The sequence below is a fragment of the Streptomyces yongxingensis genome (genome assembly GCF_055597465.1).
The window spans coordinates 11126826-11241655 of sequence record NZ_CM145717.1 but is presented as its reverse complement, the minus strand read 5'-3'; the positions used below and the strand labels follow the sequence as shown (position 1 = coordinate 11241655).

The 114830-nt window shown below is 69.7% G+C and carries 87 protein-coding genes and 17 pseudogenes (1 of these 104 only partly in view); 46 read left to right on the top strand and 58 right to left on the bottom strand.

The window, feature by feature from the left end:
* Positions 1-100 precede the first annotated feature (100 nt).
* The 3 genes from ACZ6TD_RS47805 to ACZ6TD_RS47795 are packed head-to-tail and all read right to left on the bottom strand — an operon-like array spanning position 101 to position 3090.
* Positions 101-913, bottom strand: coding sequence for an HpcH/HpaI aldolase/citrate lyase family protein (locus ACZ6TD_RS47805; RefSeq protein ID WP_471348502.1), 813 nt, complete (start codon positions 911-913; stop codon positions 101-103).
* Positions 910-1779: an HTD2 family dehydratase gene (locus tag ACZ6TD_RS47800; RefSeq protein ID WP_471348501.1), complete on the bottom strand. Its 870-nt coding sequence runs from the start codon at positions 1777-1779 to the stop codon at positions 910-912. Before ACZ6TD_RS47800 ends, ACZ6TD_RS47805 begins: the two co-directional genes overlap by 4 nt.
* A 48-nt stretch (positions 1780-1827) precedes the next feature.
* On the bottom strand, positions 1828-3090 hold the full coding sequence (locus tag ACZ6TD_RS47795) for an IS110 family RNA-guided transposase (protein WP_471348498.1): 1263 nt from the start codon (positions 3088-3090) through the stop codon (positions 1828-1830).
* A 470-nt stretch (positions 3091-3560) separates the two neighbouring features.
* Here ACZ6TD_RS47795 and ACZ6TD_RS47790 point away from each other — a divergent pair.
* Positions 3561-4700 (top strand): annotated as a pseudogene (locus ACZ6TD_RS47790) (IS110 family RNA-guided transposase).
* 275 nt (positions 4701-4975) lie between these two features.
* Here the strand turns inward: ACZ6TD_RS47790 and ACZ6TD_RS47785 are convergent.
* Positions 4976-5926 (bottom strand): LysR family transcriptional regulator, encoded by a 951-nt coding sequence (locus tag ACZ6TD_RS47785; RefSeq protein ID WP_471348496.1) that lies wholly within the window; start codon positions 5924-5926, stop codon positions 4976-4978.
* A gap of 255 nt (positions 5927-6181) precedes the next feature.
* Between ACZ6TD_RS47785 and ACZ6TD_RS47780 the strand changes: the two genes are divergently transcribed.
* From ACZ6TD_RS47780 to ACZ6TD_RS47760, 5 genes and pseudogenes are all read left to right on the top strand, one after another.
* Entirely contained in the window at positions 6182-7366 is a 1185-nt protein-coding gene (locus ACZ6TD_RS47780; RefSeq protein WP_471348494.1) for a CaiB/BaiF CoA transferase family protein, read from the top strand.
* Between the two features lie 36 nt (positions 7367-7402).
* The gene (locus ACZ6TD_RS47775; RefSeq protein ID WP_471348493.1) at positions 7403-8569 is read left to right on the top strand and encodes an acyl-CoA dehydrogenase family protein; all 1167 of its coding nucleotides are present in this window, start codon (positions 7403-7405) and stop codon (positions 8567-8569) included.
* Positions 8570-8657: 88 nt separating this feature from the next.
* A pseudogene (locus ACZ6TD_RS47770) lies at positions 8658-8987 on the top strand (electron transfer flavoprotein subunit beta/FixA family protein); the annotation flags it as partial.
* A gap of 11 nt (positions 8988-8998) precedes the next feature.
* A pseudogene (locus ACZ6TD_RS47765) lies at positions 8999-9715 on the top strand (electron transfer flavoprotein subunit alpha/FixB family protein); the annotation flags it as partial.
* 57 nt (positions 9716-9772) lie between these two features.
* A pseudogene (locus ACZ6TD_RS47760) lies at positions 9773-10062 on the top strand (Fe-S oxidoreductase); the annotation flags it as partial.
* 2 nt (positions 10063-10064) lie between these two features.
* On the opposite strand, the gene ACZ6TD_RS47755 reads toward ACZ6TD_RS47760, so the two are convergent.
* The gene (locus tag ACZ6TD_RS47755; RefSeq protein ID WP_471358702.1) at positions 10065-10745 is read right to left on the bottom strand and encodes a TetR/AcrR family transcriptional regulator; all 681 of its coding nucleotides are present in this window, start codon (positions 10743-10745) and stop codon (positions 10065-10067) included.
* A 73-nt stretch (positions 10746-10818) separates the two neighbouring features.
* Here ACZ6TD_RS47755 and ACZ6TD_RS47750 point away from each other — a divergent pair.
* The 5 genes and pseudogenes from ACZ6TD_RS47750 to ACZ6TD_RS47730 form a co-directional block, all read left to right on the top strand.
* A pseudogene (locus ACZ6TD_RS47750) lies at positions 10819-11673 on the top strand (methylmalonyl-CoA mutase family protein); the annotation flags it as partial.
* The gene (locus ACZ6TD_RS47745; RefSeq protein WP_471358699.1) at positions 11665-11823 is read left to right on the top strand and encodes a methylmalonyl-CoA mutase family protein; all 159 of its coding nucleotides are present in this window, start codon (positions 11665-11667) and stop codon (positions 11821-11823) included. The pseudogene ACZ6TD_RS47750 and the gene ACZ6TD_RS47745, both read left to right, overlap by 9 nt.
* A 284-nt stretch (positions 11824-12107) precedes the next feature.
* Positions 12108-13744: pseudogene (locus ACZ6TD_RS47740) on the top strand (acyl-CoA carboxylase subunit beta).
* A 20-nt stretch (positions 13745-13764) separates the two neighbouring features.
* On the top strand, positions 13765-13965 hold the full coding sequence (locus ACZ6TD_RS47735; protein ID WP_471358696.1) for an acyl-CoA carboxylase subunit epsilon: 201 nt from the start codon (positions 13765-13767) through the stop codon (positions 13963-13965).
* A 33-nt stretch (positions 13966-13998) separates the two neighbouring features.
* Positions 13999-14730: pseudogene (locus ACZ6TD_RS47730) on the top strand (biotin/lipoyl-containing protein); the annotation flags it as partial.
* A gap of 417 nt (positions 14731-15147) precedes the next feature.
* On the opposite strand, the gene ACZ6TD_RS47725 reads toward ACZ6TD_RS47730, so the two are convergent.
* The 5 genes and pseudogenes from ACZ6TD_RS47725 to ACZ6TD_RS47705 form a co-directional block, all read right to left on the bottom strand.
* Positions 15148-15408, bottom strand: coding sequence for a hypothetical protein (locus tag ACZ6TD_RS47725; protein WP_471348491.1), 261 nt, complete (start codon positions 15406-15408; stop codon positions 15148-15150).
* Between the two features lie 99 nt (positions 15409-15507).
* Entirely contained in the window at positions 15508-16938 is a 1431-nt protein-coding gene (locus ACZ6TD_RS47720; RefSeq protein ID WP_471348489.1) for an amidase, read from the bottom strand.
* Between the two features lie 924 nt (positions 16939-17862).
* Positions 17863-18042: pseudogene (locus ACZ6TD_RS47715) on the bottom strand (IS5/IS1182 family transposase); the annotation flags it as partial.
* A gap of 289 nt (positions 18043-18331) precedes the next feature.
* Entirely contained in the window at positions 18332-19078 is a 747-nt protein-coding gene (locus ACZ6TD_RS47710; RefSeq protein ID WP_471358694.1) for an IclR family transcriptional regulator, read from the bottom strand.
* 433 nt (positions 19079-19511) lie between these two features.
* A complete protein-coding gene (locus ACZ6TD_RS47705; RefSeq protein WP_471348488.1) occupies positions 19512-20030 on the bottom strand; it encodes an Lrp/AsnC family transcriptional regulator in 519 nt (172 codons plus the stop codon).
* A gap of 207 nt (positions 20031-20237) precedes the next feature.
* On the opposite strand from ACZ6TD_RS47705, the gene ACZ6TD_RS47700 reads away from it, so the two are divergent.
* A complete protein-coding gene (locus tag ACZ6TD_RS47700; protein WP_471348486.1) occupies positions 20238-22520 on the top strand; it encodes a transketolase-like TK C-terminal-containing protein in 2283 nt (760 codons plus the stop codon).
* 16 nt (positions 22521-22536) lie between these two features.
* A complete protein-coding gene (locus ACZ6TD_RS47695) occupies positions 22537-22785 on the top strand; it encodes a hypothetical protein (protein ID WP_471348484.1) in 249 nt (82 codons plus the stop codon).
* Positions 22786-22958: 173 nt separating this feature from the next.
* On the opposite strand, the pseudogene ACZ6TD_RS47690 reads toward ACZ6TD_RS47695, so the two are convergent.
* A pseudogene (locus ACZ6TD_RS47690) lies at positions 22959-23550 on the bottom strand (IS5 family transposase); the annotation flags it as partial.
* Between the two features lie 217 nt (positions 23551-23767).
* Here ACZ6TD_RS47690 and ACZ6TD_RS47685 point away from each other — a divergent pair.
* A complete protein-coding gene (locus ACZ6TD_RS47685; protein ID WP_471348482.1) occupies positions 23768-24514 on the top strand; it encodes an IclR family transcriptional regulator in 747 nt (248 codons plus the stop codon).
* A gap of 710 nt (positions 24515-25224) precedes the next feature.
* Here ACZ6TD_RS47685 and ACZ6TD_RS47680 read toward each other — a convergent pair.
* Positions 25225-26295, bottom strand: coding sequence for an oxidoreductase (locus ACZ6TD_RS47680; protein ID WP_471348479.1), 1071 nt, complete (start codon positions 26293-26295; stop codon positions 25225-25227).
* Between the two features lie 1124 nt (positions 26296-27419).
* Here ACZ6TD_RS47680 and ACZ6TD_RS47675 point away from each other — a divergent pair.
* From ACZ6TD_RS47675 to ACZ6TD_RS47665, 3 genes are all read left to right on the top strand, one after another.
* A complete protein-coding gene (locus ACZ6TD_RS47675) occupies positions 27420-28616 on the top strand; it encodes a dipeptidase (RefSeq protein ID WP_471348477.1) in 1197 nt (398 codons plus the stop codon).
* A 72-nt stretch (positions 28617-28688) separates the two neighbouring features.
* Positions 28689-29993, top strand: a complete 1305-nt coding sequence (locus tag ACZ6TD_RS47670; protein WP_471348475.1) for an MFS transporter — start codon at positions 28689-28691, stop codon at positions 29991-29993.
* A gap of 191 nt (positions 29994-30184) precedes the next feature.
* Positions 30185-30367: a hypothetical protein gene (locus ACZ6TD_RS47665; protein ID WP_471348474.1), complete on the top strand. Its 183-nt coding sequence runs from the start codon at positions 30185-30187 to the stop codon at positions 30365-30367.
* A gap of 195 nt (positions 30368-30562) precedes the next feature.
* Here ACZ6TD_RS47665 and ACZ6TD_RS47660 read toward each other — a convergent pair whose 3' ends face one another.
* The 4 genes from ACZ6TD_RS47660 to ACZ6TD_RS47645 form a co-directional block, all read right to left on the bottom strand.
* Entirely contained in the window at positions 30563-31723 is a 1161-nt protein-coding gene (locus ACZ6TD_RS47660; protein WP_471348472.1) for an NAD(P)/FAD-dependent oxidoreductase, read from the bottom strand.
* A gap of 99 nt (positions 31724-31822) precedes the next feature.
* Positions 31823-32587 carry an amino acid ABC transporter ATP-binding protein gene (locus ACZ6TD_RS47655; RefSeq protein WP_471348470.1) on the bottom strand — a complete coding sequence of 255 codons (765 nt, stop codon included), beginning with the start codon at positions 32585-32587 and terminating at the stop codon, positions 31823-31825.
* The gene (locus ACZ6TD_RS47650; RefSeq protein WP_471348469.1) at positions 32584-33519 is read right to left on the bottom strand and encodes an amino acid ABC transporter permease; all 936 of its coding nucleotides are present in this window, start codon (positions 33517-33519) and stop codon (positions 32584-32586) included. Before ACZ6TD_RS47650 ends, ACZ6TD_RS47655 begins: the two co-directional genes overlap by 4 nt.
* Positions 33516-34427, bottom strand: a complete 912-nt coding sequence (locus ACZ6TD_RS47645; protein ID WP_471348468.1) for an ABC transporter substrate-binding protein — start codon at positions 34425-34427, stop codon at positions 33516-33518. The genes ACZ6TD_RS47650 and ACZ6TD_RS47645 overlap by 4 nt, the downstream gene beginning before the upstream one ends.
* A 131-nt stretch (positions 34428-34558) precedes the next feature.
* Here ACZ6TD_RS47645 and ACZ6TD_RS47640 point away from each other — a divergent pair, with 131 nt between their 5' ends.
* Complete coding sequence (locus ACZ6TD_RS47640; RefSeq protein ID WP_471348466.1) at positions 34559-35512, top strand: LysR family transcriptional regulator; 954 nt, start codon at positions 34559-34561, stop codon at positions 35510-35512.
* A 405-nt stretch (positions 35513-35917) separates the two neighbouring features.
* Here the strand turns inward: ACZ6TD_RS47640 and ACZ6TD_RS47635 are convergent, their stop codons facing one another.
* Genes ACZ6TD_RS47635 through ACZ6TD_RS47625 form a run of 3 tightly spaced genes read right to left on the bottom strand, consistent with a single transcriptional unit; the run spans position 35918 to position 41024 of the window.
* A complete protein-coding gene (locus tag ACZ6TD_RS47635; protein WP_471348464.1) occupies positions 35918-37300 on the bottom strand; it encodes an MFS transporter in 1383 nt (460 codons plus the stop codon).
* Positions 37300-38964 (bottom strand): hydantoinase B/oxoprolinase family protein, encoded by a 1665-nt coding sequence (locus ACZ6TD_RS47630; protein ID WP_471348461.1) that lies wholly within the window; start codon positions 38962-38964, stop codon positions 37300-37302. The genes ACZ6TD_RS47635 and ACZ6TD_RS47630 overlap by 1 nt, the downstream gene beginning before the upstream one ends.
* Before the next feature lie 2 nt (positions 38965-38966).
* Entirely contained in the window at positions 38967-41024 is a 2058-nt protein-coding gene (locus tag ACZ6TD_RS47625; RefSeq protein ID WP_471348460.1) for a hydantoinase/oxoprolinase family protein, read from the bottom strand.
* Positions 41025-41307: 283 nt separating this feature from the next.
* Here ACZ6TD_RS47625 and ACZ6TD_RS47620 point away from each other — a divergent pair, with 283 nt between their 5' ends.
* The 3 genes from ACZ6TD_RS47620 (at position 41308) to ACZ6TD_RS47610 (ending at position 44510) form a co-directional block, all read left to right on the top strand.
* On the top strand, positions 41308-42468 hold the full coding sequence (locus ACZ6TD_RS47620) for an NAD(P)/FAD-dependent oxidoreductase (protein WP_471348458.1): 1161 nt from the start codon (positions 41308-41310) through the stop codon (positions 42466-42468).
* 58 nt (positions 42469-42526) lie between these two features.
* Positions 42527-43615, top strand: coding sequence for a LacI family DNA-binding transcriptional regulator (locus ACZ6TD_RS47615; protein ID WP_471348456.1), 1089 nt, complete (start codon positions 42527-42529; stop codon positions 43613-43615).
* A gap of 568 nt (positions 43616-44183) precedes the next feature.
* On the top strand, positions 44184-44510 hold the full coding sequence (locus ACZ6TD_RS47610) for a hypothetical protein (RefSeq protein WP_471348454.1): 327 nt from the start codon (positions 44184-44186) through the stop codon (positions 44508-44510).
* A 61-nt stretch (positions 44511-44571) separates the two neighbouring features.
* Here the strand turns inward: ACZ6TD_RS47610 and ACZ6TD_RS47605 are convergent, their stop codons facing one another.
* The 3 genes and pseudogenes from ACZ6TD_RS47605 to ACZ6TD_RS47595 form a co-directional block, all read right to left on the bottom strand.
* Positions 44572-44763: a hypothetical protein gene (locus tag ACZ6TD_RS47605; protein WP_471358880.1), complete on the bottom strand. Its 192-nt coding sequence runs from the start codon at positions 44761-44763 to the stop codon at positions 44572-44574.
* A complete protein-coding gene (locus ACZ6TD_RS47600; protein WP_471358690.1) occupies positions 44760-44867 on the bottom strand; it encodes a hypothetical protein in 108 nt (35 codons plus the stop codon). Before ACZ6TD_RS47600 ends, ACZ6TD_RS47605 begins: the two co-directional genes overlap by 4 nt.
* Positions 44868-45265: 398 nt before the next feature.
* A pseudogene (locus tag ACZ6TD_RS47595) lies at positions 45266-46185 on the bottom strand (FAD-dependent monooxygenase); the annotation flags it as partial.
* Positions 46186-46348: 163 nt separating this feature from the next.
* On the opposite strand from ACZ6TD_RS47595, the gene ACZ6TD_RS47590 reads away from it, so the two are divergent.
* Complete coding sequence (locus ACZ6TD_RS47590) at positions 46349-47005, top strand: TetR/AcrR family transcriptional regulator C-terminal domain-containing protein (protein ID WP_471348452.1); 657 nt, start codon at positions 46349-46351, stop codon at positions 47003-47005.
* On the opposite strand, the gene ACZ6TD_RS47585 is transcribed toward ACZ6TD_RS47590, so the two are convergent.
* The 3 genes and pseudogenes from ACZ6TD_RS47585 to ACZ6TD_RS47575 form a co-directional block, all read right to left on the bottom strand.
* Positions 46965-47966, bottom strand: a complete 1002-nt coding sequence (locus ACZ6TD_RS47585) for a cupin domain-containing protein (RefSeq protein ID WP_471348450.1) — start codon at positions 47964-47966, stop codon at positions 46965-46967. The two genes, ACZ6TD_RS47590 and ACZ6TD_RS47585, sit on opposite strands and share 41 nt — an antisense overlap.
* A gap of 605 nt (positions 47967-48571) precedes the next feature.
* Positions 48572-49026 (bottom strand): annotated as a pseudogene (locus ACZ6TD_RS47580) (aldehyde dehydrogenase family protein); the annotation flags it as partial.
* 91 nt (positions 49027-49117) lie between these two features.
* Positions 49118-49684 (bottom strand): TetR/AcrR family transcriptional regulator, encoded by a 567-nt coding sequence (locus tag ACZ6TD_RS47575; RefSeq protein ID WP_471348448.1) that lies wholly within the window; start codon positions 49682-49684, stop codon positions 49118-49120.
* Positions 49685-49814: 130 nt separating this feature from the next.
* Between ACZ6TD_RS47575 and ACZ6TD_RS47570 the strand changes: the two genes are divergently transcribed.
* Together ACZ6TD_RS47570 and ACZ6TD_RS47565 are read left to right on the top strand one after the other, a co-directional pair.
* Positions 49815-50777, top strand: coding sequence for a TIGR03564 family F420-dependent LLM class oxidoreductase (locus ACZ6TD_RS47570; RefSeq protein WP_471348446.1), 963 nt, complete (start codon positions 49815-49817; stop codon positions 50775-50777).
* Positions 50778-50889: 112 nt separating this feature from the next.
* Complete coding sequence (locus ACZ6TD_RS47565; protein ID WP_471348444.1) at positions 50890-51282, top strand: VOC family protein; 393 nt, start codon at positions 50890-50892, stop codon at positions 51280-51282.
* Between the two features lie 327 nt (positions 51283-51609).
* Here the strand turns inward: ACZ6TD_RS47565 and ACZ6TD_RS47560 are convergent.
* A pseudogene (locus ACZ6TD_RS47560) lies at positions 51610-52127 on the bottom strand (MmyB family transcriptional regulator); the annotation flags it as partial.
* 672 nt (positions 52128-52799) lie between these two features.
* On the opposite strand from ACZ6TD_RS47560, the gene ACZ6TD_RS47555 reads away from it, so the two are divergent.
* The 3 genes from ACZ6TD_RS47555 to ACZ6TD_RS47545 all read left to right on the top strand — a co-directional run bounded on the left by ACZ6TD_RS47555 (position 52800) and on the right by ACZ6TD_RS47545 (position 55189).
* A complete protein-coding gene (locus tag ACZ6TD_RS47555) occupies positions 52800-53687 on the top strand; it encodes a tyrosine-type recombinase/integrase (RefSeq protein ID WP_471358686.1) in 888 nt (295 codons plus the stop codon).
* 235 nt (positions 53688-53922) lie between these two features.
* Entirely contained in the window at positions 53923-54381 is a 459-nt protein-coding gene (locus ACZ6TD_RS47550) for a hypothetical protein (protein WP_471348442.1), read from the top strand.
* A gap of 265 nt (positions 54382-54646) precedes the next feature.
* Positions 54647-55189, top strand: a complete 543-nt coding sequence (locus ACZ6TD_RS47545) for a hypothetical protein (RefSeq protein ID WP_471358684.1) — start codon at positions 54647-54649, stop codon at positions 55187-55189.
* A gap of 557 nt (positions 55190-55746) precedes the next feature.
* Here the strand turns inward: ACZ6TD_RS47545 and ACZ6TD_RS47540 are convergent.
* A complete protein-coding gene (locus ACZ6TD_RS47540; protein WP_471348439.1) occupies positions 55747-56187 on the bottom strand; it encodes a MarR family winged helix-turn-helix transcriptional regulator in 441 nt (146 codons plus the stop codon).
* Positions 56188-56294: 107 nt separating this feature from the next.
* Here ACZ6TD_RS47540 and ACZ6TD_RS47535 point away from each other — a divergent pair, with 107 nt between their 5' ends.
* The 3 genes from ACZ6TD_RS47535 (at position 56295) to ACZ6TD_RS47525 (ending at position 59352) form a co-directional block, all read left to right on the top strand.
* Positions 56295-57581: a multidrug effflux MFS transporter gene (locus ACZ6TD_RS47535; protein ID WP_471348437.1), complete on the top strand. Its 1287-nt coding sequence runs from the start codon at positions 56295-56297 to the stop codon at positions 57579-57581.
* Between the two features lie 2 nt (positions 57582-57583).
* Positions 57584-58567 carry an amidohydrolase family protein gene (locus ACZ6TD_RS47530; protein ID WP_471348435.1) on the top strand — a complete coding sequence of 328 codons (984 nt, stop codon included), beginning with the start codon at positions 57584-57586 and terminating at the stop codon, positions 58565-58567.
* 77 nt (positions 58568-58644) lie between these two features.
* On the top strand, positions 58645-59352 hold the full coding sequence (locus tag ACZ6TD_RS47525; RefSeq protein WP_471348434.1) for an SDR family NAD(P)-dependent oxidoreductase: 708 nt from the start codon (positions 58645-58647) through the stop codon (positions 59350-59352).
* 392 nt (positions 59353-59744) lie between these two features.
* Here ACZ6TD_RS47525 and tpg (ACZ6TD_RS47520) read toward each other — a convergent pair.
* Positions 59745-60121, bottom strand: a pseudogene (gene tpg, locus ACZ6TD_RS47520) (telomere-protecting terminal protein Tpg); the annotation flags it as partial.
* A gap of 277 nt (positions 60122-60398) precedes the next feature.
* Positions 60399-61817 carry an arylsulfotransferase family protein gene (locus ACZ6TD_RS47515; RefSeq protein ID WP_471348431.1) on the bottom strand — a complete coding sequence of 473 codons (1419 nt, stop codon included), beginning with the start codon at positions 61815-61817 and terminating at the stop codon, positions 60399-60401.
* A gap of 385 nt (positions 61818-62202) precedes the next feature.
* On the opposite strand from ACZ6TD_RS47515, the gene ACZ6TD_RS47510 reads away from it, so the two are divergent.
* A complete protein-coding gene (locus tag ACZ6TD_RS47510) occupies positions 62203-62460 on the top strand; it encodes a hypothetical protein (RefSeq protein ID WP_471348429.1) in 258 nt (85 codons plus the stop codon).
* Positions 62461-62735: 275 nt separating this feature from the next.
* On the opposite strand, the gene ACZ6TD_RS47505 is transcribed toward ACZ6TD_RS47510, so the two are convergent.
* From ACZ6TD_RS47505 to ACZ6TD_RS47485, 5 genes are all read right to left on the bottom strand, one after another.
* Positions 62736-64181: an NF041680 family putative transposase gene (locus ACZ6TD_RS47505; protein WP_471348419.1), complete on the bottom strand. Its 1446-nt coding sequence runs from the start codon at positions 64179-64181 to the stop codon at positions 62736-62738.
* Positions 64182-64306: 125 nt separating this feature from the next.
* A complete protein-coding gene (locus ACZ6TD_RS47500) occupies positions 64307-64648 on the bottom strand; it encodes a putative quinol monooxygenase (protein WP_191066230.1) in 342 nt (113 codons plus the stop codon).
* Positions 64649-64696: 48 nt separating this feature from the next.
* Entirely contained in the window at positions 64697-66445 is a 1749-nt protein-coding gene (locus tag ACZ6TD_RS47495) for a CocE/NonD family hydrolase (protein WP_471348426.1), read from the bottom strand.
* 59 nt (positions 66446-66504) lie between these two features.
* Positions 66505-68130: a long-chain fatty acid--CoA ligase gene (locus ACZ6TD_RS47490; RefSeq protein WP_471348424.1), complete on the bottom strand. Its 1626-nt coding sequence runs from the start codon at positions 68128-68130 to the stop codon at positions 66505-66507.
* An 83-nt stretch (positions 68131-68213) separates the two neighbouring features.
* Complete coding sequence (locus tag ACZ6TD_RS47485; RefSeq protein WP_471348422.1) at positions 68214-69122, bottom strand: NADP-dependent oxidoreductase; 909 nt, start codon at positions 69120-69122, stop codon at positions 68214-68216.
* A 70-nt stretch (positions 69123-69192) separates the two neighbouring features.
* Between ACZ6TD_RS47485 and ACZ6TD_RS47480 the strand changes: the two genes are divergently transcribed.
* From ACZ6TD_RS47480 to ACZ6TD_RS47470, 3 genes are all read left to right on the top strand, one after another.
* Positions 69193-69825: a TetR/AcrR family transcriptional regulator gene (locus ACZ6TD_RS47480; RefSeq protein ID WP_471348420.1), complete on the top strand. Its 633-nt coding sequence runs from the start codon at positions 69193-69195 to the stop codon at positions 69823-69825.
* A gap of 165 nt (positions 69826-69990) precedes the next feature.
* Positions 69991-71436 carry an NF041680 family putative transposase gene (locus ACZ6TD_RS47475; RefSeq protein ID WP_471348419.1) on the top strand — a complete coding sequence of 482 codons (1446 nt, stop codon included), beginning with the start codon at positions 69991-69993 and terminating at the stop codon, positions 71434-71436.
* 272 nt (positions 71437-71708) lie between these two features.
* Positions 71709-72359, top strand: coding sequence for a DUF7691 family protein (locus ACZ6TD_RS47470; RefSeq protein WP_471348418.1), 651 nt, complete (start codon positions 71709-71711; stop codon positions 72357-72359).
* A 378-nt stretch (positions 72360-72737) separates the two neighbouring features.
* Here the strand turns inward: ACZ6TD_RS47470 and ACZ6TD_RS47465 are convergent, their stop codons facing one another.
* From ACZ6TD_RS47465 to tap, 4 genes are all read right to left on the bottom strand, one after another.
* Complete coding sequence (locus ACZ6TD_RS47465; protein ID WP_471348416.1) at positions 72738-73097, bottom strand: hypothetical protein; 360 nt, start codon at positions 73095-73097, stop codon at positions 72738-72740.
* Between the two features lie 82 nt (positions 73098-73179).
* Positions 73180-73332 (bottom strand): hypothetical protein, encoded by a 153-nt coding sequence (locus ACZ6TD_RS47460; protein WP_471348414.1) that lies wholly within the window; start codon positions 73330-73332, stop codon positions 73180-73182.
* 494 nt (positions 73333-73826) lie between these two features.
* Complete coding sequence (tpg, locus tag ACZ6TD_RS47455; protein WP_471348413.1) at positions 73827-74384, bottom strand: telomere-protecting terminal protein Tpg; 558 nt, start codon at positions 74382-74384, stop codon at positions 73827-73829.
* A gap of 9 nt (positions 74385-74393) precedes the next feature.
* Positions 74394-76595 carry a telomere-associated protein Tap gene (gene tap / locus ACZ6TD_RS47450; RefSeq protein ID WP_471348411.1) on the bottom strand — a complete coding sequence of 734 codons (2202 nt, stop codon included), beginning with the start codon at positions 76593-76595 and terminating at the stop codon, positions 74394-74396.
* Between the two features lie 252 nt (positions 76596-76847).
* Here tap and ACZ6TD_RS47445 point away from each other — a divergent pair, with 252 nt between their 5' ends.
* From ACZ6TD_RS47445 to ACZ6TD_RS47430, 4 genes are all read left to right on the top strand, one after another.
* Positions 76848-77336 carry a hypothetical protein gene (locus ACZ6TD_RS47445; protein WP_471348409.1) on the top strand — a complete coding sequence of 163 codons (489 nt, stop codon included), beginning with the start codon at positions 76848-76850 and terminating at the stop codon, positions 77334-77336.
* Between the two features lie 220 nt (positions 77337-77556).
* Positions 77557-78348 carry a tyrosine-type recombinase/integrase gene (locus ACZ6TD_RS47440; protein ID WP_471348407.1) on the top strand — a complete coding sequence of 264 codons (792 nt, stop codon included), beginning with the start codon at positions 77557-77559 and terminating at the stop codon, positions 78346-78348.
* A 363-nt stretch (positions 78349-78711) separates the two neighbouring features.
* On the top strand, positions 78712-79566 hold the full coding sequence (locus ACZ6TD_RS47435; protein WP_471348405.1) for a hypothetical protein: 855 nt from the start codon (positions 78712-78714) through the stop codon (positions 79564-79566).
* Positions 79490-80128, top strand: a complete 639-nt coding sequence (locus tag ACZ6TD_RS47430) for a hypothetical protein (RefSeq protein WP_471348403.1) — start codon at positions 79490-79492, stop codon at positions 80126-80128. Before ACZ6TD_RS47435 ends, ACZ6TD_RS47430 begins: the two co-directional genes overlap by 77 nt.
* Before the next feature lie 58 nt (positions 80129-80186).
* Here ACZ6TD_RS47430 and ACZ6TD_RS47425 read toward each other — a convergent pair whose 3' ends face one another.
* Positions 80187-80687, bottom strand: a complete 501-nt coding sequence (locus tag ACZ6TD_RS47425; RefSeq protein WP_471348401.1) for a hypothetical protein — start codon at positions 80685-80687, stop codon at positions 80187-80189.
* Between the two features lie 532 nt (positions 80688-81219).
* Between ACZ6TD_RS47425 and ACZ6TD_RS47420 the strand changes: the two genes are divergently transcribed.
* Positions 81220-81492 (top strand): hypothetical protein, encoded by a 273-nt coding sequence (locus ACZ6TD_RS47420; protein WP_471348399.1) that lies wholly within the window; start codon positions 81220-81222, stop codon positions 81490-81492.
* Between the two features lie 228 nt (positions 81493-81720).
* Here the strand turns inward: ACZ6TD_RS47420 and ACZ6TD_RS47415 are convergent, their stop codons facing one another.
* Positions 81721-81999 carry a helix-turn-helix domain-containing protein gene (locus ACZ6TD_RS47415; protein WP_471348397.1) on the bottom strand — a complete coding sequence of 93 codons (279 nt, stop codon included), beginning with the start codon at positions 81997-81999 and terminating at the stop codon, positions 81721-81723.
* On the bottom strand, positions 81981-82514 hold the full coding sequence (locus tag ACZ6TD_RS47410) for a cupin domain-containing protein (RefSeq protein ID WP_471348395.1): 534 nt from the start codon (positions 82512-82514) through the stop codon (positions 81981-81983). Before ACZ6TD_RS47410 ends, ACZ6TD_RS47415 begins: the two co-directional genes overlap by 19 nt.
* 125 nt (positions 82515-82639) lie before the next feature.
* On the opposite strand from ACZ6TD_RS47410, the gene ACZ6TD_RS47405 reads away from it, so the two are divergent.
* On the top strand, positions 82640-83605 hold the full coding sequence (locus ACZ6TD_RS47405) for an FAD-dependent monooxygenase (RefSeq protein WP_471348393.1): 966 nt from the start codon (positions 82640-82642) through the stop codon (positions 83603-83605).
* A gap of 35 nt (positions 83606-83640) precedes the next feature.
* On the opposite strand, the gene vph is transcribed toward ACZ6TD_RS47405, so the two are convergent.
* The gene (gene vph, locus ACZ6TD_RS47400) at positions 83641-84504 is read right to left on the bottom strand and encodes a viomycin phosphotransferase (RefSeq protein ID WP_471348392.1); all 864 of its coding nucleotides are present in this window, start codon (positions 84502-84504) and stop codon (positions 83641-83643) included.
* Positions 84505-84554: 50 nt separating this feature from the next.
* On the opposite strand from vph, the pseudogene ACZ6TD_RS47395 reads away from it, so the two are divergent.
* The 3 genes and pseudogenes from ACZ6TD_RS47395 to ACZ6TD_RS47385 form a co-directional block, all read left to right on the top strand.
* Positions 84555-84707 (top strand): annotated as a pseudogene (locus ACZ6TD_RS47395) (hypothetical protein); the annotation flags it as partial.
* A 76-nt stretch (positions 84708-84783) separates the two neighbouring features.
* Positions 84784-85170, top strand: a complete 387-nt coding sequence (locus tag ACZ6TD_RS47390) for a Rieske 2Fe-2S domain-containing protein (RefSeq protein ID WP_471348391.1) — start codon at positions 84784-84786, stop codon at positions 85168-85170.
* 24 nt (positions 85171-85194) lie between these two features.
* A complete protein-coding gene (locus tag ACZ6TD_RS47385; RefSeq protein ID WP_471348389.1) occupies positions 85195-85587 on the top strand; it encodes a hypothetical protein in 393 nt (130 codons plus the stop codon).
* A gap of 38 nt (positions 85588-85625) precedes the next feature.
* On the opposite strand, the gene ACZ6TD_RS47380 is transcribed toward ACZ6TD_RS47385, so the two are convergent.
* Positions 85626-86360, bottom strand: coding sequence for a LuxR C-terminal-related transcriptional regulator (locus tag ACZ6TD_RS47380; RefSeq protein ID WP_471348387.1), 735 nt, complete (start codon positions 86358-86360; stop codon positions 85626-85628).
* Positions 86361-86749: 389 nt separating this feature from the next.
* Here ACZ6TD_RS47380 and ACZ6TD_RS47375 point away from each other — a divergent pair.
* A pseudogene (locus ACZ6TD_RS47375) lies at positions 86750-87496 on the top strand (helix-turn-helix domain-containing protein); the annotation flags it as partial.
* A 346-nt stretch (positions 87497-87842) separates the two neighbouring features.
* Here the strand turns inward: ACZ6TD_RS47375 and ACZ6TD_RS47370 are convergent.
* Together ACZ6TD_RS47370 and ACZ6TD_RS47365 are read right to left on the bottom strand one after the other, a co-directional pair.
* A pseudogene (locus tag ACZ6TD_RS47370) lies at positions 87843-88245 on the bottom strand (IS5 family transposase); the annotation flags it as partial.
* Positions 88246-88254: 9 nt separating this feature from the next.
* Positions 88255-89259, bottom strand: a complete 1005-nt coding sequence (locus tag ACZ6TD_RS47365; RefSeq protein WP_471348385.1) for a Rieske 2Fe-2S domain-containing protein — start codon at positions 89257-89259, stop codon at positions 88255-88257.
* Positions 89260-89348: 89 nt separating this feature from the next.
* Between ACZ6TD_RS47365 and ACZ6TD_RS47360 the strand changes: the two are divergent.
* Positions 89349-89544 (top strand): annotated as a pseudogene (locus ACZ6TD_RS47360) (viomycin phosphotransferase); the annotation flags it as partial.
* 155 nt (positions 89545-89699) lie between these two features.
* Here ACZ6TD_RS47360 and ACZ6TD_RS47355 read toward each other — a convergent pair.
* The 13 genes from ACZ6TD_RS47355 to ACZ6TD_RS47295 form a co-directional block, all read right to left on the bottom strand.
* Positions 89700-89891, bottom strand: coding sequence for an MbtH family protein (locus ACZ6TD_RS47355; protein WP_471348383.1), 192 nt, complete (start codon positions 89889-89891; stop codon positions 89700-89702).
* A 746-nt stretch (positions 89892-90637) separates the two neighbouring features.
* Entirely contained in the window at positions 90638-91570 is a 933-nt protein-coding gene (locus ACZ6TD_RS47350; protein WP_471348381.1) for an ornithine carbamoyltransferase, read from the bottom strand.
* Positions 91567-92649: a hypothetical protein gene (locus ACZ6TD_RS47345; RefSeq protein ID WP_471348379.1), complete on the bottom strand. Its 1083-nt coding sequence runs from the start codon at positions 92647-92649 to the stop codon at positions 91567-91569. The genes ACZ6TD_RS47350 and ACZ6TD_RS47345 overlap by 4 nt, the downstream gene beginning before the upstream one ends.
* Positions 92650-92717: 68 nt before the next feature.
* Complete coding sequence (locus tag ACZ6TD_RS47340; RefSeq protein ID WP_471348377.1) at positions 92718-93890, bottom strand: acyl-CoA dehydrogenase family protein; 1173 nt, start codon at positions 93888-93890, stop codon at positions 92718-92720.
* The gene (locus ACZ6TD_RS47335; protein ID WP_471348375.1) at positions 93887-95545 is read right to left on the bottom strand and encodes a condensation domain-containing protein; all 1659 of its coding nucleotides are present in this window, start codon (positions 95543-95545) and stop codon (positions 93887-93889) included. Before ACZ6TD_RS47335 ends, ACZ6TD_RS47340 begins: the two co-directional genes overlap by 4 nt.
* Positions 95542-96330 carry a thioesterase II family protein gene (locus tag ACZ6TD_RS47330; RefSeq protein WP_471348373.1) on the bottom strand — a complete coding sequence of 263 codons (789 nt, stop codon included), beginning with the start codon at positions 96328-96330 and terminating at the stop codon, positions 95542-95544. The genes ACZ6TD_RS47335 and ACZ6TD_RS47330 overlap by 4 nt, the downstream gene beginning before the upstream one ends.
* Entirely contained in the window at positions 96327-99596 is a 3270-nt protein-coding gene (locus tag ACZ6TD_RS47325; protein ID WP_471348371.1) for an amino acid adenylation domain-containing protein, read from the bottom strand. Before ACZ6TD_RS47325 ends, ACZ6TD_RS47330 begins: the two co-directional genes overlap by 4 nt.
* 88 nt (positions 99597-99684) lie before the next feature.
* Positions 99685-102906: an amino acid adenylation domain-containing protein gene (locus ACZ6TD_RS47320; protein ID WP_471348368.1), complete on the bottom strand. Its 3222-nt coding sequence runs from the start codon at positions 102904-102906 to the stop codon at positions 99685-99687.
* Complete coding sequence (locus tag ACZ6TD_RS47315; protein ID WP_471348366.1) at positions 102903-104126, bottom strand: MFS transporter; 1224 nt, start codon at positions 104124-104126, stop codon at positions 102903-102905. Before ACZ6TD_RS47315 ends, ACZ6TD_RS47320 begins: the two co-directional genes overlap by 4 nt.
* 182 nt (positions 104127-104308) lie before the next feature.
* The gene (vioD, locus tag ACZ6TD_RS47310) at positions 104309-105481 is read right to left on the bottom strand and encodes a capreomycidine synthase (RefSeq protein ID WP_471348364.1); all 1173 of its coding nucleotides are present in this window, start codon (positions 105479-105481) and stop codon (positions 104309-104311) included.
* Positions 105478-106557: an arginine beta-hydroxylase, Fe(II)/alpha-ketoglutarate-dependent gene (vioC, locus tag ACZ6TD_RS47305; protein WP_471348362.1), complete on the bottom strand. Its 1080-nt coding sequence runs from the start codon at positions 106555-106557 to the stop codon at positions 105478-105480. Before vioC ends, vioD begins: the two co-directional genes overlap by 4 nt.
* Entirely contained in the window at positions 106554-107699 is a 1146-nt protein-coding gene (locus tag ACZ6TD_RS47300; RefSeq protein ID WP_471348360.1) for a cysteine synthase family protein, read from the bottom strand. Before ACZ6TD_RS47300 ends, vioC begins: the two co-directional genes overlap by 4 nt.
* An 89-nt stretch (positions 107700-107788) precedes the next feature.
* Positions 107789-114070, bottom strand: a complete 6282-nt coding sequence (locus ACZ6TD_RS47295; RefSeq protein WP_471348358.1) for an amino acid adenylation domain-containing protein — start codon at positions 114068-114070, stop codon at positions 107789-107791.
* Between the two features lie 540 nt (positions 114071-114610).
* Between ACZ6TD_RS47295 and ACZ6TD_RS47290 the strand changes: the two genes are divergently transcribed.
* Positions 114611-114830, top strand: the 5' portion of a protein-coding gene (locus ACZ6TD_RS47290) for a hypothetical protein (RefSeq protein ID WP_471348356.1). 68 nt of this gene lie beyond the right edge of the window; only the first 220 of its 288 coding nucleotides appear in the window; the start codon lies at positions 114611-114613; the stop codon falls past the right edge of the window.

Here is a 114830-nt window from a genome sequence, read left to right as displayed (position 1 = left end):
CTGGACGTCGGCAAGCCCGAGGTCGGTCAGCCCCCTTCCGGCGGGGGCGGCTCTTCGTGAGGCATGGTCTTTCTGCCGACCTGAGGGGCGCGGCCAGGTGTCAGCGAGAGGCGGCAGCGAGGATCCGACGAGCGCGTTCCAGCACGGGCCTGTCCACCATCTGCCCGTCGACCACGCCGACCGAGTCACCGGCGGTCACCACGGCGCGTGCCCACTTCTGTTCGCTCTCGGAGGGGGCGAACCCGGCTGAGACGATCGGGACCTGGGCGGGGTGTATGCACAACTTCCCGGTGAAACCGAGGCGCCGTGCGTGTGAGATGTCGTCGGTAAGGACATCGGCGTCCCTCACACTGGTGGTGACGCCGTCGACCGGAGGGCACAGGCCCGCGGCTGCCGCCGCCGACACCAGCCGGGAGCGGGCGTAGGTGAGCGCCATGTGGTCATCGTGAGCCACGCCGAGCTGGCTGGCCAGGTCGGCGTTGCCGAAGGCCACACGTACGACTCCGGGGGTGGCGCATACCTCGTTGGCCCGCTCGACGCCGACGGCCGTCTCGATGAGGGGAATCAGGACGCACCGCCCGGCCGTGTGGCGGGCGAGTTCCGACAGTACCCCGTGGTCCTCGGCCTTGGGGACCATGACGGGAGCCCCGTAGCGGGACACCGCCTCCAGGTCGGCGTCGCACCACGGTGTGCCGGGAGGGTTGATCCGGATCACAGCGTTGTTGCCTTCGGCCAGCCACCGGGCGACGTTGTCGCGTGCGCGGTCCTTGTCCTGCGCGGCGGTGGCGTCCTCGAGATCGATGATGACCAGGCCGGCGCCGGTGGCGGCGGCCTTGGCGAACCGGTCGGGCCGATAGCCAGGCACGAACAGCAGGCTGCGGGCCCTTTCGATGCGGTCACGGTAGGGGGTCATGCGTAGGTCACCTCTGCTGTGGCGTGGCACGGCTCCCGGTGCGTGGTGATGTGCAGGGCGGCGTTCCTGCCGGCCGGTGTGCCGCAAGCGATCAGGTGCTCGCCTGCGAAGACAGGGCGGCGTAGCCGGTAGGACAAGGAACGCACGGGGCGGGAGGGGGCGTTGAGGCGTACCAGTTCAAGCATCGCCAGCACCAGGAGCGGGCCGTGGACGACGAGACCGGGGTATCCCTCCTCTCCCTGGGCGTACGGTGCGTCGTAGTGGATGCGGTGCGCGTTCGCGGTGAGGGCACTGAACCGGAACAGCGTGGTGGGGTCTGGCTGCAGGGGGAGACGCCAGGGCTCATCGGAGTGCGGCGTGGCGGACGTGTCGAGTTCCGATGGGTGCGGTCCGCCGCTGCGCCCCGAGCGGTAGACGATGTCCTGCTCCTCGACCAGGCAGGCTCGCCCGTGCTGGCTGTATTCGTTGCGCACGGTGACGAAGAGGAGCTCGCCCGTCGTGCCGTGCTTGGTCGCCACTGTGTTCAGGATGCTGATGCGTTGGGCCGGCTCCCCCACGCGCAGCGGTTCGATGATCTCGCAACGGCCTCCGGCGAACATGCGCTGTCTGTTGGGGATGGGCGGCAGGAAGTGACCGTGGGCTGGGTGTCCGTCCTCGCCGAGGTCCCGCTGGTTCGGCCACTGCAGGAAGTACAGCCAGTGCCACAGGGGTGGCAGGGGATCGCCGGCCATCGCGACCGGTTCCGGCTGGTCCAGGACGGCCGACAGCGCGGCGACCGGCTCGGGCAGAAGGTCGTCCGTGTCGGTGACCGCCTGGGGACTCCACGACTCCACGTACGAGCCGAGCCCGCTCTGGACGTTGTCCATGGGTGCTCCGTAAGTTGTTGGGTGGCCCGGAGCTCACGTGCCTTGGAGTCAAGCCGCGAGGGCTTGTGCAGGCTGTGAGAAGGCCCGGGATTCGTTGTAGGTCTGGCGGGTTTGCAGGCAGTGGTAGAGCTGGCCCAGAAGCTTGTTGAACAGGTTGCGCTGGGCTGAGCTGTGGCGGTCTCCGACTTCTCGTCGGTGCTTGTAGTGCGTGCGGGCTCCGGGCGACGCGCGCAGGGCGGTGAGGGTCCACACGTAGCCGCAGGACGCGAGTCGGCGGTTCTTGACGACTCGGTGTGTGACGATGCGGACCTTGCCGCTGGCGCGGGTGACCGGCGCTGACCCCGCGTACGCCTTCAGTGCCCGTGCGCTGGTGAAGTAGCTCCGGTCGTCGCCGATCTCGGCGAGCACCCGGGCACCGGCCAAGTCACTCAGGCCGGGGAAGCTGGTCACGATGTGTGCGTCCGGATGCTCGCGGAACCTGGCTTGAAGGGACTCGGCGAGTTCATCGGCGGCCTTGCAGGCCGCGTCGAGCTGCCGCAGCACAGCGAGCATCTGGAGTCCCATGGCCTCTTCGACCATCGGGGTGTGCCGGAGGTACTCGGCGCGGAAGACAGCCTGGATGCGCTCGGCGTCGGCGTCGATTCCGCGTTGCCGGCCGCCGCGCTTCAACGCGGCACGCAGCTGGCTGCGGCTGAGCCGGGCCGCCTTGCCCGGTGTTGACGCGAGCTCCAGCACGGCTCGGGCATCACGCCTGATCAGGCCGCCTTGCAGGTGCTGGAAGGCGGTCAGGGCCGCGGGGAAGTACTCGCGCAGGAGCGATCGGAGCTGGTTGGAGAGCTGCTGGTAGTTCCATACGGCGTCCTGCTGAGCGCGGGCCAGTACGGTTATGGCCCGCGACAGTTCCGAATGCTCGGGCAGGGGCCGGTGACTGGCCATGTCGGTGCGCAAAATGTTGGCCAGGACGACAGCGTCGCCGTGGTCGGACTTCTTGCGGGAGACCGCATGCCGGTCACGGTAGCGGGAGGCTGCCATGGGGTTGATCGCGTAGATCGGGCGCCCAGCCGAGCGCAGTGCAGCGACCAGCAGGCCGTGGCTGGTCTCGATTGCCACGGGCACGAGGGCCTCTCTGCTGTCGTACTCGGCCAGGACCTCGAGCAGGAGGCGATACCCCTCGGCGTCGTCGCTGATCCGGCGCTTGGCCAGCAGCTTTCCCTCGTCGTCGACGACCGCGACGTCATGGTGGTCTTCGGCCCAGTCGATCCCGCAGAACACCCTCACGAAGTGCTTCCTCCTTGTCTTGTCCGTGTCCATCTGGAGCCTGTGCGGGCCACGCGGCGCCCTAATTCCAGGACTCGATCGGTCCGACATCTCACTGGCCGTTCGTGGCACCAGCGCCCCGCAGGGGCTCCGGTCTGCGAAAGAGCTCACGGCTCGCGGCACAGTAAGGAGGTCGTCCTGCGGAAGGCTCGTCCCACGATGATCAGCCTCCCGTTCGTCCAACCCGCGGCCGGCCGGTCGGAGACAGAGGACAGTGCCGGTCTCCCGAGGGGCCTCGAGGGCCAGGGCCGGATCGGGCATCTGTTCCTCCCAACAACGAATTAGGGCCGGATGTGGCTAACGGGTTCTTGCTTCAGTGGCTTCGAGGGAGTGGCCGTCCGGCTCTCCGGGGCGCCCTGGCTGCTGATTGAGATGTGCGCGCTGTGCGCGGTTGCTGATTTACGGAGATGACAGCGGGGTGTTCCTCGGGCCGACGGCATGCTGTGCGGATCGAGGAGGGGCGAGTGAGGGAGCGACAGGCGCAGGGCTGGGCCGGCGTCGACGCGGGGAAGCCACCACTGGGCGGCGGTGGTCGACGAGACCGGTGCGACCCTGCGGTCCAAGAAGATCTACAACGACGAGTCGGCGATCCTGGCCGCCATGGGCGAGATCCTGGACCTGGCGGACGAGGTCCACTGGGCGGTGGACATCTCCGGCACGTCCTCCGCGCTGCTGTCGGCGCTGCTCGCGACCCATGGCCAGCGGGCTGTCTACGTGCCCGGCCGCACCGTCAACCGCATGTCCGGCGCCTACCGGGGCGAGGCGAAGACCGACGCTCGTGACGCCTACTCATCGCCGAAACCGCCCGCCACCGCAACGACTTCGCCGCGATCGACCTGCCCGCCCAGCTCGCCGCCGACCTCGCGCTGCTGACCGCCCACCGGGCGGACTTGGTGGCCGACCGGGTGAGGATGATCAACCGGCCGCGTGACGTACTGACCGGCGTCTTTCCCACGCTGGAACGGGCCTTCGACTACAGCTCCCAGAAAGGCGCGCTGGTCCTGCTGACCGGCTACCAGACCCCGGCCGCGATCCGACGCCGCGGCCGGGCGAGGTTGACGGCCTGGCTCGCCAACCGCAGCGTCCAGGGTGCCGACGCCGTCGCGGCCACCGCTCTGGAGGCCGCCCAGGCCCAGCAGACCACACTGCCCGGAGAAGATGTCGCCGCCCAGATCGTCGCCAACCTCGCTGCCCAGATCCTGGCCCTGGACGACCGGCTCAAGCGCATCGACCAACAGATCCGCGAGACGTTCCACGGCCACCCGCAGGCTGAGATTATCGAGTCCCTGCCCGGCATGGGCCCGATACTCGGAGCCGAGTTCGTTGTTGCCGCAGGCGACCTCACGGCCTACGCCGATGCCGGCCAACTGGCCTCGGCGGCCGGGCTCGTGCCCGTCCCGCGTGACTCCGGCCGCCGCACCGGCAACCTCCACCGGCTCACGCGCTACAGCCGACGCCTGCGGCGGGTCTTCTCCATGTCCGCGCAGACCAGCATCATCCGCGAAGGACCCAACCGGGACTTCTACTTCAAGAAGCGGGGCGAGGGCAGCAAACACGTCCAAGCCGTCATCACCCTGGCCCGCCGACGGGCGAGCGTGCGATAGGCACTGCTGCGCGACAACCGCGTCTTCACCTCCGCCCCGCCGGTCACGCAAGCGGCTTGACTTCGTCATTGCGACTCCTGTGATGAGGTGGCTGGGGGCGGCCTCATGTGGGCGCGTGTCACCCCGGGGTCTCACTCGTTTTCATCATCTCTGCTGATGGAGCCCTACGAATAATAGAAAGATCTGATGCCCGCATGCCTCCACGGCATGGGAAAACCCCCGGTGGACGTGCGCACGAACGGACCGAGCCCCGGCGTTGCCGCTCAGCAGGGCCGTCATGCCTCCTTGCCCGGCGCGCTGTCGTACAGCTGCGCAGAGGGCCACTGCCGTTCGCGTACGGCCAAGCGGACCTGGCGGGCCAGCTCCTGGGCCACGACCTCGGCCGCCACCGGTACACGGCCCGTCCTGGCGGTGCAGAGCACGATGGAGCGCCACACCTCCGGGTCGCACAACGGAGCCGCGCTCAGGGAGCCGACCGCGACGTCCTCGGCGATGCCGACGCCGGGCAGGATCGTCCAGCCGTGGCCGGCCTGCACGAGCCGCTTCTGCACGTGCATGGAATTGGTCTGGACGACCACGTTCATTTTGACTTCGGCTCGCGCGGCGGCTGAATCGATCAAAGTGCGCAGCCCGTGACCGGGGGCGGGGAGGATCAGGGGGTGCGACGCCGCCTGCTCGAAGGAAATGGGCTGTTCGGGACCAAGTCCTACGGTCGGCGGTGCGACCACCCACAGCTTCTCCTGCGCCAGCGGTTTGGCGTTCAGTGACGGGATGGCTGCCAGGTTGTACAGCAGGGTCAGGTCGAGGTCCCCGTCGTCCAGCCACTGCTGAAGGTAGCCGGAGTACGCGGTGAGCAGACGCAACTCGATGCCGGGACGTTCCCGGGTGATGGCCGAGACGAGCCGTTCCGCCAGCAGGTCGCTCGCGCTGTCGAGCAGCCCGACGGTCACGATCCCGGTGACCTCGCCAGGCATCGGCTGGATCTCCGCGCGGGCGCGGTCGAGCTCGTTCAGGGCGCGCCGGGCGCGAGCGACCATGGTCGTGCCGGCGGCCGTGGGCTGCATCCCCTGCCGGGTCCGCTTGAAAAGGGCAACGCCCAGTTCCTGCTCCAGCGTGCGGATCTGCCGGGTGACGGCCGGCTGGACCAGGTGCAGCAGTTCTGCCGCCCGGGTGACACCGCCCACCTCGGCGACCGTGACGAGTGCTTTCAGCTGCTTGAGGTCCATCGGTTTCCGCTCCCATCTGCACCACGCATGGTTCCATCACGAAACACTATTTTACTTAGGTTTCCATGAGCACTGATGATGTGCGCAGGAACGAGGGTGGTTCCCCCACGCATCCCGTGAGGGAGCGACCGCAGGACGTATCGCACACGGCTCGATACCGGCGGCTCTGCCGTTTGGAAGTCCCCCTGCAGGAAGTCCGTCGACGACCGCCCCGTCGCACAGTCGCTTCCCGGCCATATCTCCGGAGGTCACGCCATGACCGCACTCCCGCTATCCGGCGTCACCGTCGTAAGCGTCGAGCAGGCGGTGGCGGCACCGTTCGCCACCCGCCAGCTCGCGGATCTCGGTGCTCGGGTCATCAAGGTGGAGCGACCCGGAGGAGGGGACTTCGCCCGCCGGTACGACACCTCGGTACACGGCCACTCCAGCTACTTCGTCTGGCTCAACCGCTCCAAGGAGTCGGTGACGCTGGACCTGAAGAACCCGCGCGGCCGAGAGCTGCTGGAGGATCTGCTGGCCGGGGCGGACGTGTTCGTGCAGAACCTCGCCCCCGGCGCAGCGGCCCGGCTGGGGCTGGACAACGCGTCCCTCACGAAGCGCCACACGTCACTGATCCCGTGCACCGTCTCCGGTTACGGCACCAGCGGCCCCTGGGCGGACCGCAAGGCCTACGACCTGCTGGTGCAGTGCCAGACCGGTCTGGTCTCACTGACGGGAACACCGGAGGAGACGGCCCGGGTCGGAGTGTCGATCGCGGACATCTCCGCCGGCATGTACGCCTACTCCGGCATCCTCGCCGCCCTTTACACCCGGGCGATGACGGGGGTGGCACGTGCCGTGGAGGTCTCGCTCTTCGAGGCACTCGCGGAGTGGATGAGCCAGCCTGCCTACTACACCCGGTACGGCGGCGCCCCGCCGGCACGTGTGGGCACCCAGCACGCCACCATCGCCCCCTACGGCGCCTACACCGCAGCCGACGACAAGCAGGTGCTCTTCTCCATTCAGAACGAGCGCGAATGGGCTGCCCTGTGCGAGCAGTTCCTTGAGCGGCCGGAGCTGACGGAGGACCCGCGGTTCAGCACCGGGTCGGCACGTGCGGCCCACCGCGAGGAACTCAATGAGATCGTCATCGAGCGGTTCCGCAGGTCCGACAGCGGTGCGGTGATGAAGCTGCTGGACGGTGCGGGCATCGCCAACGCGGGGGTCAACGACGTGCGGGAATTCGTCGACCACCCGGTGCTCGCAGAGCGGGGCCGCTGGCACGAGGTGGGCGTTCCGGGCGCCGTGGTGCAGGCCCTACAGCCGCCGGCCGACCTGGCCGGAGTGAGCCCGCGCATGGCCCCCGTGCCCGCTGCCGGGGAGCACACCGAGCGGATCCTGACCGAACTTGGACTCACCGCGGCCCAGATCGAGGGCCTGCACGCCGATGGCGCCATCTGACGGCCTACCGCGACATCGAACGAGGAGGAGCACATCGTGAGCACCCTGGACGTCCTCTCCGACGACGAGCAGTTCGTCGTGCGGACCGTGCACGACTTCGTCAACAAGGAGGTGAAGCCCGTCGTCCAGGAGCTGGAACACTCCAACACCTATCCCGAGGCCCTGATCGAGCAGATGAAGCAGCTCGGCATCTACGGGCTCGCCATCCCGGAGGAGTACGACGGCAATGCCGTCTCCACGCCCTGTTACGTGATGGTCACCGAGGAACTGGCGCGCGGCTGGATGAGCCTGGCCGGGGCGATGGGCGGCCACACCGTGGTCGCCAAGCTGCTGCTGCACTTCGGCACCGAGGAGCAGAAGCGGCGCTACCTGCCGAAGATGGCCACGGGCGACATCCGGGCGACCATGGCGCTCACCGAACCCGGCGGCGGCTCGGACCTGCAGGCGATGCGCACCACCGCCCGCAAGGACGATGAGGGGTATCTGGTCAACGGATCCAAGACCTGGATCACCAACTCCCGCCGCTCCCAGTTGATCGCGCTGCTGTGCAAGACCGACCCGGAGGCCACCCCCGCCCACCGGGGCATCTCCATCCTCCTGGTAGAGCACGGGCCGGGCCTGACCGTCTCCCGGGACCTGCCCAAGCTCGGCTACAAGGGCGTGGAGAGCTGCGAGCTGTCCTTCGACGGCTATCGTGCCGCGTCCGACGCCGTGCTCGGCGGTACCGAGGGCAAGGGCTTCGCACAGATGATGAAGGGCCTGGAGACCGGTCGGCTCCAGGTCGCCTCCCGCGCCCTCGGTGTCGGCCGCGCAGCCCTGGAGGACTCGCTCGCCTACGCCCAGGAACGCGAGTCCTTCGGCAAGCCGATCTGGCAGCACCAGGCCATTGGCCACTACCTCGCCGACATGGCGACCTCGCTGGCCGCCGCCCGCCAGCTCACCCTCCACGCGGCACGAGAGGCCGATGCCGGGCGGCGCGTCGACATGGAGGCGGGCATGGCGAAGCTGTTCGCCTCCGAGACGGCGATGGAGATCGCCCTCAACGCCGTCCGTATTCACGGCGGATATGGCTACTCGACGGAGTTCGACGTCGAGCGCTACTTCCGCGACGCCCCGTTGATGATCGTCGGCGAGGGCACCAACGAAATCCAGCGGAACGTGATCGCGGCCCAGCTCGTCAAGCGCGGCGGGCTCGACGGGTGACAACTGCGCCCGTCCGGCATGCAGCGGGGCCCTTCAGACAAGGGAACGCCCCGGACGAAGGCTGTCGTAAGGAACAGAAGACGCCCTCATGAAAATCGTTGTCTGTGTGAAGTACGTGCCGGATGCTGCTGGTGACCGGCAGTTCGCCGAGGACTTGACGACCGACCGTGAGTCGGTGGACGGTCTGCTCTCGGAGCTGGATGAGTACGCCGTCGAGCAGGCGCTGCAGATCGGTGAGAACGCCGACGACGCGGAGGTCACTGTGCTGACCGTCGGCCCCGAGGACGCCAAGGACGCGGTGCGCAAGGCCCTGTCGATGGGCGCCGACAGGGGTGTCCACGTGGAGGATGAGGATCTCCACGGCACCGATGCCCTGGGTACCTCGGCGCTGCTGGCGAAGGCGATCGAGAAGACCGGCTCTATGCCACCGTCTCGCCGGCCGCGGTACTGGTGCCCTCCTCGGCGGAGGGCAAGGAGATCGCCGCTCGCCTGGCGGTGCGTGTCAGGTCGGGTCTGATCACCGACGCCGTCGACCTGGAGGCCGGCGAGGCGGGCCCGGTGGCCACCCAGTCGGTCCTCGCCGCCGCCTACACCACCAAGTCCCGCATCACCAAGGGCACTCCAGTCATCACCGTCAAGCCCAACTCCGCCGCTCCCGAGCCCGCTTCCGCGGCGGGCACCGTGGAGGAGCTGTCCGTCTCCTTCAGCGAGGCAGCGACCGGCACCAAGGTCATCTCCCGCACTCCTCGTGAGTCGTCGGGGCGTCCGGAGCTGACCGAGGCCGCGATCGTGGTCTCCGGCGGCCGCGGCCTGGGCGGCGCGGAGAACTTCCCCCTCATCGAGGCCCTCGCCGACTCCCTCGGCGCGGCGGTCGGCGCCTCCCGCGCCGCGGTGGACGCCGGCTGGTACCCGCACACCCACCAGGTCGGCCAGACCGGCAAGACCGTCTCTCCCCAGCTGTATGTGGCGGCCGCCATCTCGGGTGCGATCCAGCACCGCGCCGGCATGCAGACCTCGAATACCATCGTCGCGATCAACAAGGACGCCGAAGCCCCGGTCTTCGACCTCGTCGACTACGGAGTCATCGGCGACCTCTTCCAGGTCCTCCCCCAGCTCACGGAAGAGGTCATCGCCCGCAAGGGCTGACCGCGCGATATTTGCTCGTGGCGGCCTTCCAGGGGCTCAGCCTGACGGCGCTGGTGAACGAACATCGGTGTGGCCTGGCACCGTTTCCCGGCCTTCCCGAACATCTGGTTCAGGCGAACGCCGACAGTGCCACGGCCCCGGGCGGGCTGAAGCCTATGACGAGCGGCGGCCAGGAGATCGACTTCGAGGCCGCGCTGGACGAGGACAGCGCCGAAGAGGTGCGCTCCGGCGTCTCGCAGGTCGAGGGCTTCTCCTGGAAGGGCGTCCTCGACTTCTCTACCTGCACCGAGTGCGGCCGCTGCCAGCCTCAGTGGCCGGCCTGGAACACCGGCAAGCCCTTCTCCCCCCTTCACTGCTCTCCACTGCTGTCGATGAGGCGTCGCAGCGAGGGGAGCAGGGCGTCGAGGTCCTGGCCGGTTCGGAAGGCGACGACGGTGGTGCCGCCAGTCTCCGGGCGGGAACCGGGTGCCGGGAAGAGGGCCAGCACCTCGCGCATGGCCTCGTCCACTTCTGCGACGGGGTCGGCGGTCTCGCCCCGGAGCCATCGGCGCAGTACGTGGTTGTGGCCGGCTACCACCGCTGCGGCCATGAGCTCGGCTCTCAGCGACGCCGACGTTGTCGGGTCGCCCATCCAGTCCGAGATGAACTCCCGGAACAGTCGCTGGTAGCGGGCGACGCTGGCGATCCCCCGGTCGCGGAGGGCGGCCACCTTGCTGGTGAGCGCGTACCGCCGCCTGGCGAGGTCGCCTTCGTCGACGTAGTGCAGCAGCACCAGGCGGACCGCGTCGGACACCGCGACCAGGGCGGTGCTGTGGCTGGAGGTCGCCAGCCGGTCCCTGATCAGCGTGAGCAGCTGGTCATGGTCGGGGAAGATGACCTCTTCTTTCGATCGGTAGTGCCGGAAGAAGGTGGTGCGTCCCACTCCGGCCCGTTCGGCGATGTCTTCGACGGCGGTCTGCTCGTATCCGCGCTCGTCGAAAAGCGCGAAGGCGGCGTCCGCGAGTCGGGGCCGCGCAGGTGGCTTGCTCAGACCGCTCGTCTTTCCCCGTATCCGTACCCGGTGACCACTTGCCGTCGACGTTACTAAGTACCGCCAAAAAGACATGAGTACCGAGAGGAGGTCCGGCGTGGATCCCGTGGCACACAGCGAATCCGACCTGCCCATCCAGCCGGTTTACGACAGCTGGGCGCTGACGGATTTCGACGCGGACGCCAAGCTGGGCGCCCCAGGGCGGTTCCCGTTCACACGCGGCGTGTACCCGACGATGTACACCGGCCGACCGTGGACGATGCGGCAGTACGCCGGCTTCGGCACGGCGAAGGAGTCGAATGAGCGCTACCACGAACTGGTGAACGCCAGCACGGGCGGCCTGAGTGTGGCGTTCGACCTGCCGACGCAGATGGGCTACGACTCCGACGAGCCGGTCGCACAGGGCGAGGTCGGCAAGGTCGGCGTGGCGATCGACTCGATCGAGGACATGCGCACGCTGTTCCAGGGCCTGCCTCTGGACAAGGTGTCGACGTCGATGACGATCAACGCCCCCGCGTCGGTGCTGCTCCTGCTGTACCAGCTGGTCGCGGCCGAGCGAGGCATCCGCGGCGGCCAGTTGACCGGCACGGTCCAAAACGACGTGCTCAAGGAGTACATCGCCCGCGGTACCTATGTCTTTCCGCCGAAGCAGTCTCTGCGCTTGATCAGCAACATCTTCGCCTACTGCCACAAGGAACTGCCGCGCTGGAACACGATCTCCATCTCCGGCTACCACATGGCCGAGGCCGGGGCGAGCCCCGTACAAGAGATCGCCTTCACCCTGGCCAATGCCAAGGAGTACGTGCGCACCGCGATCACCGCGGGCCTGGATGTCGACGACTTCGCGCCGCGCCTGTCGTTCTTCTTCGTCGCCCGTACCACGCTGCTGGAGGAGATCGCGAAGTTCCGTAATGACGCCGTGCGGCGAGCCCTCGATGCCCTGCGAGCTGCCGCCCAGGGCACCGGCAACGTGCTGCCCGCGATGCGCGAGGCCCTGCGCGTTCGCGCCACGGTCGGGGAGGTCTCACACGCGCTGCGGGACGTGTGGGGCGTGCACGTCCCGCACGACACCTTCTGACCCACTTGAGCCGGCCTCCCTCTGGGAGGCCATCGCACATGTCCCTGGAGCCTTCCCATGACCCCTGCCTAGCATCTGTCACGCCGTCCGCCGTCGCCGACCGGTTCGTTCCTGCCGAAGACACTGACACACAACGAGGTGATGGTCCGCCCAGGCTTCGGTCCGACGTCCCCGGATGACCAGCCGACCGCCCTCGTTCCCCGTTCGCCGGTGCCGGCCGCCGACCCGTTGCCGCTCCGGAACTCCTCCGCAGCCGTACCCGCGGCCGGGCTCTTGCCCGCCTCGTGGCACGTCACCGGCCGCAACACCCGGAAGGGAGCCGAACAGTGAGCACCGAACCCGCACAGCCGGCCGGCATCGACGTCCGCAAATCCGCAGGCAGGCTCGCGGATCTGCAGCGCCGCGTCCAGGAGGCGACGCACGCCGGCTCGGAGCGCGCGGTGGCGAAGCAGCATGCCAAGGGCAAGCTGACAGCTCGCGAGCGCATCGAACTGCTGTTGGACGAGGGGTCGTTCGTGGAGCTGGACGAGTTCGCCCGGCACCGGTCGGCCCACTTCGGGCTCGAGAAGACCCGGCCGTACGGGGACGGCGTCGTGACCGGGTACGGCACCGTGGACGGGCGGCCCGTGGCCGTGTTCTCCCAGGACTTCACCGTCTTCGGCGGTGCGCTGGGCGAGGTCTACGGCCAGAAGATCGTCAAGGTGATGGACTTCGCCCTGAAGACCGATGTCCCGTCATCGGGATCAACGACTCCGGGGGCGCCCGCATCCAGGAGGGTGTCGCCTCGCTGGACGCATACGGGGAGATCTTCCGGCGCAACACCCACGCCTCCGGTGTGATCCCGCAGATCAGCCTCGTCGTCGGGCCGTGCGCCGGTGGTGCGGTCTACTCCCCCGCCCTCACCGACTTCACGATCATGGCCGATCAGACGTCGCACATGTTCATCACCGGTCCGGACGTCATCAGGACGGTCACCGGTGAGGACGTCGGCTCCGAGGAGCTGGGCGGCGCCCCCACCCACAACACCGCCTCCGGCGTGGCACACCACATGGCCGGGGACGAGAAGGACGCCATCGAGTACGTCAAGCAACTGCTGTCGTACCTGCCGTCGAACAACCTCAGCGAACCCCCGGTCTTCCTGGAGGAGGCGGACCTGTCCGTCGCCGAGGAGGACCGCGAGCTGGACATGATCGTGCCGGCCAGCGCCAACCAGCCGTACGATATGCACACGGTCATCGAGCACGTCCTGGACGACAGCGAGTTCTTCGAGACGCAGGCGCTGTTCGCGCCGAACATCCTCACGGGTTTCGGCCGGGTGGAGGGCCGCCCGCTGGGCATCGTCGTCAACCAGCCGATGCGGTCCGCCGGCTGCCTCGACATCGACGCCAGCGAGAAGGCCGGCCGCTTCGTGCGGACGTGCGACGCCTTCCACATCCCCGTCGTCACCTTCGTCGACGTGCCCGGCTTCCTCCCGGGCGTCGACCAAGAGCACACCGGCATCATCCGGCGCGGCGCCAAGCTGATCTACGCGTACGCCGAGGCGACCGTCCCGCTGATCACGGTGATCACGCGGAAGGCATTCGGAGGGGCCTACGACGTCATGGGCTCCAAGCACCTGGGTGCGGACCTCAACCTCGCCTCGCCGACCGCCCAGATCGCCGTCATGGGCGCCCAGGGCGCGGTCAACATCCTGCACCGCCGCACGATCGGCGAGGCCGACGCACCGGAGGCGACCCGGGCCCGGCTGATCCAGGAATACGAGGACGCCCTCCTCACCCCCTACATCGCGGCCGAGCGCGGCTACATCGACGCCGTCATCATGCCGTCCGACACCCGCCGCCAGATCGTCCGGGGCTCGCGTCATCTGCGGACCAAGCGCGCGGCGCTGCCGCCGAAGAAGCACGGCACCATCCCCCTGTGACGGAAGGGAGCCGTTCGCTGATCGTCACGGTCGTCCGAGGCAACCCCACACCCGAGGAACTGGCCCCCGCACTGGCGGTGATCCAGGCCCGGGCCGGCCGCCTTCGCCCCTCGGCCCCGCAGGAGCTGAACGCGTGGGCGGGCACGGCGCGCCCCATCCCGCGCCGTGCCCTGCCGCAGCCGGGGCCGGCGGCGTGGCGCAGCACGTACTGGCCCCGCTGAACCGCACGGTGTGTCCCAGACTGCCGCTCCTGCGCCCCCGGCTCGGTGACGAGGTTCGCGCCGCCGTCGGGCCCGGGTGTGCGCCTGGACGCGGGCGTGGAATCCGGCAGCGTCATCGGCCCAGCGTGGGACTCGCTGCTGGCCAAGCTGATCATCACCGGCGCCACCCGCAAGGAGGCTTTGGAACGGGCCGCCCGGGCACTGGAGGAGTTCCGCATCGACGGCATGGCCACCGCGGTCCCCTTCCACCGCAAGGTGGTCGGCGACCTGGCATTCGCGCCGGAGGTGCACGGGCAGGACGGCCCGTTCGCGGTGCACACGCGGTGGATCGAGACGGAGTTCGTCAACGACATCAAGCCGTTCACGGCACCCGCCGATGTGGAGGCCGAGGGAGAGCCGGGCCGTGAGACGGTCGTGGTCGAGGTCGGCGGCAAGCGCCTGGAGGTCTCCCTCCCGGCTTCCCTGGGCGTGTCCCCGGCCCGCACCGGCCTCACAGCGGGCACCAGGCCGAAGCGGCGCACGGCCGGCAAGTCCGGCCTCGCCGCCTCGGGTGACACCCTCGCCTCCCCGATGCAGGGCACCATCGTGAAGGTCGCCGTCGCCGAGGGCCAGGAGGTCAAGGAGGGCGACCTGTGCGTCGTCCTGGAGGCCATGAAGATGGAACAGCCCCTGAACGCCCACAAGTCCGGGATCATCAAGAGCCTGTCCGCCGACGTCGGCGCTTCACTCACCTCCGGCGCCGCCATCTGCGAGATCAAGGGCTGACGGCGATCCAGCCGCACAATGCGGCAGCGACATCCGCCGCGGGCGGCGCCGGGGACCTCGGGGTTGCGGCGCGGCCGCCCCTCGAAGCGGTAGGGCTGTGGGGGCGCGTGCGGCCGACGCCGACCGGACCGCGCCAGGGACACTCGGTCCACCAGCGGACCGCGCCGGCCTCGGTCCAGCAGCCGTGGAAGCCATGTAGCACCGCGTCGCTGTGCCCAATCGTCCCCGGCTTGCAGCGTCGTCCAAGGGCGTCTTCCTCGTGAGCGGGTTCGTGGTGCCTGCGATCCCGCACGGTATGTACGCGGGAGCGCCCACACCCTGCTGGTGGCCCCGAGTCACAGGACGACGTCCCGGGCCGTTGCCGACCTTCCTCTCACAAACGCCCCCGTTTATGAGAGGAAGGGTGTGGCGTCGGTATCAGCAGAGGGCGGGCATGCCGCCCATGGCGCTGAGGGTGGTGCCGTTGACGTGGTCGGCGGCCTGGGAGGCGAGGAAGGCGACAGCTCCGGCGATTCCTCGGCGCCCGCGAGGCGTTGGAGTGCGACGGCCGCGACCGCGCCGCTTCGGAGCACCGGGGATGTTGACGGAGCCGATGCGGTCGCCGTCAGGCGCCGGTTCGCGGCCGTGCGGACGGCCGCCGGCGCGGGCGGAGAGCCGTCCAGCCGGCAAGTCGATCACCGGCAGTCTGGCGGCGCGACGAGCGACCGCTACGTCGACGACGCGCATCAGCGTGACACGGCGGGCCCTCCACGTTCCGGGACTGCGGGTTTGCCCGCGTCAGGCCATGACCGGCGCAATGGCCTCACCCAACCAGCGTGCGATAGCGACCATGCGGGCATCAGTGCCCGGCTGCCCCATCACCTGAAAGCCGAAGGGCAGCCCGCCGACCGCCATGAACGGAATGTTCACGGCCGGGGTGCCCAAGAGTGAGCTCGGGGTATTGAACACCGGGTCTCCCGTCGGCCACCGCGCTGGCGGCTCTCCGGCGACATCGCCAAGCCATTTCGGCGCCGAGCCGGTGGATGTCGGCGCGACGACGGCGTCCACGACGCTGCCCAGCCGCGCAAAAGCCGCCTGCACGACTTCGCGGTCCTGCAATGCCCGCTCGTAGCCCACCGCCCCCAGCCGCTCCGCGGCTTCGATGAAGAAGCGCTTGCTCCGCACGCTGATGCGGTCCGGGTACGCCTCCACCAGGTCGCGGAAGACCCACAGATGCTCGCGTGCGAGGATCAGACTGGTCAACTCGGTGGCACCGACCAGTGCCCGCTCGAATCGCTCGATCAGTGGTTCGTCGCCTCGCCGCAGCACCGTCACGCCGCAGGCCTCGATCTGTCGGATCACCCGGTCAAACGCTTCGCGGCTCCGCTCGTCCAGACGGTCCCAGCCCTCGGTCTCCATGACGGCGAGGGTGAGGGGCTTTCGGGCCGGTGGCGGTGTGGAGGGCCCGCGCAACGCCGGCCAACCCGGGTCGCCGCCCGCGCGACGGGCGATCTCAATGGCCACCTGCCACATGTCCTCAGGACACGCCGCCACCACGCCGTGGGCCGTCGTGCTCGCGGTCTGCCGTTCACCACGATTGATGGCCCCGCGTGACGGCTTCAGACCCCAGTTTCCGCAAAAGCTCGCAGGCCGCATGAGCGACCCGCCGGACTGTGTGGAGATCGCCGCGGGCACCATTGACGCCCCGACAGCCGCTGACGATCCGGACGACGACCCACCCGGCGTGTGTTCCGGGTTGAACGGGTTCGTCGTCGGGCCGGGTTCCGGGCCCGCCAGTTCCGTGGTGACGGTTTTCCCGACCAGGACGGCGCCCGCCTGCCGCAGCGCCCACACCGCGGCGTTGTCCCGCTTCGGGAAGTTACCCGCGTACGCGGCGCAGCCGTACTCGGTGGGCATGTCCTTCGTTTCGAGCACGTCCTTGATACCGATGGGCATACCGTCGATGGGCGAGAGCGGCTCCCCCCGACGGTAGCGACGAGTGCTGGCGTCAGCCTGCTCTCGCGCACCCGACGCCTCGAGCACGACCCAGGCTCGCACGGTCGGCTCGAGTTCAGCGATCCTCGAAAGGCAACGCTCCAGGTAATCGCGCGGCGTGTCAGCGCCGCTGCGGAACTGCTCCACTGCCGTGTGGAACCGCAGTCCGCCGAACGCGACCGGGTCGTACGTGCCGACGGTCGCGCCAGCTGAAGAAGTCACGAACACCCCCATCGTCGCCGTTCCGGAAGGCGAGGCTTTCACCCTCTGGGCAGCGTTCCAGAATGCGGTACATCGTACCATGACACGGCACAAACTAGAGACGGGCTCATCGGCATGTCAAGAGTCGTCTCGCCGGTCCGCATCCGGGAGGTCGAGCCACGGAACCGCATCGTCATCCCGCCCATGCGGCAGCACAGGCCGCCGGGGTTCTGTCCCGGCCGGCACCCGGTCATCTCGACCGCTCGGCCGACGGCGACACCGGACCGGCCCGCCCGGAAGGTATGACCGCCGGGCCGCACGGACTCTTCCCTGCGCCCGCGTCGCGTCCGGCGCGGCGCATCGTCGCGGACGATCGCGGCGAGTCCGGTCAACAGGCGACGCAGGGACCGGACGTAGCTCTCGATGCGGTCGATCACGACACGGCCTGGCGGTATGCGGTGCTCGATCGACGGATCTGCGAGAGCAGCATGCCGCTTTGGATGGCGGCCAGCAGGGCGGTAGCCAGTGCGGGCGACGTCGGCGCTCTCGCTCAGCTCGCCACGTGCCTGCATACGGGCCAGTCCCGACCTGATGGGCGCCTCCCACCGGTCGAAGGAAGCGGCCAGGTCGGCCGCAGCGTCTCAATGCCGTCCAGGGTGTCCAGCAGGGGCGCTGCCAGCCGAGTTCGGTGTCGGTCTGGTAGTGGCCGAAATCCCTTCCGGCGTCGTGGTCACCGCCGAACTCGACCCGCTACAAGGGCGCCCCACGCGCCGCTCTCGTTCACCGGGTCGGTGCAGCTCGCCCGCGATGTCCTCCGCCAGCTCGTGAGGTGCCGTGGCCACGGCGCCTCCGCACCAGGACCGTCTCCCGTGGTGGGTTTGAGAAGCCGCGTGCGGCAGCAGATGGCTATGGCGAGGCCGAGAAAGGCCACGTAGTTGCGGGGATCGCGTTCGCACCGGGCAGCCGGCGGTAGCCGGCCAGCCAGGAGATGGTGCGCTCGATCACCCAGCGGCGGCGGCCCAGCCGTTCGCTGGACTCGATGCCCTTGCGGGCGATACGGACGCCGACGCATGCGCCACGCAACCACTTCCGCGGCTCGGGGACGTCATAGGCCATGTCGGCGTCCAGCCGCCCGGGCGTGAAGTGCCGGCCGCGGTGGGTTCGTGTCGTCCACGGACAGGGGTGCCACCGCAAGGACTGCGACGCCCTTACGGGCTTCCTGCTCCATGGGGGGGGCGGTGGTCGTCGACGTCGGGCGGCTGCCACCGGAGCCCGTTACGCGCATCGTTGCCTTCGACGGTCCGCCTCGACCTCGTGCCCGTCGGCCTGGGCACCCACCACTCCCCCGCGAAGTCGTCCGAGGCCACGGCCAAGCCCATCGTCGACGTCGTGGGCACGCAGGGGACGAGTACGGCCGACGTGCCGGTCAGGCCGACGAGACCAACTTGCTGATCTCGTCCGCAGCCGCGACGACCATTCGCGCGAACGTCTTCTCCTGCGAGCGGACATAACGCATCTGCGGAATCGCCAGCGTGACCGCCGCGATGGGCCTTCCAGCCGCGTTCGTGACTGCCGCTCCGACGGAGGAGACGTGTGGGCGGTACCACGAGGATACGTCCAACGCATATCCCCGCTTGACCGTCCGGGCGATCTCCTTGCGGAGTTCCTCGGAAGTCAATACCGGCGAGTCTGCGAACTCCTCCAGCCCGGGCTTCAAGAGTTCGTCCACCTCGCTCGGTTCCATACGCGCCATGATCGCGCAACCGGCCGAGCTGGCGCGAAGCGGCACACGCGTACCGACCTCCAGGAACACGCGGACGAGTTGTGTGCTGTCCTCCCGTGCGATGAGGAGATACTCATCGCCGTCGCGCAGGCCGAGGAAGACGGTCTCGCCGGTCTCGGCGGCAAGGCGCTTGATGACCGGCCCCGCCAGTTCCCGTAGATCACGCTCACCGGCGCTGCGCAACCCGAGCACGAGGGCCTTCGTGGTCACCCCCCACCGCACGCGCTCCGGATCGACGATCCTCAACCAGCCGGCCTGCTGAAGCGTCACCAGGCATCGCTGGGCAGAACTCTTCGGGATGCGCATCGCCCGCGACAGTTCCGACACGCCGATCGGCTGGCGCACGGCAACTTCTTCAAAGACGCGAAGGGTGCTCAGCACACTATTCATCGAAGAGCGGGGACTGCTGTTGGTGTTTCCCCGGGCGGCCGGGCCGTCGGCGGAGTGATCTATGCGCATGGCACTGCCAGGTTAACACCCCCAGGGGGTGATCGGACGTCGTTTCGGGGTGTGGTTGTGGGCGGGGACATTGCTGATGCCAGATCGTGGGCGGGTGAGCTGGACGCTCTGCATGAGCGGTTCGTGCGCCGGTTCAACCGGGAGGAGCCGCACCAACCGGCGCCGGCTCACCTCCGCGGTGGTGCTGTCCGCGACGGGGCCGGGGCGGTGTGGCCCCCGGCCATCACACGGCGTGCGCTGGCCTCCTCGCTGATCCAGGAGGTGGCCTGGCCGCCGGGGAGGAGGCACCCGACGCCCCGCACCTGCTCAGGCGGCGGGCTTCCCGCGGTGGAGTGCCACCCGCACCGACCGGCTGACCCGCCTGTCAGGGCGTTTCATCCTCCTGTTGCCGGCTGCCGTCCATGGCAGCACGGCGCAGCAGTGGGGTGAGGCGGTGGGGCACCAGTTCGCGCATGGCCAGGGCCGTGGTGGTGCGTTCGACGTCGGGGATGGCGAGGATCTGTCCCGCGATCCGGTACAGGTCCTCGGCGTCGGCTGCGACGACCCGCACGAGCAGGTCGGTCTCGCCGCTGAGACCGAAGACCTCCACAACCTCGGCGATGCCTGTCAGCGCCTGGGAGACCTCTGCCAGCCGGTGTTGGTTGACCCGTGCGGTGACGAATGCGGTGAGTGGGTAGCCGAGCGCATCCGGGGTGATGCGGCGTTCGAAGGAACCGAGCGCGCCGCTGCGCTCCATCCTGGCCAGCCGTGCCTGAACGGTGTTGCGGGACAGCCCCAGACGCTCGGCCAGGGCGACGACGGTGGCGCGTGGCTCGGTTACCAAGGCGAGCAGGATCCGGGCGTCGGTGGCATCCAGGGCCCGCTTGCTGTTCACGGTGTTCAATCGGCGTCCTCTCGTTCTCCTTGAAATTGAGCAGAATGCTTAATCATAGAGGAGTGTCTTGTGCAGTCAGGGACTTATCTGTCTACTTGCGGATCATAAAATCACGGCAAGGACGCTTGGTCCGGGATGCGGAGGTGGTCTGTAGTGGTTCCGAAGGTGGCATCCGTTGACGCTCAGGACAGGGGGGCTGTCCAGCAGGAACAACCCGTGACGCTGGAGGCGGTCGAGCGGCGGGTGCTGTGGCTCTCCACGGCGATCATCGACCATGCCAACCGGGTGCGGCCGAACCCCTCGGGGCTGAAGGTCGGCGGTCACCAGGCGTCCAGCGCCTCGATGTCCTCGATCATGACGGCGCTGTGGTTCCACGCCCTGACCTCCGAGGACCGGGTGTCGGTCAAGCCCCACGCCTCGCCCGTGCTGCACGCCATCAACTACCTGCTGGGCGAGCTGGACGAGTCCTACCTGACCACCCTGCGCGCCTTCGGCGGCCTGCAGAGCTACCCCAGCCGATCCAAGGACCCCGACCCGGTCGACTACTCCACCGGTTCGGTCGGCATCGGCGCCACCGCACCCCTGTGGGGCGCCCTCGCACGGCGCTACGTGGAGGGCCACTTCGGCGGCGCCGGCACCGGGCGGCAGTATTCTCTGCTCGGTGACGCGGAGCTGGACGAGGGCGCGATCTGGGAGGCGGTCCAGGACCCGGCGGTGCCGGATCTGGGCGAGGTGGTGTGGGTCGTCGATCTGAATCGGCAGTCACTGGACCGGGTCGTGCCCGGAATCGCCGCGGAAAGGCTGCAGGCCACGTTTGCCGCGGCCGGCTGGCAGGTCATCACCCTCAAGTACGGGCACCTGCTGCGGGAGTTGTTCACCCGTCCCGGCGGGGAGGCCTTGCGCGCCCGTATCGACGCCATGGGCAACCCCGAGTACCAACGGTTGCTGCGCTGCTCCGCCGATCAGCTGCGCGAACGTCTGCCCGGCACCGGCTCCACCGCCGCCCCCATCGCCGGGCTCATCGCGGAACTGGACGATGCCACGCTGCTGGCGGCACTGCGCAACCTGGGCGGCCATGACCTCGGCACGCTGTGTGAGGCGTACGACGCCGTCGACGACACCCGCCCGACCGTCATTTTCGCGTACACGGTCAAAGGCCACAGGCTGCCCACAGAGGGCCACCCGCAGAACCACTCCTCGCTGCTGACCGGCGATCAGATGCGGGCACTGGCCGACCGCCTCGGGACGGACCTGGACCGCCCATGGACACCTTTCACCGAGGGCTCGGCGGAAGCGGACCTGTGCGCGGCCGCCGCCCGGCGACTGCGCCGTCCCCTGCGGGAGCCGCAGGCGCCGCCCACGGTCCCGCCCGACCTTGGCCGCCCGGCACCCAGCGGCACCGGCACCACGCAGCAGGCCCTGGGGCGGGTGCTGCTGGACCTCACCCGTCAGGCACCGCAAGCGGCGGGCCGGATCGTCACCGTCAGCCCGGACGTCAGCTCCACCACCAACCTGGGCGGCTGGCTCAACAAGGTGGGCGTGTGGTCGCCCGCTGAACGCACCAACTGGTTCGCCGACGACGCGGAGACGATCCTGCACTGGCGGGAGAAGCCGACCGGCCAGCACATGGAATTGGGTATTGCCGAGACGAACCTGGTCGGCCTGCTCGGCGAGCTGGGTGCCACCTGGAGCCGCTGGGGCCAGCCGCTGCTGCCGATCGGCGTGGTCTACGACCCCTTCGTCAACCGGGCCCTGGAGCCGTGGTCCTTCGGTATCTACGCCGGCGGCCAGTCGATCCTGGTCGGCACGCCAGCCGGCGTCACTCTCGCTCCGGAGGGCGGCGCACACCAGTCGATCACCACGCCCTCTCTCGGCGTCGAACAGCCGGGGTGTGTGTCGTACGAGCCCGCGTTCGCGATCGATACCGAGTGGTGCCTGCTGGCCGCGCTCGGCAACCTCGGCCGGCCGGAGGGGAGCTCGGCGTACCTGCGGCTGTCCACCCGTCCCGTCGACCAGTCCCTGGCGGCGGTGCCGAGCGACCCTGCCGCCCGCGAGCGCCGCCGCCGGCAGGTGACCGCAGGTGGCTACCGGCTGCGGCAGCACGATCAGCCGGCGGTGACACTGGCCGCGATGGGCGCCATGGTTCCCCAGGCCCTGGCCGCCGCCGACCGGCTGGCCGCACTCGGGTACGGGGCCGACGTCGTGTGCGTGACCAGCCCGGACCTGCTCTTCCGCGCACTGCAGGCCCGCCGTGGGCTGGCGGATGCCCCGGACTGGATCCTGGACCAGATCTTCCCGGCCGAGCGGGCCACTCCCCTGCTCACCGTGCTCGACGGCCACCCGCACACGCTGGCCTTCCTCGCCACGGTCAACAACGTGCCCGTCGCCACGCTCGGCGTGAGTGGCTTCGGTCAGTCCGGCGACCTCCAGGACGCCTACCGCTACCACGGCATCGATACCGACAGCATCGTCGCCGCCGGGCTGGACCTCATCGGCTGAAAGGAGAGCTCCCGCGATGAACGAAGGTGACCCCACGGCGAGCGGCGGCGAAAGTCCTGGCCGCCCGGTCCCGGCCCTGCCCCGCAACCTGACTGCCGGGGGCCGCATCGGCACCCGTCCTCCGCGCACGACCATTCACCGCCGTGCCGCGCGGGGCAGCGCCGGGCGTGGGGCCGTGTCCTCGCGCCAAGGCGGGCACAGCCAGTACGCCCCGCTCGTGATCCTTCTGATCGACAAAGCCGACCACGGAGAGTTCTTCGTGTAACCCCGAACGACCGCCGGCCGGCAGGGCCCTGTCCGCCGCCTCCGGCCGGCGGTCCCTCATCGGCGCGCGATGGAAAGTGAAGACCGGGGCGGCTCCGTGGGCCGCCTGCCCGCGGAAAGCGCAGTGAGCCCATGCCGGAGGGCAGCCCGTGCCACGCCGTCGAACCGGGCATATCAGGCGTCGTTTCCTTTGGTGGGTCGGCGGTGGGTGATGCGAGCGGCGGCTATGCCGGCGCATGCGAGGAAGTGCTCGGGCTTGCGTTCGTAGCGGCGATGCAGGCGTCGGCAGCCGGCCAGCCAGGAAACCGTTCGCTCCACGACCCAGCGGTGGCGTCCGCGTCGTTGCGAGGACTCCACGCCTTTACGGGCGATCCGGTGGGTGATGCCACGGCTTGGAAGCCATCGCCGCAGGTGGTCGTAGCCGAGCCCTAGTCCGCGGGCAACCTTCCGGGCCGCCGACGCGGTCCGCGGCGTGAGCGGATCGACGGGATACCGGCGGCCAGGGGCGTCAGGGCCTGACTGTCGTGCAGGTCGGCGGCCGGGATACCGAGGCGGAGCGGCAGTGCGTTCCGGATCGGTGACCAGGTGGATTATCGATCCGTTCTTACCGCGGTCGGTCGGATCCGGCCCCGTCAGTGCCCCCCTTTTTTGCCGCTCGGACGCTGACCGCGTCCATGGCGCATCGGGGCCCGTCCAGCCCGCCGCAGGCTCCCGGCCCATCGAGGATGACGCGGTGGAGCCGGGCCCAGGCTCGCACCCGGCTCCACCGGGCGCGTAGTCGGCGCGGTAGGCGGCGAGCCGGAGCGCGCGTTCCTCACGGTCCGGCCGCCGGGCGTCAGCCGACCACAGTGACCCGGAAGCGCCTCAAACAGCCGTACCGTGATGCGAAACGGTGTTGCGTAAACTGGTACGCTCCCGTCTGATTGGCAGACAAGGGGGATGATGTGACCGCACCGGACAGGACGACCAGCAGAGTGCGATCAATGAACAGCGTCCTGAGCACCCTCCGTATCTTCGAGGAGGTTGCCGCACGGCAACCGATTGGCGTGTCGGAGCTCTCGCGAGCCACCCGGATTCCGAAGAGCTCGGTTCAGCGGTGCCTGGTCACTCTCCAGCAGGCCGGCTGGCTGAGGATCGTTGACTCTGGCCGCGGCGCGCGGTGGGGCGTGACGATGAAGGCTCTGTCCGTCGGGCTGCGCGGGGCCGGCGAGCAGGATCTGCGTGATCTTGCGGGACCAGTGATCAAGCGCCTCGCGGCCGAGACCGATGAGACGGTTCACTTCGCGCTTCGCGACGGGGACGACGTCATCATCATCACGAGAGAAGACAGCACACATGCCGTCCGCGTGTTCGTCGAGACCGGCACGCGTCTGCCCCTTCGAGCCACCTCGTCGGGAGTCGCGATCCTGGCACGCCTGGAGCCGGCGGAGACCGAGGAAATACTGAAACACGACGTCAATGAGTTCACCGAGCCCCTATGGAGTTCCGAAGAGCTCCGAGAGGAGATCGTCCGGACTGCCGAGCGGGGTTACGCGGTCAACATTTCCACGTGGTTTCGTCCGAACGTGGCTTCCATCGGCGCGGCTGTCACCGGCTTTGCGGGACGGCCCATTGCCGCCCTCGTGCTCTCCATGCCGGAGATGCGCTACGAACCCTCGCAGGAAAAGGCATTGGCACAGCTGACCACCGCGGCCGCCGATGAGATCAGCCGGCTGGTCTCCGCCATCTGACCGCGTCATCCTCACCGCCCCCGGTCAGCCGCGTTCTGTGGTGGACAGGCGAGGGCCGCGCCCCCGACCAGAGGCTGCGGCCCTCGCGTCCTGTGCCAGACCACCGGCAGGTCCGGGTCCGAGGCCATGTTCCCGGCGGCTCCCCCTCTCCCGGCACGTCAGCACGAGCCGAGGCCGGTGCGGGGGCAGACCCACGCGACGGCGGTATGGACTGGGACGGCGCAGGCACCGGGGCCACCGAGCGCTCCGGAGGCGAACCGCTCCGAAAACCAGCGAACGACGCGGACACCCCCATCCCGAGGGACACCGGCTACGACGTCACCCGCCTCGCCTGCGTCCTGGCCGATCCGCCCGTCGAACCCGGTGGGCCGGCATCCCGGGGCATGACCCGGGATGAACTCGACCTGGCTGACGACCGCCGCTCACCCCCGCCGGACCCCGGCCCCCAAACCCTCCCGGCCCGGGCCCGAACACCCACTCGGCCCGGAAAACCGTCGGCCAGCCCCACGACACGAACCCAGGAAGACCGTGAAACGAACCGAAGCCCTCACCGAACACGCCCGCCTGGAACAGCGGCGAGATCGCACATCAAGCTCAGATCTCCTGGGTGAGGGCTAATCGGCCCACCTCGCCCAGCGGCAACTGTCCGCCGCTTCCGGGTCTTCGCATCCTGGGGGATACGACGGCGGCCTGCGGGCGATGCGCGTACCTCAGAACGCGCGATGGTATTGCTTCGGCCACGACGCGCGCGGCTCCGCGTCAAGGGCGCGCAGCGCCCAATAGGGGTCGCGCAGCATCGCCCGGCCGACCAGCACCGCATCCACCAGCTCCGGGATCGCCTGATCGAGGTGGGGCGCCTGCGAAATCATGCCGGACGCCGCCATGAGGACCCCTGCCGCACGAAATTGCGGACCGTACTGGGCGTTGTGCAAGGGCTCGGCAACCCGGAGGGCCTCCGGGACGAGCGCGCCGGTCACGAGGTCAATCATGTCAACGCCCGCCTCGCCCATGCGGGTCGCGACCAGGACCATATCGTCCGTGGTGAGACCGCCCTCCAGCAGATCCGCGGCGGGCAGACGGACGAGGACCGGCTTGTCCTCCGGCCAGCCCGCGCGAAGGGCCTTCACCATCTCCAGCGGGAACCGCATCCGCCGCTCCGGGTCGCCTCCCCACTCGTCGGTACGGTGATTGGCCAGCGGCGAGAGGAACTCGTGGAGCAGATATCCGTTCGCCCCATGCAGTTCGATGGCCCCGTACCCCGCTCGATGGGCGTTGCGGGCGGCCCGCTCGATGTCCTCCAGCACCCGCGTTCCGTCCTTCGTGGTCATCTCGGTCGGAACCGCCAGGCCGGCGAACGCGACCGAGGAAGGCGCAAGCGGCTGCCACCCGCCGTCCTCCGGTGGTATCGCGTTCCGGGTCCCGTCGTTCGCCCACGGCACGCCGTGCGAGCTCTTGCGACCCGCGACCCCCAGCTGGACCGCCGCCACCGACCCGATCGAGGTGATGGCGTCCGCCAATCGCCGGTGGCCGATCACCTGCTCCTCGGTGTACAGCCCGAGATCCTGTGCCGTGGTGCGCATGTCGGGGGCGACGGCGGTGCATTCGACCATGACCATGCCCACACCCCCTGCCGCCCGGGCCCCGTAGTGGGCAATGTGCCAGTCGGCCGGGGCGCCGGACCTGTCCGCGGAGTACTGGCACATCGGTGAGAGCCACACCCGGTTGGGCACCGACAGCTCCCTGAGGCGAATCGGGGTCCAGGCCATGGATGCCGTCGTCATCGGCTATACCTCTCTGCTGCTTCCTACATGACCGCCGCAACAAGCCCGGCGGCGACTTTGGGCTCTTCCACCACGACGACGCAGCCCCCTACCCCGACTCGCCGCGTAGTTCCTGACATGGGCATGCGGCTCCCATCGGACCGCTATGTTGAACAGCGTGCCGGAGTACGGAACAATAGGGGCGGTGCCGCTCGATCGTCAACCGCCGGTCGCCGGCCCCGGTGAGCAGGAAAAGGGGCCCGGGCCGCTCCTCCACGAGCGCGCCGTCCAGCGCGAGGCCCCGATCGATCCGGACGGGGCGACACCCGGCCTGGACGAGGTGGCCCTGACGCCAGGCGGAAGGACGGGGGCAGAAACCGAGTACGGCCGGCCGACACCCAGCCACCTCCGGCATGACGGATACCGACGCCACCGAGGACACCCACCGCACGGAGCGGCCCCCGGCACCGGCACGGGCGGCGCGGCGACGCCGACACCGGGACGGCACAGCCGCCGCACGGCTCCGGCGGCAGCCGGACCGCCATGCCTCCCCCGGCCGGACGGCCGGTGCCGACCAGCAGGACCTCGGGGTACACGGCCGGGGCCTTGAGACTCGCGCCCGCGAGATGCCCGCCTTCAGCAACGGGCCGAACCGCAACCGGCCGACACCCGCGAGCGAGGACGGCACCACCCACGACACCGATCTTCACCACCTCCCCTCCGACCACCTCCGGCCGAAGGAGAGTCCCGCGCAGTGGTTGACAGAACCGCCGCGCTCCGTACAGATTCGTTCCGTAATGCAGCACGGATGTTCCGTAGTCCTGAACAACAGGATTTACGCCATGAGCGCTGCCTGGACGACGAGGCCCCCTGAGCGACACATCGCATACGCAGAACCTGTCCCGGCGCCGCCGAATCCAGCCGCGCCTCGTGGCATTGCGGGCATCGCCCGGCGGGTCACCGTCACCGCCGCCACGGTCGCGACAAGGCCGAGTCGCGTCGCTCCGGGGCTTTGGTGCCGCACGGCTTGGGCACTCCACATGCCTCGCTGCCCTCCCTTCTCCACGGGACCCTCACACGCGTCCCACCAGCAGCACGCTGTTCCGCAAGCAGAACGCCCACACTCGTATGGAGGCGAAGTCGCCATGGCAACCAAGCGCTATACCGGTTACCAGTCCTTCTCGTACCTGGAAGCCGGAAAGGACTACACCGAGTTCACGCCCTCGGCCGATGTGGACCGGCTGCCGGAGCACCACCTCGGACTGACCGCCGATGAGCAGGAACGGGCCGAGCGCCTCCTGACCGAAAACATCGCGGTATCGCTCCACGACCACCCGGTACGCCTCCCTCAGAAGGCCAAGACGGAACTGCTCCAGTGGAACCGCGAGGCCCGCCTCGCCTACGGCTACGAAGGACTGAGCCGGTCCGGACTGGACGCCGTGTTCGACAACCTCGGCTGGGGCGCCTGCGAGTCCCGGAACGGGTGGAAGTGGGACGACGTCATCACCGACCTTGGAATGCGCTTTTGCGACTTCGCCCACCAGGACTACGTCATCCGCGCCGAGTCGGTCGCCGACATCCGGCGCGCGCACGCCGAAGGCCAACTCGCCGTGGTCGCCGGCCTCGAGGGAGCGGCGCTGATCGAGAACGAGATCGACCGGCTCGACGTGCTCCACGGACTGGGCGTCCGGCAGATCGGCATCGCCTACAGCGACGCGAACTCCCTCGGCAGTGGTCTGCGAGAGAAGACAGACGGGGGCCTGACCTCGCTCGGACGGCGCGCGGTCCGCCGGATGAACCAGCTCGGCATCGCCATCGACCTCTCACACGCCGGGGACCGGACCGCGCTCGAGGTGATCGAGGCCAGCGACAAACCCGTACTGATCACGCACGCCGGGGCACGGGGAGTGTGGAACACCGCGCGGATGAAACCCGACGAGGTCATCCGCGCCTGCGCCGAAAAAGGCGGCATGATCGGCATCGAAGCGGCCCCCTACACCACCGTCAGCCCGCAGCACCGCCGCCACACCATCGAGTCCGTGATGGACCACTTCCGCTACTGCGTCAACCTGGTCGGCATCGAGCACGTCGGATTCGGCCCGGACACCTTCTTCGGGGACCATCTGGACCTGCACCACGTGATGAGTCACAAATGGGGAGTCACCGACACCATCCGATCGGGCCCCGAATTCGAGGCCATCGAATCCGTAGCCGGGCTGGAAAACCCCGGCGAATGCTTCCGCAACATCACCCGCTGGCTCGTGAAGCACGGATACTCGGACAAGGACATCTCAGCAGTCATCGGCGGCAACGCACTGCGGGTGCTCGAGAAAATCTGGTGAACCGCTGACAAACGCAGCAGCGCACGCCAGGAGCATCCTCACAACTTCCAATCCTTCTCTCACGGAGCAGTGGTGCAAAAGAAAATTCTCAGCGCCGCTATGATCGGCCACGCCGTCGAATCCTACGACTTCGTCATCTATGGCTCCTCAGCGACAATCATCGCCGAACACTTCTTCCCCGAAGACAATCCGACCCTGGCGATCCTGTCGACCCTAGCCGTCTACGGCATCGCCTTCGTGGTCCGCCCTGTCGGCGCCGCCGTCTTCGGCAGCATCGGCGACCGTCTTGGCCGGCGCACCGCGCTGTCCACCGTGGTACTGATCATGGCGATCTCGACCGCCGCGATCGCGCTGCTGCCCGGTTACAGCACAGCCGGGATCGCCGCCCCGCTGCTGCTGCTGTGCTGCCGGCTCGCCCAAGGGATATCAATGGGAGCCGAATACACCAGCGCAGCGTCCTACGTCATGGAACAAGCCCCTGCGAACAGGCGCGGACTGTGGATCAGCGCCGTAGGCAGCGCCTCCTTCATCGGCTCCGCATTCGCCGCCTTCGCGCTCCTCGCCCTCCACTCGGCATCACCACACGCCTACACGGAATGGACCTGGCGGATCGCCTTCCTCTTCGGAGGCCTCATGGCCCTGGTCGGCCTCTACATGCGCCTCAGCCTCGAGGAGACCAGCACCTTCCGGAACCTGGAAGCCCGCGGCGGAACCTCGGCCAGCCCCGTCAGGGAGTCATTCCGCAACTGGCGCCTCTTCCTCGTCCTGTTCACCATCTTCGCCCTCCTCGCCGTGGTCGTCCACAACCTCCTGGGCTACCTGCCCACCTACCTCATCACCACCGGCGGCCTCCCCGAGGTCACCGTACTCGTCGCAGGCGGCACCGCCCTCCTCCTGTGTACAGGCTTGTGCATCCTCACCGGCGCCCTCACCGACCGCATCGGACGCAAACCACTACTGATCACCGGAGTGGTTATCGCAGTCACGGGCTCCGTACCCGCCTACATCCTCGCCAGCTACGGAACACTCCTCACCACACTGGCCGCAGAAACCCTGCTCATCATCCCCGCCGCCCTCATCGGCATGCCAGCCACCGTCATGGCCATAGAACTCGTCCCACCCCACATCCGCACCACCAGCACAGCACTCGCCTACAACACCGCCTACGCCGTATTCGGCGGCACTGCCCCACTCCTCGGAGCGCTCCTCACCCAACACTTCGGGCAACTGGCACCCGGCACCTACATCGCAGCCCTCGCAGCCGCCGCACTCATCATCATCACCACCGCACTACCCGAAACTCGCAACCACACGACAACCACACCCCAGCCACACAAACACGACCGCGAATCTTCCAGCCTACGACCCACCCCCTAAGTAGGGTCGGGGACTGGCGCGGTGGCTTCCGCTCCGTTTCCAGTCCCCGCCGCTTCAAACCATGCGTGCGGTTCTCCCGCACACGGCTTTCCAACATCGTTCATCGGCTGGCATGCACCGTCGCCCCGTGCACGTTTGCGGTAAGGCGGTAGACCCCGAGCCGGGTGATCCATCCGTAGGTGGGAGCCTCCGTGGACGCGGCCCTGGAACTGATGGTCGACACCGATGTGGCCGCCGCCGTGTTGTCCATCTCCTCGCCCGGAGTGCATTTCGGTGACGACAGCCTCGGCAGGAACAAGCGGCCGCGGCCTGGCGCTCGCGCTATCGCCAGGCGCGAGCCTCCGCAGCGGCGGCGCAGCGACCCCTGGCAGTGAGGCCCCATCGGATAGGGCCCCTGCCGCGGCTCCGGCCAGAGTGACTATCAGCGGATGGGTGAGCACCGGACGCGGCCAGCATCGGCCGGTCGGTTGTCCAGGAGGTGGTCCTTGTCGTGAGTGTCCCGCGTGTCCATGGCCTGGCCCGATCATCGCGCCTGGGCCAGGGCACTCCGTGTCATCAGACGTGAGAACTCAACCGGCTTCGGCGCGGTGCCCGCTCATCACTGCCAGGCTTTCGTCCCGGATGGGGTGTGAGGTGTCACGGTCAGGGCGGTAAGGAGCCAGGGTGGGTTCGGGCAGGGATGTGGTGAGTTCAGCGGCGGCGAGGGCGGCGAGGAGCGGGGCGAGGGTGACGCCGCTGTGGGTGGTGATGGTGTAGAGGCCGGGAGCCTGGGGATGCGGGCCGACCAGGGGAAGGCCGTCTTCGGGAACGGGGCGGACACCGATCCGGGTACCCCCCAGGGAGCGGAAGGCGGGCAGGATCGCGGCGCACCGGCTGAGGAGGTCCGCTTCGGGCGGCACATCAGTTGACGCGGTCGGGGCGAGGAGGGCGTCGACCGGCCAGGAGATGGCGCAGACCCGGTTGCCCGGGGCGGGGCGCAGATCGACGCCGGGGGTCGCGACAATGGCGCGCAGCGGCTCGGCGAGCGGGACGGACTCGCCCACCAGACCGGGGATCTGGCGCAACGGTAGCCGTACCCCGGCGAGTTCGGCGATGCGCCCGGCGTCGGGGCCCGCACAGTTGACGATGTGGTCGGCCTCGAAGCGCCGGCCCCGTGCCTCGGCGCCGCGTACCCGCTCACCGTCCAGCAGCAAGGCGGTGACGGGACTGTCGTAGCGGATGTCGGCGCCCAGGGCCGCGGCCCGGTCGAGGAGGGTGCGCGCGAGGAGGGGGGCGTCGTACCAGGCGGCGTCGTCGTGCACGACGAGTTCGGTGGCGCGGCAGGAGGCAGGGTCAACGGCAGGTGCGAGAGTGCGCAGCTCGCCGGGGTCGGCGGTGCGGCAGGGGTGCCCCCAGCCCGCGAGGCGCTCGGCACGCGCGCGGAGGACGCGCTGTTCCTCCTCGGTGTGGCCCCACTGGACGAGCGGCGCGGGATGGCGCCAGCCGACGGCTCCTGTGCCCCCGTGGATCTCGTGTTCCAGCTCCCGGTGGAGCGCGGCGCTGCGCCGGTTGAGCAGGAAGTAGGAGTGGGGGGTCTTCAGATGGGTGACGTCGATGGAGAAGGTGGCGCTGGAGGTGCCCGGCGTGCGACCGCCGGCGTCGAGCACGGTGACGCGGACACCTGCCTCGGCCAGGCGGTGGGCGGTGGCGGCGCCTATCACTCCGGCGCCGATGACGAGGGCACGGGTCATGGAGACTCCTTCGGTGGCGGTCAGGTGTGGGCGGTCGGAGAGCGCGCCCGGCGGTCGGGAAACCCTGCCGGGGAGGGACGGAGAATCCCGGCGAGGTGGTCAGAAAACCTTGCTGAGGAAGGCGCGGGTGCGTTCGTGGCGCGGGTCGCTCAGCACGTCCGCCGGCGGGCCGGTCTCGACGACGGCTCCGTCGTCCATGAACACCAGCGAGTCGCCGACCTCGCGGGCGAAGCCCATCTCATGGGTGACGACGACCATGGTCATGCCATCGTCGGCGAGCGCTCGCATCACCTCCAGCACCTCTCCGACGAGTTCGGGGTCGAGCGCGGAGGTGGGCTCGTCGAAGAGCATCAGTTCGGGCTTCATCGCCAGCGCGCGGGCGATGGCCACCCGCTGCTGCTGGCCGCCGGAGAGCTGGGCGGGGTAGCTGCCCGCCTTGTCGGCGAGGCCGACGCGGTCGAGCAGTTCCGCGCCGCGTTCGCGTGCCTGTTTCTTCGGCACCTTCCTGACCTGGACGGGGGCCTCGATGACGTTTTCCAGCGCGGTCATGTGCGGAAAGAGGTTGAAGCGCTGGAAGACCATGCCGATGCCCTGGCGGCGTCGTGCGACGGCCTTCTCTCTCAGCTCGTGGAGCTTGCCGTCCCGCTCTTCGTAGCCGACGAGCTCGTCACGGACGTACAGGCGTCCCCGGTCGATGGTCTCCAGATGGTTGACGCAGCGCAGGAAGGTGGACTTGCCGGACCCGGAGGGGCCCACCAGACACATCACCTCCCCGGGGGCGACGGTCAGGTCGATGCCCTTGAGCACTTCGGTGCGGCCGAAGCTCTTGTGCACGCGCTCGGCTCTGATCACGGCTGGTGTCAACGTGCGCTCTCCTTACGGTGGTTCCGGGCCGCGGCGCGCAACCGCTGGAGCGGGGTGGGCGGCAGGTCGCGGTGAGCGCCGCGGCCGAAGCGCCGTTCCAGGTAGTACTGGCCGACGCCCAGCACGGAGGTCGCCACGAGGTACCAGAAGCAGGCGACGACCAGCAGCGGAACCTGCTGGAAATTGCGTGAGTAGATGCCCTGGATCGAGGTCAGCAGTTCGGGCACGGCGATCGCGAAGACCAGCGAGGTGGTCTTCAGCATGGAGATCACCTGATTGCCGGTGGGCGGGATGATGATGCGCAGTGCCTGCGGTAGCACGATGCGGCGCAGGGTCTGTCCGCGGGACATGCCCAGCGCCTGGGCGGCCTCGTTCTGGCCGTCGTCGACGGAGGTGATGCCCGCGCGGACGATCTCGGCCATGTACGCCGCCTCGTGCAGCCCGAGGCCGAGGACGGCGGCGGTGAGCTGGGTGATGAGGTCGTTCGTGTCGGCCCGCACGAATGTCGGCCCCCAGGGGATGCCGAGGCCGATGGTGGGGACGACCGCGGAGAGGAAATACCAGAAGAGGAGCTGGACCAGCAGCGGGGTGCCGCGGAAGAGCCAGATGTAGCACCAGCTGAGCTGGGAGAGTATCGGGTTGGCGGACATCCGCAGGATGGCGAGGACGACGCCGCCGAGGATGCCGACTGCCATGGCGAGGCACGTCAGCAGCAGCGTGGTCCGCAGCCCCTCCATAATCACTGGCGAGAAGAGGAACTCACCGACGGTCCCCCACTGCATACGGGGATTGGTGATCCAGCCCTCCAGGAGGAAGACCAGCAGGAAGGCCACGACGACCGCGGCGACGCGCTGCCCCGGACGGCGCGGCGGGACGGGGCGCAGGGACTCGGCGGCGTCGCCGGAGTCCGCCCGGATGAGGGTCTCGGTCATGCCGCACCCCCGTTCACCGTGGCGCTCTTCAGGGCTCCGGAGCTGATGTTCCACTGCTTGAGGATCTTCGCGTAGGTGCCGTTGTCGATGAGTTTCTGCAGGGCACCGCGGATAGCCCGTACCAAGGCCGGCTCCTCCTTGTTGATCAGGATTCCGTAGGGCAGGAAGCGGTACGGCTCACCGGCCGTACGGAACCTTCCGTGCGACATCTCCGCCTGGTAGACGACGGTGGGGGTGCCGCCGACGAACGCGTCGGCGCGGCCCGTGGACAGCGCCTGGAAGCAGCCGACGGAGTCGGGGAAGACCAGTTTCTCCAGCCCCGGCTTGCCGTTTGCCGCACACTTCTCGGCCTGCGCCGCCACATCGTCCACCTGCGAGGTGCCCTGCTCGACGGCCACCTGGCTGCCGCACAGGCTGGTGAGTGAGCGGATGTTCCCGGCGGCCTTCCTGGAGGCGAGGATCGAGCTGCTGGTCTTCATGTAATCGACGAACGTGACCTGCGACTGGCGCTCCTTCTTGTCGAGCATGGCCTGGATCGCCACGTCGTAGCGTCGGGACCGGACACCGCCGATGATGCTGTCGAAGTTCGCCTGCACCAGGTGCACGCGGACGCCGAGGATTTGGCCGACCGCGTGAATGAGGTCGGGTTCGGCGCCGATGACGGTCTTGTTGTCGATGTCCAGGAGGGACAGCGGTGGGTAGTCGTTGCCGACAGCCGAAGTGATCGACCCTCTGTCGCGAATGTCCCGGGGCAGCAGGGCACGGAGTGCGGGGTCGACACGCTGCTCGGGCACCTTGGACTGGTTGACGGTCGCGGTGCCGCCACAGGCCGTCAGGGTCAACGTGAGCAGCGTCGCGAGCGCGAGGGGAAGTGCGGTGGCGCGGGCTCGCGCATGCCTTCCGGGCACGGTACCTCCCTTCTGGTCCGCTGGTCAGAAGACCGGAGCGGGGCTGGTGAACGCCCAATCTGCGGGATGGCGGCGACCTGGGCAAGAACAGGGAGAATGAACGTTTCCACGCGGAGTGTTAAGTTCGTTTGATGCTGACTCCGCCGCAGCTTCAGGCGATATGCGAGGTGGTCGCCGCAGGCTCGTTCCGTACGGCCGCCCAGCGCCTCGGCTACACCCCCTCCGCCGTCTCCCAGCAGATCTCCGCGGTCGAGCGCGCCCTGGGCGTCTCGCTCTTCGAGCGCTCACCGCGCAGCGTGCGCCCCACCGCGGCCGGGCTCCAGCTCGCCCTGCGCGCGGGACAGCTGCTGGCCGACCTGTCGGCGACGGAGAACGAGATGCGCGCCTACGCCGCGGCCGAGCGAGGGCGGCTGCGGCTGGGGAGCTTCTGGTCCGCGGGGTTCCGGCTGATGCCGACGGTGCTGACGGGGTTCCTCCGCGACCGGCCCGAGGTCGACGTCCGCTACGAGGAAGGCGACCCGCAGGTCACCGTGCCCGCGGTGCTGGAGGGGCGACTGGATCTCGCGGTGGTCTTCGAGTACGGCGTGGTACCGCACAGCTGGCCCGAGGGCCTGGAACACACGCTGGTACGGGAAGAGCCGCTCTACCTCCTCCTCCCCGCGGAACATCCCCTCGCCGGACGGCCGCACATCCGCCTCGCCGACCTGCGGGACGAGCGCTGGATCAGCTACCACGAGGACACCGACGCCGCTCACTGCCTGCGCCACATCTGCGCGGCCGGCGGCTTCCTGCCCGAGGTGCTCTTCCGTACGAACGACTACAACCTGCCCTACGAACTGGTCCGGCAGGGCCTGGGGGTGGCGATAGCACCGGAACTCGCCGTCGTGGGCACCTCCACCTCACCCGACGGATCCGGCACCCGCCTCGTCCGGCTCACCGACTCCGCCCACACCCGTCGGGTCTATGCCACCCGGCGTACCACCGACCCCAACCCCTTCCTCCCTCAGGCCATCGCCCTCCTGCACACCGCCGCGGCCGCCCTGCCCGCGCGGGGCGAAGGCGAGGGCCCCGTGGTCACCGGCTGAACAGCGGTGCGTCGGCAGCGATACGTGCCGCGGTAGCCGGACTCCGCGTCGGCGCGCCGGGCGACATCGCCCGGCACCGGGGTGGCCCGCCGTGGGCCAGACCTTGGACGACAGGTCATCGACCGCCCACGGCGGGCGTGTCCCCGGCGCGGCGTCGGTGGCCGATGCCCTCGTCCGGGATGTCCCCGCTGACCGTGGTCATTTCTCGGTGCCCTACCTCGCCCGCGGGCTGCGCGGTCTGTGTACGGGGGTTCCGCTCCGGCTCCGAGAACCGCGCGCCCTTCCGGCACCGGCAGCGCCCCATCAGGTCGCCGGGCAGCGTCGGGTCCGCCCGATGGGCGACGACGCAGTCGGCCTCCGGGGCCGGTCAGGCGCCGTTTCAGCGAACCCCAGCGGCGGAGCGGATCAGTGTGCCGGCCGGCCGTGCTCGTTCTCGCCGACAACCGCGGTACCGATGGTCCCCGAGGCCCAGTCGGGCTCCCGGTAGTCGACGGCCGCCGGCAGGGCGAAGACGGCCACCAGGGCGGAGACGGCGCACGCGGCCGTCATGTACCAGCCGAAGCTCACATCGCTGCCCGTCAAGTCGTGCAGCCAGACGGCGACCAGACCGGCCGTCGAGCCGATCAGCGAGGTGCCGACGTTGAAGTTGAGCGCGGCCGCGCTGGACCGCACCTCCGGTGGGAAGCTGAGCACGCAGGCGACGTTCAGCGGTGCCGCCACCAGGTTGTTGAGCACCGTGAACACCACGACCGCGAGAGTGGCCAGGACGATGGACCTGCTGCCGATGGCCATGAAGGTGGGCACGGTCAGTACCACGAACAGGCCATAGCCCACCAGCAGCGGCAGCCGGGCGCCGTACCGGTCCGCCAGCACCCCGCCCCAGACGCTGGGCAGCGGTCCCACGGCGTAGGTGAGCATGGAGGCCAGCAGCGCCAGCGAGGTGGGGAATCCCGCGCTGATCAGGGCAGTCACCAGGTACGCCTGGATGGTGTACGAGCCGATGCGCTGTCCGGCCCCCAGCCCGATGGCCTTGAGCATGTCGCGCCAGTACAGGCGCACCGCGTCCCGCAGCGGTGTCTGCTTCGCCTCGACGGCGTCGACCTGCCGCTTCATCTGCTCGAACTCGGGGGTCTCGTCGAGCCGGTTGCGGATGTAGAAGCCGATGAACGCCATAGGGATGGCCAGCAGGAAGGGGATCCGCCATCCCCAGCTCTCGAAGGTCGGCGCCGGCATGACGACGGTGAGCACGAAGGCGACGCCGGAGCCGAGCAGCGAGCCCACCGAACAGGTCGCGTTCATCAGCCCGGCCAGGTAGTTGCGGCGCCGGCTGCCGGGTTCGTGCTCGAGCAGGAACTGGGCGGCGGTGGTGTACTCCACACTGGCGCCCAGCCCTTGGAGTACCCGGGAGAACAGCAGCAGGACGGGCGCGGCCGCCCCGATCGCCGCGTAGGTGGGCAGCAGACCGATCCCGGCGGTGCCGACGCTCATCAGGGAGAGGGTGAGGATCAGTACCCCGCGGCGGCCCCTGCGGTCGGCGAGCGGCCCGAGGAGCACCGCTCCGAGCGGGCGGATGAAGTAGGACAGCGACACCCCGACGTAGGTGGAGAACAGCGCCACCATCCCGTCGCCGGACGGGAAGAACAGCTTGGCCAGCACCGCCGCCAGCGTTCCGTACAGGGTGAAGTCGTAGTACTCGACGACGTTGCCGATCATGGTGGACCCGTACACCCGGCGCCGGGTGCTCCTGGCGGGAACGGCAGCGCGGGGGGAGGCGTCGGCGGTGTTCATCAGCGCTCCCCCGGACAGCCGAGGTGGCCTGGGTAGTGACATTCCGCCGCACGGCGGGAGATCTTGCCTTCGGCGAGGTCACGGGCGACGGCCTCGGGGGCGCGGTCCCGCGGACGGCCGTAGCCGCCCGCCCCCGCCGTCTCGATGGTCACACTCTCGCCCGGCCGCAGCACGGTGTACCCGTGGTCGACGGGCCGGGCGCCCTCGCTGAGCACGACCTTCGCCGTGGCGCCCTCGGTGCCCCCGCGCAGCCCCCAGGGGTGGGAGGTCTGACGGCTGGTATCCACCCAGAAGTGCACCTCGTCGCTCTCCACCCGCACCGTCCGCCGGATGCCGAGGCCGCCGCGGAACTCCCCCGCGCCGCCGGAGTCGTCGATCAGCTCGTACGCCTCAATGACCAGCGGGTACTCGGTCTCCAGGCTCTCCACCGGCAGGTTGGAGGTGTTCGTCATGTGGACCTGCACCCCGTCCAGTCCGTCCTTGGTGGCCCGGGCGCCGGAGCCGCCGCCGATGGTCTCCAGATAGACGAACTCCTTGCCGGTGAGCGGGTTGAGTCCGGAGAAGTGCACCCCGGTGTTGGCGCCGTTGCTCGCCGCGGTGACCCGGTCCGGTACGGCGGGGGCCAGTGCGCCGTGGATCAGGTCGACGATGCGCTGGCAGGTCTCGCTGCGCCCGTTGACCGCCGCCGGATAGCGGCAGTTGACGATCGAGCCGGTGGGCGCGTCGATGTGGATGGCGCGGTACATCCCGGCGTTGGGCACGATGTCGGCGTCGATGAGGCTCTTGACCGAGTAGTAGACGGTGGCGTACAGCGCGGTCCACACCACATTGACGCTGGCCCGCACCTGCGGTGGGTTGCCGGCGAAGTCGAAGAACATCTCCTCCCCGGCGACGCGCACGGCCACCCGCAGTTCGCGCTCCACGTCCAGCTCCGGGCAGTCGAACAGGTCGGTGAAGTGGTAGGAGCCGTCGGGGATGGCGCCGATCGCGGCCCGGGTGCGCCGCTCGGTGTAGTCGAGCAGTGCGTCCCCGGACCGCACCACGACGTCCCGGCCGTAGCGCTCGCACAGCTCCCGGTAGCGCAGCACCGCGAGCCGGTTCGCGGACTCCTGGGCCCGCAGGTCGGCCCGGCGCTCGTCCGGCACCTGGCAGTTGAGCAGGATCAGCGAGAGCAGTTCCTCCTGCTGCACCCCGGCCCGCACCAGCCGCACCGGTGGGATGCGCAGCCCCTCCTGGAAGATATGGGCGTGGCCGCGGTCGCCGAAGTCGGCGTGATGGGCCAGGGTGGCCGCCCAGGCAGTCAGCTCTCCGGCCACGAAGACCGGGGTGGCCAGCACGATGTCCGGCAGGTGCGAGCCGCCGCCGTTGTACGGGTCGTTGCCGATGAAGACATCGCCGTCCCTGATCTCCTCGACCGGGAACCGTTCCAGGATGGAGCCGACGATCCCCATCAGCGAGCCCAGGTGCAGGGGTGAACCGCCCTCGTCCTGGGCGATGCCGTTGCCCGCGGTGTCGAACAACCCGGCGGTGCAGTCCCGGCGTTCCTTGATGTTGGTGGAGAACGCGGCCCGCACCAGGGTGCCGCTCATCTCCTCCACGATGGTGGCGAGTGCCGAGCCGATCACCTCGACCAGGACACCGTCGAGTTCCCGTTGTGCCGCCACGGTCAGCTCCCTTGCGTTCGAATGATCAGGTTGCGCAGGTCGTCCACCTCGCAGGTGTCGCCGGGCAGCAGCAGGGTGGTGCTGTCCATCTGCTCGATGACTGCCGGCCCGGTGATCCGGTGTCCCACCTCGAGCCGTCCCCGGTCGTACACGGGGCAGTCCACCGGGGCGCCGGTCTCCTTCAGATACACCTGGCGGCGGGCCGTCACCGCCTCGGCGGGAGTGCCGCCGCGGGGCGCGGACCGCACGATCCCGGCGCGGGAGACCGCGCCCACCGCCTGCGCCCGGAAGGTCACCGCCTCGATGGACTCGTCGGCCAGCCGGTAGCCGTACATGCGGTCGTGGGCGTCCTGGAAGTCCGCCCGCAGCCGGCGGACGGTGTCCTCGGTGACCGGGCCGTCCGGAAGGGGCACGCCGAGTTCGTAGTTCTGGCCCCGGTAGCGCATGTCCACGCCTCGGGTGATGCTCCGGCGGGCCGGGTCGATGTCCTCGCTGTCGAACCAGGCGGTCGCGCTCGCGGTCAGTTCGTCGAGTACCTCGGACAGCTGGTCGACGGTGTCCTCGTGCACCGCCACCCGCCGGGTGCGCATGAAGTCGCTGCGCACATCGGTCATCAGCAGCCCCAGCGCCGACTGCGCGCCCGGGGTCTCCGGGACCACGACGGTGGTGCAGCCCAGTTCGGCGGCGAGCCGGGCCGCGTGCAGCGGACCGGCGCCGCCGAAGGGCACGAGCGCATAGTCGCGCGGGTCGTAGCCGCGGTGCACCGAGATGACCCGGATGGCCCGCGCCATGTTGGCGGTGACGACGTCGATGATGCCCTGCGCGGTGTCCGGCACGGAGAGGCCGAGCCGCTCCGCCAGACGCGCCACCGCGCGGTGGGAGGCGGCATGGTCGATCTTCAGCTGGCCGTTGAGCAGGTATTCGGGGTTGAGCACCCGCAGGACCACGTTGGCGTCGGTGACGGTTGCCTCGTCGCCGTGGCCGTAACAGGCCGGACCGGGGAACGCGCCGGCGCTGGTCGGTCCCACCCGTAGGTGTCCGCCGCTGTCGATCCAGGCGACGGATCCGCCGCCCGCGCCCACGGTGTGGATGTCCAGCATGGGCGAGCGCACCGGACGCCCGTCGATCTCCAGGCTTGCGGTGACCTTGGGCTCGCCGTGCTGCACCAGCGAGACGTCGGAGGAGGTCCCGCCCATGTCGAAGGTGATGATGTCGCCGAACCCGGCGGCCGAGCAGATCGCCGCGGCGCCCACCACCCCGGTGCTCGGACCGGACAGCACCAGTCGCACCGGCAGCCGTTCGGCGGTGACGAACGGGATGACGCCACCGTTGGACTGGGTCACATGCGGGTCGCAGCGGAGCCCGGACGCGGCCAGCGTGGAGCGCAGCCGGGCCAGGTAGTCGGCGACCACGGGCCCGATGTAGGCGTTGGTGACCACGGTGGACAGCCGCTCGAACTCACGGAACTCCGGCAGCACCTCGCTGGACAGCGAGACGTGGGCCTCGGGCATCTCATCGCGGATGATCTCGCCGATCGCCCGTTCGTGGTCCGGGCGGACGTAGGCGTACAGCAGACAGACCGCGACGGAGGCCACCCCCTGGGTCTTCAGGGCGCGCACTGCCTCCCGTACCTCGTCCGGGTCCAGTGGGATCTCCACCCGGCCGTCGTGCCGGACCCGCTCGGTCACCTCCATCCGCAGGTCGCGGGGGACGAACGGGGCGGGCTTGTCCGCCTGGGCGTCGTACATGTCCGGGCGGCGGCCGCGGCCGAGTTCGAGCAGGTCCCGGAAGCCCCGGGTGGTGATCAGGCCGGTGCGCACACCGCGCCCGGTGAGCAGTGCGTTGGTGCCGACCGTGGTGCCGTGGGCGAAGTAGCCGACCTCGGCCGTCTCTCGGCCGCCGATCTGGTCGAGGAGTTCGCCGAGTCCGCGCACGATGGCCCGGCCGGGGTCGTCCGGCGTGGAAGAGACCTTGCGTACGTGGATCCGGCCGGTCGCCTCGTCGTACGCGCACACGTCCGTGAAGGTGCCACCGGTGTCCACACCGATTCTCAGGCTCATGGATGCCTTCTCATGGGTATCGACTTCCCGTTCCGGGAACGTTCCCGGAAAGTGGGCGTCACTCTAGGCAGCCACATCAGGGTGGTCAAGGCTCTGGACGAGCTTGTTCGCCGCAGCAACACGCGGCTGACACGGTGCACACCGCGCGGACGATTGACCGCCTTCGACGGCGGCGCGTATGGTCGGCGCCAGAAACTCCGGGAACGTTCCCGGAGCCAACGCGGACTTCGACCACCCCGGAACGACACACTCCGGCGGTTCGGTTCCGGACAAGGGAAGAGGCATGACTTCAGGAGCACAGCGGATTCGCGTGGTCGTCCTCGGCGGCGGCGTTATGGGCGTCTCCACGGCACATCAGCTGACCCGGCGCGGCGCGGCCGTCACACTGGTGTCGGACACCGCCCTGGCCGGTGGCGCGTCCGGGCGCTCGCTCGCCTGGCTGAACTCCGCCGCCGTCCGCTCCCCCGAGTACCACCGGCTGCGGATGCTGGGCATGGACCGCTATCGCACCCTGGCCGCCCGCACACCCGGCCTGGGCTGGCTGCGCTTCGACGGAGGACTGGCCTGGGGGACGGCCGGGCAGGAAGCGGAGTTCCGCGCGCGGTTCGCCCACCAGCAAGCCATCGGTTACCAGACGGAGTGGCTCTCCCCGGCCGAGATCGCGGCCGTGACGCCCGGTGTCGACGCGGCCGCCGTGCCGGAGTGCGGAGCGATCTTCAACCCGGGTGAGGGCTGGGTGGACCTGCCGTCCCTGATCGGGCTGCTGGCCGAGGAGTTCACCGGGCTGGGCGGCGAGCTGGTGACCGACGCGGGCCCCGCCTCCGTGCACACCGCGGGGGACCGGGTGACCGGTGTGCGCACCGCGTCCGGGCGGAGCTTCGACTGCGACGCGGTGGTCCTGGCCACCGGAGCGGACACACCCGCCGTGCTGCGCACGCTCGGGGTGTCCCTCGCGGACCGCACCCCCATCTCGCTGCTGGTGCGCACCCGGCGGGTCGGCGTTCCGCTGCGCGCCGTGCTGAACACTCCACGGGTGTCGATCCGGCCGACCCCGGACGGTGCGCTGGTGTTGGACTCGGGCTGGTCCGAGGAGGAGGTGGTGTGCCATGAGGACGGCACGTTCGACATCCGCCGGTCCACCGTGGACGGGCTACTGGCGGAGGCGTCGGCGGTGTTGGCCGGCACGCCCCGGCTTCCGCTGGAGTCGTACGCGGCCGGGCCCAAGCCGATCCCCGCGGACGGTGAACCCGTACTGGGGCCGCTGGAGGAGATCGCCGGCTGCCACGTGGCGTTCACCCACAGCGGTGCCACCCTCGGCCTGATCGCCGGTGAGCTGCTGGCCGACGAGGTCCTGACCGGCCGCTCCCATCCGCTGCTCACCGCCTTCCGCCCGGGGCGGTTCCACCCGCGGGAGGACCGGACGCCCGGCACCGACGGTGGTTGAATGTGGCGTTGAGGCGAGCCAACGGCGTGCCGTGACACAGAGAGGGGTACGTGCTGTCGTGACGCGACCCGCGCACCAGTCCGTGACCATCGTCGATGTGGCGAAGGCCGCCGGGGTGTCGAAGTCCACGGCCGGACGCGCGCTCGCCGGGGCCCCCGAGGTCAGCGCGCGGACGCGGGACAACGTCGTCCGGGTGGCGGCGGAACTGGGCTACCGGCCCAACCAGGTGGCCCGCAGCATGATCACCGGCACTACCGAGACGGTCGGTGTGGTGATCCCGGAGATGAGCAACCGCTTCTTCTCCGCCGCGCTGCAGAGCATCGCCCGCACCATCCGGAAGCACGGCTACGAGCTGCTGGTCAGCAGCACCGAGGGCGAACCGGCACTGGAGCGCCGGTCGGTGGAGGTGCTGTCCACCAAGCGGGTGGACGGCCTGATCGTGGCGCCCGTCGGCGGAGCCGACGCCGATCACCTCCGGCGCCTCACCGAGGACGGCACCGCGCTGGTCCTGCTGGACCGCCCGGCCCCCAAGGCCACCAGCGCGAGCTTCGTGTCGGTCAACAACATCGAGGCGTCTCGGCTCGCGGTGGACCATCTGATCGGTCTGGGGCACCGTCACATCGGGATCATCAGCGAGGCGCGCCCGGACAGCGCGCTGGCCGGGGCCACGGAGCTCGAGCCCACCGCCCACTGGCCCAGCACCCTGCGACTGGCCGGGTATCTGCGGGCGATGACCGACGCGGGCCTGACGGTGCGCCCCGGACACATCGCGCACAGCGCGTATTCCAGCGCCGCCTCCTATGCCGCGGCCACCAGGCTGCTGCGGGCCACTCCCCCGGTCACCGCGATCTACTGCACCGACAACGTGCTGTCGGCCGGCGCGTTCGCGGCGCTCCAGGACAGCGGACGGGACTGCCCCGGCGAGGTGTCGCTGATCGGCTTCGACGACCACGAGTGGGCCCCCCTGGTCCGGCCCCGGCTGACGGTGGTGGCCCAACCCACCGAGGTCATCGGGATCACGGCGGCCGAGGACCTGCTGGCCGCCATCGCCGACCCCACGCGCGAACCGGCCACCCATCTGTTGCCCGCTCGCCTCATCACACGGGACTCCACGGCGCCCCCGAGCCCCGCCGCGATCGGCGGCTGACCGTCAGGGACGGAGCACGGCGCTCACCGCAGCCGGCGGGTGGCCCGTGAAGACCATGTCCGTCGGACGAAGGCGAACACGCCGCCCCCGGCCTCCGGGATCGACACTTGTCCTGTCGAAGCACATCTGTCAGATAGCGAGCCGTTGACGTGCTGTGATGCCAGGTCGTTTGAGAAGGCGGAGGCCCGGGGTTCCGCTGGGAGGGCTGCTGCAGGACGCCGGGCCCGCCCTGCCCGCATCACCCGCGCACGCCACCCGCACCGGGCCGGTAGAGATCACGCCGTACGCCTCCACGGCGGTCGACCCGCACCAGACAAGCCGACCCCGGCCGCAACGATCTCAACTGGTCGTGCCGCCAGGGCGGTTGCCGGTCGAGGAGGGGCTGATCGGCTCTCTGTCGTGCGCGCTGCCTGCGGACCTACGTTGACCGTGGGCGATTGAGCTGGACGTCTGTCGCTGCTGGAGCACGGCCGGGCCGGCCGGTTCGCCTTCCCGCCGCCGATCGGGTCGCTGCTGGACGTGGACCTCGAGAACGGCACCGCCTTGCGTGTCCATATGGACGGCTCGGTTGGCCCGGGCATGGCTGGCCGACCACGACGCCTACCAGCAGCGCGTCTTCGCCGACCTCGCCCAAGCAGTCACTGAGAAGCGAGCCTTCGACGTCCGTTCCCAGCTGCGGACGGCCACGACACTCACCCGGGGCGGCGCCAGCGCTTCCGAACAGCGCATCCTGACCATGGCCCGCACCTTCCTCCGCCCGCAGGATCATCTCCCCGGCCCCGGGCGGGCCCGGACCGTGCTCACTCCATCTCCCACGCCGACGCGCACCACGCGCAAGCGGGCCAAGCCGCAAGAAGGCAACAGGTCGCAGAAGGCGCCCAGGAAGAAGAATTGAGAAGTCCGGTGGGCTTCCCACCACCGGCAAGACCCGTGTGGTCACCTTCCGCCTTGCCACATCAATGGCCGTAGTCGGTCAGCGATCGTTTGACGGACTGGCCGGTGTGGTCGTTGTGCCAGATCACGGCGGTCAGCGCGGGGGGACGAGAAACCCGGTCACCCGGGCCGGGCCGCACCGAGAAGGACAGGCCGGTGGCCGTGGGCACTCGGACGTAGTGCTTGGTCATGCCGGTGACCTCGATGCCCCTCACCGCCCGGCCACCACGGCGAAGTCCTGGAGGTAGCGCAGCACCGGTGCCACGGCGCCGTCACGGGAGACCAGGCCGAGGTAGCCGTCGGGGCGAACGACGAACACCGCGGCACCATTGACGCCGTAGGTGGCGTGTGCCTGCCACGCCTCGTCGACGCGTGCACCCGGATCCGGTCACAGTCCAGCGATGGCAGTGGCACGCCGAACGACAGAACAGTCCAGTGTGGACCGCGGAACAGGTCGAACAGTCGCTGCCCGGAGTCACGGTGGATCGCGTCAGGAGCCCGGTCGTCGGCACACGGCCCGTCGCCGGTGCCGGGTGTGTCGACGGCCAAGGGGCTGCCCCGGTAGGAGATGGTGAGTCCGGAGGTGTCCACGTCGGCGGCCAGGCCGCGCAGTCCCTCGACACCTTCGGCCGCGGCGCGGCGCCGCCGCCGTTCGGAGTCGTCGAGGACCTTCCGGGCGACGGGCAACCGTTCCTGCTCATAGGTGTCCAGTATGGACTCGTCCGCGCCGCGCAGGACCTGGGCGAGTTTCCAGCCCAGGTTGTTGGCGTCCTGGATACCGGTTTCATGCCCTGGCCACCCGCCGGTGAGTGGCAGTGCGCGGCGTCGCCGGCGACCAGGCCACGCCCGATCCGGTACCGGTTCACCATCCGCACGTTCACCCGCCTCGATGACACCCACGGCACGCGGTGGATGCGTAACCCCGCCATCCCGGTCACCTCCTGGGCGATGCGCCGGAAGGTCGCCGGCGACGGTTCGGGAACCGGGTCCCACGGAACCGATGCCTGCAGTTGGAACAGGTCCGTGCTGGGCAGCGGGGTGAGCCCGAGGAAGCCCCGCTCGGGGTCGGCCCAGAGGTGGCTGTGGTCCCGGTCGAGACCGTCGAGCGCGACATCACCGACGAGTCCGTGGTCCTCCTCGAAGGTCTCACCGAGGAACGAGAGCCCGAGCAGCCGACGCACCGCGCTGTGCCCGCCGTCGCAGCCCACCACGTAGTCCGCCCGCACCGACGAGGACTGTCCTTCCCGGACCACAGTCGCGGTCACACCACCGATGTCCTGCGCCAGGTCCACCACCTCGCACCCGAGCCGCACAGCACGACCCGACGCGGCGAGCAGATCGCGCAGCACCTGCTCGATCCGCCACTGCGGCACCCACAGCAGGTCGGGGTAGGGGGTCGCCCGCGACGGTTCCCAACCCGACGTGGTGTCAAGCTGGGTGACCACCTGGTCCCGCCGGTACACCAGCGTCGGCATCGAGGTCCAGCCGAACGACAACACCTCCGCCGCCACCCCCAACTGATCCAGGACCTCCAAGCCGCGCGGCTGCAGACCCTTCGCCCGTGACCCGTGTGCGACTACCGGTTCCTTGTCCACGATCAGGCACTCCACACCACGTCTGACCAGCTCACACGCCAACGTCAGACCCGTTGGCCCGGCCCCGACGACCAGTACCTCGGTGCGTTCCGCCCTTCGCCCCCGCCCGGTTTCATGTGTGAGCTTCGCTGGCAGCTTACATCTGTAAGCCGGAGTGTTCCGGTGGCCCGGAGACGCGACGTAGAGTGACGCCGAGGAGGTGGACGTGGAACAGGTCGTCCGTCAGCCGCTGTCACGCGAACGGATCCTCGACGCCGCCCTGAGGCTGGGCGACCGCCACGGCCTCGACGGCCTGTCGATGCGCCGGGTCGCCCGCGAACTCGGCGTCGAAGCCATGTCGCTCTACAAGCACGTCCCCAACAAGGCCGCGATCGTCAGCGGCATCCTCGAGCGCGTCTTCTCCGGCATCGCCATCCCCGACCGCGACCAGTCCTGGACCGAACGCCTCCGCGCCATCGGGCACCGAATCCACCACGCGCTCAGCGCACACCCGATCGTCGTCACCCTCATCACGACCGGCAGCACCAGCCCACGCACCACCGAAGCCCTGCGCCCGGTCGAGGAACTACTCGCCGCACTCCACGACGCCGGCTTCGACGACCACGACGCGCTACGCGCCGCCAACGCGCTCACCGCCCTCGTCTTCGGCACCATCCAGCTGCAACCAGTACGAGAAGACACATTCGAGGACAACCAGCACGATCAACAGTGGTTCCAGCACACCATTCCGGCTGACGCCCTCCCACGCCTCCACCGAGCCATCCAGACCCTCCACCCAGCCGCCGCGGAAACGGACTTCCACTACCAACTGGACCTGCTGATCACCGGACTCGAACACACCGCCAACCGCCAACACTCCTGAACTCGAACGGCTGGTACGGGCTCGATCTTCGGCATAGGCAACAGCGGGGGTGTCCCTCTCTGACTAGACGGCGACGGGGCAGGAGTCCGTAAAGGAGCCAGCGGGTGGTGCGATGCCGTCGGCCGCCTCCGACGAGCAGCTCGTGGCGGTGGTGGTTGACTGGGCCCGGAGGCGCTGGCACCTGACGCATGGCCAGTGCCGCAGCCTCGTGCGCCGTGGCGAACCGGCCGAGTTCCCCGCTCATGTGATGGTATGCGGCGATGTCCGCCGCTCCCAGATCCGGGTCACCGACGTTGTGGTCGATGAAGGCGTTGACGCGGGCCAGCATGGCCTGCTGGCGGGTCTCGGGCGGAAGGTCGTCGTAGGCTCCGAGGTGTTGGGCCAGGCAGGCGCCCGCCAAGTCGAGCGCCATCGCCCCTAATCGGCTCAGGTCACGCGGGTCGCAGTCGGGGCCGTAGACCTCCAGCGTGGTCATGAACCGGGCGATAATCGCTCCCACGCCGGTGCGGGTCGACATGGGCTGAGCGAGCAGCCGGTAGACCTTGTCCGGTGGCAGCGGCAGCTCCTCGCACGGCAGCTGCATGATGACCACTTGGGTGTGGCGGCCCCTGTCGGGCACTGCGCCTTCGAAGGGGTGCGATACGTCGAAGAGCACCATGTCGCCGAGCACGAGCCCGGAGTCCTGGCGCCGCTGGCTGATCCACAAGGGGGTGCCGGAGACGAAGGTCAGCTGGTACGTGCCCGGGTCGGCCCGCCGGATGTCCGCCCGGGTGCGTCTCAGGTACGCGGGCGGGCTGCTGTACGCGGCCACCCGTACGGAATCGAGGTCCAGCACCGAGGCCCAAGCAGGGAAGCCCGCTGCGCCCTTCCCGCTGCTGAGGGTGAGCGGTGCCAGCTCACGGGAGACCAACTCGCTACAGAACGGCGACTGCTCATTCGCGGGCAGTCCCTCGTTCGACACCTTCTGCCACATTCCGCCCCCTCGGAATCGCCGCTCCGACGACCCTGCCGTGGCCCGGGGCCCATGCGACCCGGACCTCCTGCGCTGTGCCCCGCCCTGTTCAGCTATTTCCCCCGAGGCCGGATACGAGACTGCAAGCAGGCACTCAGGCACAGGTGTTCGAGCATGCCAGTCAGCGCGGCATGTTCTTCCTCGTCCGTGGTGAGGGCGTAGGCGTGCTTGACCGAGATCCACGCACGGGCGTACGTGCAGCGGTAGCTGGCCAGGTCCGGCTGCCAATCGAACGGCCCTTGTCGCTCTTTGCCCGGTTGGAGCGGGCCGAGACGGCGATGAGCTGGGAATGGGCGAGATCGTTGGCGAAGGCCCGGCGGTCCGCGGCCGTCGACTGCGAGGCGCCCGACCGCCATGCGACGCAGTACTCGGGGTGCTCGGTACAGCCCAGCTCGAGGGAGCGGAGCCCACGAGGCCGGCGGTTGCCAGCGTGGCGGCCGCCGCAGCGGCCCAGCGACGAATCACCATGACGGTCACCGTGGCCTGCCCTGTGGGGTCGGCGACGTATCACACCCACCATGATCCATCACGAAGTGATCTTTGAAGACGGACCCTAGTAGCCGCGAGGGGGCGGTGCACATCTCGCCCTGGTTGAAGAAGATGCCCCAGGCGGCCGTCGCTGCGGCGCTTTCGAGGTCGAGGGCATCGGGCAGGACGATGTTGGGTGACCTACCGCTCAGCTCCAGCCAGACGCGCTTGAGGTTGGACTCGGCGAAGTAGTGCAGGAAGTGGCGCCCCACGGCGGTGGAGCCGGTGAAGGCCACGACGTCGACGTGCGGGTGCAGGCCGAGGGCACGGCCGGCCATCGGGCCGTTGCCGTTGACGACATTGAGTACCCCCGGGGCATGCCTGCCTCCAGGGCGATACGGGCGAGCAGCAGTGCCGACAAAGGCGAGTTCTCCGAGGGTTTGAGGACGACCGTGCAGCCGGCGGCCAGGGCCGGGGCGATCTTCCAGCCGGCGAGCGTGAGGGGGAAGTTCCAGGGCACGACCGCACCGACGACGCCAGCCGATGATCATCGATCAACGCCGAGTCTCCAACCACAATCCCCACCAGTCCCCTGCGATGCCCTGACGGCCACAGCCGGTATCGGTGGAGCGCTACCAGGTGCGTGCGGTGCGGTGCAGATCGTCGAAGCTTGCGTGCAGGTGGTGTCCGAGGGTGGCGTGCTGCGGGTCGGCCAGCCACCGGGCTGAGGCGAGCCGGTACGCGGCGACGGAGACGGTGGCGGTCAGCGTGGCCGCCGGGTCGTGGATGCCCCGGGTGCGCAGTGCGCCGGCGATCGCCTCACCGAGGGCTGCCGTCTTCGCCCGTTCGCGTTCCTGTAGATCGGTATGTGCGTCAAGGATGTGCCTGCGGCGCTGTGACGCGTCCCGGCGCTGGTCGAACCAGTCACTGGTGGCCGTGAATGCCGCGAGGACCGCGTCGAGCGGGGACTGCTCCGCGGGTGCCGCGCCCACCGCTTCGCGGACCTCGGCGACGAACCGGCCCTGATCAGGGAAAAGCACCTCACGCTTGTCGGCGAAGTGGTTATAGAAGGTGCGCTCGGTCAGGCCGGCTCGCTTCGCGATCTCGGCGACTGTCGTCCGTTCGTAGCCGCGCTCGGTGAACAACTCGATCGCGGCTTCCTGCAGCCGTTCCTGCGCGCCGGCCGGCCATCGTCCCATGGCACACAGAGTAATGACTGCAGAGACTGCAATCAAGGTGTACGGTGATTTCAGAACCTGTAATCACCGTGGTGCTGCGGGACAGCGGCTGCGGTGATGAAGGCGACGTGAGCCGTATGGGCCGGATCAGATGAAGGAGCTGGTGATGGAGGCTGCCGGAACGCGGGTCGGTGTATTCCTGGGCGGCACGTTCGCGCAGGAACCCGGCATGACCAACCTTGTGGACCGGGCGGTGGAGTTCGCGCGCGAGGTGGCCGACGCCGGTGTGCGCACCGTGTGGTTCGGGCAGGCGGCGGATTACGACGCGCCCCAGCTCGCGGCGCTGGCGAGCCGGGCGGAGCCCCGGGTCTACGTAGGCACCGCGGTCGTGCCGATATATCCCCGCCATCCTCTGCTGCTCGCGGCGGCGGCGAAGACGGCGCAGGCAGCTGCCGCAGGGCGGTTCCGGCTCGGTGTCGGGCTCGGCGCACGCACTGTGCTCCAGCCGCAGTTCGGCCTGCCGTATCCGCCGCAGATCCAGCACCTGCGCGAGTACCTCACCGCGCTGCGCCCGCTGCTGGACGGCGACGACACCGCCTTCGAAGGGGAGACGCTGGCGTCGCGCCCGGTCGGCTCGACGGCCGTGGCCGGGGCTTCCCCGGCGGTCCCGGTTCTGGTGGCCGCGATGGGGCCGCGGGCCCTCGCGGCTGCGGGCGAGTTGGCCGAGGGAACGATTCCGTTCCTCGCCGGGCCCCACACGCTCGCCGAACAGATCGTGCCGACCATCACCGAAGCCGCCGCCGCGGCCGGGCGGCCGGCCCCGCAAATCGTGGCCGGGGTACCCGCGGTGGTCACCGACGATGCCGCAGCCGCCCGCGACCGCGCATCGGCCGCCCTCGGCTTCTACGACAGCATCCCGTCCTACCAGAAGGTCATCGCGACCGAGGGACTGTCGAACGCGGCGGACCTACTGATCGCCGGCGACGAGGACACCGTCGCCGCCGGCCTGCGCCGCTATCTCGACGCCGGGGCCACCGAGGTCATGATCACCCACACCGACCTCTTCGATACCGAAGACCGCACGCGGACCTGGGCCATCGCCCAGCGTCTGTGAACCGGGACCGAACCGGCTACACCGCCCCGACTCCTTCTGCCGTGATCGCGGTGTGCGCGCACCAGGAAGCCCAGCCAGGACGCTGGGCCTCTCACCTTCACCAGGAGACGCGATGCCCAACGAGCTGAACCACATCATCGTCCACTGCCGTGACCGGCGTGAGTCCGCCGCGTTCCTGGCCGAGCTGATGGACGCCCCGGCCCCGTGCGACTGGGGCCTGTTCACCCAGGTGGACACATCGAACAACGTCGGCATCGACTTCGCCGACGCCCTGGTGCCGCCGGACCGCATCAACGAAAGCCACCTCGCCTTTCTCGTGACCGACGACGAGTTCGACTCGATCCTGGAGCGCCTGAAGGAGAAGTCGATCAGGTTCTGGGCGGACCCGCACAAGTCCAAGGAGGGCCAGATCAACCATCTGTTCGGCGGTCGCGGGGTCTACGCGCTCGACCCCGGCGGCACGGTTCTGACCGAGTTCATCACCGCCCCCTACCCGTACTGCTGAGAACCGCCCCAGTGTCGCCCGCACAGGTCACGGCAGGGGCAGGCCGTGTCCGATCCAGTCGGTGAGTCCTGGTCAGGCAGACGCGGAACGCATCGAGGCCGTCCCGCCCGGCCCCTGCCGCGGACGTCGGCCGCCTGCTCGATGGCCGGACCTGGGGTGAGTATCCCGACACCTGCGTCAAAGAGCCCCTGGGGTGAGACCCCGGCCGGGGAGACGTCGGCGGAGTCCGGCGCCCCCCCGGTAGCGGTGTCGGATGAGGAGACCACGGCCGGCCGGGTCAGCAAGTCGCCCTGTCGGCGATGGCGCTCACGGGGACTGGCTGTGGCGTTACGGCAGGTAGTGACTGGCCTGTGCTCCCAAAACGTTCAGCAGGGCCAGGGCCTCGGCGCCGGGGGATCCCGGCGGCCGGTGAAGAGCACCAGGTACTGGTCATGGTCCGTGAGGGTGAGGGTGTCGCAGTCGACGGTGACGTCGCCGACGGTCGGGTGGCGGAAGGTCTTGGTGAGCATCGGCGCGGCCTGTACGTCGTGCCGTTCCCAGAGTTGGGCGAAGTCGGGCCTGGCATCGCGGAGTTCGTCAACGAGGCCGGTCACCGCGGGATCGGCGGGGTAGCGGGCGAGGGCGGCGTGGAGTTGCATCACGATGCTCAGCCGGAAGTCGGCGGCGTCTGAGATTCCGTGCAGCGTCGTATCGGCGGGCCGTGGTCCGGGGAAGGCCCGGCGGGCGAGGTTGCGGTCCTTGGGGGGCAAGCGGGGGAAGTCCTCCGTGAGCGCGGCCGCGAGGTCGTTCCAGGCGAGGACCTCGCATGCGGCGGACATCACGAAGCCGGCGGTCTGCGGCAGCCGTTACTGCGCCCGGCCGGAGGGCGGGTTCGTGCGAGCCAGCCATGTCTCCAATGCACGCCGCCGCATGCCCATGGACCAGCTCACCGAGATCTACCAGAAGGCGTGTCTGACCAGGCTGCACGGCGTCCATGTGCTGCTGTTCAACATCGGACAGGCCCCCGAGCCGCCGTTCCACGGTCTGAAGACCGCCGAACTGTGGGCGGACGGAACTCCCCCCTCCCGAGACGCCGCCGGCGCTCGCCGCCCCGGTGACGCGCTGGCTTGCGGGACGGTTGCAGACCAGCGACCGCGCGGAGTCCGTCCGCCACTCACGCGACGCCTTCCGCTACTTCCCGCGCTGGCTCGCCCGGGTCCACTCCGAAGTCGATGCGATGACCCAGCTGGAGCGGCGGCACGTCGAGGGCTTCATGGCCCACCGCCACGAACACATCAATGCCAGTACCGGGCGTCCTCTGAACGGCACGGTCCCGCTACACCTGCCTCAGCCCACTGCTTCAGTTCTTCCGCGAGACCAGCCAGTGGGACTGGAGCGATGTCCCGGGCAGACCACTCCTCGGCCGCTCGGACATGCCCAAACTCCCCTCCGTACTGCCGCGGTTCATCCCCAGGACCGAGCTGGACCGCCTCACGGACTCGGTCGGAGAACTCGAAGACCGGCACTAACGCGCCGCTCTGCTTCTGCTGCGCTGGAGCGGTGCCCGGCGCGGTGAGATCGCACGGCTGACCCTGGACTGCCTGGACGCCTACCCCGACGGCTATCCACGTCTGCGGATCCTGGTCGGCAGGACCTACGCCGAGCGCATGGTCCCCCTGCATCCCCAGGCCGCCGACGCCCTGCGCGAGCTGATCGACGCGGCCAAGGCCGCGAACGCCGCGGCCCGCCATGATGCATGGGCCGGGCGGCCGGTCCGCTACGTGTTCATGCGACGGGACAAGCCCATGGGCCGGCACTTCCTCTTCGAAGACGCCCTGGAGATCGCCTGCCGCAAGGCCGGACTCGTCGACGGCGACGGCAACCCCACCGTGACCGCCCACCGGTTTCGCCACACGGTCGGCACCCAGCTCGCCGAAGGCGGCGCCCAGATCCAGACCATCATGGCGGTCCTCGGGCACCGCAACGCGCAGATGTCGGCCACGTACTCCCACATCAGCGACCCCGTCCTGAAAGAGCAGTACGAGAAAGTCATCGCCGCCGGCGGACGGATCGCGGGACCGGCCGCCGAGGAACCCCTGAGCAGAAGAATCGGCGAAGACACCCTGAACTGGCTCAAGACCAACTTGTTCAAGACCGAACTCGAACTCGGCCACTGCCTGCGGACACCCGCCGAAGGGCCCTGCGAGTGCGATCTCTACCTCCGTTGCTCGAAGTTCCTCACGACCAGTGAGTACGCCCCGCGCCAGCGGTCCCGGCTCGCCCGCGAGCACCAACTCGCCCAGGACGCCGTCGAGCGCGGCTGGCCCCGCGAGGTCGAACGGCACAACGCCATCACCGGTCGGATCCGCAGCCTCCTCGCCGACCTCGGAGAGAGTGCCGAACTCGGCCCTGACGATCACTGCTGAGCGGATGATTTCGGCAGCCTGAACGAGAGCCCCGACGGATAATTGCCGGATGGATGGATCAACGGCTTCTTGGGTCAACACCACGCATGACTGGCACGGCACCGTGGACGCGGACCATCTCCGCCAGATCCGCCAGAGGCCCGCAGAGTTCGCTCCGGGTGGGCCAGGACACCTTGTTCTTGAGATCGTTGCTTACGCCGCTGACGAGGCAGCGAGCCGGGGCGGCGGACGATGCGTGGTCACGCTGCATACCGACCGCTCCGTGTCGGTGAAGGATGACGGACGAGGCACCGACACCCGGGCCGACGAGCATGGCCGAGTGGTGAAGAAGCCTGTCATGGCCACGAAAGACCTGCGGTTCTTCGACCTCCCGGAGACAGAACGGCTGCCAGACGGACATCCGCGCCGCGGCATGTCCGTCGTCGCAGCGCTCAGCGAATGGCTGATCCATACCAACCGCCGCATCAACGGATCCTGGAGCCAGCGCTATGAGCACGGCTTCCCGGTGACCGATCTGGAGCCCGTCGAAGCCGACGGGACCACCGGGACCTGCGTCCGATTCCTGCCGGGCCGAGCCCTGCGCTCGCGATGGTCTTTGACCGCGGACGATCTGGCGCGGTGGTCCGAGCACTGGCCCGACCTGACTGTCCGCCTCAAGGATCAGCGCGACTTCGTGGACCGGGCAGGCCCGTGACTGCGGGGCGTCACGACGAAATTCGTCCAGATAAATGTTGATGTGCTGCCGCACGAACGGGAGAGGCGGGATCCGCCGCGGCCGAGCGGTGATCCGCTGCTGGGTTTGCCGACCTTGTTCCCCTGATCTGGACCTGGCCGACCGCTGTCGAACGTGGTCTGGTCCGATGCGCTCGTCGGCTCGCGTGCACAGGAGCGGTGGAAAAGCGGTGGACAAAGGTCGCGCGGGTGGCAGACTGACCCGTGTGAAACGGCCGCTGGTGGATGTGGAGAGCGTCACTACGCGGTTGGTACGTCGATTCGGTCCCCAGGTTGCCGCATGGTGCGCTGACACGCCGGATCTCGTCGCGCGGCTCACGTCCCAGTGGGGACTTTCGCTCGGTGCGCCCCTCCCGGACGGTGCTTCGTCGGTCGCGTTGCGGTGCCGCTGGCCCGACGGCACGCCTGCGGTGCTGAAAATCAGTCCGGAGCGGTCCCTTCTGGCCGAGCAGGCCGGAATGCTGGGGTGGTTCGCTGCCTCGGGCCGGGTGCCCAACGTGCTCGACGGCGGCGCGGAACGCGGCCTGATGGCCATTGATCCGAAAGCCTGTGTCGGTGATCCGTGCTTCGACGCTGTGGACTACGTCGTAGCCGGCGCCGGGCTGGAGGGCGTCGAGACCCGCTGCGCGCGCGTGGCGGCGGCGTGCGGGCTCGATGGCGACCGGCTCCACGCCTGGAGCCAGGTGATCGCCCCGTTCGCGGCCATCGCCCACCTCGGTGACGGTGGTGAGAACCCGGTGATCGATGAACTGCTCGCACTGACCCGGTGAGCACACCCGGTATTCCCGATCGCCTCGTGCCCCGCGCTCCGCTGGGGACGGAACACCCTTCGCTCACCCTTCCCCAATGTTCTTCACGGGAGAGTGCCAGCCCTTCGTATGGTTCGCCCGCCCAGGGGCGTCGGGTGCGGCTTTCAACCTTCTGCCAACCGTGGCTAGCATCGATACGGCCGCCCGGCGGCCCCACGACGACTCGGCCGCCAATGAGGAACTGCGAATGATCGCTCCGTAGGGAATCGACAGCGAGGTCGTCCGGCGCGATACCGCCTCGTCGATCGCGGGGGCAGTCGGCGAGCAGGACGCGGAGGTTGTCGAAGATCTGCCTCGCCTGCTCGCGGACACCCGGACAGACGGAGTACGTCCCGAACCAGTCGGCCACGCCCGGTGAGCGTGCTACACGGGCCTGCTCTCCCGCCTCCGCCTCCCAGTCGTCGTACGAGGAGCGGGGGCACGGGCCCGGGAGCGGCCCTCCGACGCGCCACCGCACGTGCCGGGCGCCCGTGCGGCGCCACATCAGCTGGTGCCTGCCGCGCCCCGCTGTCACCTGTTCAGCTTCGGCTCGTGCGAGTCAGTAGCCGCGACTCGATGTGTCGAAGTGTGCTGATGACCGCCTCCGCCTCGGCGGCATCGGGCACGGCCTCGTCCAGGAGGCGACTCCAGGCATCCTCAAGGTGGCGCAGGTTTTCGCCTGCCCTCTGCGTTGGATACAGGCGTACGCGCCGGGCATCATCGGGATCGGCCTCACGGCGCACCATGCCCTTCTGCTCCAGCTTGCGCAGCGCCCGGCTGAAGTTGCTGGAGATCAGCCGAGTCGCCTCGGCCGCCTGGGTCGCCGTGGTGCCCGGCTGGTGATCGATGTAGCGCATGACGGCTGCCTCGAGTGGCGTCCACGACTCCGCTGTGTCTGCCTTGGCGGCGTGAAGGTGCCGACTGATCGCCAGGATCAGGTCGGCGAGTTCGAACAGCCTGGCCTTCTGCTTCTCGTCCACACCCACAGTGTAATTTACCTGTCAGGCGATTACTATCTTTTGACAAGTAACTCATCTGCGCCTACCTTTGCCCTCAATCGCATGAAATATCCGATCGGAGGATCGCTGTGTCCGTACCTTCGCAGGAGTCTTCCGGCAGCAAGATCACACCCGCGTTGCTCACGATGCTCGCGGTACTGGCCAGCGTCGCCCCGTTCGGGATCGACATGTACCTCTCGGCGTTTCCACGCATGGCAGTGGACCTGCACACGAGTGCCACGACCATCGAACTGACCTTGACCACATTCCTGCTGGGGCTGGCCGCCGGGCAGCTGGTTCTCGGGCCCCTGTCCGACCGCTACGGCCGACGCGGACCGCTGCTGGCCGGTTCGGCCGTGTTCGTCACCGCGAGTATCCTGGCAGCCCTCGCCCCGACGATTACCGTCCTCGTGACAGCGCGCCTGCTGCAAGGGGCGAGCGCCTCGGCCGGGATGGTCATCGGCCGCGCGGTCATCGCGGACCTGGAGACCGGGCGTTCCGCGGCGCGTGCTTTCAGCCTGATGATGACCGTGAGCGGGGTGGCGCCGGTCGTGGCACCGCTGCTGGGCAGCGTGCTGGCCGGTGCCATCGGCTGGCGCGGTGTGCTCCTGGTGCTGGCCGCACTGGCTGTTGCCATGCTCGCCGGTTCCGCGGTGATCGTGCGCGAGAGCCTGCCGCCCGAGAGGCGAGGCACCGCCCAGCGGGGCGGGTTCCGGCTGCTGGGGCGCCGTGCCTACGGGTCCGCGACCGGGACGCTGGTGTTCTCCTTCGCGGTCCTGATGGCCTACATCTCGGCCTCCCCGTTCCTGTACCAGACGGTCATCGGCGTCGGCGCCGTTCCATACGGCCTGCTGTTCGCGCTCAACGCGCTCGGCCTCGTCGCCAGCAGCGCCCTGTCATCCCGGCTGCTGCACCGCGTCGAGCCGCGCCGCATCGTGACCATCGGCGTCACCTGGCTCCTCATTGCCTCGCTCGCGTTGCTCGCCCTGGCACTCACGCCCCTCGGCCCGGTCTGGCTGACGGTGCCCCTGTTCTTCGCGGTCGCCTCGCTGGGTTTCATACTCGGCCCGGCCATGGCTCTCGCCCTCGACGCCGTGCCCGACGCGGCCGGGACCGGATCGGCCGTGGTCGGCGCAGCCCAGTTCGGCCTGGCCGCCCTCATCACCCCGGTCATCAGCATCGCAGGCCCCCACACGGCCGTCCCCATGGCGATCGCGATCGGCGCGCTCGCCGTCCTCGCCGCCGCCTCCTACGCGCTCTTCCCCCCGAGCGCACCCGCCGTGCAGGACTTCCCGACAGCGGGTGAGACCCCACACTCCCGCACCCCCTCCACCGGCGCGCCAGAGTGCACGCTCACGGCACCGAAGGAACACTGACCATGAGCCTCATCGGCATCGAAGAACACTGGATGCTGCCGGAGCTGACCTCCGCCCTCAAGGCCGCCTCCCACCCGGACGAGAGCCTCTTGTTCAACGAGCGTGGGGATGTCGGCGAGCGCCTCGAAGACCTCGGCGCCGGCCGGATCGCCACCATGGACGCCCAGGGCATCGACCTGGCCGTCCTCGCCCTCACCCCGCCGGGAACCCAGGCCCTGCCCGCGCAGGAGGCCGTCGTGCTCAGCCGTCTGGCGAACGACACCGCCACCGAAGCGGTCCGCGCCCACCCCACGCGGTTCCGGTCGCTGTCGACCCTGCCGCTCTCGTCCCCGCAGCACGTCGCCGCCGAACTCGAACGCGCCGCAGCCCAGGGCCACGTGGGAACCATGGTCTACGGCCGGTCCGGCGACCGGTTCCTCGACGATCCCGCCTACGACGACTTCTTCGCCACCGCCGCCGGCCTCGGCCAGCCGGTCTTCATCCACCCGCAGATCCCCTCTGACGCGCTGCGTGACGCCACCTACCGGGGTTTTGACCCCATGACCGACCTGGGTCTGGCCACTTTCGGCTGGGGATGGCACCTGGAAGCGGCGACCGCGGCACTGCGGCTCATCCTGCGCGGTACCTTCGACCGGCACCCCGACCTGCAGATCGTGCTGGGCCACTGGGGCGAGTTGCTTCCCTTCTGGCTCGACCGGGCCGACAGCCTCGCCCGCATCGCCGGACTCAAGCGGTCGATCTCGGACTACGTCCGCACCAACGTCTTCCTCACGACGTCGGGAATGTTCAACCCCGCCCTGTTGCAACACGCTCTGACGGTGACGACCACTGACCGGCTGATCTTCTCCACCGACTACCCCTTCCAGCAGCCCACCCGAGATGAGATCGACACCTTCTTCGGCCACCTCGCCACCGACACCGACCGCCACAAGGTCAGCTCGGCCAACGCCGCCGCCCTCTTCGGCCTCACCCCTGCCACGTCCTGACCGACAGCCCGGACGGGGCCACTCCCGCAACCACGACCACACAGAAACCCGTACCAGCAACAAGGAGAGGATGCGCCATGTCGCAGCCCACCACTGACACCCGAACCGCCTTGATCATCGGAGCGTCCCGAGGACTCGGATGCGCCATGGCGGCGGAACTCGCCGACCGAGGATGGTCGGTCATCGGCACCGTCCGGGGCAGCGCCCGCACCCCGCTACACGACCTCGCCGACCGCCACGGCGAACGCATACGCATCGAACACCTCGACATCACCCAGCCCGAAGAACTCGCGCCCCTGCACGAACGACTGGCCGGACAGCAACTCGACATCCTGTTCGTCAACGCAGGCACCACCAACAACGAGCAGACCCCCATCGGAGCCGTCCCCACGCAGGACTTCGTCGATGTCATGGTGACCAACGCGCTCAGCCCCCTGCGCGTCATCGAAGCGCTCGATGACCTGGTCACCGCCACCGGCCTGATCGGCGTCATGTCCTCCGGACAAGGCAGCATCACCAACAACACCAACGGACTGCGCGAGGTCTACCGCGGCAGCAAAGCTGCCTTGAACATGTTCATGCGCAGCTACGCCACCCGCCAGACCGACACCGACCGCTCCCTGCTGCTCATGGCCCCCGGCTGGATCCGCACCGCCCTCGGCGGCGACGACGCCCCGTACACGGTGGAAGAGAGCACCCCGCTCCTCGTCGACGTCCTGCTCTCCCACCTTGGCAGCAAAGGTCTGGCATTCCTGGACCGCAATGGTCAGCCCGTCCCCTGGTAAGGGAAAATCGGCCACGTCTCGGCTGGCCGAACCCAGGTGCGCAACTGCCCACTCGACGGCTTGACACCCCCACCGGTGCCGGTGCCGGTCGGCCGTCGCCGGGAGCGTCCTGCGCAGTCCTCCGACCTCCACTCGGCGCTCCACTCCCCCTCCATCGCCTGCCGGGTCGGGCAGTTCACGAGACTCGCCGACCTGTACCAGTCCCCACTGGACTGGGATCACCCGGCAGGACCCTCGCCTTGGCCCCGTGAGCAGCAGGAATCGTTCCGACGTGAGGCCGACGCAACACTGGGGGCGTATTGCGTCGCGAGCTGGGCGACGGCTGGACGGTTGAGGACCGCCGGAGCTAAGTCACGCCCGTGGCCGACAAGTGTGCTCATCTGGCTGCGGCGCAGGGCGACGGTCAGGTGCCGGAGGCGGTCCTGGCCCGTCGTTCCGATCGGCGCAACGTAGCCGAGCCGGGCACGGGTGTCGATGACGAGGCCGTCGGTCGTCGCCGCCTCCTGCGGGGCCTGGCCCGGATCTGCGGCTGCCACCGCTTCTTCACCTCCCGCTCCAGGCTCGGGGCGAGCTCTTTGCGGGGGTTCTTGGCCTGGTCGGCCACGTACCGCTCCACCTGGCGCTGGGACATCCCGAGCAGGTCGGCGACCGCCCTGGTGCCCTTGAGCTGCTTGACCAGGTAGCGCATCTGCGCGGGCGCGCTCTTGGGTGCCGGGCGGGTGAACGCCTTCTGCACCGCGGCGTCCAGGCCGTCCCCGAACAGGCTCATCGTCGCCCTCCCCTACTCTCCGCTGTCGACGTCGGTGACGGTGCCGTCCTTGATGTACCGGGCGAGGTTGAACTCCGGGGCCTCGAACTGCTCGCGGATGGGGAACCGGCCAGGTTCGGCCCGAAAAAGCCGGTCGACGATGAAGTCAGGTGGCCTGGTCGAAGCCGGGTCAGGGCCCGATGGGCCGGGGCAGTCGCAAGAGGCAGGAGGGCATCTTCCAGCACGCCCGCCCTGCCGCCCCAGGCGACTGTTCTTGAGTGAGTCGCCCGACTGGCCGTCAGCCGGGCCGTTTCACGACCTTGGATGCCTTGAGGACTCTTCCCCATGAGTCCAGCGCCCTGACCTGGAAGTACGGTCCAGGGCTGTTCGTGGTGATGACGGTCTCGAATCCGGACCGTGGGGCGCGTCTGACGACGACTGACAGGGAGTCGGGATCGGGTCCGGCGAGTACCTGCCACGCTCTGGTCTGCGTCGAACCGTTCCAGGAGGCGTAGACGACGCTGCCTGCCCCGTTGGCCCGTGCCGCCGCGCCCGGTGGGTAGTACGGCGTGCCGATCCATTCGTACCGGAACGCTCGGTACGAGATGTTGGAGCCCGGCAGCTTCGCGTCGTAGAGCAGGCTCTGCAAGCCGTTGCCTTGGGTGTTCCCCGCGCCCCCGTACTCCGAATAGTACGGACTCTGACCCCACCCGATGAATTCGTTGCCGTTGGAAAGGGCCTGGGTGTTGCCTTGGGTCGGCGAATACAACGGCGGCTCGTGGTAGTAGGTCTTGTCCACGGTCGCCCTGCGGTTGCGGAAGTCAAGGTTGAGGATCAGACCGTGTGACTGCTGTTCAGGTGCGCCGTCGGGCAGGTCGCAGCAGCCGTCGTCGAACATGCTGATCCGGCTCCCCGGCCGGAATCGGGCATCGTTCTGCCAGAAGAAGTCCGCGTTCGGGCCGAAAGTGAAGTCGCTCTTCTTCCCGCCGAGTTGCCAGCGGATCCTGCCGGATCCCTTGGAGACATGGCAAATCGCCCACATGTTCCGGGCCGAAATCAGCAGCTGGTCATCGGGTCCCTCGTCGATGGAGTTGAGGTGGAAGGCGTCCCACACCCCATCGGATGACGACGCGCTGGAGACCGGCTCCTCGGAGTCGGCCGGGTCCAGGTGGTCCAGCGCGTTCCACGAGTAAATGAGTCTGCCCGTGGCGAGGTCGACCTCCTGGACTTCGCTGTTCAGGATGGCTCCGTTCTTCGGACCTCCGTAGGGCGCGAGATCCATGGGCACCAGCTTGGAGGCGAGGAAGAGCGCGGTGCCCTTGCGGGTCAGTGTGAATTCATGCTCGTCCGGGTAATAGCCGTGATGCGCGAAGACCGTCCCGAGCAGGCGATAGTGGGTGTCGTAGATGTAGTAGCACCCGCCTGGTTCCGGTGTCCCGGCCGGCAGGTTCGTGTACCACGGCGGAAGGGCGAGGGACCCCTGCCACCAGGTCAGCACCGGCTGTCCCCTGTCCTCGCGGGACTCGTAATACGTCTGGACCTTGAAGTCGGCGTTCTGGAGGTTGGAGCAGGGCAGCGGGCGGAACCAGACTGGATCGCCGGAGTTGTCGTTGATCAACGCTCCGGTCTGGCCGACCATCTGGTCCGCGCTGAACGGGCCGACGAAGATGTCTCCGCGGGCTGTCCCCGGTTTTTTCTCCGTCACGCTCACCCGCATGGGGTGAAGGTCCGGCTCCGAGACGAAACTCCATACGTCGCTGCCCGACAGGATGGGGGGCGGAGTACTTTCCGATGGAGGAAAGGGCTCCGTCGCGCACCGGCGGGCGTGCCTATGCGGGCTTACCGCGGCCGAGGGCACGCAGTTATCAACGGCGTCTCCGAGGACGTGCTCGCCGCGGTCTCCCAGGCCCTGGAGCTGGACGACGACGAACGCACCTACCTGTTCGACCTGGCCCGCGCGGCCCGGCCCGCCCGCCGCACGCCGTCACGCCGTCACGCCGTCACGCCGTCACGCCGTCACGCCGTCACGCCGTCACGCCGTCACGCCGTCACGCCGCAAGGATGTCGAGGTCCCGCCCCGCGTCCAGTGGCTGCTCGACTCCATGACGATGTCCTCCGCATTCGTACGCAACGGCCGCCAGGACGTCGTCGCCAGCAACTCGCTGGCCCGGGCCATGCACGACCTGACCCTCTACACCGCCGAACCCGGCAGCACCTTCGAAGACCGACTCAAGCTCCTGGCCAGCCTTGCAGCAACACAGCCCCACGTAACAGAGCAGGCTGACCAACCGCACCAAGCCACGCGGCCAACGCTCACACCCCGCTCCGGCACCAGCGAAAACCGCCCACCCACATCCTGAAGCCCCGTCTGGCACACCTGGCGGCTGCAACGCATCACGAAAGACCACCGCCCTCTTACAGAGGGAAACCCGACGTTGACCAGAGCCGACACGGCAGGCCGCGACATCAACAGGGCCTCCTGCTGCTCAAGGACTTCAACATCCCCGAGCTGTTCAGGAGGCCCTGTCTTCACCCGCCAACGGCTACAAGATCACCTGAACGAGAAGCGGACCTGAACCCCAGTACGATCTCCAACCTCCAAGAACGGAAAGACAACAGCCTCTCAGCTTGGCGTTTAACGTGGGCGGGCTTGGTGTTCCTTGATCGACTCGGCGCGTTTGACTGTCTTGCCGACGTCGTGGTGCCTGGCCCGCTGTTTGTTCTTCGAGCCTGCAGGCCGCCCGGGACCTGGCCGGGACGGTTTCGGTGCGGTCGCTGGACGGGCCGTGGTCGCGCGGACGTTGCGAAACCCCCGCCGCACCCGGGCGGGGGTGAGTCGACCGGGCTCGGCCGGTCGTTCCCAGGGGCGGCGGAGGTCCTCGGCGAGGGGCCGGGCGAGGCGGAGCTGGGTGTGGGCGGCGATGATGAGCCAGGTCCACACGTCGGCGGTCTCCGCGTGGCGGACCTTCGGGGCGGTCCAGCCGAGGGTCTGTTTCATGAGCCGGAAGGTGTGCTCGAGGTCGAATCCGCGCAGGAAGGACTGCCACCAGTGCTCCACGTCCGCCGGTGCGGCGGCGGTGGCCGAGCACCACAGCCAAACCGGTTTCGGGTCACGGTCGCCCGGCAGGCGCTCGACCTTCAGGCGGATCAACGTGCCGTGCAGGATGGGCAGTTCCTCTTTCGTGTGGTTCAGCCAGGGGCCGCGGTGGGTGAGCCGCGGGTGCATCCGGTCCCAGGCCATCGCCTCGGCCTTGCCGTAGCGGGTGGTGTCCGTGACCGTGGTGACCTCGGGTTCCTGCCAGCTGTCGGGCTTGGCGAAGGTCAGGACACCGCCGTGCCGACGCGGCCGTCCGCCCTTCGGCCCGGAGCGGGCGGGGCCGGGGTCACGGAGCATGACGCGGTCCGAGCGCAGGCGTCCGACCAGGACGACGGGCAGGTCCGCCAGGGTATGGGAGAGGTAGGCGACGGCGTAGCCGGAGTCCATGACGATCCAGATCTCCGGATCACCCGCCTGCCACTGCTGGGCCTGGACCAACCTCCCGATGACATCGCGTAGCTGGCTGGCGGTGACGATGGTCGCGTCATTGGCCGGCCCGAGGCGCACGGCGTCCAGCAACGCGACCCAGGAGGTCCGGCCGGTCTCCAGAGCGGCGACGAAGGAGTACGGCCAGCCCGGCACGAACTGGTCCTTGCTGCGGGCACCGCGTCCGTAGACGTGGCAGAACAGCCGGTCCTCACTGGTCGGGGCGTCCGGGCGGAGCCAGTTACTCACGTCCACAGCCAGCACGATCCGCCCGTCGGCCGCCCTCGGCAGCGGCAGGCCCGCCAGCACACGCCGCAACCGCGCCGGCTCCAGCCAGCCCCGGTCCAACGCCGCGTACATCGCCCCGTGTCCGCGCCGGTGCTCGACCGCCAGCGACAGTTCGACCAGCGTCTTCACCGGCCCGTCCGCACACAGCACCGCGTCCGTGAGCTCGAAGAGCGCATCCGCGCGGGTGTACAGGCACTCGTAGGACTCGACCCGAAAGCGGGACAAGACGTCGAACGCCTCGCCCGCGGGCGCGTGGACCGGGAGACTCATAACAGCGGCCGTTCTCTCGTGCTTCGTGACTCGACATCTCGAAGCGTGGAGAACGGCCGCCTCCGCTGTCCCGGGAAGGACCGCAGATCAGCAGGTCGGGTGACCTGCGAGGTTAAACGCCAAGCTCAGATGCTCAGCCGGGCAGCGTCGGCTTCGCCGACGGAGATGGCGAGATCGGCTGGAGACAGCTCGACAGTGTCCGGGGGTCCGTCGAGCAGGTCCAGCAGCAGCGGCAGGTACTCGGCAAGTGCGCCGGCGTTGTGTGCCTCGGCCGCGGCGCGTGACGCGTACTTCTCGACCACCGTGACCCTCAGTGGATCACGGTCCGGCTCGACGTAGAACGCGTAGCGCAGCACCTCGGGTTCCTCACGCAGAACTCGTGGGACCAGCTCGGAGAACAACGAAAGCAGGTCGGCGCCACGGCCGGGCTTGGCCTGAAGATGGCCGACGACAACGATCTCAGACAACGGGACGCTCCTCACGGTGGCAGCAGTCATGGTGGCGTTGGCTGGTGGTCATATCGCGAGGGTCGGCAGGCGCAGGGTGGACGGAGTCGGTCCGTCGTGATGAACGGTGTGCCGTGCGGTGACCGCCTCGTCGAGGATGCCGAGCTCGGGCACGGTGCGAGTGTGCAGGTTGCGGCTGTAACGCGGGAAGCTGAACCCGGCGATCTGGACCCGGATGCGGTGACCGCGGCGGAACCGGTGGGCGACGTCGTTCAGGGCGACGGTCACTCGGCTCGGTTCATCGGGGCTGAGCCAGTCGCTGTCGCCACCGTCGCGGTAGCGGGCTCGCTGAGCTCCTTCGGCGATGTTGAGGGCAAAACCGTCGGGCTCGACGTCGACGAGGGTGACGCACAGGTCTGCGTCCGGCGCAGTGCTGGTGATGAATGCGACCAGCTCGGGCTGGCCGGCGATGGTCACGTCCTCGGTCAGGGGCGCGCTCGTGTAGACGAGCAGGTCGCTGCGCCCGTCTACCACGCGCTGATCCTGAATGCCTCCCGGCACGGCCGCCGCATCGCCTTCGACTACGATCGCCCCGCCGTGCGTGGGGAACGGGTCGTGGGGGTCAGCGACGAACGTGTCTGCGGCGGCTCCGGCGTAGCCTGCACGGGTGAGCAGGCCGTCTCCCCCGGCGGTGCGCGCGTCGCCGGCAGAGGCGAGTGCCCATTCCTCGACCGTGCCTGCAGGCGGCCACGTCGGCGCATGCGCCCAGGTGTTCGCCCCGCCGACGAAGTAGGTGACTCGTTCGGGTCCGGAAATGTACCGTGCGGCCGAGGGGTAGTCCGCGGCGTCACCGCCGCGCAGGTGGCGGTCGAAGAACGCAGCGAGCACGGGGTTCCATGTGGGCACACCGCCGTTGGCGTTGGGCAGCACCCGCGCACCGGACTGGCCGGACGCGCCGTAGGTGCCGAAGTGGGTCCACGGGCCGGCGATGAACCTGGCCTGCTCGTTGTCGGCCAGCCGAGCGGCCAGCCGGAACTGGGTGGGGCTGGTGAAGTCCTGGTATCCGCTGATCTGCAGGAAGGGGATGGTGACGCGGTCCGGCTCGGTCAGCAGGTTCGGCCGGTCCCAAAACGGGTCGTGGGGTGAACGCAGCCAGTCGGCCCAGAACGGGGCGAGGCGGCTGTCGTTGAGCGGGGCGATATCGGTCAGCGGAAGTTGACTGACAACCGCGCGCCAGTCATCGGCCGCCTCGGCCAACAGCTTGCGCGCGTGCTCCTGTTCGGCTGCACTCAGCGAGGAGTGATCAAGACCCTCCCGGCACATGACCAAGGCATAGGTGGTCAGGAAGCCCAGCTCGAACAGACCGCCGGGCCGGGCGGTGTGGCCCATGTCGACGGTGGCGACCATCGCGACCGCAGCCTTGAGGTTCGGGTTACGGGCGGCAACGGCTTGCAGCACGGTCATGCCGAGGTAGGAGGAGCCGTAGATGCCGACGTTGCCGTCGCTCCACGGCTGCGCTGCGGCCCAGTCGATCACGTCGTAGGAGTCGTTGTATTCCTGGGTGATGAAGTCCAGTTCCCCGCCGGATTCGGCGCGGCCGCGGGTGTCCTGTACGAAGACTGCGAAGCCCTGTCGGGCCAGCCAGAGCGGATCGGCGACGATGGCCGAGACCCGGAACGAGTCCCTGCGGTCATAGGGAGTGCGATGCAGCAGCACAGGCCAGCGGCCCTCGTCGGCGGGTCGGTACAAGTCGCCGGTCAGCGTGACGCCGTCGCGGGTCGTCATCTTGATCCCGGCGTCGATGCGGGGCAAGTACATGGATGGCTCCTCGAAGGCCCAACGTTGGCTGGACGGGTCAGGCAGGCGGTCATTGACGCTCAGGGCTGGTCCTTGATCGCAGGGTCGAGTCGCGCACGCAGGATGCGCTTGGCGAACTTGCCAGTGCCGGTCTTGGGAAGCGAGTCGACAAAGTGCACCTCGTCGGGCAGCCACCACTTCGGCACCAGCGGCCGCAGGTGCGCCAGGACATCCTCTGCGGTGAGCTGGGCGCCGTCGCGGGTCACGACGAAGGTGACGGGCCGCTCGGACCAGCGCGGGTCGGATTTTGCCACGACGGCCGCCTCGGCGACGTCGGGGTGGGCCATGATGTGGTTCTCCAGGGCGACCGAGGAGATCCACTCGCCGCCGGACTTCACGAGGTCCTTTTTGCGATCGATGAGGTGCAGGTAACCGCTGGGGTCGACGCTGGCGACGTCACCGGTTCGCAACCACCCGTCCGCGGTGAACCCCTCGTCGCCGGTGCGGTTGACATAGCCGGCAGCGATCCAGGGGCCGGCCGCCTGCAGCTCGCCAACGGCGACGCCGTCCCATGGCTGTTCCGCGCCGGTATCAGGGGCGATGAGACGCAGGTCGAACAACGGGAGGGGCCGTCCCTGGCTCGCGCGTACCCGCGCTCGCTGCTGTTCGTTCAGCTCGTCGTGTTCGCGGCGCAGCGTGGCCACGGTGCAGATGGGGCTGGTCTCGGTCATGCCCCACGCCTGGGTGATCGGCACCCCGACCGCTGCCCGCCAGTCCTCGGACAGGCTCGGCGGCACGGCGGCGCCACCGCACAGCACCATCCGCAGGCTGCTTAGATCGTGATCGTGCAGGAGGGGCAGCGCGCCCATCCAGATCGTCGGGACTCCGGCGGTGAAGGTCACCTGGTAACGCTCGATCTGCGCGAGCAGCGCCGCGGGAGACGTCTGGGTGCCGGGCAATACGAGGTCCGCTCCGGCCAAAACCGCGGTGTACGGCAGTCCCCAGGCGTTGACGTGGAACATCGGTACCACCGGCTGGACGCGGTCGCGTTCGCCGATGGCCAGCGCGTCGGCGCCGAGGCTGGCCAGTGAGTGGAGCACCGTCGAGCGGTGGGAGTAGAGCACGCCTTTCGGGTCGCCGGTGGTCCCTGACGTGTGGCACAGCGCGGCGGCGGAGTTCTCGTCCTCGATGAGGAAACTGCCCGGGTAGGGCGGCTCCGAGGCGAGCAGCGTCTCGTAGTCCACGACGCGCGGGTCGGGCGGCACCGGCTCGGTCGAGCCGTCCTCGACCACCACGATGTAGCGCACCGACGGGATGCGGTCGGCCACCTGCTGCAGCGTGGGCAACGACGAGCGGTCGACGAACAACACGTCATCGTGCGCGTCGGCGATGACGAACGCGAGCTGGTCCGGGAACAGCCGGATGTTGATGGTGTGCAGCACGCGTCCCGAACAGGGCACGGCGAAGTACAGCTCGAGATGGGCCTGCGTGTTCCAGCACAGCGTCCCCACCCGAGCGTCAGCAGGGACACCCAAGCGATCAAGGACAGTGGCAAGCCGCCGAACCCGCTCAAAGCACTCGGCGTAGGTCGAGGACCGCTCACCCGCGGCCGTCGCGGTCACGATCGTCTTGTGGGCAAACAACGCCTCGGCCCGATGAAAAACGTGGGGAAGACCGATCGCACGATCCTGCATCAACCCGAGCATGTGACGTCTCCTTCGCGGATGTCTCGCCTGCGATGGTCGAACGCAGCGTGCGTGCGAGGTCGCACGCTGCGCCGTCAAGGAGCTCAGACGACGATCACTCGGCGTCCGCGGGAGTGTCCGGCTTGGCTGTCGGCGTGGGCTGCCGCGGCCTCGTTGAGCGAATAGGCCTTTTCGACCGGGGTGCGAAGCTTGCCCCGCGCAATCAGGTCGGCGGCCTCGGCCAGAGCTTCGGGCATGGGGCCGCCGACGCCGGAGAACCGGACGCCGTACTTCGGCGCGTCGAGGTCGGCGATGGTGATCACCTTGTGTGGGTCGCCGGTCAACTCGACCAATTCGGGGATGACACCGGAGCCGGCCAGATCGAGAGCGGCGTCGACAGTGCCGAGTTCGCGCACCCGCTGGACCCAGCCCTCGTCGTAGGTGGTGGCGAGGGCGCCCAGGCTTTGCAGGTAGTCCTGGTTGGCGCTGCCAGCCGTGCCGATCACGGTAATGCCGCGGTCGCGCGCGATCTGCAACACGGCCGAGCCCACTCCGCCGGACGCGCCGCTGACCAGCAGTGTCTGCCCGGGCTGCACTCCCACCTCGCGCACAATGCGCAGCGCGGTCTCCACCACCGACGGGTATCCGGCGGCCTCCTCGAACGTCAGGCCCTCGGGTATGCGGGCCCAGGCGAACAGCACGGCGTGTTCGGCGTAGGTGCTCCAGCCGCGGCCGAACACGCCGTCGCCGACCCCAACATCGTCGACGCCCTCGCCGACCTCGTCCACAATTCCGGCCGCGTCCTGGCCGACTCCGGCGGGCAAGTCGATCGCCCCGTGCGACGCCGTAGCAGTCCTCTGGAACTGGCCTTCACGGATACGCCAGTCCACGGCGTTGACCCCCGCCGCCCGGACGGCGATGCGTATCTGACCGGGGCCGGCGTGCGGCTCCTCGACATCGACGACCTGCAGCACATCGGGACCGCCGAACTCGGCAAAGCTAACCCTCTTCATGCCTTCGACCGTAACCCTAACGACTAGCGTTTCACAACCGTTGCGATATCGGACGTGTTAGTATCAGGTCATGACCGCGCCGACCAGCCGCCGCGAACGTAAAAAAGCCGCGACCCGCCGGGCCATCGCCGACACCGCCCGGCGACTGTTCCTCGAACGCGGGTACGACGCGGTCGGCATCCGCGACATCGCCGCCGAAGCCGACGTCGCCGTCACCACGCTGTTCGCCCATTTCCCCTGCAAGGAAGCGCTGGTGTTCGCGCAGGACGAGGACTTCGAACAGCAACTCACCCGGACCGTCACCGACCGCGCACCGCACGAGCCGCTCATCCCGGCCCTGCGCCGCCAGATCGAGCTCCTCGTACGGCACTGCGCAGCCGCTCCCGTCTGGCAGATGATCGGTGAGACGCCAGCCCTGCGCGACTACGAAGCATCCGTCAGGCTGCGCCACGCCGAGTCCCTGGCCGCAGCCATGGCCGCCGACCCTGATCTCGAACGAAGCGCCACGGCCTGCCGCGCGACCGCGCGGTTCGTGATCGACGCCTACTCACTGGCCCGCGAGGCAGCCGACCCGCAGGCCACCCTCGACGAGATCTTCCACATGATCGAGGCCGCCTGGGCCGTCACCGGCCCGGCCCGAGAGCCACAAGCCACTGCAACGTCAGGCACGGCACAGAACAGTCGCGCCGCCACAACTCGCTGAGCGCCGGCCCGCCTGCGCCACGGAATCCGCAAGACACTGAGCTTGGCGTTTAACCTCGCAGGTCACCCGACCTGCTGATCTGCGGTCCTTCCCGGGACAGCGGAGGCGGCCGTTCTCCACGCTTCGAGATGTCGAGTCACGAAGCACGAGAGAACGGCCGCTGTTATGAGTCTCCCGGTCCACGCGCCCGCGGGCGAGGCGTTCGACGTCTTGTCCCGCTTTCGGGTCGAGTCCTACGAGTGCCTGTACACCCGCGCGGATGCGCTCTTCGAGCTCACGGACGCGGTGCTGTGTGCGGACGGGCCGGTGAAGACGCTGGTCGAACTGTCGCTGGCGGTCGAGCACCGGCGCGGACACGGGGCGATGTACGCGGCGTTGGACCGGGGCTGGCTGGAGCCGGCGCGGTTGCGGCGTGTGCTGGCGGGCCTGCCGCTGCCGAGGGCGGCCGACGGGCGGATCGTGCTGGCTGTGGACGTGAGTAACTGGCTCCGCCCGGACGCCCCGACCAGTGAGGACCGGCTGTTCTGCCACGTCTACGGACGCGGTGCCCGCAGCAAGGACCAGTTCGTGCCGGGCTGGCCGTACTCCTTCGTCGCCGCTCTGGAGACCGGCCGGACCTCCTGGGTCGCGTTGCTGGACGCCGTGCGCCTCGGGCCGGCCAATGACGCGACCATCGTCACCGCCAGCCAGCTACGCGATGTCATCGGGAGGTTGGTCCAGGCCCAGCAGTGGCAGGCGGGTGATCCGGAGATCTGGATCGTCATGGACTCCGGCTACGCCGTCGCCTACCTCTCCCATACCCTGGCGGACCTGCCCGTCGTCCTGGTCGGACGCCTGCGCTCGGACCGCGTCATGCTCCGTGACCCCGGCCCCGCCCGCTCCGGGCCGAAGGGCGGACGGCCGCGTCGGCACGGCGGTGTCCTGACCTTCGCCAAGCCCGACAGCTGGCAGGAACCCGAGGTCACCACGGTCACGGACACCACCCGCTACGGCAAGGCCGAGGCGATGGCCTGGGACCGGATGCACCCGCGGCTCACCCACCGCGGCCCCTGGCTGAACCACACGAAAGAGGAACTGCCCATCCTGCACGGCACGTTGATCCGCCTGAAGGTCGAGCGCCTGCCGGGCGACCGTGACCCGAAACCGGTTTGGCTGTGGTGCTCGGCCACCGCCGCCGCACCGGCGGACGTGGAGCACTGGTGGCAGTCCTTCCTGCGCGGATTCGACCTCGAGCACACCTTCCGGCTCATGAAACAGACCCTCGGCTGGACCGCCCCGAAGGTCCGCCACGCGGAGACCGCCGACGTGTGGACCTGGCTCATCATCGCCGCCCACACCCAGCTCCGCCTCGCCCGGCCCCTCGCCGAGGACCTCCGCCGCCCCTGGGAACGACCGGCCGAGCCCGGTCGACTCACCCCCGCCCGGGTGCGGCGGGGGTTTCGCAACGTCCGCGCGACCACGGCCCGTCCAGCGACCGCACCGAAACCGTCCCGGCCAGGTCCCGGGCGGCCTGCAGGCTCGAAGAACAAACAGCGGGCCAGGCACCACGACGTCGGCAAGACAGTCAAACGCGCCGAGTCGATCAAGGAACACCAAGCCCGCCCACGTTAAACGCCAAGCTCAGCTCCCCCAAGCCATACACCGGTGCACTGGTAGAGCAGCTGAGTGCCGTCGAGTGGCTCACGGACGTCTCGGTGACCGGTACACACGTCACGGGCCGACCGCGCGAGCGGGGCGCGGCACGGGGCCGGCCACCGCTGGCCCTGCCGGGTGACAACCTGCTGGCACGGCCCGCCTACGCTGCGGGACGTGAGTCCGGGACATTCTGACGGCCGCCTCACCGGCTCCCGATCAGTGTCCGGACCCGCTGGCACCATGAAGCCATGAGCCACATCATCACGATGACCACCGCCGACCAGAACGACATTGTGTCCTACCTGCGAGGAGACGAACTCGACGCCAACCAGAAGCGCATGCTCGACGATCACATACGCAAGGACGCCCACAGCGACCAGCTCAGCCTCGAGCGTCAGGGCATCGATCTGGGGCTGACCATCCCCGAGGCACTCGACCACCTCCTCGCGCGCCACGCCAACGCGGACGGCGAACACGTGGGCATCGCCTACTACAAGGCGCTCCAGCACATCATCGACTGGAGCGGGTCCGACCCCATCGACTTCGGGGTGTACTCCAAGCCCTCCACGTTCTTCGGGCGCATGAGCGACGAACTGGGGCGCCTCGGGGTCCCCGCCGACCTGCTGCCGATCGATTTCCTGTTCGCCGGGCCGCCCGAGGAGATCCCCTTCCACGTCCCGACGCCAGTGGACGGGTACCCGGCCATCGGCCGTCTGCCGCTGGCCAAGGCCGAGCCACTCGCCGACGCCTACACCGCAGTCTGGGACCGCGTGGACAACGCCTTCACCTACGAAACCAAGAAGATCATCGATACGATGCGGGTCGAGCACGACGAATGGCAGAGCGCTCTCCAGCACGGGCACACCATGGACACGCTGTTCTTCTCCATCCAGGGCTGAGAGGCACCGGTTCACCCCCGGCCCGACGCGCAGCCACGAACCCCACCCCTGGCCCGTGCTACCCCGGCCAGCCCAGCCCTCCGCCCCGCGGCCACGAGCGACCGGAAGACAGCGGGGAAGCCGTCAGCAGCACTGGGCGTGGAGGGCGCGGCGGCGTGACGCTCCTCGGGCCGGGCGTTCCCGACCGTACTGCGGCCCGTCACGGGGATCCCGTCCGGCGCGCTCCATTGCGGCGCAGTCCGGAAGCGAGCCGCATCCGTAGCGGGCGATGGTCTTGGTGAGGATCTCCTCGTCCGCGACTTCGACGAGCTCGGGGTGGCGACGGACCACCTCGGCATTGCTGCTCGTCCGGCTGCTGGAAGCGGACAGTGGTGGCGGTCAGCAACGCAAGCCGACGATGCCCCAGCCGCGGTGCTCTGCTTCCGTGACGACCTTCCCCCAGTCGGTGAGAAGGTCGGTGAACGATTCGAAGGTCGTGATCCAGCCGCTGGGAACTGCGGCATGCTGGGTGAACGGCTCGCGGAGAACGTCCAGGTATGGTGCCGCCTGCTGCCACCATCCAGCGATCAGCGCTACGTGATCAGGCGGGCACCACAGCAGCAGATCCGCGTCCCAGGTGCACGGCTGATCCGGGAGATCCGAACCGACCCCGGTGGTGTCTTCCAGACGATGCCAGAACAGCGCGTCGTTGAACCGGTCCAAACAGTCGCGCAGCTTCGGCTCGACGAAGTCGCGCATGTGGTCCCAGCGGTGACCGGCCCAAAAGTGCGGTTTGTACGAGCCGAGCGCGTTCCGAAAGGCGTACCTGCCATACCAGGCGTTACCCGGCTGCGCGGGCCACGACCAGCCATGCTCCAAGAGGTCGTCGCTGTACACCTCTTTTGAAGGCGGCATCGATCAGCGACTGCTCCCGGTCGCCGGGCGCGGCCGCCTCCACCTGCGGCCAGTCCACGATCAGGACTTCCATCCCCACACCCATCACCTCAGCGTAGGACAGGGAAACGGGCGCTGATCACCGCAGCCGAATGCCCCATGCCATCGATCTCTGAGGCGATTGCCACGGAAGGTCGACGGATCGCGCCCGACTCGCTGATCTTTCGCGTCCCTGCTCGCCCAGTCACGGCCATCGAGGACATCGACTACCCGAGCGTGCCGACCCAATCGGAACGCCTGCCAGACCTACCGCCCCGCGTCTCCCCCGCCGCCCCGGCAGGTGCCGGTGGAGCGTGCAGCACCTGCCCCGCGCCCGCTGGCGTTGCCGGCTGCCGCGTGGTCCACCGCCAGTCGTGCTGGGTACCGACCGGTGATGCGAACGGACCTCACGCTCGACCAGGCGCTCCGCGATCTCACCCGCCCGGACAGCGAAACATGCACCGTCTCCGCATTTTGTGGTCGGGTAGCCGGAGACCAGCAATGGTCTCCGGCTACCCGACCACAGAATTTCCGGGCTCGCGGGTGTCAGGGATGCTACAGGTCGAACTCCAGGTGCTCGATGTCCGTGAAGCGGACCTCCTCCAGCTGGCCGGCGCGGCGGCCGTTGTCCTGGAAGTAGACCTCCTTGAGCGCTTCGGCGGCGATCTCCCGCAGTTGCTGGTCGCCGGCGCCGGCTTCCTGTGCGTCGAAGAGGCGGGCGGCGTAGCGGGGTGGCAGGGCGACGGTCAGGTGCCGGATGCGGTCCTGGTCCGTGGTCCCGATCGGTGCGGTGTAGCCGAGGCGGGCGCGGGTGTCGATGACGATGCCGCCTGTAGTCGCCGCCGTCTGCCGGGCCTTGGCGCGGATCTGCGGTTGCCACCGCTTCTTCACCTCGCGCTCCAGGCGTGCGGCGAGATCGGGGCGGGGCTTTTTGATCTGGTCTTTCACGTACCGCTCCACGGTGCGCTGGGATACCCGCAGCAGTTGGGCGACCGCCCTGGTGCCCTTGAGCTGCTTGACCAGGTAGCGCATCTGCGCGGGTGCGCTCTTGGGCGCCGGGCGGGTGAACGCCTTCTGCACCGCGGCGTCCAGGCCGTCCCCGAACAGGCTCATCGCCCTCCCCTACTCTCCGTTGTCGACATCGGTGACGGTGCCGTCCTTGATGTACCGGGCGAGGTTGAGCTCCGGGGCGTTGAACTGCTCGCGGACTCCTTCGCCCCACAGGACGGTCTGGGTGCCCTCGTGCTTGACCAGGCCGGGGTTGACGCCGAGCTTGAAGCCGCCGGGCAGCGGCTTGCCGTCCCGGTAGGGCAGGAAGTCCAGCGGGCTGGTGCCGTCGGCCGCGTACACGACGCAGTCGGACAGGATCGCGACCGGGTACTGGCCGGTGAACGCCGCATGCTTGACGATCTTACGGTGCAGGTTGATCCGGGTGCGGGAGATGACCGCCGCGCGGATGTCCGGCCGCCACGTCGGGCGGGACAGGGCCCGCCACGGCTCACCGGGCCGCCATCCCTCCCCGCGGGGGCGTTCACGCAGCTTGCCCAGACCGCCCTTGACCGTCGCCTTGACCGCCGAGACGACGATCGCCAGCTGAGGGTCGCGCTCCTTGTAGCCTTCCATCGCCGCCAGGAAGTCGGCCGGTGCCAGGTCCGCGCCGACGCCGAGGTCGGCCATCGTGGCCAGGTAGGCGTCGCGCAGCCGCTGGTACCAGCCGTCCAGGTAGCGGCCGTTGTCGTAGCGGACGTACGCCTCGATCGGCGCGACGCCGTAGCCCAGTTCCACCGCGTAGGCGACGGTGGGCGTCGCGTACCAGGCCGGGCCGTCGGGGCGCTCGCCCTTCGGCGTGAACGGACTGGGCAGCAGACTGGGGTCCAGGTCCGCCCACGTGTCCTTGCCAACCTTGACCCGGGACAGGTCGACGTGGGACAGGTCGACCAGCCACGAGCCGGGCAGCTTCGGGTCGAACACCGGCGCCTTGACGTACGTGGGCGCGCCGAGGCCGACGATCAGGCCGTTGGCGCCGGCGGCGAAGGCCATGTTCACGTCGATGCCGACCAGGTGCCGCAGGGTGCATTCGGCGTCGGTCATCGGCCGGGCCCAGTCGTATGCCTCCTCGAACAGCTTCTCGCCGGGGCCGCGGATGTGGAACCGCGGCAGGTCCGCCAGGAGCGGGTGTCCGTCCGGGGCTTCACACGGCGCGCACTCCACCGGGTCCGTTCCCAGGCTGCCGGGGTTGTGCTCGGAGTGCCGCTTGCCGTCGGCGTTGGGCTGGGAGGCGCGGGTCGGCGGGTGCAGGGCGGTCATCAGCTCCAGGCCGGTCACAGCGGTGGAACCGCGCGGCGTCATCACACGGGAGGCGTACGCGCCCAGGAGCCGGGCGAGTTCCGCCGGCGGGAGTTGCGCGGCCTCGCCCCAGTGGCGGGAGTCCAGCGCGTGCCAGGAGGGGATGCACAGCTGGACGCAGGCGCGTTCCGAGCCCTTCGCCGGGCGGTAGATCCGCGCCCACGGGCCGAACCCGCGCTTGGTCAGCTTCCAGTCGGCACGGGCCAGCTGCTTGATGACCTTGTGGCCCTCCGGGATCCGTCCGGCGAGCCGCTCGGCCTCAGTGAGGGCGACCGGCAGGCCGTAACGCTCCAGCGCGGCTTCGGTGAGCACGAGCAGCGGGTCGGCGTCCTTGCCCGGCCCGGACAGCTTCGGCTGCCCGAGCTTCGCCTCCTTCAGAGTCCAGTCCACCAGGGCCGGAATCGACTTGGCGGGCACGTCCAGGACCAGGCCGTCGACGCAGTACGCCACGACCTTACGGTCGGCTTCGGCGTCGATGACGGCGAGCGGACCGTGGGCGAACCGCGGATCGGCAGCGTCCGTCACCGTGGTGGCCTTGTTCGGGACGGCCTTCTTCGCCCCCGGACGCCGGGACGTCGACGTCAGCCTGGGGACGGCCGCCGGGCGTACCGCAGTGGCCGGAGCGGGCGCGGCGTGTAGTGCGGTGGTCTCCGAAGCCGTTTCCTGGGCGGGCTTGGCGGTTGGGCCGGCGCTCGCGGCCGAGGTATTGTCGGTCGGCCCGGGCGCGGGGAAGCGGGCAGCGAGGCCCTCGAGGAGCCGGGCGTATGCGGCACGCTTCGGCGGCCGCGGCTCGGTACGGCCAGCTTCCCAGTTCCCCACCGCCTCGCGCCGGGTCCGCAGAGCCTCCGCAACCTGGTCCTGCGTCAGCCCGGCCGCTTCGCGCAGACGCTTACGCTCCGCAGGTTCCGGCAGCGGGTCCCGCACAGCCTGCTCCAGCAGCGCGTCAACGGCACTGAACAGCTCTTCCTCGTTGGACAAGACCTCACCTCCCAGCCACACCCTACCGCAAATCGCACATCGATCGCCTACGAATCGCATGCCAAACGCTCATTCGAGCGTAGGCAGGGTGCCCAGCCGCTGCAGAGGCCGTGGCGATTCGGATGCGAGGGCGAAGCGGCCGCCTCCCTGTACGTACGGACCGATGTAGCACTCGTACGGGAGCTCTTCTCCCGATCACCAGTAGCCTTCGTGTCGCGAAGTTCGGAGCGGGTTGCAGAGGGGCGGGACGAATTGCCGATCGTCGACGAGGTGCAGCAACGGTGGCGCGCACGGCAGGCACCCGACGCGGACGCCATCGTGTTCGCCGACGGCTCGCTAGCGGTGATGCACCTGGTGCATGTGTCCCCGCCCGATCGGCGCAATGGCCCGCGGGCCGGCCGATGGCAATGGCGGGAGATCCTGCGGGCCACCGCATGGAGCACTCCTGCCTGGGTGGACATCGACACGACGCGCGCATCGTGCACCCATGCCGGAACGCTCGCCCTGGCAGGAGAATCAACAGACCACGGCAGCATCGGCTGGGTCGCTCTGACGCAGGACAACGACGAAAGCGCGCTACGGTGGCTGGCCGTCTGTCAAACGTCGAACCCTTTCCACGAGGTCACCCTCGACGACCATCTGGTGACTGCCACCAGCACCTCAGGCCGTATATGGGCGTTCCCGCGAGAAGCCCCCCAGCAAGTGAAGATCATCGAGGACCCTGCGTACCCGCACCGCTGACGGGCGACGCAGTTCACCGGAAGTCCCCGGACCCGCCCCCGTTGCCGGACTTTGTCGGGACTCCCGCGAGTTCCTTGTGCTCGGCCCGTCACCTTCTGACCTGCGGCACTGGTGAGCGGGGGTTCACTCGATCGTCTGGAGACTTCGACGTTCCGTCGGAATTTCTGACGCTTCGCCGCCATCCATGACGCATGGTCGTTCGTCGTGAGCTGAGGCGCCGATGACGCTCGCGGTCGTCCGGTCGATCGGTACCCCGCGGCGACTGACGACGGCGCAGGAGTACGAGGACTTCGAGCAGGAGCTGGTCGACCAGTTTCTGCTTGCCGGGGTTGGCGCCGGGATGGCGGACGGTTCGATCGCCGACGACCGGCGGGTGATCTTCGAGTACGTGCGGTTTCTCGGCCGGCCGGTATGGACGAGCGGTCCGGAGGATGCTGACCGGTTCCTCGCGGACCAGCGCAAGGTCAGACGGCTCGCGCACAGCACCGTCCAGAGCAAGGCATGGACGCTCGCGCAGTTCTTCGACTTCCTGATCATCCGCTACCAGGGCGACATCCACGCGCTGACCGGTCACGTGCTCGTGCAGCCGATCGACGAGTTCAACCGGCCGGCCAAGAGCGAGTACGGAACGCAGCGCATCCCGCCCTCCGAGGCGGAGGTGGACCAGCTGTTCAACGGGTGGCGGGAGTCGTTGGGGAGCGCGAGGAAGTTCCTGCCCGCGGCCCGGGACTACATGGTCGCCTCGCAGTGGCGGCGGGTCGGGACGCGCATGACCGAGACGCTCAAGCTGGACATCCGGGATTGGCGGCCGGACCTGGGCGACTTCGGCAAGCTGCACGTCCGGCACGGCAAGGGCAGTCGCGGGCGCGGACCGAAGGGACGCCTGGTGCCAGCCATCAACTCGACCGACACCCTGGTGGACTGGTGGCTCGGCGATGTGCGGCATCAGTTCGGCGATGACTACGCCAACCCCGACGCCCCGATGTTCCCCAGCGAGCGCCGCGCCCCCTGACCGGGTCCTGCTTCCGGGCGGGTGACGACGCGCTGCGGTCGGGCCTGAAGGGTGCGGTGGCGGCCTTCCTGCCCTCATGGTCCGGGCGGCTGACACCGCACGTACTGCGGCACTTCTGCGCGTCCTCGCTCTACCTGCACGGCGTCGATCTGAAGGCGGTCCAGCCCACGGTGCCGCCAGCGGCCCGTGTCGGGCCAGGGCGCGAAGTACTGCCACCGATGCCGGCCGAAGCCCTGCGACCCGCCTCCGTGCCGACAGTGCGGGTCGACCGAGGATTACTGGACGGCGTTCAAGTGCCGTAATTGTTACCGCGGTTCGTCAGCCGAGCGTCCGGCGTCCTGCCCGGACTGCTTCGCCTGGGGGATGCTGCGGCGCTACGGCCGGATGTGCGTGGGGTGCCGTGCCTGGCGTCGGCTCTACCCGACCACCGGCCCCTGCCGGATCTGCGGGCGCGACCTGCACCTGGGCGAGAGCGGCGCGTGCCGGCTGTGCATGAAGCAGGCTCAGATGCTCCGGCCCCGCCGCCAGGCCCTGGACCTGGAAGGGGCGAACCGGCACGGGCAGCAGCTGTTCTTCGCGGATGCCGAACGGCGCCTACAACTGCTGAACCCGAAGGGGTCGCGGCGTCGGCCCGAGCCGGTCCCGCAGCCTCCGCCCCCGCTGGTGCCAGCAGAACACCAGCAGCTTGTCCTGTTCCCTCCGTCCGGCCGGGATCTGCGGCGCGGCCAAGAGCGAGGCTTTCCCGAGATCGAGGCGCCCGAGGTCGCAGCGGCGCTGAAGGCCGCGGTCGACGACTACGCGCAACGCCACGGGCTGGGGTACTGCACCGCCTACGGCCTGGACCGCGGGCTGCGTGTCCTGCTGAGCATCCAGGAGACGCCCGGCGCCCGGTTCCGGGCGTCCGACGTGCTGTTGCTGCGTGACATGCTTCTTCCGGTCAGACCCCTGCTGAAGCTGCTGGCTCAGCTCGATATGATGGACGACGACCGCACCCCCCGGCATCGTCCTCTGGTTTCGGGAGCGCACCGCCGGCCTTCCCGAACCGATGCTCGGCGAGCTCACCGCCTGGTTCGAGCTGAAGTTGTCCGGCGGCACGACCGCGCCGCGCGTTCAAGCGCGTCCGCCCCGGTGGATTCAGCGGATGGTGACGCACGCGCTTCCCGCCCTGCGAACCTGGGCGGACCAGGGCAAGGACTCGCTCCGGTCCGTCACCCGTGACGATGTCCTCGCAGTCCTGCCCGACAGCGGCACCATTCCACTGCCCGTCGAGGTCCATGCCCTCCGGGCAGTCCTCCACGACCGGGAGGCTCCGCGGGCTGCCCTGGCCGCCCTGATCATCTTCCACGCGCTCACCTCCGGGCAGCTGCGCGGCCTGAAGACCACTGACGTGCGCGACGGACGCCTGTTCCTGCCCAACCGGCCTGTCCTGCTCGCCGAGCCCGTACGTACCCGCGTGGCGGCCTACCTGGACTACCGAAACCACCGCTGGCCCCGCACTGCCAACCCCCACCTGTTCGTCTCCCAGACCACCGGCTGCGGCGTCGAGCCGGTCAGCAACGTCTGGATCAACGACGTGCTCGGCATGTCCGCCCGCCGGCTCCGCGAGGACCGCCTCCTCCACGAGGCCGAGGCCACCGGCGGCGGCCCTCGCCGCATCTGCGATTTGTTCGGGCTGTCCGTCGGCGGGGCCCTGCGCTACACCGGCACCATCGACCAACCCGGACTCATCGAGTACAACCTCCGCAATGCGGGGCCGGCACCGAGGCCAGCACCCGAGTAGGAAACCGGCACCCCTGGTCAGCGCACCACATGACGTACGCATGACGCCGTGGGCTCCGTTACCTGCTCTCGCCCTCACACAGGCCAGCCTTGTTCACTTCCTCATCGTTCCACCAAATGATATTGGTAAGCAGATCACCAACCGGGGATGATGAGCGTTCATCTAGACCTTTTGCCGTACGGATCCAACCTCTCCCACTGCTGTCGACGAAATACATAGACCCAACTTTCCAGGAAAATTGATCGGAAAGCTTGGGCCACTCGTCCAGAGACGCGATGTGGTTGCGGGGGATTTGTTCCAACCGCATCTTGGGTGCCAGGTACACGGTCTCGGCGCACGGGCCCAGGTTGGCCAAGTCCAGCACCCACAGTTCTTCCTCCTCCCCTTCGGGGAGGTGATGTTCTCCGTCGGGGGCCACGTCTCCGCGAAAGACGCGAAGCACGATCTGAACCTCGGAGACCGGGTCAGGCGACCTGTTCAGAACATGGAGCTTCACGTTTTCTCGACGCCCTGCCGGATGCTCGACCCAGAAGGTCACTTTCGATGCTTGGTCTCGCATCTGGCGAACACTTTCTTCCTTGGACTGGGATAGCTGATCTTTTGCCGTCTGCTGACTCCAGTACGAGGCAACGGCTTGGGCCCAAAGCCCTCCGATAGCTGCGACGGCAGCGAGCGCTGTCCCAATGACCGTGATGGCGTGTGCCCAGCTGGCCCGCCGTATGCGTTGCCAAGCCCTCCGTACCCGTGAGGCCCCAGTCTCGGGCTGCGGCTCGGGGCGTTCCTCACGCAGCCGTACTCGAACGTGGTTCGGCACCGGCCGTTGCCGCGCGAGACGTAACCGGTCCCGCCTCTGCGGTTCGTTAGTCACTGGTCCCCCTCGATTCGTCAAGCGCATAGAACGCTCCCACAACTCAAACGGCCCCGCAGCTCTTGCTGGAGGGCAGCCGGAGTACGCCAGAAACAGGCAATAGAACCGCAGCGAGCTCGATCTGACGCAGGCAAGATCACCTGAGCCGTACCCCGCCGTCGTACCGGCAACCTCAAAGGCGTGTTTGGCATGGCGGTTCCGTACCGGCAGCCCCTGGCGGGACGTGCCGGCAAGCTACGGCTCCTGGTCGACGATCTACGACCGGTTCCGGATGTGGGCGCGCGACGAGGTCTTCCAGACCCTCATGGACGCGATGATCGCCGAGGCAGCCGCCCGCGACGATGTCGATCTCAGCCTGGTCAGCGTGGACTCGACCGTTGCCCGCGCGCATCACCACGCGGCGGGCATGGTCGTCGACCCGGAGCTCCTTGAGGACCTGGAGAAGGCTGTGGCGGAGGAAAAGGGGCTGCAGCAAAGGGGCAAAACGACCTCGTAGGAGAGGGATCCGGGGACATGGAGGATGAGCATGAGGCCGGAGGGGTCAAGAGGGTGACGGAAGAACCACCGCGACGAGCCGCTCGGGTGCCGGTGACGTCGCGTCGGCTGTGTTCTGACGGAGTAGCACGCGGGCGAGGGCGGAGGTGAGTTCTCACTGACGAGTTGGCCGACGCACGTGGGGCGTTCACTGAGGGTGCTCACACGCCCGGAGCCGGGGCGATTCTTCCTACCGCGACAGCCGCCCCCGATTGCCGCCCGAACGGAGGTCTGCTTGATAGTCGCTGGGGCTCTGGCCGGTGAGGCGGCGGAAGGCGTCCGCGAACGCTGCCGGTGTGCGGTAGCCGACGGCTCGTGCGGTCGCGCCGACGGAGGAGCCTCGAACCAGGTGGCCGAGTGCCGCGTGAATACGAGCATGGGCGCGCCACTGGCCGAACGGCATGCCGGTTTCGCGCACGAAGAGGCGGGTGATGGTCCGGGCGCCGGCGTTCACGGCGTCGCGGCCCACGCGTAGAGGTCACGTCGATTGGACGGGTCGGCGATCAGAGCCTCCGCGATCGTCCGGATGCGCGCGTCCTGCGGCATGGGAAGCCGGAACGCCGCGCCGGAATCGCTCTCCAGTAGTTCGAGCAGGAGGGACTCGGCCTGTGAACGCGCGCGTGTCCGCTCCCGGTGCCGGCCGAGATAGGTGAGGAGCTCGCGCATCAGCGGCGTGAGGAGTACACCCGTGGCTTCCGCTCCCGGAAATGGGGAGCGTTCCGTGTCGAGCAGCACATCGTCACTGTGCCCGGGCCGCAGGATCCTGTCCGAGTGGGGGGTTCCGGCCGGCAGCCAGAGCCCGTGGGTGGGCAGGACGACCCAGTCGTGACTGTCGGCGTGGACCGCGAAGGCGGCCGTGGCGGACCACACCATCAGGTGCCGGTCGTGCCGATGCCGGCCGGCGAAGTCCTCTTCCCGGTCGAGCGTCGCGCGGGCCGCCGACGGAGGTCCCGTCAGCGGATCGATCGGTTCGCGGTCCTTCACCCTGCACCCCTTCGACGAGCGGATGGCCCGTTCGCGATCACGGTTGGCCACATTTCCGTTACCCGGAATCTTAGGGTCGCCTTACTGGACTCCTCGCGAGGGTCCCTACCGAAAGGAAGTGTGTGATGGTGTCCGATCGTCAGAAAGTTCTTGTCTCCGGTGCGGGAGCAGCAGGTCAGACGCTCGCCTACTGGCTGGCTCGGCACGGGTTCGAGACGACGGTGGTCGAGCGGGCGCCCGCTCCGCGCATTGGTGGCTTTGCGATCGATCTGCGTGGCACGGCGGTGCACGTCGCCGAACGTATGGGCATCATCGACGCGGTCCGCGCGAACCGGGTGCAGATGAAGGAGATCGTGCACCTGGACCATCTCGGCGAACCGGTCTGGAAGACCGACGGCAACTTCGGGGCCGGCGAGGGACTTACCGGAGACGTGGAGATCCTGCGCGACGACCTGACCTCGCTCCTGGGCCGTGCCTGTGCGGAACTCGACGGCCTGACTTACCGGTTCAACGACAGCATTGCGTCGATCGACCAGACCGGCGACCACGTCGAAGTGACCTTCGGAAAGAGCCCTCCCGGCCGCTTCGATCTCGTCCTGGGCGCAGACGGGTTGCATTCCACGGTCCGCGCTCTGACGTTCGGGGAAGCCGAGGCCTACAAAAAGCGGCTGGGGTACTACGCGGCGATTTTCAGCATCCCGAACATTTTCGGCATGGAACGACAGATCCTGCCGTACTACTTCTACATGTGCGACATGGTGCCCGGGGCCGAGCACTGGCGGACCTCACTCGCCGAGGCCCAGGACCTTCAGCACGCGATCATGGGCTACTTGCCGGGCTACGCCACTCCGCGCATCGTCTGCGACGTGCCGTACGTCGGCAAGAGGTGGGTGCACCAAGCCGTCGAGTACGACCGGGAACGCGGCATCTCGTCCTGGACGAAGAACTACCGCACCGGGATCGAACTCGACGACCCCGACGCGCTGACCCGTCGCTACCCCTTCTACGATCCGTTGTCCACGCTGCCCGAAAGCGGGTGGCGCTGGTGGGAGCGACAGGTCACGGCCCGGGAGGGCCAGGCATGCGCCTGACCCTCCGGCCGGGCCTCTGCCCGACCCCCCGGGCTCTACCGGTAGCCGCTGAGGCCGTCGGCGAGCTCCTCCTCGTCGCCGTCGCGCTGGGCATAGAGGGCCTGCTGGAGTGCGAAGGTGCCCCGGATCGTCGAGATCCGCTCGGCCGTTCCGTTGTCGGCCCAGCCGCCGAGCGCGAGCACCCGGCCCAGCAGTTCCTCGCCGTAGCTCGCCCCGATGGCGGCCAGGTCCTCGGCCGGGTCGCCGATGCCGACCTCGTCCCAGTCGACGACGCCGCTCATGCGCGGAACTCCGTCCACCGTCTCCCACAGGACGTTCTCGCCGCCGAGGTCACCGTGGACCACGGCGGAGGTGAGATGGGGCAGGGCGTCGAGCGCGGCGAGCTCGCGCTCGGCACGCTTCCGGCCGCCGTCGGACATCAGCGGGAACAGTTCGGCACGCACCCCCGCGGCGAACTCCTGCCACTCGCCCACGGGAGCCTCCGGCAACGCGGCGCGCACCTTCTCCTCGTTGCCCGCCGCCGCGAGCCCGGACAGCAGGCTCACGTACTGCCGGGCGACCGCCTCCGCCACCTCGGGGCTGCCGAGCACATCCTCATCCAACGGCGCTCCGGGGATCCGGCTCAGCACCAGGTACGGCGGTTCGTCCGTACCCTGGGCTCCCCCCTCGGACAACGGCTGCGGGGTGCGGAATCCGAGGTCGATCCCGGCAAGGGCACGCAGCACCGCCGCCCTGCTGGGCAACCGATCGGCGGCCGCCTGGGTGCGGGCCAGGCACACTACCCGGTCCGAGCCGATCACCACATGGTGGAACTGCCCCTCGTGGACGGCCAGTTCATCCATCGTGTCCCCAGGCAGCAGTCGGCTCAGCAGATCGCGGTGCGTCTCAATGATTCCCATGGGGGGCGAAGTCTCCACTTCTCAGATGTCCGCCGGCTGACGCCTGGTGCATGCCGGCGTGTCGAGTCATCACAAACAGGGGTATGACGATGGATCCGGTCGAGTACGAGATGCTGCGGCACAGGTGGTTCCCGGTCGCCCGGGTTGCCGACCTGAGGAACGGCGTCGCGAGCGGCAGCATCCTCGGCGAGGAACTCGTGGTCTACGGGGACGAGGGTTCGGTCACCGTCGCGCAGGGCTTCTGTCCGCACCGAGGTGTGGGCCCTGCGACTCGGGCAAGTGCGCGACGGTTCACTGGAATGCCCCTACCACGGCTGGCTGTTCGCATCTGGCAGCGGCCGGTGCACGCGCATTCCCTCGCTCCCGCCGGGCCGGAGCAGGCCGCACGCGGCGCTGCGCACCTATCCCTCCGAGGTCGCCTACGGCCTGGTGTGCAGTTGTCTGGGCGATCCGTTCCTGCCTCTGCCACGGCTGCCCGAGTACGTCGACGACAGCTGGCGGCTCGGCGCGGGCGAGCCGTACACACTGAACTGCGACATGCGGCTGCTGACCGAGAACTTCCGGGACAAGGCCCACTTCCCCTTCGTTCACGCGGACTCGATGGGCCACGTGGACAAGGTGGTGGAGCCCTATCGCATCGCCCGGGACGGCTGGCGGCTCGGCTGATCGTCCTCGCTGGGCTCCGAAGAGGTGCCCGAGGACCTCCCCGAGGAGTTCAGCCATCAGCTGGATTACCACATCACCATGCCGGTGTTTGCCTCGATCTGCGTCTCCTCGCCGTCCGGCGGGCGTCGGTTGGTCGCGCAGGTGGCCATTCCTGTCTCTGCGGACGGCAAGACGGTACGGCAGTTCTGGCTGGCGGGCACAGACGCCGAGTCGACCGCGCATGGGGCCGCCCTGGCCGACGTGCTCGGCTTCGAACGGCAGGTCTTCGAGGAGGATCACCCCATCGTGGAGAACCAGTGGCCCGTCGAGGCACCCCTCGACGTTCACTCCCAGGTGCACACTCCTGCGGACCGGTTCAGCATCACCTACCGGAAGGTGTACGGGGAGCTGCTGGAGAATTTCAAGGAAAGCCAGTGACGTGGGCATCTGCGACATCGATTCCGCTCCGGGAGGTCTCAGGTCTGCGGAAGGAGGCACGGGGAGTCAAGACCGAGCCGCCACACCAGTTGGGCGGCGTGGACCCGGTCGCGCAGTTCGAGTTTGGCGAGGACGCGTGAGACGTGGCTCTTGACCGTGGCCTCGCTGACCCGGAGTGTGCGTGCGATCTCCCGGTTGCTGCGTCCGTCTCCGACGAGGAGGAGCACCTGCTGCTCGCGTTCGCTGAGCAGTTCCAGCTCCACCGGCCTGTCCGTGCGGCGGGGCACCAGATGGAAGTTTCTGACGAGACGTCGGGTGACATGGACCGGCAGGAAGGCTCCGCCCGCAGCAACAGCTTGGATCGCTGCATCGAAGTCCTCGCGCGGAGAGCTGAGCGGGACGTAGCCGTGCACTCCGACCGCGAGCGCCGCGCTCAGCAGTTCGTCGGTGTCACGTTCGGCCGCCATGACGGTGCTGCCGGAGACAACTTCGGGCAGCCAACTCAGCATCGGGAGGCCGTCGGCGAGCACCACGGAGGTTCCCGCGACAACGACATCTGGCGTCAACAGGGTCGACTGGTGGACCAACTCCTCTCGGTCGATCGCCGTGCCGACCACCTCGGCATCAGCAATCTCGGAGAGGAGGACGAACAATCCCTCCCGATAGACATCTCTCTCCTCCGCCAACAGGATCCGGACGCTGGCACCTGTCTCTCCTCCGGGGTCGCACCGCACGGTCGATGCGGCGTGAGCCACTCTGGTGAGGTCTGCCACGCATTTCCCCCTTGCTCGTTTACGGATCCGCAATCAGCGCCGGGCCACGAGCAATATTAGATCCAAATTTCTTGCATGTTGCTTTACTGTTAAGCGATTGGCCGAAAGTTAGTTACGTTGTGAAATATTTAGCCATCAACGACGTTCACAGGGGGTGCCCTTTGCAGCATCTAAGCAGCTCAACGAAGGCTTGGAGTGCTACAGGCGTGGCCATTCAAAGCCTTTTATGTTGACCAATTTAAACGGCTTGACAGAGGTGTCCAAGGTCATGTATTTGCCATTACTTTGCGTTATCGCCCCCTGCGTTGGCTAGGCATCAGGCAACGTTCGCCCCGTCGTGATGTGTCGCGCGGTTGCTGCGCCGGGCGGCATCGGACGGCCAGAGGGGCCGGGTTCGGGACATGATCCACAACTTCAACGCGGACGGCTTCGACTCGCTCTACCCCAGATACAAGGGCGGCCGGCCGAAGACCTTCACTCTCCCTGAGCGTCAGGAGATCAAGAAGATCGCCAAGTCCAAGCCGGTCGAGCACGGCCTGCCGTTCTCGACCTGGAGCCCGGCCAAGCTCGCCGACTTCCTGGTCGCCGAGGGGATGGTCGACGACATCAGCCACGAGGGCCTGCGCATCCTGCTCCGCGAGGAAGGCGTCTCCTTTCAACGCGTGCCCGCGTCGAGCACCTCTACGCGATCGCCGACGGCGAGGTCGTACCCGAGGAAGGCAAGCCCGAAGTCGTCTTCTGCATGGACGAGTTCGGCCCGCTCAACCTCCAGCCCCACCCCGGACGGCAGTGGGCCGAGCGCGGCGGCAGGCACAAGGACCCCGACCGCGATCCCCGGCCCCGCCGGAGAGCGACCTACACCCGCCCGCGCGGGGTCAGGCACCTCACCCCACCTGACCACCAAGCGGTGCCAGCGGGTCAGTACCTGGGCTGCGGCGAACAACGTCGAGATCGCCTACACCCCGACCAACAGCTCCTGGCTCAACCGGATCGAGGCCCAGTTTACCGCCCTGCGCTACTTCGCACTCGACGGCACCGACCACTCCAGCCACAAGGCCCAGGGCAGCATGATCCGCCGCTACATCATCTGGCGGAACAAACACGCCGCCGATCAGCGCCTACACGAGGTCATCAACAGCTGGTGGATTGAGAGGGTCAACGCCGTGCCGCCAAGGAGAGCGAAGTGGCTGTTCCCTTTAACGCTCCGCTCGGCATAGGAAAACCATGGGTGTGTGTCGCTGAGCTCAAAAATTTGGTCTGATTGACGTGTCGTTTTGGAAGGCTTCGATCTTCGCCCAGAGTGCGTTGCCCAGGTCTCGGACTACGGCGGTGTATTCGATCCCGCATTCACGCTCTTCCGGCGAGAAGGCCACCAGGACTTCGAGGTCCGAGGGCCATCCAACCATCCCTGAGCAGCGCCAACGTGCCTACAGGTCAGTGACATACGAAGCCGAACATCCCAGTGACATCACGGCCGAACCTCACACCGTGGTCGCCCGGCTCGACGGTGATACCGCCGGGCGGCTCGGCCTGCAGACCCCCCTTCTCCGGGCCCCGGCGGCGTGCTGGTGGGCGCTGCACACTGTGGAGTCGATGTCGAGGTCCCAGGTGATGAGTTCCTTGGGCTCGGTCTGGGCCTGCAGTTCGCTGAAGATTCGTTGCCAGGTGCCGTCCCGCTGCCAGCGGCGGAACAGGTCGTACACCCGGGCCCAGGGCCCGTACCGCTCCGGCACATCCCGCCACGGGATGCCGGTGCGGTGCGAAACCGTATGCCATCGATCAGCAGCCGCCCGGGCCATATCGGCGGTCGGCCCGGCTTCTTACCTCTGGGCAACAGCGGCTCCAGGCGGTCCCACTGCGCATCCGTCAGATCTCCACGTGCCACAGAACAAGATCATCCCACCTCAAGATCCACTTCCGATACACGCCCTAGCAGCTCTGCGTACACCCGCCGGTAGGTGATGCTGAACCGGTCCGCCGGAGTGTGCACCTGGGAGTGAACGTCCAGGGGTGCCTCGGCGGGCCACTGGTTCTCCACGATGGGGTGATCCTCCTCGAAGACCTGCCGTTCGAAGGCAAGCACATCGGCCAGGTCAGCCCCCTGCGCCATCGACACAGCGTCCGTGCCGGCCAGCCAGAATTGCCGCACCCTCAGCCCGTCCGCCGAGACGGGAGTGGCTGCCTGCGCGACCAGCCGCCGCCCGCCGGACGGCGACGAGACGCAGATCGACGCGAACATCGGCAGGGTGATGCGATAGTCCAGCCGATGACTGAACTCCTCTGCGAGCTCCTCGGGCACGCCCTCGGGGCCCAACGAGGAGGACCAGCCGAGCCGCCAGTCGTCCCGGCTGATGCGATAGGGCTCCACCACCTTGTCCACGTGGCCCATCGAGTCCGCGTGTACGAAGGGGAAATGGGCCTTGTCCCGGAAGTTCTCGGTCAGCAATCGCATCCCGCAGTGCAGGGTGTACGGCTCGCCCGCGCAGAGCCGCCAGTTGTCGTCGACGTATTCGGGCAGCTGCGGCAGGGGCAGGAAGGGATCATCGAGGCAACTCCACACCAGGCCGTAGGCGACCTCGGCGGGATAAGTGCGCAGCGCGGTGTGCGGCCTGCTCCGGCCCGGCGGCAGGGAGGGAATGCGCGTGCACCGCCCGCTGCCCGATGCGAACAGCCAGCCGTGGTACGGGCATTCCAGCTCTCCCTCGCGCAGCTGCCCCAGCCGTAGCGCCGCACCACGGTGTGGGCAGAAGCCCTGCGCGACGGTGACGGAACCCTCGTCTCCGTAGACCACGAGTTCCTCGCCGAGGATGCTGCCGCTCACCACGCCGTTCTTCATGTCGGCGACCCGGGCGACCGGGAACCACATGTGCCGCAGCATCTCGTATTCGACCGGATCCATCGTCACACCCCTGTTTCGGATAGCTCAACACACCGGCGCGCACCAGTCGTGAGCCGGCGGATGTCTAAGAAGTGGAGAGTTCACCCACCATGGGAATCATTGAGACGCACCGCGATCCGCTGAGCCGACTGCTACCCCGAGGACACGGCGGACGGACTCGCCGTCCACGAAGGGCGGTTCCACAACGTGCTGACCGGCTCGGACCGGGTGGTGTGCTTCGCCCGACGCCCTGCCGAGTACGGTCGGCGAGCACCATCACACGCTGTCCTCTGCCGATGCCGTGCTCGTGCGGCACGTCGGCCGACCTCGCGGTGTGTCCGGTGAGTGCGCGGTGGGTGAGGGTGCGGTCCGGGTGATCAGCGCAGGCGCTTGGGGAGTGTGGCGAGCCACCTCTGCGAGCAGTGCGGGAACGGCGTCCGTGCCGGTCGCGGTCAGCGCGGTCATGCGCGGGCGCTGCGCGGACGCAGGTCGGTCCAGACCGTCTCGATGTGGTCCAGACACACCTGGCGCGTACCGACGGTTCCCTCTGGCCGCCAACCGGCCGGGAGCGGCCGGTCGACCGGCCATACGGAGTACTGTTCCTCGTCGTTCAGTACGACCTGGTAGGTGATGTCCGCGTAGGTGTCGTTCATCGTGTGGATTCCTTTCTAGAGGGAATACGGGGGCGCTCCACAGATCGCGGGGCAGCCAAAGTTCGTTCACCACGTAATCGAAGGGGAGGCGGCCGTCCTGGTAGGCGGCCGGGGCACGGTCACACACCCGGCGCAGTAGCTCGGCCAGGTCCCAGTCGCCGGACGGGTCCGGCCACAGCCCGACTGTATGGGAGACAGGCCGAACAGAGCCTCTTTTTCGGGGGCGGGCTGGCCCGACACCGGTGCGCCCACGCAGAGGTCCCAGCCGCCATCACGGCGGTGCAGCAGCGTCGCGAACCACCAGCAGCACCATGTACAGGGTGGCCCGGTGACGGCACGCGGCCGCGCGTGCCCCAGCACGCCGGCGCCAGCCGCCCGGCGGGGGAACCGGCTTGCTCCGCGCGGGCCAGGACGGTCTCGCGGTACTGCGGCGGTGGCAGGGGCCTTCTCAATGGCCTGTCCGTGCGAGAGGTCCAGTCGCCGTCGCCCGTCCCGGGCGGTGGCGCAGGACGGCCTGCCGGGGATCGCCCACCGCCTGGTCGACCCGGGTGCTGAGTCTCTCGTGCCGCTTGACCAGCCCGTTGAGGGCGTCCTCGAGCGCCGCGGTGTCCAGCGGCCCGCGCAACCGGTGCGCGTACGGCAGGACGTACGCGCTGGAGGGCCAGTGAGCTGGTCCAGGAACCAGAGGCTGTGCTGGGCCGGGGACAGCGGGGCCACCCGCTCGGCGCGGAGCGCGGTCCGCGTCCTCATGCGGTGGCCACCCATTCCAGGACGGCCATGGCGCCGGCGGCCTTTAGCCGAGCCTGCGTCCAGGCCAACGAAGACTTGCCGTCCAGCACCTCGCCGGAGACCTCCTCGCCCCGGTGGGCGGGCAGATCGTGCAGGAAGACCGCGTCCGGCCAGCGGTCCATCAGTGCAGCGTCGACATGGAAGGGCCGGAAGATGTCCCGCCAGGAAACATCGGGCTTGGTGCTGCCCGTCGTCTGCCAGCGCGAGGTGTACACGGCGTGGACATCGCCGGTCACGTCGCCCGGAGCGTGCACCTGGGTGACGGAACCGCCGCACCGGGCCGCGGTGGCTGCGGTTTCGGCCAGGACGGCACCAGGCAGTCCGTATCCGGGCGGCGAGGCGAACACGGCGTGGCAGCCGGGCTGCCGGGAGAGCACCCGGGCGAGCGCGACGGCGGTGTTGTTCCCCTCGCCGACGTACAGCACCCGGACGCCGTCGAGGCCGCCGAAGTGGTGGATCAGCGTGGCCAGGTCGGCCAGGCCCTGAGTGGGGTGCTCCTCTGCGGACATCGCGTTGACGACGGGCAGTTCGCCACCGCCGGAGAGCTCCCGCAGTTCCCGCATCGGACCCGCCGTGCGCACGACGAGCAGGTCGAGCATCCCGGCGAGCATCCTGCCGGTGTCGGCGGCGGACTCGCCCGTGTTCGTCTGCAGATCGGTGGGCCCGAAGGAGATCGGTGCCCCGCCGAGCCGGATGGTGCCCGAGGTGAAGGCCGTGCGGGTACGGGTGGAGGTCTTGGTGAACAGGATCCCGGTGACGAGCCCGGCCAGGGGGCGGGTGTGGGCCTCGCGGTCGGTGTGGAGTTCGATGGTCCGGCGGACGATGCGCTGGACGCTGTCGTCGTCGAGGTCGGCCAGGGTGTGCAGGCCGCGGGGCGTAGTCGTAGTCACCGGTCGGCTCCCAGGAGGTCGAGGCGGGTTCCGTGGCCGTCGGCGGTGGCGCGGGCGTACACCCGGGCCAGCAGACCGACGTCGAGGACGGCCATCCCGAAGGGGTTGCTGACGATGACCCCGGTGTCGGGGCGCTCGGCGGGCACGGCCGCTGTGAGGACGTCACCGAGGGTGCCGCGGATGGTGGTGGTCCCGGGCTTCGTGGCTCCGGGGGCGAGCACTCTGCCCTCGCCCAGCAGCCGGCCCAGGACACGGCGCGGGTTGTCGCGGATCAACTCGACGTCGTCGACGTACAGCGCCTGGGCTCGGTCGAACACCTCGGGCAGCAGATCGTCCAGGGAGACGTGGGCGACAAACGTGCCCGGGTGCAGGTCGTCCGGAGTGAGATAGCCGGTGTCGGTGACGGTCAGCGTGATGACGACCGTGCTCGCCGCCGCGGCCTGGGCGGCCCGGCCGTGCGGGACCACGGTGAACGGCAGCCCGCTGCCTCTCACCCAGGTGGCGAACGCGGCCGTGCGCTCCGGCACCAGGTCGTGCACGTGCAGGGTGTGGACGGCGGGGAAGTACCGGGCCAGCAGCTCGGCGTGGGTCCGAGCCTGAGCGCCGCAGCCGATGAGTGTCACCTCCTCGAAGTGTTCCGGGCCGAGATGGCGCAGGCTCGACATGGTGTACGCGCCGGTGCGCAGCGCCGAGAGGTAGGCGGCCTCGGCCACGACGGCCGGGCGCGCGGTCTCGGCGTCGAACAGGAAGCTGACCCCGCCCGCGCGGTCCCTGCCCTGGGCCGGGTTGGAGGTGGCAGCGTTGATCAGCTTCATTCCGTACGCCGTCGGGACGGTCGGGTCGGCGTCGCCGACCGAGCCGAGCATCGCGATGGAACGGCAGTAGGCCCCTTGCGAGTTGGTCCAAGGCAGGTAGCCCTCGGCGGGGAGCGCGGTGCGTCCTGCCGCGTGGCCGCGTAGCACGTCCTCCACGGCCGCCACGGGGTCGATGCCCGCGGCGCAGGTGCGTACGGCCGCTCGGTCGAGGAACAGCAGGTGCTCCGTGATGGTCGCGGGCTCGGGCACGGCTTGGATGGTCATGTCGGTGCGGGTCCTCTCGCTCTCCGGTGTGAGGAGGTCGATTGCGGGGAGTTCGGTCGCTCGTGGGGTCAGAAGTGGGTGCGCGAATGGCCGGCAATCAGATGCAGCAGCGCCTCGTCCGCGCCGCCGGCCAGGCCGTAGGCACGGGCGTCGCGGTAGGCACGCTCGACCGGCCCGCCGTCCAGGTAGCCCGCTCCACCGTGTAGTTGGAGCAGGAGATCGGCGGTCTCGCGCTCCAGCCGACTCGCGCGCAACTTGGCGATGCTCGCCTGCCGCAGAGCAGCGGCGTCCTCGTCGAGCAGCTGGAACACCGCGCCGGTGTACTGCTCGACCAGCGCCAGTTCGGCGTCGAGTTCGGCCAGCCGGAAGGAGATCGCCTGATGCTGCAGCAACGGCCTGCCGAGCACTGCGCGGCCTCGCGCATATGCGGTGGCCCGCTCGAGCATCGTCTCGGCGCGTGCCGCGCAGACCGCAGCCAGGAAGGCCCGCTCGCGGGTGAAGACGCGGGTCAGCGCCTCGTATCCGGAACCCGGCTTGCCCAGCAGGTTCTCCTCCGGCACCAGCACGTCGGTGAAGGTGAGGCGGCCGTGGTCACAGGCACGGTTGCCGAGTTTGCCGGTGTACCGCTCCTGGTATATGCCCGGGAGGCCCGTCGGGACCAGCAACAGGGCCAGTGAGTCGAGTCCGCCCGACCTGTCCGCACCGTGGTCCGCCCCGGCCTCCCTCAGGTGGCAGAGCACGACGGCGAAGTCGGCGACGGAGCCGTTGGTGATGAACGCCTTCTCGCCGTTCAGCCGCAGTCCCTCGGAGCTCCGGACGGCCGTCGTCCGGATAGCGGCCAGGTCCGAGCCGCCGTCCGGCTCGGTGGCGGCCAGGGCCGCGACCAGCTCGCCGCGTACCGCGGGCCTGAGATAGGTGGCACGGACGCCCGCTCCGCCCTCCACGGCGAGCAGGGGCAGCACGATGTCGGTCTGTACCGACAGGCTCATGGCCGGGGAGCCCGCCGGGAGCCGGCCGAGTTCCCGTGCCCACATGTGGGCATAACCCAGGTCGAGCCCGAGGCCGCCGTCGTCGGTGGGCAGTGTCAGACCGAGCAGGCCCTCCTCACCCAGCGAGCGGTAGATCTCACGGGTGGGCATGTCCGCTGCCTTCTCCCAGTCGTCCAGTCCCGGCAGGACGAGCCGCTCCAGCACGGCGCGCACCGACTCCCGGAAGAGCTCGTGGTGCCGGTCCAGGCTCATGACGCACCTCCGGTGACAGCGCGGGTGACGTTCTCCAGAACGAGCAGGTACTGCTCGGCCCAGGCCCGCACGGTCCGACGGCGGAAGAGTGACGGCCGGTAGGTGACAGTGAGCGTCTGCCGCTCGGTCGCGCCACCGGTCAGGCTGAACGCGAGGTCCAGCTTGCTCTGCCGCTCGGCCGGATCGTGCTCGACCCACTGGAAACCGAGGTCGGGGCCGGGGGCCGGGGCCTCGGCGAAGTCCTGGACGGCCAGCGACGCCCTGGCGAGCGGCATGCGCGTCCCGTCGCGGGGCACCCCGAGCCTGCTGACGAGCTGGTCGAAAGGGTACGTCTGGCAGTCGAGCACCTCGGCGGCCTCTTCCCCGGCGCGGGCGACCAGCGTGGGGACGTCACGCACTCCGGCCAGCCGGATCCTGGCAAGCGCCGTGTTCACGAAGAGACCGACGGTCCCCTCGTCCTCGGGGCGTACCCGTCCGGCCATCGGCACGGCGATCACGAGGTCGTCCGAACCGCTGATCCGGTGCAGCAGGACGGCGAGCGCGGCCAGCGCGAGAGTCAGTCGGGTGTGACCGCCCTCGGCGCCCGCCCGGGCGATTGCCGCGCCCAGCCCGGCGGGCAGCGGCATCAACACGTCGTCGCCGTCGTCGTGCTCGTCGACGGGCGAGGGGTCGGTGGGCAGCGGCAGCTCCTCCGGCCGGTCGGCGAAGCGGCGGGTGACCCGGTCGTCCAGCGCCCGCCACCGGGCCGACTCGGTGTGGCGTTCCCAGCGGACGTGGTCGGAGAAGCGGTACGCCGAGGCAGCGGGGCCCGGTTCGCCCGCCCCGACCCGTCGGTAGGCGTCGAGGAAGTCCTCCCACAGGATCGCCAGACTCCAGCCGTCACAGACGATGTGATGCACGATCAGTTCGAGCCGGTAGCGGGCGGGGGCCGTGCGCAGCAGGGCGACCCGGGACAGCGGCCCCGTACGCAGGGAGAGCGGGGTACGGCGCAGGAGGGCGATGCGCTCCTCGACGATCCGGACGCGCACCGCCTCGGGGAAGCGGACCGTGTCCAGGAAGGTGAACTCGGTCAGCGGCTCGCTCTCGACCACCTGGCAGGGCTCCTCGCCCCCCGCCGCAGGCGGCTCGAACCGGGTACGCAGCGCCTCGTGCCGCTCGGCCACCCGAAGCCATGCGGTGCGCGCCACGACGGGATCGAGGTCGCCCGTCACCTCGAAGGAGACGGTGACGAGATGGTCCAGCCGCTTGGGGTCGACCTCGTGCAGCAGCCAGACGCGCCGCTGGGCGGCGGAGAGCGGGAAACAGCGGGCGTCGGCGGCGCCAGTCGCGTCGTCGGGAGCGGGCGGTGTGGCCGGCGGTGCCGGGAACGTGGGCTCGGACACCAGTGCCGCCAGGTGACCGGCCAGGTCCCGTGCCGTCGGATGGTTGAGCACCGCGGTTGCGGGGACCCGCTGACCCAGCGCACGGCTCAGCCGTCCCGCCACCCGCACCGCCAGCAGCGAATTCCCGCCGAGAGAGAAGAAGTTGGCCTCGGGGTCGATGCGGGTGAGGTCCAGCACGTCTCGCAAGGTTGTGGTGGCGGTGTCCAGCAGGGAGGCCGCCGTGCCGGGGGTGACCACGGCTGCGGGCGACCTGCCCTCCGGGAGCGCTGTCATCGCAGTTCTCCTCTCATCGCGTTCTCCAAGTCCCGGCCGAGCTCCGTCAGAAGCCGGTCCCGCTGCTCCCTGAGGTAGAAGTGGCCGCCGGGATAGACCCGCCGGACGCCGGCCCCGTGGGTCAGCGCGGCCCAGCCCGCGTAGGTGCGGTCGGAGACGGTGGGGTCGTCCGCACCGGCGAGCACCACGAAGGGCGTGGCCAGCGAGGGCTGTCCGGGGGGTTCGGCGGACGACCGGTAGGTGTCGTGCAGCCGGAGGTCGGCGCCCAGTGGCCGCAGCACCATGTCGCGCCACTCCGGGTCGTCGAGCAGTTCGGCCGTCCCGCCGTGGTCGAGCCGCCGTACGTAGTCGAGCAGCTCCCGCGTGGAGCGCGGCGGCCCTTCCCCGGCCGGCATCTCCTGCGGCGCCCGGTGTGCGGAGGCGGCGAACAGCAGGGGTGAGGTCCGCCCGCGCCGCGCCAGCTCCCGCAGCAGTTCATAGCCGGTCAGCGCGCCCATGCTGTGGCCGAAGACCGCCAGCGGACGGTGTGCCAGGGGCGTGAGGGAGTCGGCGATCGCGGACACCAATGCCGCCCAGCCGGTGACGGGATCCTCAGCGAAGCGGTCCTCGCGGCCGGGAGGGCACACGGCCACGGGTTCGAAGCCGCCCAGCGGGTACCGGTCCCAGCCCGCGTAGTTCAGGGCGCCGCCGCCCGCGTGGGGCAGGCACAGCAGCACGGGCCCGGACCCATCCCGCCAGTGCCCCGCGCACGGACGCAGCCACCGGGTGTCGGTCAGCTCGCTCATGCCATGTCCTCTCCGGTCACCTCGAGGTCCGCCACGTCGGCCAGCGCGGCACGCCACAGCGGGGCGAGCTCACCGAGGGCCTCCGCGGGCAGATCCCAGCCGATCAGCCGCAGCGACGGGCCGGTGGCACCCGCCGCAACCGTGAACTGGACGGCTCCCGAGCGCGTCGGATCGGCGGCGGTGGGACTGTCGTGATCGGTCATCCGCCCACCTGTGCCCGGCACCGCGGTGCCGAGACCGGCGGCGGTCGCCTCCCCGAGCTCCACCGCGACCAGGAATGAGCTCGTGAGCGCCTCGCGCCGGCCGGGCCAGCGGTGCGCGAGCCCGGGGCAGTGCATCAGCAGTGCCGCAGCCCAGTGGGCGTCCGGCCGTGCGTGCTCGGCCCACGCGGCGGTGGCCGCGCCGAGCACCTGGGCCGCCTCGCCGTCACCGTCGCCGTCCGCAGTGATCAGCAGCGGGACCACATCGGAAAGGTTGGCCACCGCCTCCGTGACGGACCCCTGCCGCGGCAGACTCAGCGGTACGGCCGCCAGGCCCAGCCACCGGTGCACGGCGAGCGCGGCCGCGGCGAGGAGCCTCGGCTCCAGTGCGTCCCGGGTGCCGTGGAGCAAGGACGCGGGCAGCTCACCTGCCGTCACCTCGGTCACCGTGCTGTCCGTGGTGAGGCGGGGCGCCAGCCGCCGCTGAGCCTGCCGCTCCGCCTCCAGGAAGTCGTTGAGGTGCGGTACGGGGCGCATGCCACGGGCTCGCTCGGACAGTTCCGCCAGCTGCTCGGTGAGCGGCACCAACGGGGTGGGTCGCGCACCGAGGCCCAGTTCGGCGGCGAGTTCGCGGCTGATGCGGCGCAGGGCGTTGCCGTCCACCAGCAGGTGCCGCACCGCCACCAGCAGCCGCGTCGCGCCCGGCAGCCTCACCAGGGCGGCGGCGACGGGCAGTGCGCGCCGCAGCCCGGTGTGGCGGAACAGCAGCGGACGCACCCGGTCGACGAGGGACAGGCTGTCCCCCTCCAGGACGGGAAGGTCGAAGCGGACGACGCGCAAGGCCCGCAGTCGCAGCCGTGCCTGGCTCGTGTCGAGCCTCGCCCGGAGCAGCGGGTGGCGTCCGACGACCTCGGTGAGTGCGTCGCGCACGGCGTCGGGATCGACGTTCCGGGGCAGCCCGAGGGTGAGGACCGCATGGTCGCCGGTGTCCTCGGTGTCCCCGCCGAGCAGGGCGAGCGAGGTGGCCGGGGGCAGGTCGAGGGACCCTCCCGCGTCGTCCGCCAGTTCGTGCCGGGGCTCCAGCAGCAGTCGGGCGTCGTCGGCACCGTCGTCCTGGGCGTCCGCCCCGTCGGCCGCGGCGGGCGGTCCCTCGCTGGTGGCCCGCTCGGCGAGGGCTCGCACCGTACGGGCCTGCAGGAGGTCCGCGGCGCGGATTCTCACCCCCTTCTCGCGCAGCAGCGCGACCACGCGGAACGCGAGCAGCGAGGACCCCCCGCGGACGAAGAAGTCGTCGTCGGCACGCACCCGGGGCACCCCCAGTACCTCCGCCCAGGCGGCGGCGATCGCCGACTCCACGGGGCCGCGAGGCTCCGCACCGGCCGCCGCCGCGCTCGTGTGCCATTCGGCGACCAGGGTGAGCAACCGGTCCTTGTCCACCTTTCCGTTGGTGGTGAGGGGCACGGCCGTGAGGGGCGCGATGACGTGCGGCACCATGTACTCCGGGAGCCGCTCGGCCAGTTCGGCGCGGACCCGCTCCCCGGACAGGCCGGGGCCGACGTAGCCGCACACGATCTGCTTGGCCGGCTCGGTGCGCAGGACGACCGCGCCCGCGGTGACCCCCGGGACCGCGGTCAACGCCGCCTGGATCTCTTCGAGTTCGATGCGGTACCCGGACACCTTCACCTGGCTGTCGGTGCGGCCCTGGAACTCCAGCACCCACTGTCCGTCGAACTCGACGAGCCGTGCCAGGTCCCCGGTCCGGTACAGCCGCTCGGTGCTGCCCTCCGCCACCGTCCGCACCCGGAAGCTGCGCTCGGTCGCCTCCGGGGAGCAGTACTGCTGGGCCAGCCCCGTTCCCGCCAGGTACAACTCGCCCGTGATGTGCGGCGGACACAGCGCCCCCCGCTCGTCGAGGACGTACGCGCGGTAGTTGGGCAACGGCCGGCCGATCGGGACCTGGCCCTCTGTCACGCCCGGATCGATGAGGAACTCGGTGGCGTTGACGGTCGCCTCGGTGGGCCCGTAGATGGTGTTGAGGCGGGCAGGAGAGTCCACGACGCGGTGCCAGCGATGGGTCTGGTGGAAGAAGTACGTCTCACCCCCGACGACGATCCAGCGCAGGGCGGGCAGTGCCGCATGGCCGCGCCGCGCGGCCGCGTCGAGCAACTGCACCCAGTGCGGGGTCACGATGTCCAGGTGGGTGATCCGCTCGGCGGCCAGCCAGTCCAGGAATTCCCCGCCGTCGCGCTGCACTTCGTCGGGCACGACCACCAGGCAGGCGCCGCTCAGCCACGCCGGGAACAGCTGCTGCACGGACGGGTCGAAGGTCAGCGGCGCGGTCTGGCACAGCCGGTCGTGCGGGAGCACGTCGTGGCGGTCGATGTACCACGCGCAGAAGTTGAGCAGGGCTTCCTCGCCGGTCATCACGCCCTTCGGGGTGCCGGTGCTGCCCGAGGTGTAGATGACGTACGAGGTCCGGTCCCGCGGTGGCTCGGCCGACGGCCGACGGCCCCGCGGAGTGCCCTCGGCAGCGGTCCAGCCGGTGGGGGCGGTAGGGCTCGCTCCGGCCACCACTCGTGCCGTCAGACCGGTGCCGACCCCGGTGCCGGCGAGGGCGGCCGCCGCTGGGGCGTCCGCCACCAGGGCCACGGCACCCGAGTCCGCCAGCATGAACTCCAGCCGACGTGCCGGGCCGTCCGGAGCGAGCGGGAGGTAGGCGCAGTTCAGCTTGAGCGCGGCCAGCAGCGCGGCGTACTCGGCCCGCCTGCGCGCCGCGGCGACGGCCACCGTACTGCCCTGCGCCACCCCCTGTTCCGCCAGCAGTCCGGCGATCCGATCGGCCTCGGCGTGGAGTTCCCGGTAGGTGTAGTTGCCGTCGTCGGCTTGCACGGCGGGCTCGTCGGCGCATCGCGCGGCGACCTCCTCGAGCCTGCGTACCAGGGCGGGGCCCTCAGGCCACGGCCGGGCCTGGTCGTTGAGGGCCGTCCAGGCCGCCCGCTCGTCGGCGGTCAGCAGTGCGTCCAGAGCGAGACCGGACTCCGTCGTTGCGTGGGACGTGGTGGTCATGGGGCTGTGGTCCTTCCTGCGGTCTGGGGCTCATCACGACGTGCGACATCCGGTGGGTGCGGACGCAGGGGACGGCGCGGGCAGGGGCCTATGCCGTTGCGGCCAGGCGGTCCAGGGCCCTGCGGATCTCGCGGGCGAGCACGGCCGCGGTGGGAGCGGAGACCTCGGCGGGGTCGTACTCGAGACGGCAGTGGAAACCTTCGGCGCCCTCCCTATGACAGACGAGGGCGAGCGGTTCGGAGCCGGTCTCGCGCCACCAGGAGGCGGCAGGGGCGCGGCGCAGGGGTGCCGGGCCGGCCGGGGCGTCGGGGTAGTTCTGGAACACGAAGGCGGCGGCGGGATCGCGCACGGCCGGTGCGAGCCCGGCCAGCAGTTCGTCGGGGTCGGCGGCGTCCTGGGCCAGGACGGCGGCGAGGTGACGGTGCAGACGTCGCAGCCGCTCACGGGGGGTGCCCGAGAGGTCGACCGGCACGGGCAGGCTGCGGGCGAGACACGCCACGGCACCGTCGATGTGCGGGATGTCGACGTTGCGGCCGGAGGAGACGACGCCGAGTGGGAAGACGCGCTGGCGGCACACTCGGCCCAGCCCCTCGGCGTACGCGAGGAGGTATCCGGTGCTGGGCGCGCACCCGGCGGCCGTGGCCACGGCCCGCAGTGCGGCGTCGGTCTCCGGCGCGACGGCCCAGTCCACGTGCGCGCGGTCCGTGTCGCCGCCGGCGCGGCCCGGCGGCAGCGCCAGGGAGCTGACGGCACGCAGCTCGGTCAGCCACTCCCGCGACGGCTCGGGGGACGGCGACTCGGCGAGCCGACGGGCCAGTTCGCGCAGCGGGAGCGCCGCTGCGGGCAGTGGGCGGAAGCGGCCCTGGCGCAGACCCGCGTACAGGGTCTCGAACTCGTGCTGAAGCAGCTCCCAGGACCAGCCGTCAGAGATGACGTGGTGGAGCGTCCACACGAGAGTGAACCGGCCCGGTTCCAGCTCGAAGGCGGCGACCTTCAGCAACGGCGGCACGGACAAGTCGAACCCGTCCCGCAACGCGGCGTCGGCGTGGGCGCGGCCGAGGTCGCGCCGCGCTGCCGCGCCGGTACCGTCCGCCCGGTGCACACTGAGCGGAATCGTCACCCGCTCCTTGGTCGTGGCGCGGAAGCCGTCGGCACGACTCTCCACTCCCATGCGCAGCACCTCGTGCCGCTCGGCCAGCAGATCGAGCGCCGTGCGCAGCGCGTCGGCGTCCAGCTCCTCCTCGTACTCGTGGCTCTCCTGGACCAGTCCCAGCTGCGATACACGGTCGCCGAGCAGTGTCGCCACGGCGAGCCGCCGCTGTGCGGGCAGCAGCGTCGGCACGTCGGCGCGTGGAACGGCCCGGGCGGCAGTGGTCCGGCCGGCCAGGGTGCGGTCCAGGTGGCCCGCGAGCCGTCGCACCGTGGGGTGCGTGAACACGTCCATGGACTGGATGGGCAGCCCTGCCGCGGCGCACTCGTGGCGCACCCGGATGGTGGCGATGGAGTCCCCGCCGCTGCGGAAGAAGTCGTCGTCGGGACCGAGCTCCGGCAGCCCCAGCACCTGGCGCCAGACGGTGAGGAGCCGCCGCCCGGTGCCGGTCAGGGCCGGGCTCCGCGTACCGTGGTCGCCCTGGTCCGCGAGGTCGCGCACCAAGCGCGCGCTCGCCCTCCGGTCGGTCTTGCCGTTGGCGGTGCGCGGCAGGGCGTCGACGACGACCACCCGGGTCGGGACCATGGCGGCGGGCAGTTCCCCGGCGAGCGAGGCGCGCAGGGCGGTGCCGACGACTGGTGAGCGGGTGACGACGACGGCGGCCAGTTCGTGCTCGCCGTGTTCGTCGTCCAGCACCACCGCGATCGCCTCGGCGACCCGCGGATCGGCGTGCAGCTCCCGCTCCACCTCCGCGAGTTCGATGCGGACGCCGCGCACCTTCACCTGGTCGTCGCGCCGCCCCGTGAACACCAGGTCACCTTCCGCGGTGTACCGGACGAGGTCTCCGGTGCGGTACCAGCGGGCGCCCTCGCGCGTGGTGAACCGCTCGCGGGTGAGCGCCGGATCGCCGAGGTAGCCGCGCGCGACGCCGACGCCGGCGAGGAGGAGCTCGCCGTCGGCCTCGGGCGGGCACGGATGCCCGTCCGCGTCGAGGACCAGGGCACGCAGCCCGGGCAGGGGACGGCCGATGGGCGGTGCCGCACCGGTGACGGGCCGGGTCACCTCGTAGGAGGTGGCGTCGACGGTCACCTCGGTGGGACCGTAGATGTTGAACAGCCGGTGCCCCTGCTGCCAGGGCCGCCAGGCGTTGACCCGGGCGGCCGGCAGGACCTCGCCCGCCAGCAGTACGGCCCGGAGATCGGGCAGGACCACCTCGCCCGCGGCGATGCGGCCGGCGCAGTGCGCTACGACCGGGGCCCACAGGGAGGGCACGGAGTCCCAGTGGGTGACGCGCTGTTCGGCGAGCCAGCCGTACAGCCGCGCGCCGTCGACCCGCACGGATTCGGGCACCGGCAGCAGGGTCGCCCCGGCCGACCAGGCGGAGAAGATCTGCTGCACCGAGGCGTCGAAGTGCAGGGAGGCGTTCTGGGTGACCCGGCTGCCCGGGCCGAGGTCCGTGGTACGGGCCACCCACCGCGCCAGGTTGACCGCGCCGCGATGCTCGACGAGCACGCCCTTGGGCGCTCCGGTGGAACCCGAGGTGAAGATCGCGTACGCCACGTCGTCCGGCTGGGGTTCGCCCCGGAGCATGGTTCCGGACAGCGTGTCGCCGGCTTCGGGCAGCGCGTCGAACTCCGTGAGCGCCCCGGCGCCGATTCTGCCGCGCTGGAACGGCAGCGCATGGTCGACGAGGAGCCCTGCGATTCCGGTGAGGCCGAGCCCGGCCCACCCCTCCGCGTCGGTGGCCACCGCCGCTAGTTCCGCCCGCCGGGCGAGCTCGCGCAGCCGCCGCACCGGTGCCGCCGGGTCCAGCGGCACGTAGGCTCCGCCCGCGGCCAGCACCCCGAGCAGGATCGGGTAGACGTGCAGCGACCGGTGTGCGACCACACCGACGCGCAGCTCTTGTTCCGGGCCGGTGCGCAGTCCCACCGCCCACTGGGCCACCCGGGCCGCCGACTTGGCCAACTCGCGGTAGGTCAGGGCCTGGTGGCCCACGCGTACAGCTTCCGCCTCCGGTGTGCGTGCCACCTGCTCGAGCACGATCCGCACCAGGGTGGTGTCCGTGTCCCAGGACGGTGCGGGACCGTCCAGTCCGCCGGGGAAGGCCCGACGGTCGGCCTCGGTGCGCAGATCCCAGCTGGTGAAGTCCAGATCCGTCATCGCTCGCTTCCCCGTCGGTTCGGCAGTGGCTGGTCGTCCGGCGCGCCGCTCCCGGCGCCTGCGGTGCTCCTGGTCACGTGGGAGGCGCGCAGACCGCGCCCCAGGAGGGCGTACACGGCGAGGCCCAGCAGCACCACCTCGAAGAACAGCACGGTGCCCTGGGACCCCCACCGGTCGAGGAGGAAGCCGGTGAGGGCGTAGCCGAGAGGAAGGCTGCTCTTCGAAAGGAAGGTCATGAAGCCCTGCACCCGGCCGAGCTGGTCGCTGTGGACCTGGCTCATCAGGTACTTCATCTGGATCACGTTCAGTACGGCGACCTGGAGCGCGACCAGTCCCCAGACCAGACCGATGCCCCATCCGGGCAGGTCGACCAGGAGCAGCGGGAAGAGCAGCGCCGTCAGCCAGTGCTTGCCGACCACGGCGGTCCGCAGCCCGAGAACCACCTCGATGCGCGGGGCGAGCGCCGCACCGAGCAGGCTGCCCACGCCCGCGGCCGTGAAGACGGTGCCCACCTCGAAGCCCGAGGCTCCGCTCTCCTTGGCCAGCACGATCAGCAGCAGCCCGATCCCGGCGAAGAGGAAGTCGCCCACGGCTGTCAGCAGCGTCAATGTGCGCAGCAGCGGCAGCCGCACGGTGATCCGCATGCCTGCCGTCAGCTCGCTGCGCCAGCGCAGTGGCTCGGGGGCACCCTCGGGCCCGAGCCGCGACCTGATCGCCAGGATGGCGGCGGCGATGGCCACGAAGGACAGCGCGTCGAGGAGGAACGGCGCGGCCGGGCTCATGCTCTCGAACATCAGGCCCGCCAGCGGCGGTGCGATCAGGGCCGAGGTGCCGAAGATCGTCTCGCTCTGGCTCGCCGCCTCGCCCAGCTTGTGCGGACCGGTGATCCCCGGCAGCGCCGCCGTGTCCGCGATGCGGTATGCCGTCGCGGCGAGGCTGCTGACGAACGCGACCACGTACAGCTGGGGCAGGCTCAGCGAGTCCATCAGGAACGCGACGGGCACGGTGCCGATCGAGGCCGCGCTGAGCAGGGAGGCCGCGACCATCACCGCCCGCCGCGAGACCCGGTCGACCAGCATGCCGAGCGGCAGGCTGAGCAGCAGCGGAGGGATTGACCCCACGCTGCCGGCGAGGCCGGCGTGGAGCGGGGAGTCGGTCAGCAGCAGCACGATCAGCGGCAGGGCGACGGCGGTGACCTCGTCGCCGACGGCGCTGAGCATCGTGCCGCCCCACCAGAGCCGGAAATCACGGTTGCGCCGCAATGACGTCGGCTTGTCGTCGCTCGCGTCGCGGGGGGACGTGGCGCAGCCACAGGGGCTCTGGGCAGGGTCGGCGGCCCTGTGCTCTGCCGCCCGCGGCGATGCGGGCCTTTCCTCCGCCGCTTTCCCGGAAGGCGTCGAGGTCACTTCGTCCCCTTCCGCCGACCGTGCGTCCCGTGCGCACCCAGTTCCTCGGTGAGCGCCGCCAGACCCCGCTCCAGCTCCCCGCGCGGGCAGGAGAACCCGATGCGCATCCGGTCCGTGTGCCCGAAGACGCGGCCGGGGACCACCAGCACGCCGTACTCGGACAGCAGCCTCTCGCAGGCGCCGGTGACGTCCGTGTGGGCGGTGAAACGGGGGAACGCCGTTACCCCGCCGCGCGGAACGGGGCACTCGACAGCCCCCTCGCTCTGCGCCGCCCACCGCAGCACCAGCTCCCGGTGGCGCCGCGCCTCGGCCAGCCGAGGCGCGATCAGGGCGTCCGCGTTCTCAACGGCGACGGCCGCGATGCGTTCCGCCAGCGGGGACAGACTGAGTGTCAGGTAATCCCGGATCCGGACCAGTTCCGGGACCAGGTCACGGGGGACGACACACCAGCCGACCCGCAGCCCCGGCAGGCCGTACGCCTTGGACAGAGTGCCGAAGGACAGCACACGATCGAGGTCCTGGGACGGGTCCGCCAGCGGTGGGTGGTCGTAGGTCAGGTCGGTGAACGCGCCGTCCCACACCAGGAGCGCCCGGCTGGCCGCCACCAGGTCGAGCAGTTCGGCACGGCCCCCCGGGTCCACGCAGGCACCGCTCGGATTGTGTGGGAAGTTCACCACCACCAGGCGGGTGCGCTCGCTGAGCACCGCCCGCAGATCGGCCAGGTCCGGGGCGAAGCCGTTCTCCGGCCGCAGTGGCCAGGGCCGCAGCACCGCACCGGCCGTGGCGGCGAGCGCCGACAGCGAGTGGTAGGCGGGCGTGGCGACGACGACCTCGTCGCCGGGGCGTACCAGGGCGGTGAAGGCGAGGAATAGCGCCTCACTGGAGCCGTGGGTCGTCATCACCACATGGCCGAGGCCGGGGCGAACCCGGGCCGCTACGGCGGCGCGCAGCCGCTCGTCGCCCAGCGACGGACCGTCACGGAACATCAGCCGGTCCAGCTCCTGCGTGCCGAGCGACGCGGCGTCGAGGGCGCGCAGCTCCCCAAGGGTGTAGTTGTGTACGCCGCTGCTGCTGATGTCGGTCTTCGCCTGGAAGTAGCGCTCGCGCAGCCAGTCCTCCAGGGGCGCCGCGGGCAACGCGAGCGGGCCCGCGCCGACGGGGCCGGTCACCGCTGCCCCAGGACGCGCGAGTCGCCGCCGGCCCGTACCTCCCGCGACCGGTGCAGATCGCGGGTGATGTTGATGCGCTTGAGCCAGCGGTCCCGGCCGTCGTACCGGGGCTGGAAGGCACGCCTGCCGTGCACGGCCCTGCGGTTGTCGATGAAGGCCACGTCGCCCGCGTCGAGCACGAGCTCGTACAGGGACGCGTCGATCAGCTTGCGCAGTGTCCCCAGGGCCGACGCGGCCTCCTCGTCGCCCTCGGCGGGGGCGCTGAAGTCGCCGTCGACCCGCAGGTGGGGCGCGGCACGGTGGCCAGTGAGAATCGCCACCGATTCGGGCCGGTCGGCGGCCCGGGCGATGTCGTCGAACTCCGCCCGGGTCAGCTGCGCCGTGGTGTTGTTGACCGGCAGGTGGGAGTCGTCGGGCCGGATTAGGAAACGATCCTGGAACAGTACGTCGAGGGACCGCTCGTCCAGGTCGTCCAGAGGGGCACCGGCCAGGGTGGTGGCCACCCGGTCGGGATTGCGCAGCGACAACAGGCCCACGTAGTCGGCCCGGTGGGGCGAGAACGCGTCCTCGGTGTGCCAGCCGAGCTCCTGCCGGCTGCTGGAGCTGACCAGGGTGTGCTCGCCGCCTTTGATCGGCAGGACGTCGGTGACGACCCGGCCGTCCTGCTGGGTGGCCCAGCCGAAGACGTCGCCGAGCAGACCCGCGTAGAGCGTGAGCAGGAAGGAGAGCGGGCGCGAGCCGGGGGTGCGGGCGCTGCGCCAGTGGGTGGGGGTGGGGCCCAGCGCCGCGTCGTCGACGAGGTTGCCCCGTACGACGAGGGCGTGCCGCCGTTCGTCGAGCCGTTCCCGGGCGATGAATGTGCGCAGCCGCCTGGGCAGTTCGTGGGAGATGACCGGACCGTCGAGGAGGAAGTCGGGGGCGTCGGCCTCGTCATACCGCTGTGAGCATCGGTCCGCCAGCGCGGCGCAGGCCGCGGCTTCCTCAGGGGTCAGCCGTAACTCGCTCCACGGCCGGACCGGCGTGGCGACCGAGTCCGGCGGCGCGGTACCGTGGTGCGTCGTGGGGGGTTCGGTCATCGCGATGCGTCCTCCTCGGATGGCGTGCTGAGGGCCGGGGTTATGTCGTCGACCGGCTCGAAGCCGGGACAGGCCGCTCCCGTGCGGTGCCGCAGCCGGTACGCCTCGGCGGGCAGGCCCATTCGGTCCAGCCATGCAGGGTGGTAGACGGTCGGGCCGTAGTGGTCGCCCAGGTCCGGGCAGAGACAGAGGGCGTGGCGCACCTCGGGATGCCGGTAGAGGTACTCCAGACAGCCGGCCAGCACCGCACCGCTGGAGCCGCCGACCGCGATGCCGGTGTCCGCTCGCAGGGTGTGGCAGCAGGCCACGGCCTGCCGTTCGTCGACGAGCAGCACCTCGTCGGTGCTGGCGGCGGTGAGGAAAACGGACCGCCTGCTGGCACCGATTCCGGTCAGGGCCCGGGGACGGGGTACCCCGCCGAACACGGTCGAGCCCCTGACGTCCACCGCGACGATCCGCAGCCCGGGCCGGGTGCGCCGGAAATGGAGGGACAGCCCGGCGAGGGTGCCGCCGGTGGAGACCCCGGCGAAGAGGGCCTGTGCGCCATCCCCCGCCTGTCCGTCGAACTCGGGCGCCGTCCAGGTCTCGTGGATGCGCCAGTTGGCGTCGTTCTCGTACTGGTTGGGCCACACGGCGTGCGGCAGGTCCCGCACCAGCTCCCGCACCCGGGCCAGCCGGTCCTGCAGGTGGGTGGTGGCCTCGTCGGGCGTCCTGACCCAGTCCAGCTCCCCGCCGTTGGCCTCGATGGCCTGCTGGATGACGGGGGACTGCCGGTGGTCGACGACGGCGATGAAGCGCAGCCCCAAGTCCCGGCAGATCGCGGACAGCGCCAGCCCGAGGTTGCCCGAGGTCGATTCGACGACGGTGGCGCCGGGAGCGATCAGGTCACCAGCCACCGATCGGATCAGGCTGAGCGCGGTGCGGCCCTTGACCGACCTCCAGGGCGAGTGGCCCTCCAGCTTCAGTGTGATGGTCCTGGGGATGCCCGCGATCTCGGCCCGGACCGTGCGGACCGGGGTGACCGGATAGGCGGCCATGGCACGGCCGACATGCTCCAGTACGGGGTTGCCGGACGCGGGCGGAGGGCAGGGGCTGTCGCCAGGGGTGGCCGCTGCTGTCGACGGCGGCGAAGTGGGTGGCATCTCCTCGTCCTCGTCTCGCTCCTGGGCGTACAGGTGGGGGTTTGTCGTTCGCGGGTGATGCGGCACGTCGGTCTCGGTGACGGCGCGGCTCAACCCTGCGGGTCCAGCGGGACGTCGATGTCGGCGAGGAATCCCAGCAGCGTGGCCTCCCACTGGTTCCTGACGCGGGTCATCCGGCCGTGGCCGAACCGCGCGAGTTGGTGCTCGAAGACACCGACCAACCCGTCAGGAGTGTCGAACACCTCCAGTAGCAGGCTGAACTTGGCCGTGCCGTTGAACACTGGCTCCAGCGGAGTGACGCCGATGCCGTCGAGGCGCAGCGGAGTGCGGGTGTCCAGGTAGGAGAAGGCGATGTCGCTGCCCGGGCCCTGGCCGGCGCCACGCTGCCCGCCCAGCTCGTCCACGATCACGTCGAAGGACACGTGGGCGTGCTCGAGCACCCTGCGCCAAGTCTCGTCCAGGGCGGCGACGGACTGACGTGCCGTGAGCCCCGGCCTCCTGCTCAGTCGCAGCGGTACGTGATTGATGAAGAGCCCCACGACATCGGCCACCCGCTGGTCGGTGCGGCCCGCGACCTCGACACCGATCACCTGTTCCGCCGGACCCTCGGCGGTCACGGCGAGGGCGAAGGCCGTGAGCGTGAGCACGAACGGCGTCACACCCAAGTCGGCGGCGACGAAACGTAGTTGGCTGGACAGCTCGGCCCCGAGACGCACGGCCCGGCTGTCGCCCGCCCGGTCGGTGTCCGCGGCGCCCGCCGGTCCGGCGCCGGGGGAAAGACCCGCCAACTCCTGCCGCCAGAAGGCCAGGTGGGACCGGTGGGCGCCGGCGGCGACACGTTCGCTCTCCCACCAGGCGCAGTCGGTGAAGGTGAGCCGCGGAGGCGGAAGCCGCAGGTCGCCGCCTGTGGCGCGCTGCCGGTACAGGGCCTCCAGGTCCCGCCACAGGACGTCGAAGGACCAGCCGTCGACGACCATGTGGTGCGCGGTGAAGACGAACACCCACTCCTCGGCACCGGTCCGCGCCAAAGTCACCTCCACCAGCGGGCCGTCCAGCTCGAAGACCCTGCGCCCCGCCTGCTCCAGGAGCCGCTGCACCGCCGCCTCACCGGCTCCCCGCACGTCGGTCCGCACCAGGGGTACGGTCTCCTCGTCGCCCACGGCCAACTCGGGATCTTCACCGCCTACGATCCGCGTGCGCAGCGCCTCATGGCGGGCCACCAGGTCCCGCAGGGCTCCCTCGAAGGCCGCCTCGTCGAGCGGACCGCACAGCCGGAACGCCTCCGAGATGGTGTACGCGGCGGAACCGGGCCACAGCTGTTCGTCGATCCAGACCCGGCGCTGCGCCGCGGACAGCGGTGCGCGGTCGGCGCCGCGCCGCAGCAGGCCGACGTCGTCCGGTGCCTGGCCGCCGTCCGGCTCCGGCAGGGCGGCGGCCAGGTCACGCAGCACCGGATGGCGCAGGAACAGGGTCAGCGGCGCCCTGATCCCCAGTTCCGCCCTGACCCGGGCGGACAGGGTGGCCACGAGCAGCGAATGACCTCCCAGAGAGAAGAAGTTGTCATCGGGGCCCACCTCGTCGGTGTCCAGCAGGTCCCGCCAGATCCCCGCGAGGGCCCGCTCCCGGGGCCCGTTCAGCGTCGGCCGCGCCGAGTCGCCGGAACCCGGGGCGACGGCGTGCGCCTCCCAGGGATCGGGCAGCACCGCGCGGTCCAGCTTGCCGTTGACCGTCAGCGGCAGGGCGTCAAGCGTGACGACGGCGGTGGGCACCATGTAGCCCGGCAGCCGCTCCGCCAGCCTCGCACGCAGGGCCTGGTCCGTACCGTGCGGTGGTTCGGCCCGAACCGCGTAGGCGACGAGGTGGGCGGCCTCCGGGCTGTCCGGCCTGCGGACCACGGCCACGGCGGCGGTCACCCCCGGCTGCTCGCACAGCACGCCTTCGATCTCGCCCGGTTCGATGCGGTGGCCGCGCAACTGCACCTGGAAGTCGCTGCGGCCCTGGAAGTCCAGGAGCCCATCCCCGGTGAACCGGCCCAGGTCGCCCGTGCGGTACATCCGCGTGCCGGGCGGTCCGTAGGGGTCGGGGAGGAAACGGTCGGCGGTCAGCGCCGGCCGGTCCAGATAGCCTCGGCCGACCGGGTCCCCGGATACGTACAGCTCGCCCACCGTCCCGTGCGGCACCGGCCGCAGCCCCTCATCGAGCACGTACACACGGGTGTTGGGGAAGGGACGGCCGATCGGCAGCCGATCGGTGTCGGTACCGCCTCGGACGTCGAAGTCGGTCATCTCCACCGTGGTCTCGGTGGGGCCGTACATGTTGCGCAGCTCCGCACCGAGCAGTTCCAGACAGCGTCGCGCGGTCCGCACGGGCAGGGTCTCACCACTGGTCATCACCTGACGCAGAGAGGGGCAGCGGCCGGGCCCGTCGAGCGTCTCCAGCAGAACGTGCAGCATGCTGGGCACGAAGTGAGCGACGGTCACCCGCTCCCGCTCGATCGCCTCGACCAGGTAGTCCGGGTCGGCGTGCAGCCCGGCCTCCGCGACGACGAGTGTGGCGCCGTTGCTCAGTGCCCAGAAGACCTCACGCACGGACACGTCGAAGGAGAGCGGCGACTTCAGCAGCAGCCGGTCGTCCGGGGTGAGCCGGAACTTCTCCTGAAGCGTCGTGAGGTAGTTGACCACGCTGCGGTGTTCGACCATCACCCCTTTGGGACGGCCCGTGGAGCCCGAGGTGTAGATGACGTACGCGAGGTCCTGGGGGCGCGGCACCGGTTCGGGAGGCGTGGCCGGGAAGCGGACCAGCGCCTCGTGGTCCTCGACGAGGAGGACGGTCACGCCCGGCAGTTCCGGCAGCGAGGCGGCCGCCTGCCGCCCGGCGAGCAGGACCCGGGCACCGCTGTCGGAGACCAGCCCGGCGAGCCGCTCGGGCGGGTTGTCCGGCTCGATCGGCACATAGCCGCCGCCCGCCTTGAGCACCCCGTACACAGCGGTCAGCACCTCGGCGCTACGGGCGAGGCAGAGGGCGACCGGTGTGTTGGCGCGGACACCGTGCTCGCGCAGGGCGTGCCCGAGGCGGGAGGAGCGCTCGTCGAGGTCCGCGTAACTGAGCGTGGAGACCGCGCCGGTCGCGTCGCGCCAGGTCAGGGCGGTGCGTTGCGGGGTCAGGGCTACCTGGCGGGCGAACATCCCGGTCAGCGTGAGATCGTCCGGCAGAGGCCGTTCGGGACCCGCGCCCAGGGCCAGCAGCGCATCCAGCGCGGAGCCGGACAGCAGGGGCAGCCGGGCCACCTCGGTACCGGGGGCGTCCACCGCGGCGGTCAGCAGGGTCTCCATCTGCTCCGCCCAGCGCCGCACGGTCGTGTGCTCGTAGACGTCCGTGCTGAATTCGATGCTCAGGGCCATGCCGGCGTCGGTCGGCGGCCGGAAGATGAACAGCGCGTCGCACTGCGCGGAACCGTCGTCCGTCTCCAGAGCGCGCACGGCGAGGCCGGGCAGGTCCGGGCTGTCGGGGAAGTCGTCGTACAGCGCGATGACCTGGAAGACGGGGGTGCGGCGCGCGTCGCGGCGCACGCCCAGTTTCTCGACGACCCGGGCGAAGGGCACCGTGGAGTGGTCCATGGCGTCGAGCAGGCTCCGCTCGGCGCGCTCCACCACCGTGGCGAACGGGGTGCCGGGGCCGACCGGCCAGCGCAGCGCCACCGAGTTCAGGCACAGGCCCACGAGGTCGTCCAGCTCGGCGTCGAAACGTCCGGCGACCGCACTGCCGATCACCACGTCCTCGTGGCCGCCCGCCCGGTGGAGCAGGGTGCTCAGCCCGGCGAGCAGGACCACGAACGGCGTCGTGCGGTGCGCGGCGGCGAGTGTGCGCACAGCGTCGGAGCCGCGCGGTCCGAAGGCCAGCCGCAGGGTCGCGCCCCGCCCGGTGCGCTGCGCGGGCCGGGGCCGGTCCAGGGGCAGGGTCACTTCCTCGGGGATGCCGTTCAACTCGGCGGTGAAGTACTCCAGATCCCGGTCGGTGACGCCGTCGCGCTCGTTGCGGCGCTCGATGTCCACATAGCGCTGGTAGCTGACGACCGGCCGCCGGGGTGCGGGTTCTCCGGTTGTGCGGGCCCGGTAGTGCGCGGCGATGTCCTCCAGCAGCACATCGGTCGACCAGCCGTCCGCCACGATGTGGTGCAGCACCATCACCAGAAGGTGCTCCTCGGGGCCGAGCGGCACCAGCACCGGGCGGAAGAGCGGTCCGGCCACCAGGTCGAGGCCGGCCGTCTGTTCGGCGACCATCCGCCGCACCACGTCGTCGGGGTCGCCGCCCGGCTCCGGCGGCGCATGCCGCAATCGTAATGCCTCGGACGGTACCTCGGCCCGTACGGGGGTGCCGTACCGGTCGGGGAAGCACGAGCGGAGCGAGTCGTGCCGCCGTACCACCGCGTCGACGGCCCAGCCCAGCGCCTCGGTGTCCAGCGTGCCGGTGAGGTGCAGGGCGAGGGTGATGGTGTACTCGGCGGGGGTCTCGGAGATCTGCGTCAGGAGCCACATGCGGTGCTGGGCGGCGGACAGTTCGGCTGTCGCGGCGGGCTGCGCAGCGTCGTCGAGGGGGTCGGCGAGAGTGGGGCGCAGGGCGTCGGCCAGCTGAGCGGGGGTCTGGTGCTCGAAGACCGCGCGTACGCCGATCGTGGTGTCCAGGGCCGAGCGCAGCTTGGCCACGAGCCGGGTCGCGTGCAGTGAGTTGCCGCCCTTGTCGAAGAAGCTCTCGTGCGGGGCCACAGGGATGCCGCCCAGGACGTCGGCCGCGGCGTCGAGGACGGTGCGCAGGACGGGGTCGGCGCGCTCGGACACCATGGGTGTCGTGGACGCGCCGTGCCGGGCGGCGAGTTCGGCCAGCACGTTCCGGTCGGTCTTGCCGTTGGGGGACAACGGCAGCGCGTCCAGCGCAACGAGCCGCGCGGGGACGAGAGCGGCGGGCAGCCGCTGTGCGAGGAAGCCGCGCAGCTCTTCGACGTCGGCCACCGCGCCGGTGAAGAATCCGGTCAGGGCGGCCTGCGTACCGCTGCCCGCCGTGACGACGGCGGCCAGGGACACCTGCGGATGAGCGGTCATCGCCGCCTCGATCTCGCCGGGCTCGATCCGGCGGCCGTGCAGCTTCACCTGGTGGTCGATGCGCCCCAGCAGCCGCAGCTCGCCGCCGTCCTCCACCCGGCCCAGGTCACCAGTGCGGTAGAGCCTGCTGCCGGGAGGGCCGTACGGGTCGGGCAGGAAACGCCGTGCGGTCAGGGCCGCACGCCCGTGGTACCCCCGGGTCACGCTGGCCCCGCCCAGATAGACCTCGCCCACCTCGCCCTGAGACAGCTGCCTCATCTCGTCGTCCAGGACGTACGCGGTGGCTCCGGCCATGGGACGGCCGACCAGCACCGGCGCGTCCGGCCGGTCCCGCGGTGCCGTCCACCACGTGGAGTCGACGGAGACCTCGGTCGCCCCGTACAGGTTCACCAGGTCGCACCGGAGACGATCGTGCACATCGGCCACCAGCGCGGGGTCGAGCGCCTCCCCACTGACGAAGATCCGGCTCAGCCCGGCGCACTGCCGGGGATCGAGCCCGTCCACGAAGGTCCGCAGCAGCGAGGGCACCATGTGAAAGGACGTCACACCGTGTTCGGCTATCAGCCCGCTCAGATAGCGGGCGTCCGTGTGGCTGCCCGAACGGGGTAACACGGTGGCGCCGCCGGTCAGCAACGGCAGGAAGATCTCGTAGACGGAGACGTCGAAGGAGAGCGAGGTGACCTGTAGCATCCGGTCGCGCGGCCCCATCGGGAAGTGCCGCAGCATGCCCAGCAGATAGCTGACGATGCCGCGGTGCTCGACCATCACGCCCTTGGGCAGCCCGGTGGAGCCCGAGGTGTAGACGACATACGCCAGGTTGGCGGGCCGTGCGGCCGCCTCGACCGGCGCGAGGGGACGCTGGGCGGACAACCCGGCCTCGCCCTCGGTAACGCTGTCCAACGGCACCACCGAGACACGCCCCGTCCTGCCGCGCAGTTCCCCGGGCAGCCGGTCCCGCAGGGCTTGGCGCAGTACGACGGCGCCTGCCCCCGAGTCCTCCAGCATGTGGCGGATCCGCGCGGCCGGATACGCCGGATCGACGGGTACGAACGCTCCTCCCGCCTTCAGGACGCCCAGCAGCGCGACGACCAGCCCGGGATCGCGTTCCAGCATCACCCCGACGGGCGTCTCGGCTCGGACACCGAGAGCCCGCAGCCGATGGGCGAGCCGCGTGCTGCGCTCGTCCAGTTCGGCGTAGGTCAGCAGCTCGTGGTCGTGGACGACGGCAGTCGCCCGGGGCGTTGCGGCGGCCTGAGCGCCGACGAGCTCGTGCAACGTCGCGTCAGGGCCGGCTGGGCCATTCGACGCTGCGGCAATCGATGCGGTCAGGGCAAGCGGGTGACGTGCGTCATCTCTGGCTTCCATACAGGGAGACTCCCGGCATTGAGCTCGCTTACGGCGGCCGTTCCATGATGCGTGGCCAAGGAATTTTGATCAATTGTTCTTTCGTCGCTGTGCGTGCAGGCCCCTTCGGCGGTCTGCAACATGCAACTTCGGTGGCAGGACGGATTCCGCCTAGGGGATCAACGCTTTTTCGCCGACAGGAGCGCCAGCTCCGGAACACCCACCCGGAATGCCGGTATCGATGGCGGCGAATCGCACCTCGTTGAGATTCCACGGAAGACAGGTAACCGGGGAGGGACCCGATCCTCGCAGAACGTTTGGTTCTTCCCGCCGAATACTCCGGCTGAAGATCGTAATCTTCATGGCTGGTATGCGACTTGTCGCTGGTAATGGCTGGCGCGTGATCGATGCTGATGGCGGCGGCGCCAGTCGGACAAGCCGAGCCGGTGGGTCATGTCGTGGAGAGGTTGGATGGCGAGCGTAAGGCCACGCCTGGCCGAGATCATCGACAATCTCAACGCACGCATCGCAGAAGCCGAACGCGAGGGCTGGCTTGGCGAAATTGAAGGACTCCAGGTCAGCCTCTCGGGGGCCGAGGTCAAGCTCGCCCAGATCGATCAGGGAACAACCGTGAACCTCGGCATGCCCGACCCCAGCCGATTCGCCGGGCGCACGATCGCTACCAACAACC

Coding starts and splice junctions, on each gene's coding strand:
- ACZ6TD_RS47780 (WP_471348494.1), top strand. CDS start 6,182: ATGACCGCACTCCCGCTATCCGGCGTCACCGTCGTAAGCGTCGAGCAG.
- ACZ6TD_RS47315 (WP_471348366.1), bottom strand. CDS start 104,126: ATGCTCAGCGCCGTCGGCGACGAGGTCACCGCCGTCGCCCTGCCGCTG.
- ACZ6TD_RS47440 (WP_471348407.1), top strand. CDS start 77,557: ATGACGCTCGCGGTCGTCCGGTCGATCGGTACCCCGCGGCGACTGACG.
- ACZ6TD_RS47480 (WP_471348420.1), top strand. CDS start 69,193: ATGACCGCGCCGACCAGCCGCCGCGAACGTAAAAAAGCCGCGACCCGC.
- ACZ6TD_RS47525 (WP_471348434.1), top strand. CDS start 58,645: ATGTCGCAGCCCACCACTGACACCCGAACCGCCTTGATCATCGGAGCG.
- ACZ6TD_RS47325 (WP_471348371.1), bottom strand. CDS start 99,596: ATGACCACCACGTCCCACGCAACGACGGAGTCCGGTCTCGCTCTGGAC.
- ACZ6TD_RS47805 (WP_471348502.1), bottom strand. CDS start 913: ATGACCCCCTACCGTGACCGCATCGAAAGGGCCCGCAGCCTGCTGTTC.
- vioC (WP_471348362.1), bottom strand. CDS start 106,557: ATGACCGAACCCCCCACGACGCACCACGGTACCGCGCCGCCGGACTCG.
- ACZ6TD_RS47430 (WP_471348403.1), top strand. CDS start 79,490: ATGGTGACGCACGCGCTTCCCGCCCTGCGAACCTGGGCGGACCAGGGC.
- ACZ6TD_RS47785 (WP_471348496.1), bottom strand. CDS start 5,926: ATGGACCTCAAGCAGCTGAAAGCACTCGTCACGGTCGCCGAGGTGGGC.
- ACZ6TD_RS47625 (WP_471348460.1), bottom strand. CDS start 41,024: ATGAGCCTGAGAATCGGTGTGGACACCGGTGGCACCTTCACGGACGTG.
- ACZ6TD_RS47685 (WP_471348482.1), top strand. CDS start 23,768: ATGAACAGCGTCCTGAGCACCCTCCGTATCTTCGAGGAGGTTGCCGCA.
- ACZ6TD_RS47680 (WP_471348479.1), bottom strand. CDS start 26,295: ATGACGACGGCATCCATGGCCTGGACCCCGATTCGCCTCAGGGAGCTG.
- ACZ6TD_RS47575 (WP_471348448.1), bottom strand. CDS start 49,684: ATGGGACGATGGCCGGCCGGCGCGCAGGAACGGCTGCAGGAAGCCGCG.
- ACZ6TD_RS47405 (WP_471348393.1), top strand. CDS start 82,640: ATGGTGTCCGATCGTCAGAAAGTTCTTGTCTCCGGTGCGGGAGCAGCA.
- vph (WP_471348392.1), bottom strand. CDS start 84,504: ATGGGAATCATTGAGACGCACCGCGATCTGCTGAGCCGACTGCTGCCT.
- ACZ6TD_RS47470 (WP_471348418.1), top strand. CDS start 71,709: ATGAGCCACATCATCACGATGACCACCGCCGACCAGAACGACATTGTG.
- ACZ6TD_RS47335 (WP_471348375.1), bottom strand. CDS start 95,545: ATGACAGCGCTCCCGGAGGGCAGGTCGCCCGCAGCCGTGGTCACCCCC.
- ACZ6TD_RS47300 (WP_471348360.1), bottom strand. CDS start 107,699: ATGCCACCCACTTCGCCGCCGTCGACAGCAGCGGCCACCCCTGGCGAC.
- ACZ6TD_RS47720 (WP_471348489.1), bottom strand. CDS start 16,938: ATGGGGGTGTTCGTGACTTCTTCAGCTGGCGCGACCGTCGGCACGTAC.
- ACZ6TD_RS47490 (WP_471348424.1), bottom strand. CDS start 68,130: ATGCTCGGGTTGATGCAGGATCGTGCGATCGGTCTTCCCCACGTTTTT.
- ACZ6TD_RS47660 (WP_471348472.1), bottom strand. CDS start 31,723: ATGACCCGTGCCCTCGTCATCGGCGCCGGAGTGATAGGCGCCGCCACC.
- ACZ6TD_RS47345 (WP_471348379.1), bottom strand. CDS start 92,649: ATGACCATCCAAGCCGTGCCCGAGCCCGCGACCATCACGGAGCACCTG.
- tpg (WP_471348413.1), bottom strand. CDS start 74,384: ATGAGCCTGTTCGGGGACGGCCTGGACGCCGCGGTGCAGAAGGCGTTC.
- ACZ6TD_RS47355 (WP_471348383.1), bottom strand. CDS start 89,891: ATGAACGACACCTACGCGGACATCACCTACCAGGTCGTACTGAACGAC.
- ACZ6TD_RS47495 (WP_471348426.1), bottom strand. CDS start 66,445: ATGTACTTGCCCCGCATCGACGCCGGGATCAAGATGACGACCCGCGAC.
- ACZ6TD_RS47675 (WP_471348477.1), top strand. CDS start 27,420: ATGGCAACCAAGCGCTATACCGGTTACCAGTCCTTCTCGTACCTGGAA.
- ACZ6TD_RS47365 (WP_471348385.1), bottom strand. CDS start 89,259: ATGGATCCGGTCGAATACGAGATGCTGCGGCACATGTGGTTCCCGGTC.
- ACZ6TD_RS47530 (WP_471348435.1), top strand. CDS start 57,584: ATGAGCCTCATCGGCATCGAAGAACACTGGATGCTGCCGGAGCTGACC.
- ACZ6TD_RS47710 (WP_471358694.1), bottom strand. CDS start 19,078: ATGAATAGTGTGCTGAGCACCCTTCGCGTCTTTGAAGAAGTTGCCGTG.
- ACZ6TD_RS47475 (WP_471348419.1), top strand. CDS start 69,991: ATGAGTCTCCCGGTCCACGCGCCCGCGGGCGAGGCGTTCGACGTCTTG.
- ACZ6TD_RS47505 (WP_471348419.1), bottom strand. CDS start 64,181: ATGAGTCTCCCGGTCCACGCGCCCGCGGGCGAGGCGTTCGACGTCTTG.
- ACZ6TD_RS47800 (WP_471348501.1), bottom strand. CDS start 1,779: ATGGACAACGTCCAGAGCGGGCTCGGCTCGTACGTGGAGTCGTGGAGT.
- ACZ6TD_RS47485 (WP_471348422.1), bottom strand. CDS start 69,122: ATGAAGAGGGTTAGCTTTGCCGAGTTCGGCGGTCCCGATGTGCTGCAG.
- ACZ6TD_RS47340 (WP_471348377.1), bottom strand. CDS start 93,890: ATGAGCCTGGACCGGCACCACGAGCTCTTCCGGGAGTCGGTGCGCGCC.
- ACZ6TD_RS47465 (WP_471348416.1), bottom strand. CDS start 73,097: ATGCGCGACTTCGTCGAGCCGAAGCTGCGCGACTGTTTGGACCGGTTC.
- ACZ6TD_RS47425 (WP_471348401.1), bottom strand. CDS start 80,687: ATGCGAGACCAAGCATCGAAAGTGACCTTCTGGGTCGAGCATCCGGCA.
- ACZ6TD_RS47650 (WP_471348469.1), bottom strand. CDS start 33,519: ATGACCGAGACCCTCATCCGGGCGGACTCCGGCGACGCCGCCGAGTCC.
- ACZ6TD_RS47320 (WP_471348368.1), bottom strand. CDS start 102,906: ATGACGGATCTGGACTTCACCAGCTGGGATCTGCGCACCGAGGCCGAC.
- ACZ6TD_RS47640 (WP_471348466.1), top strand. CDS start 34,559: ATGCTGACTCCGCCGCAGCTTCAGGCGATATGCGAGGTGGTCGCCGCA.
- ACZ6TD_RS47330 (WP_471348373.1), bottom strand. CDS start 96,330: ATGAGCGAGCTGACCGACACCCGGTGGCTGCGTCCGTGCGCGGGGCAC.
- ACZ6TD_RS47510 (WP_471348429.1), top strand. CDS start 62,203: ATGACGATGTCCTCCGCATTCGTACGCAACGGCCGCCAGGACGTCGTC.
- ACZ6TD_RS47565 (WP_471348444.1), top strand. CDS start 50,890: ATGCCCAACGAGCTGAACCACATCATCGTCCACTGCCGTGACCGGCGT.
- ACZ6TD_RS47435 (WP_471348405.1), top strand. CDS start 78,712: ATGCTGCGGCGCTACGGCCGGATGTGCGTGGGGTGCCGTGCCTGGCGT.
- ACZ6TD_RS47795 (WP_471348498.1), bottom strand. CDS start 3,090: ATGGACACGGACAAGACAAGGAGGAAGCACTTCGTGAGGGTGTTCTGC.
- ACZ6TD_RS47515 (WP_471348431.1), bottom strand. CDS start 61,817: ATGCGGGTGAGCGTGACGGAGAAAAAACCGGGGACAGCCCGCGGAGAC.
- ACZ6TD_RS47695 (WP_471348484.1), top strand. CDS start 22,537: ATGAACGAAGGTGACCCCACGGCGAGCGGCGGCGAAAGTCCTGGCCGC.
- ACZ6TD_RS47570 (WP_471348446.1), top strand. CDS start 49,815: ATGAAGGAGCTGGTGATGGAGGCTGCCGGAACGCGGGTCGGTGTATTC.
- ACZ6TD_RS47620 (WP_471348458.1), top strand. CDS start 41,308: ATGACTTCAGGAGCACAGCGGATTCGCGTGGTCGTCCTCGGCGGCGGC.
- ACZ6TD_RS47635 (WP_471348464.1), bottom strand. CDS start 37,300: ATGAACACCGCCGACGCCTCCCCCCGCGCTGCCGTTCCCGCCAGGAGC.